We start from the raw sequence: 100,472 nt of genomic DNA on the forward strand, positions 1-100,472 counted from the left end.
AATCTCGAGCGCTATCCGCTGCGCAGCAAGGCGGAGATCGACACCATCGCCGCCATCGTCGAGGCCCGCCTGGCGCCGCTCGGACGCCGCGTCTACGCCATCGTCAATTATGACAATTTTTCTATCCTGCCGGAACTGATGGACGATTATTCGGCCATGGTGCGCAGCCTCGTCGACCGCTTCTATTCCGGCGTGTCGCGCTACACCACGTCGGGTTTCCTGCGCATCAAGCTCGGCGAAGCCCTGGAGAAGCGCGGCGTCGCGCCGCACATCTTCGAGAGCGCGGAGGAAGCGCAGTCGGACTGGCGCCAGGTCGAGGCCGGCGCGGCGCGCAATGCGAGCCAGGCTCAAAAATGATGCATGCTCTCGCGCCGGCGCACGCCGCCGGAAGGATCAATTGCAATGTTCGTGACGTTGTGCAAATCGCTGTTGGCAGAAACTTTACATCAGGAGGGACCATCGTGCGTCGATCACTCATCATAACAACAACCATCCTCGCGCTCGGCGCGGGCACCTCCGCGCTCGCCGACGATCTCAAGATCGCGCTGATCTACGGCAAGACCGGTCCGCTCGAGGCCTACGCCAAGCAGACCGAGACCGGCCTGAAGATGGGATTCGAATACGCCACCAAGGGCAGCATGACGCTCGACGGCCGCAAGATCGTCATCATCACCAAGGACGACCAGGGCAAGCCGGACCTCGCCAAGGCCGCGCTCTCGGAGGCCTATCAGGATGACAAGGTCGATATCGCGATCGGCACGACCTCGTCGGCCGCGGCGCTCGCCATTCTTCCCGTCGCCGAGGAGAACAAGAAGATCCTGATCGTCGAGCCCGCGGTCGCGGACCAGATTACCGGCGAGAAATGGAATCGCTACATCTTCCGCACGGCGCGCAACTCCTCGCAGGACGCGATCTCCAACGCGGTCGCGATCGGCAAGCAGGGCGTCACCGTGGCGACGCTGGCGCAGGACTACGCCTTCGGCCGCGACGGCGTCGCCGCGTTCAAGGAGGCGCTCGCCAAGACCGGCGCGACGCTCGCGGCCGAAGAATATGCCCCGACCTCGACCACCGACTTCACCGCGGTCGGCCAGCGCCTGTTCGACGCGCTGAAGGACAAGCCGGGCCGCAAGGTGATCTGGGTGATCTGGGCCGGCGCCGGCAATCCGCTGGCCAAGCTCCAGGACATGGACCCGAAGCGCTACGGCATCGAGCTCTCCACCGGCGGCAACATCCTGCCGGCGCTCGCCGCCTATAAGGGTCTGCCCGGCATGGAAGGCGCGACCTACTACTTCTATGAGATCCCGAAGAACCCGGTGAACGACTGGCTCGTCGCCGAGCATCAGAAGCGCTTCAACGCGCCGCCGGACTTCTTCACCGCGGGCGGCTTTGCGGCTGCGATGTCCGTCGTCGCCGCCGTCACCAAGGCGAAGTCGACCGACACCGAGAAGCTGATCAGCGCGATGGAGGGCCTGGAGTTCGACACGCCCAAGGGCAAGATGGTGTTCCGGAAAGAGGACCATCAGGCGCTGCAGAGCATGTATCACTTCAAGGTCAAGGTCGATCCGAACGTCGCCTGGGCCGTGCTCGAGCCGGTGCGCGAGCTGAAGATCGAGGACATGAACGTTCCGATCAAGAACAAGCGGTAAGCTTTCTTGCTTCACCTCTCCCGCTCTCGTCCGCCGAAGCCTTGGCGAAGGCGGATGCGGAGAGGCCGGGAGAGGACTCCTTCCTCTTGGGGGTTCTCGCCTGCGGAGACAGCCCTCTCCCCGACCCTCCCCCGCAAGCGGGGGAGGGAGCGCAGCGTGACCTGCGGATCTATCTCGTTTCATCATTTGCCAGACTCTCCATGCCGCTCACCCTCGAAACCCGCGACCTCACCATCCGCTTCGGCGGCCATGTCGCGGTCAACAATGTCTCCTGCACGTTTCGCCCGGGCGAGCTCACCGCCATCGTCGGGCCGAACGGCGCCGGCAAGACCACCTATTTCAATCTGATCTCGGGCCAGCTGCGGGCATCCGGCGGCAGCATCCTGTTCGACGGCGCCGACATCACCGAGCATTCCGCACCAATGCGCACCCGTGCGGGTCTCGGACGTGCTTTCCAGCTCACCAATCTCTTCCCGAACCTCTCAGTGGAAGAGAATGTCCGCCTCGCAGTGCAGGCGGCAGCGGGCACGCATTACGACATGCTGCGGCCCTGGATGGTGCGCCGCGACCTGATCGCGCGCGCCGACGCCATTCTCGACCAGGTCGCGCTCGGCAATCGCCGCGGCGTCACTGCGACCGCGTTGTCGCATGGCGACCAGCGCAAGCTCGAGGTGGCGCTGATGATCGCGCTCGAGCCAAAAGTCTTCATGTTCGACGAGCCGACCGCCGGCATGAGCATCGACGAGGTGCCGATCGTCCTGAACCTGATCGCGCAGCTCAAGCAGGACAGGAGCAAGATCATCCTCTTGGTCGAGCACAAGATGGACGTGGTGCGCTCGCTCGCCGACCGCATCATCGTGCTGCATAACGGGCAGCTGGTGGCGGACGGCGTACCTGCGGAGGTGATCGCCTCGCCGATCGTGCAGGAAGCCTATCTCGGCATCGCGCCCAAGAACGCTGCAGGGAGCGCAGCATGAGCGATCTCCTCAAGCTTTCCGGCGTGCACACCCATATCGGGCGCTATCACATCCTGCAGGGCATCGATCTCGCCGTTGCGGAAGGACAGGTCACGATGCTGCTCGGCCGCAACGGCGCCGGCAAGACCACGACGCTGCGGACCATCATAGGCCTGTGGCAGGCCTCGAAAGGCGAGATCACCCTGGCAGGCCAGCGCATCGAGAGCCTTGCGACGCCCGACATCGCGCGGCTCGGCGTCGGCTACGTGCCGGAGAGCATGGCAGTGTTCTCCGATCTCACGGTGAAGGAGAACCTGGTGCTGGCGGCGCGCGACGCGCCGCTCGACGACAAGCAGCTGGATTGGATCTTCGGCTTCTTCCCGGCGCTGCGCCGCTTCTGGCTGTCGCGCGCGGGAAGCCTGTCGGGCGGGCAGAAGCAGATGCTGTCGATTGCGCGCGCGATCGTCGAGCCGCGCAAGCTGCTCCTGATCGACGAGCCGACCAAGGGCCTCGCGCCCGCCATCGTGATGGCGCTGATCGAGTGCCTGAAGGAGATCAAGCGCAAGGGCGCCACGATCCTGATGGTCGAGCAGAATTTCTTTGCCGCCCGCGAGCTCGGTGACAACGTGCTGGTGATGGACAACGGCACCATCGTTCATCGCGGCGAGATGGCGGCACTCGCCGCCGACGTGCCGCTGCAGGAGCGGCTGCTCGGCCTGAGCCTGGAGGCGCATCAGTGACAGACCTTGCCGCAACCGATCCGCTGCCGAAGCCGAAGCGCGATCTCGCGCCGATCCTGCTGCCGCTCGCGCTCGCGCTGCTGATGATCCCGCTGATCGGATCGACCTCGTCCTGGCTGACGCTGACCGTCGCGAGCCTCGCCATGGGCATGATGATCTTCATCATGGCCTCAGGGCTAACGCTGGTGTTCGGCCTGATGGACGTGCTCAATTTCGGCCACGGCGCCTTCATCGCCGTCGGCGCCTATGTCGCGACCCTGGTGCTGGCGCCGTTCGCGGCGTCCATCCAGGCCGATTCGCTCTGGATGAACCTCGCGGTGCTGGGGCCAGCCGCGCTGCTCTCAATGGCGGTGTCGGGTGCGCTCGGCCTCGTCGTCGAGCGCGTGCTCATCCTTCCCGTCTACGGCCAGCACCTGAAGCAGATCCTGATGACCACCGGCGGCCTGATCGTCGCCGAGCAGACGCTCTATGCGCTGTGGGGGCCGCAGATCATCCCGATGCCGCTGCCGGCCTCGCTGCGCGGCTCCTTCATCATCGGCGACGTCGCGATCGCCAAGTACCGCGTGCTGGCGATGCTGATCGGGCTTTCCGTCTTCATCGCGATCCAGCTCGTGCTCAACCGCACCAAGCTCGGCCTCCTGATCCGCGCCGGCGTCGAGAACCGCGAGATGGTGGAGGCGCTCGGCTACCGCATCCGCCGCCTGTTCCTCGGCGTGTTCATGACCGGATCGGCGCTGGCCGGCCTCGGCGGCGTGATGTGGGCGCTTTACCGCGAGCAGGTGCACGCCTCCATGAGTGACGACCTCACCGTCCTGATCTTCATCGTCGTCATCATCGGCGGGTTGGGATCGATCGGCGGCTGCTTCATCGGCGCCATCCTCGTCGCCATGGTCGCCAATTACGGCGGCTTCCTGGTGCCGAAGCTCGCCCTCGTCTCCAACATCCTGCTGATGGTCGCCATTCTGATGTGGCGGCCGCGCGGCCTCTATGCGGTGACCAGCCGATGATGATCCTCTCAGGCGATCCGCCGCGCAGCCGCGTCCTGACGCTCGTTCTCGTCGTCATCATCCTGGCGCTGGCGGCAACGCCATTCCTGTTCCCGGGCGCCAAGGCACTGAACGTCGCGGCCAAGATCTGCATCTTCGCAGCCCTCGTCGCCTCCTACGATCTCCTGCTCGGCTATACCGGCTCGGTGTCGTTCGCCCACACCATGTTCTACGGCATCGGCAGCTACGCGATCGCGATCGCGCTGTACGGCATGGGTCCGAACTGGGCCGCGGTCGCCACCGGCATCGTCGCCGGCCTGCCGCTCGCAGCCCTGCTTGCGCTCGCCATCGGGCTGTTCTCGCTGCGGGTCGCGGCGATCTTCTTCGCCATGATCACGCTCGCGGTCGCCTCGGCCTTCCAGGTGCTGGCCTCGCAGCTGTCCTGGCTGACCGGTGGTGAGGACGGGCGCAGCTTCCAGCTGCCGGAGCTGCTGCGCCCCGGCACGGTGCTGATCTCCAAGAACCTGTTCGGCTTCGAGATCAACGGCCGCATCCTGACCTTCTACCTGGTGTTCGCGATCTCGGCCCTGATGATCCTCGCGCTGCTGCGCGTCGTGAACTCGCCGTTCGGGCGCGTGCTGCAGGCGATCCGCGAAAATCGTTTCCGGGCCGAGGCGCTCGGCTTCCGCACCGTGTTCCACCTCACCTACGCCAACTGCCTCGCCGCTCTCGTCGCAGCCAGCGCCGGCATCCTGAATGCGCTGTGGCTGCGCTATGCAGGTCCCGACACCTCGCTGAGCTTCTCCATCATGCTCGACATCCTGCTGATGGTGGTGATCGGCGGCATGGGCACGATCTACGGCGCGATCATCGGCGCCACCATCTTCATCCTCGCCCAGAACTATCTGCAGTCGCTGATGGGCGTCGCCTCCAAGGCGGCGGGCGAAGCCGGGCTGCCGTTGCTGCCGGGGCTGTTGCATCCCGACCGCTGGCTGCTGTGGCTCGGGCTGCTGTTCATCGCCAGCGTCTATTTTTTCCCGACCGGCGTGGTCGGACGGCTGCGCCATGGCGGCGGCAAGAAGCCCGCAGGACCCGGGCATTAACCGATGATTCACGATGCGGCGCCGCGATTGCAGCGTGCGCGACAGAAGCGCCGCGTGCGATGGGCGCAGCGCTAGGATGGATGCGATCACACGAGCCGGATTAATGCTTAGGTAACTGGCTTTCCTAAGGTTTGCGCCATTTGTGCGGTGTATTCGTGGTCCTCCAGCGAGGGGGAATGCGCCAGGTCTTTGCCAGCGTAGCAGCCGGAATGTCTCGAGCCGCGAGGAACGGCTGGGAGGCCTTGGCGCGGCGTGGTCCCGTCCTGTGGCTGACCCTGTGCGGCGTGCTTCTGGTCGCGGGAATCTTCATCGCCACGGCCATCGCCGTCGGCGAGTTTCGCGAGCGGACCCTCGCCAACCGCGAACGCGAGCTCGAGAACACGGTGAAGCTGATCGCGCGGCATTTCGATCAGCAATTCGAGGATTCCGACGTCGTCGCCGCCGACCTGATCGGACAGATGAACCTGGCGGAGATCACCTCGCCTGCGATGTTCCGCGAGCGCATGTCCGGGCCTGCGCCAAACCAGATGCTGCGCAGCAAGATCAGCTCCGTGTCGTATCTCGGCGACATCGCGATCTACGATGCCGAGGGCGATCTGATCAACTGGTCGCGGGCCCAGCCGCTGCCCAAGATCAACATCTCCTCGCGCGGCTATTTCCAGTCGTTCAAGTTCAACCCGGCGGCCGAGCCGGTCATCCTGGAATCGGTCCGCAGCCTCATCATCGGCAAATGGACCACGGTCGTCGCACGCCGGCTGCGCGGCGCGGACGGCACATTCCTCGGCGCCATGGTGCGGCGGATCGACCCGAGCAGCTATCAGCAATATTTCGCTTCGGTCGCGCTCGCCGACGGCACGGCCATCTCGCTGTTCGATCGCGAGGGCAAGATGCTGGCGCGCTATCCGCACGCCGAGGAGCTGATCGGGCGGAACTTCAAGGACGGGCCGCTGATGCAGAAAGTGCTGGCCGAAGGCGGTCAGCAGACGCTCCGCGGCAGGAGCCCCGTCACCGGTGAGGAGCGGCTCGGCTCGGCTGCGTCGCTGACGCATTTCCCGCTGGTCATCATCGCCACCAACACCACGGCAGCGGCACTTGCGGACTGGCGGCAGCAAACCGGCTTCATGGTGGCCACGGCAGGCGTCGCGGCCAGCGTGATCGCGCTGATCCTCTATCTGATCATCCGCCAGATCAACCGGCAGAACCGCGAAGCCCAGCAGCGCATCGAAGCGGAGCGGCTGCGGCTCGACACCGCCCTCAACAACATGTCGCAAGGGCTGATCCTGTACGACGCGGGCGGCACCATCGTCACCTGCAACCGCCGCTACGCCGACATGTTCGGCCTGTCCCACGACGTCATCAAGCCCGGCTGCCACATCCGCGAGGCGATGTATCATCGCAAGGAGCGCGGCGCATTCGATGGCGATGTCGAAGCGTTTTGCGCCGACGTCATGAGGGTCGTCGCCGAAGGCACGGTCTCGACGAGAACGCATCAGCTGGCCAACGGCCGCGCCTTCCAGGTCATCAACACGCCGCTCGCGCAGGGCGGCTGGGTCGCCACGATCGAGGACATCACCGAGCAGCGCAATCTGGAGCAGGAGCGCGACCGCAACTACACCTTCCTGCGCGAGATCATCGACCATATCCCGTCACGGATCACCGTGAAGGATGCCCGCACGCGGCGCTACCTGCTGGCCAACCAGGTGGCCGAGCAACAACTCGGCGAAACCAGCAAGACGATCGTCGGCAAGACCGCGTTCGATCTCTATCCGGCAGAAACCGCCGGGATCATCACCCGGGACGACGACAAGCTGCTGCAATCGCCGGACGGGCTGTTCCTGGACGAGCACGTGTGGACCACGCCAAGCATCGGACGGCGCTACATCACGTCCACCCGGATCGGAATCCGCGACAGATCGGGCGAGCCGCGCTACATCATCAATGTCGTCGAGGACGTCACGGAGCGGCGGCGCGATCACGAGAAGATCGCGCATATGGCGCATTACGACGCGCTGACCGACCTGCCGAACCGGGCCCTGTTCCGCGAGCAGATCGAATGCGAGCTGGAGAAGGTCGCCGAAGGCGGCCAGTTTGCGCTGCTCTACATCGACGTCGACGAGTTCAAGGGCATCAACGATTCGCTCGGTCATCACGTCGGCGACGAGCTGTTGAAGGCGATAGGCGGCCGTCTGCGCGGCTGTCTCAAGCAGGGCGATTTGATCGCGCGGCTCGGGGGCGACGAATTCGCCGTGATCCAGACCGACATCGGGTCTTCCGCCGACGTGCTGTCCTTCGTGAAGCGGATCTACCAGGCGATCCGGCAGCCCTATCATTGCCTCGGCCATCAGCTCTCCACCGATGCCAGCATCGGCATCGCGCTGGCGCCCCAGGACGGCGCCGATCTCGATCAGCTGGTCAAGAACGCCGACCTCGCGATGTACGGGGCCAAGGCCGAGGGGCGGCGCACCCACCGCTTCTTCGAGCCCGCAATGGATGCCTGCGCCAAGGCACGCCTCAGCATGGAGCAGGATTTACGCCAGGCCCTCGTCAACGGCGGCTTCGAGATTCACTATCAGCCGCTGGTCGACCTGCGCTCGGGTGAAGTCTCCGGCTGCGAGGCGCTGCTGCGCTGGCGCCATCCCCAGCGCGGCATGGTGTCGCCGGCGGAGTTCATTCCGGTCGCCGAGGACACCGGCCTCATCACCGAGCTCGGCGACTGGGTGCTGCGCACCGCCTGCAGTGAGGCCGCGACCTGGCCGGCGCATGTGCGCCTCGCGGTCAACGTCTCGCCCGTGCAGCTCAAATGCGACACGCTGGCGCTGCGAATCGCGGGCGCGCTCGCCGCCTCCGGCCTCGACCCGCGCCGGCTCGAGCTCGAGATCACCGAGGCCGTGCTGATCCGCGACGACGAGGCGGCGCTCTCGATCCTGCACCAGTTGCGGTCGATCGGCGTGCGCATCGCGCTCGACGATTTCGGCACCGGCTATTCCTCGCTGAGCTATCTGAAGCGCTTCCCGTTCGACAAGATCAAGATCGACCGCTGCTTCGTCGTCGACATCGCCGAGGCGAGCGGCTCGCCCATCATCGTGCAGGCGGTGGTGAACATCGCGGCCGCCAGCAGCATGACCACGGTCGCCGAGGGCGTCGAGACCGAGGCGCAGCGCGACATGCTGCGCGCGCTCGGCTGCACGCAGATGCAGGGCTATCTGTTCAGTGCACCGAAGCCGGCCAGCGAGGTACGCAAGCTGTTCGGTACCTCCGATGGCTTGCCCGTGGCTGCGGTGGCCTGATGCCGAAGTCGCGCAAGGCGCTCGACGTCGCCGATTCCTACGCCGTCCGGCTGATGCAGCACCTCGTGGTGCCGACCTTCGTGATTGACCCGAAGCGCCGCGTCGTGATCTGGAACAGAGCCTGCGAGCGGCTGACCGGCGTCGGGGCCGCCGAAGTGATCGGCACCAGCAAGCACTGGCAGGCATTCTACGAGACGAAGCGCCCCTGCCTTGCCGACCTCGTCGCGCTCGACCGGCCCGAGCAGTTGCCGGAGTATTATTCGGAATATGCCGCGCGCGGCCACAACGGGCTCGGCTTCTCAGCGGAGAACTGGTGCGTGATGCCCAAACTCGGCAGCCAGCTCTATCTCGCCATCGACGCCGGCCCGATCCACGACGAGGCCGGCAACCTGATCGCGGTGGTGGAGACGCTGCGCGACCTCACCGACCAGAAGCGCGCCGAGATGGCGCTGAAGGAGCTCGCGACCAAGGACGGGCTCACTGGCCTCGCGAACCGCCGCGCCTTCGACCAGATGCTGCTCGGCGAATGGGCCCGTGCCCAGCGCACGCAGAAGCCGCTGGCGCTGCTGTTCGTCGACGTCGACCATTTCAAGCTGTTCAACGACCAGCACGGCCACCAGAGCGGCGACGAGTGCCTGCGCGCGGTCGCTGACGTCGTCAGCCGGCATGCGGTGCGCCCGCTCGACCTCGCCAGCCGCTATGGCGGCGAGGAGTTTGCGCTGATCCTCCCCGACATGGATTGCGACAGCGCCTGCATGGTGGCCGAGGCGATCCGCTGCGCCGTGATGGCCTTGGCGATCGCCCATGGCGCGATCGGCGCCGGCGACCACGTTACCCTCAGCGTCGGCGTCGCAAGCCATATTCCCGGCGGTGCCGACGGCGGCCCCGACCGGCTGCTCGGCGCGGCCGACGAGGCGCTCTATGTCGCCAAACGGCTCGGCCGCAACCGCGTCATCTGCGCCGACAGGAGTTTGGCCGAATTCGCCGCCCTCGGCGGCAAGCCGGTTCCGGACCCGGTCAGGCGCAAATCGGCCTGAAGCGCGCTTCCATCGAGAAGCGGTTGCCCGCCCCGCGCCAATCGGCTAAATGAACCTCGACTAGCACCCGTAGCTCAGCTGGATAGAGCGTTGCCCTCCGAAGGCAAAGGTCACACGTTCGAATCGTGTCGGGTGCGCCATTTTGTGATTTGCGCGATATTGTCACCGATTGACGCGCAGCTCCCTCGATGCGGCGCGCTACCTCAACTAGCCCTACCTCAACTAGCCCTCGGCAGGCAGCTTCATCTGGCCGGTCGCTTCATCAATCTCCCTGATGGCCTGTATCGCGAAGCACACCCCAGATCAGGATAGAGTGACCAAGCGCGAAGCAGCGGAATGTCGCTCGCGCTACCGAACCGCCCCACATTCACCAGAGCCTTTTCGATCACGTCTTCGATGCAACGGCCTCGGCTCGCAGCCAGTTCTGCCCGCCGGAGCCTCTCTCCCGGAGCAACGAATGTTACCGATTGGCGGCGAGATACCGGGCTTGATGCGACGTACACCGTCCCCCAAATCTCACGTCGGATGTTCAATCGCATCGACATAGCCCGGTTCACATGGGGGAGCGTGCGCGTAGCGCACCTCCGTCTGCCGCCCGCGGCGGACGCAGGTGATGCATCGCTCGCGCTGCCTGGAGCGATCGCGGTGGGGTTTAACGGCCAGAAGAACGCCGCTGTAATGCTGGCGAATGGACGCACGGTCGCTCGCGATGCGCCTGCCGGAACAATCGGTCTGACCGGCGGAGAACCGGTCAAATGGGTGCGAACAACTTCGCCCGCTGAAGTGGTAGAAATTTCAGCGGATGGCTCGCTGCGGAGGCAAATTGCCGAGGAACTTGGTGCTGAGGGCCATGCCGATCTTGCCGATATTCATGGCTGGGAGAACTTTCACGCATGGGCGATCGTTGACCGTTTCCGCGCAGCCGCGCGCGGGAGGCATCATTTGAACGACGTCGAACGCGATTCATTGGTGCGGACCCTCTACGCGATTGTCTTGTGCGGAAAATTCGGAGGGCGGGCGATCGAGCGCTCAAAAGGCTCGCTGGATACTCGGCGCCTGCGCAGAGTGCTGGATTTTGTAGAAGCACACACCGCCACGGATCTGACGCTCGCGCGGCTGGCCGAAGTTGCGGCACTAAGTCCGTTTCACTTTGCCAGGGCGTTCAAGGCCGCCACCGGATCTCCGCCGCATCAATATGTGTCGAGCCGCCGCCTAGAGCACGCGCGCCAACGCCTTCGGAACACGCCCGATAGCGTTGAAGCGATCGCCGCCGACCTCGGCTATTCGAACATCAATCATTTTCGTCGTCAGTTCCGTGCCCGGACAGGTCTGTTGCCGTCTGATATCCGCGCGCGCTGAAGCAAAAGAGAGCAAGAATCGACCTGCCGCGCAGCGGCCTCATGCCTCTAGGTTCGCGTGACCGGAGAGCCAAGCCGTTTTTGTGAACGACGGCCTGCTGACATGCTGAAGCGGAGGCGCAGGATAACCATGACTCAAAACGAAAACATTTGGCTATCGCGTCGTTCGATGACACTTGGCATCACCGCGGCGGCGGCTACGGCGGCTGCAGTCGGTCGAACAGACGCCCAAACGAATCAGTCGGGAGACCCAACCCGTGTTCTCGCGGGAAAAGTCGCGCTAATCACCGGAGGGCCGCGCAATCTCGGCCGCGCATATGCAGCAGGACTCGCAGCGGACGGTGCGAGCATCATGATCCACTATCATGACGCGGGCGATCGAGCTGATGCCGAGACTGCAGCGCACCTTGTCCGCGCACAGGGTGCTCGTGCCGCCACTATCGAAGGCGAACTCCACGAAATGCCGACTCATTCGCGCCTCGTGGAGGCGACGCTGCGCGAATTCGGTCGCATCGACATACTGATCAACAACGCCGGTCGCATGGTCAAGAAGCCGGTGGCCGAAATCAGCGAGGCCGAATACGACGACGTGTTCGGAGTGAACGCCAAGGCGAGCTTTTTCATAATGAAGGAGGTGAGCCGTCATCTTCCGGACGGTGGGCGAATCATTAATGCATGCTCGTCGCTGATCGACGGCTACCTTCCCAACTATGCGTTATATCAGGGATCGAAAGCAGCTCTCGAACAGTTCACGCGCTCCATGGCGCGCGAACTCGGGCCTCGCGGTGTCACGGTCAATGCCGTTGCGCCCGGACCGATAGATACACCCTTCTATCGGGCGCCTGAGGACGCGGCCGCCATCGCCTACGCGACGCGTCTTTCTGTAGCGGGGCGCCTCGGCACGGTCTCCGACGTCGTTCCGCTGATTCGGTTCCTTGCGTCGCCAGCATCGCATTGGGTCACGGGCCAGACTGTCTATATTAACGGCGGCTACACCGGGCGATAAACTACTCGAAAGCGACGCACGAAAGATCTTTCGATCTCATCATTGGCGGCATTGCGTAAGATTTGTCCGGGCGTTCGATATCCCCCGGGCACAATCCGGAGCTGCTCGCGATGCTGACCCCGGCGCTGGGCAGCGCACTGGACGAGAGCTCCGCGCGCAGGAAGCAGCGCCTCTCACCCACTGACCCGCAGCACCCGAACCGTGAAGACGAGCACGAGGCCGGCCCTCACGTCAGCATCGCGATGATCGCCTGGAGCTGGTCGGACGCTGCCGTCACCAATCCATCGTATGACGTGTGGCCGTGTGCGGCGGCGTTCAGGATGCATTCGGCGACGGCCGCTTTCAGGCCGAACACGGATTGATGCGCCGGTACGCTTGCCATCACGGTCTCCAATGCCTGACGCATCGTGTGAATGAGCTCGGAGCTGTATTGCATGGGCCTTGTCCTCCGCGGGCTCATATGGAAGCACAGGCTACGGCTTGCCACTCACAAGCGTGAGATCGTTTTTTGAATCCATCCGGACTGAGCGCCTCAATTCAAGCGCCAGATCGCCGCATTGAGCACACCGGCGAACACGACCCAGGCTGCGTAGGGCACGAACAATGCGGCGGCGAGCCTGTCGCGTGACAGCTCGAGACCGATGTAGGTCACGATCGCGATGAACAGGCCGACGAGAATGACGAGCGCGGCGCCGATCTGGTGCATCGTGAACATGAGCGGAGACCAAATGAAGTTGAGCGCCATTTGCGCCGCCCAGGCCAGCATCGCCTTGCCCCTGGGCTCACGGCGAAAGGTTCGCCACCCCGCAACAGCGATCAGAACGTAAAGGATGGTCCAGGCGATCGGGAACGCCCAGTTCGGCGGGACGAAGCTCGGCTTGGCAAGGCCGGCATACCATTCACCGGGGGGATTGGTCGCGCCGATCAACCAGCCGGTGCCGACGACGCCCGCCACGAAGACCAACAACTGAAGCATCCGTCACCTCGCCCTTCTCATCATCCGATTGTAACATCCTTCCATGAGCCAATCCGACTCGATGCCTGGCGCAGCCGCGGCCGTGCGACGAGAAGCGATGCGCTGAGCGCCATGGCAAAGTCCTGCGTCTTCTCGCAGCAGCGTCGGATGGGTTGCCGACGTTGACGGAGACGGCCTGACCGGGGCGAGCCCGATTGGGGGGGGGAATTCGGCCCGTCCTGCGGTTGAGGAACGCATGCGGGCGCGCTAAAGGCAAGCGGGCGCGCGCGGATCCGCAGTCGGACGAACCGCCGCCAGTGGATTCAGCACTTGGTTACAAAGCTATCCCATCGACGCGACATTGACGGGCTCCGGGCGATCGCCGTCTTGAGCGTATTCCTCTATCATTTGGACGTTCCGCCGTTCGGCGGCGGCTTCGTTGGCGTCGACCTGTTTTTCGTCGTGTCCGGCTATCTGATCTCTCGGATCATTCTCAGCGAGGCTGATCGCGGCGAATTTTCGCTCCAGCGATTTTACGAGCGCCGCATCCGGCGCCTCTTTCCCGCAGCGATCGTCACCATCATCGGCATCTTGGCCGTCGGTGGCCTCTGGTTTTCTCCGGAGCTTTTCAAGGGCCTGACTCAAGACGCCGTGGCTACGCTGGTATCGGTCTCGAATTTCTACTTCTGGCGCGGCAGCCACGCCTATTTCGCCAACTCGACCGATCCCAGCCCCGTGCTTCACTTCTGGTCGCTGGCCGTCGAGGAGCAATTCTATCTGTTTTGGCCCGTGTTCATTCTGCTGGGGCGCCGATTGCTCGGTCGCGCACTGCCTTTGCTCATTCTTGGCATCGCAATTCTTTCGCTCGGCGTCGCGCAAGCGACACTCGCAACCGACAGCTCGGGTGCTTTCTACCTGCCGACCTGTCGCGCCTTCGAATTTGCGATCGGAGCGCTGGTCATCTTTGCTGAGCAGAGGCTAACCTTCCCGGCCGGAGCGCGCTCGCTGTTGGCTGCCGCCGGATTCGCTTTGATCGCTTACGCGGTCGTCAGCTTCGACAGTGCGACCTCCTTCCCTGGCGCGACGGCCCTCATCCCATGCCTGGGTGCAGCCTGCGTGATCTTGGCGGGCGAGCGTCACGTCCTTTCGCCTGTCCTGACCAATCCGCTGAGTGCGGGGATCGGGCTGGTGTCCTACTCGCTCTACCTCGTGCACTGGCCCCTGATCGTCTACGCAAACTACATCCTGGGCGATGACGCCAAGTCGGTTGCGGTGAAAGTGCTGATCGTCGCCCTCGCGATGGCGCTGGCTGCGCTGATGTATCGGCTGATCGAACAGCCGTATCGCGCGGGTCGCTCGTCACTGCTGCGAGTCGCCGGCCCCGCCGCCGCGACGATCGTCGCGCTCGCGATTGTTGCATTTGTGGCCAACCGCCAAGATGGCTGGCCATGGCGGCTCCCGGCACAGGCCCGCGAGGTCGCCGATCTGCAGCGATTCGGCTTCTGGCCGTGCGCCAAGAGCGCACAATCGAAATGTGCCTTCGGTTCATTGAGCGACCCCGTTGGCGTGCAAGTGCTCGGCGACTCCTTCGCCGAGCATTATGTCGCAGCGCTGGACCCGGCGGCAAAGCGCGCCGCCGTCCGGGGAGAAGCCTATACGGCCGAAGGTTGTCCGTTGCTCGTCGGGCTGGTGCGAACAGCGTTCGACGGCTCGCAGGACTGCAAACGCCAGCGCGATACCTACCTCGCCGCGATCAGGCAGAACCAGGCTCCAATCGTGCTCAGTCAATCCTGGATGACCTACGGCGATGCGCTCCGCAACGAGCTCGCGCCGGAGGTCAATGCACCGGCCCTGCAGGTCTGGCGGGCCGGCATCGAGAACACGATCCATGAGCTGGGCGGCAGCGGACGACGCATCCTGATCATAGCGCCCGGAGTCGAGCCGGGCTGCCGCAGTCCGATGTCCCGCTTCGCACCGGGACCCCTCTGGCACGCGCCAAGCAAGCCCTGTCCTGCTGTGCCCCTTGATCGCGTGCAGGCCGACAATCGCGAATTCCACGCCATGCTTGAGGAGATCCGGAGCCGCTACCCGAACCAGGTCTTTCTGCTCTATCCAGAACGCTATTTGTGCGGAGAAGCCGAGTGTCCGACCGCCATGGACGGCCTCTGGCTCTATTGGGACGTCAATCACCTCACGGTCGCAGGTGCGCAGCGCGTTGGCGACGGAGCCTCAAGCCAGCTCCTTGAGTTCATCCGGGGCAAGTAGGAGCCTCTGCCTCTCCCAAGCGATCGCGGCCGAGCCGAAGCCATCTCGACTGAACGGAACTGACGAGCGCCTCTCGTCACGAGCCTGAGATGGCTTTTGACCCTGCCGCGATTGTGCAGCTCAATTCAGCCGCCGGATCGACGGAAGCATCCCTCAGCTCGCGCATCTCCCCACGCGATTGTATCATCTTGCGATGAGCGAATCCGACCCGACGACCGGCGAGCCTGTCCGCAAGATCATCCATATCGACATGGATGCGTTCTATGCGTCGGTGGAGCAGCGTGACAATCCGAAGCTGCGCGGCAAGCCGGTCGCGGTCGGCGGCTCCGCGGAACGCGGCGTCGTTGCGGCTGCGAGCTACGAGGCTCGCAAGTTCGGCGTCCGCTCGGCCATGCCGTCGGTGACGGCGAAGCGGCAATGTCCCGACCTGATCTTCGTCAGGCCGCGCTTCGAGGTCTACAAGGCGATCTCCAGGCAAATCCGCGACATCTTTGCCGAGCACACGCCCGTCATCGAGCCGCTGTCGCTCGACGAAGCCTATCTCGACGTGACGGAGAACCTGCAAGGCATCCCGCTGGCGCGGGACATCGCGCTCGAGATCCGCGCGAAGATCAAGGCGGAGACCGGCCTCACCGCGTCGGCGGGCATCTCCTACAACAAGTTTCTGGCCAAGCTCGCGTCCGATCATCGCAAGCCGAACGGCCAGTTCGTGATCTCGCCGGAGATGGGGCCGGCCTTCGTCGAGCCGCTGCCGGTCGGCAAATTCCACGGCATCGGTCCGGCGACGGCTGCGAAGATGAACGCGCTCGGCCTGTTCACCGGCCGGGACATCCGCAACCAATCGCTGGAGTTCATGAACGCGAATTTCGGCAAGTCAGGCGCGTATTATTATTGGATATCGCGCGGCGTCGACGAGCGGCCGGTCCGCGCCAACCGGATCCGCAAATCCGTCGGCGCGGAGAACACGTTCTCGACCGACCTCGATGCGTTCGACGCGCTTGCCGCCGAGCTAAGGCCGCTCGTCGACAAGGTCTGGCGGCATTGCGAGGCGACGGGCAATCGCGGCCGCACCGTCACCCTGAAGATCAAGTTCGCCGATTTCGAGATCATCACGCGCAGCCGATCCGTCGCGGCGTCCGTTGCCGGACGCGACGATCTGGAGCGGCTGGCCTGCGGCCTGCTCGAAGCCGAGATGCCGCTGCCCAAGCGCGTCAGGCTGCTTGGGGTCTCGCTGTCGTCGCTCCACGCCGCCGGCGAGTCGGAGCCGCAGCTGACGCTGGGCATCTGAACGCGGCTTGAGGCCCCTTCGGTGAACGCGGCATCTTTATCCGCGACGCGGCGCCAAACCTGTCGTAGATACACCAGACATGACTTTTCGCGATTGAGTTTGGATGCTTGCCTTATTGATACGCCTCGGACTGCGCTTCGAAGACCGCATCGAGGAACGCCGGTTTGTCGACCAATATGTCCGGGGCAGTCTCGGATGGACGCAGATCGCGATGCTGCTTGGCGCCGCCACCTATGCCAGCTACACGCTCTGGGATTGGGTGCTCTACCCCGAAGTCGTGCCGACCACGCTCGCAATCCGCGGTGGAACCGCCGTGGTCATCCTGCTCCCGCTGACGGCGCTGCTGTCGCGGCGCCGGATGAAGCCATGGGCGGAGACGATCTTTCTCATCTATTGCGTCATCCCCGGCTGCATTCTGCCGAGCATCTATCTCGTGCTTCCCTCGGGCTTCACCTTTGCCGCGCCCGGCATGATGATGATCATACTGTTCGTCTCGACCATGCTGCCCTTGCGGATCGGCTCGCTGGCGATCTTCTGCCTGCTGTCGTGGGTGGCGCTGCTGGTCGCCGAGACATTCGCGTCGACAATGCCGACCGGCCTGAGCTTCATCAACCATTCTCTCGTCGGCAACGCCTACGCATTGTCGCTCTACGCGGTGGCTGCGCGCGAGTACCGGGCGCGAAAGCAGTTCCGGACATCCGAGGCGCTGCAACGGGAAAAGGAACGCTCCGAGAAATCGTTGCGCGATCTGCGCGCGACCCAGGAGCATCTCGTGCAGGCGGAAAAGCTCGCCTCGCTCGGGCAATTGGTGGCAGGTGTCGCTCACGAGGTCAGCACCCCGCTCGGCCTCGCCTTGACGACGTCGACGGCCATGCAGGATGACCTGCAAACGATGAGTGATGCATTGGGCGGAGCATCGGTCCGGCGGTCCGATCTAACCAAGGGCATTGACCGGCTCAAGCAGGGGCTCAACCTGACCTTCGAAAATCTGCACCGCGCATCCGAAATGGTGCACAGCTTCAGGCAGGTCGCGGTCCATCAAGCCGATGAGGACCGGCGCAGTTTCGAGCTCAGGGATTGGCTATCGGAGTTGATGTCCCGGCTCGGGCCATTGCTGTCGCATCATGCCCTGACCGTGGAGGTACACTGCCCGGCGGGAATCAAGCTCAACAGCTATCCCGGAGCGCTTGCTCAGGTGATCAGCAATCTCGCCCTCAACACTGCAGCGCATGCGTATCCTGACAAGAGAGGCGGCCGGTTCGTGATCACGGTAAACCAACCGAATCCGAGATCAGTCCGCCTTGTCTGCGCTGATGAAGGCGTCGGAATCCCTGACCACCTGCAGGCGCACATCTTCGATCCATTCGTCACGACAAGTCGCGAGAAAGGCAATGCCGGTCTGGGACTGCACATCGCGTTCAATCTCGTCACCTCATCGCTCAACGGGCGCTTGCTGCTCGAGAGCAAGGCGAGTCCGGGAACTCAGATCGTCATCGAAATTCCCGTTGAAGAACACGTTGCAAGAGAACCGCGAAGACTAGAGGTTTGACACTATTGCGAGCGGTTCTGTGTCGATCTTCGAGGCACTGCCTGACATGAAGCTGACAGACCAGCCTCTTTTTCGATTTCGACGCGCTGCTCTGAACAAGATGCACTCCATTGGCTGTTCGTTCGAGCGCGATCGACGTAAAGTTTTTTGCGAACGCAGTTTGGTCGCGCCATTCAATTGACACGTACTGACGGATAGTCGTCGGCGTTTCGCGACGCTGCTCACGCGCGATAGCTTCGATGTCTCTCTCGTGCGGTGGTCCGCGCATGAGGGCGTCCGGTTGATCGCACATGAATGAAGCGCCAATCGCATGAAATCGAAAAGATAAACTGTCGTTTGATTCACCGTCTTGCTTTCGAACTGCGCTTGAAATTTTCGTTGTTCGCCGCTCGAGGAGCTGATCGTGACTCAACTCAACATGCGCTTGTCCGAGGACGAGCAGTCCCGGAACGTACGGAAAGGTGCGCTCGCTGCGATCGTCACTCAGGTCGTGCGTGTAGCGACGCAGACCGGATCTGTGATCCTGCTCTCGCGCCTACTGACGCCAGTCGACTTTGGTACTTATGCAATGGCTTCGCCGGTGCTCGCCTTCGCGGTGCTGTTCCAGGATCTCGGTCTTGGACACGCGACCGTGCAGAAGGACGAGTTGACGCACAACGAGCTGAGTGCGCTGTTCTGGGTGAACCTCTCGGTCGGCGCGCTACTGGCGGCCACACAGGTGGCGCTATCGCCGCTCGTCGCCAGGTTCTACAGCGCGCCAAATCTCGCCCCACTGACATCCGGTATGAGCGTCACGTTGCTGCTCAGCGGCGCTGACGTCCAGCATTTGTCGTTGCTGACGCGACAGATGAGATTCTTGACGCTGGCAGGCCTGGAGTCCGCGGCCGCACTGACTGGATTACTGACCTCTGCCGCGGTCGCGTACGTCTATCACAGCTATTGGGCCATTCTCGCCGGCAGCCTGACATCAGGTCTGGTGCTCGCGAGCGGCGCGTGGCTGAGTTCGGGATGGTTGCCGTCGAGGCCCGGCTCGATCAAGGCTGCACGCGACATGCTGAACTTCGGGCTCGGCGTGACCGGCTACAATCTTGCCGAATTCCTGTCCCGCAATACCGACGGGGTGTTGATCGGCAAGGTCTGGGGGGCTGCCTCGCTTGGCGCGTATAACCGCGCCTACCGGTTGCTGCTGTTTCCGCTTCAGCAAGTCAGCAATCCGATGGTGCGAATCATGCTGCCGACGCTGTCGGGCCTGCTGAAGGAGCCGGAGCGCTATCGGGATTCGTTCCGTCGCGCGGTGCTGCCGGCGCTCCTGCTCGTGTTGCCTGGCGTCGGCTTCATGATCGCGACCGCCGATACGCTGGTCGAAACCCTGCTCGGCGACCAGTGGAGCGAGGCTGCGCCGATCTTCGTCGCCCTCAGCATCGCCGGTCTGCTGCAGACCAGCAACAGCCCCGCCAACTGGCTTTTCCTCAGCCAGGGCCGCACCAAGGAATACATGCGCTGGGGCCTGTTCAATGTCTCAACATCGATTCTCGCTTTCATATGCGGGCTGCCGTTCGGACCAGTCGGCGTCGCCAGCGCATACTCGATCAGCGAGTGCGTGCGCACGCCCATCCTGTGGTGGCTGATTGGGCGACGCGGCCCGGTGCGTCATCGAGACCTCATGGAAGTGGTCGGGCCACATCTCGCCGGAGCCCTCGCTTCCGTGGTGACGGTGTCTCTGCTGCATCGCTGGCTGCTGGCGCGTTCGATCGGAGGGATCCCGGAATTGGCAGCCTGCTTCTGCCTTTCATATGCGATTTCGCTCACGATCGTTGCGCTGTTTCCGGCCTGTCGCGGAGAAATGCGGCGCTACGCACAGAGCATTCGCGGCAGATAGTGCGACCGGCACCAGACCGTTCGCAAGACGGCGGAGCTGATCACCACGTCACCAGTCACGCCAAAGCCGCGCGCCACGGGAGTGCCGTGGCGCACGTGTCTCCAAAACGTCCCGTCGGGCTGCTCAATGCCTCACATGCTCGAACACCACGATCACGCCGGTCGGTTCGGGCTCATGCGCCATCAGGCGCGTCAGGTCGGAATCGCCCCAATCAGCGAGGCTGACGACCTCGCCGCTCTGGCGGTCGCTGCCGAGCGATCCCGTGGGCTCGAGCACCTTGAGGCCCATCTCGTCGACGAAGAAGGTGTGCTCGCCGAACATGCTGTTGAGCTGCGGCATCGCCGGATGTTCGTCGGGCAGCACCTGAGCGCCGAGCTGGTTGACGGTCTGCTTCACCTGTTCAGATGTGAGCTTCATGAGCTGCTCCGTTGTTGTATCCGGTTTCATCGAGCCAGGCGGGAGCGAGCATTCCCTGCGCCCTTATGCGCCTGGCTCAGAGTCCCGAACAGGTGCTGCGGACAAATGTTCCTGCGAAATGTATTTCGTGATCGCGGGGTTTCATCGGCCGCGTTCGCGGCACAGGATCGCCACAGGATGCACACGATCTATCGATCGACGCGCTACTCGCTGCTGTTCTCGCCGACCGACAGCGCGCAGATGCGTGACAAATATGTGTACGGCAGGTCGGACTCCTCGGCCCAGGCGTTGAACTGCGCCTGCACCTTGGCGAGATCGCCCTTCGACTTGACCTCCTCCGCGATGTCGAGACCGGCAGCGCGCAGGCAGGCCACGACGTCCTTCGACGTCACGAAACCGTCCCAGCCGACGAAGCGGAGCAGCATCTGGCCGGTGTTTCCGCCCAGCCGGCTGCCGCGTTTGTTCAGGAGGTCGAGCAGGCCGATCTCGTCGGAGGACGGCCATTTCGCCAGGAACTTGCCGAAGCTGCCGTGCTCCTTTGCGATCTCCTGCACGAAGGCGGCGTTGTCGCGCACCGACATGATCTTGGCACCGTTGCGCACGATGCGCGCGTCGCGCAGTAGGCCCTCCCAATAATCTTCGGGCTGGAACGTGAGCTTGGCGGGCTGGAAATGCAGGAAGGCCTGCTCAAAGCCGTCCCATTTGGAATCGATCACGCTCCAGGCAAAGCCGGCGCAGAACACCCGCTTGGTCATTTCGGCGAGGATACGATCGTCGCCGAGCTTGGCCAGCTGCTTGAGGTCCGGCTTGGCCGGCATCAACTTGTCCAGCGCCTTGGGCCCGCCCTTGCGCTTCTCGGCGCGGGCGCGAATGGTCTTGAAGGAGGTCATGTGAACACAGGTGTTGAGAGCAGGCCACGACACCAGAATTCGGCGATCCGGTCCAGCCCCGCATTGCCGCCCCTTGCGCTCTGCGACGGGACGCAGCATGCTGTCGCTCATTGGATTGATGCAAAGGGGCGGCCGGGCTGGTCTGCTTCTTGCTTTATGCCGTTTTTGGAATTCCCTGACATTTTGCTCTCTGGCCGTCGGATTTTCCATGCGCTGCCTGGTCGTGGCCGACCTGCACTATTCGCTGCCGCAGCTCGACTGGCTGGTCAGCGCGGCGCCGCAATTCGACCTCGTGATCTTCGCCGGCGACGCGCTCGACATTGGCTCGATGGTGGATTTCCGCGCCCAGATCGTGGTGGTGAAGAAGTATCTCGCGCTGCTGGCCGCGACGACCCGCGTGATCCTCTGCTCCGGCAATCACGATCTCGACGAGCGCAACGCCGAAGGTGAGAAGATTTCGCGCTGGATCTCGGAGGTGCGCGAGCTCGGCATCGCCTGCGACGGCGACGGCCTGACGGTCGGCGATACCCTGTTCACGGTGTGCCCATGGTGGGACGGACCCCAGGTCAAGCAACGGCTCATCGAGCAGTTGCGCGATGCCGCAGCCGTCAGGCCGCAGCGCTGGATCTGGGCGCATCATGCGCCGCCGGCGGATTCACCGACGAGCTGGGGCGGCAAGCGCTTCTTCGGCGACGTCGAGCTGGTGCAGTGGATCATGCAATACCAGCCGTCGATGGTGATCTCGGGCCATGTGCATCAATCGCCCTTCATCAGCAATGGATCGTGGTTCGACCGGCTGGGCCAGACCTGGGTCTTCAACACGGGCCTGCAACCCGGCCGTCCCCCGACCTACATCGTGCTCGATCTCGATGCCGGCAAGGCGTTCTGGCTGGCGGCCGGCGAGGCGCAATGGATCGACCTGAATGCGCCGTTGCGGCGGCCCGCCGCCCCCATCGAGGCGCCGCCCGACTGGCTCACATTCTTGGATCGGATTGCCGATCAGAGCCGGGCGAAACCTCAGCCGGCGGCAGGTTGATCATGCTCTGGAGCACTTCGCCGACCATGGCCAGATGCGTGCCGTGGCCGGCATATTGCCGCTTCAGATCGGCGAGGTAGGTGTTGGCGACGTTGAGCCTCTGCGCCAGCATTTTTGCGATCAGCAGCGCCACGCCCGGCTCCCTCTCGAGGAACGCGGCGGCATCCTCGAATTCGTAGACGATGGCGTCGGAGCAGGCCCGTACCGTTGCGGTGTGCGGCTGGCCCAGCAGCACGGACATCTCACCCAACACCGCGCCGGGCTCGGTGACGGTGGCGACCACCATCTCGCCCTTGAGCACCTCGAGCCTGCCTTGCATCAGCACGTAGAGATGGCCGGAGGTGCCCCCCTCGGCGACGATGATGGTGCCGGCGGCAAGCTGCCGCTCCGTTCCGCCGGTGCAGTAATCGAGGACTGCGCGCATGGTGCGAACGCTCCCGTCGCAGGGGTACACAACGCCGGAAGACTAGAGCACGATCCGTGCCGGGCGGCAATCGGTGGGGGAGCCGGCGGGCGCCGAGGCGCCTCACACCTGCGAGAGCGAGGGCGCCTCTCCGGGCATAATGGCTTGCAGCCCGCCGAAGCGGCGCTCGCGGCCATGGAAGGCGGCGAGCGCCTCGGCAAGATCGCTCGCGTCGAATTCGGGCCACATCCGCTCGGTGAAGTACAGCTCGGCATAGGCGCCTTCCCAAAGCAGGAAGTCCGACAGCCGCTTCTCGCCGGAGGTGCGGATGATGAGGTCGACGTCGCGAAGGCCAGCCTCGCCTGTGACGAGCTGCGAGAAGGCTTCGCGCGTCAGGCTGGTCAGCGCGGCCGCCTTCGCCGCGGCATTGAGGATGGCGTCGCGCGCGGAATAATCGACGGCGATGCGCACATGCAGCGCGCGGCCATCGGCGGTGGCCGCCTCGGCGCGCGCGATCGCGGCGGCGATGCCGTCGGGCAGGCGATCGCGGCGGCCGATGACGGAGAGGCGCACGCCGTTCTTGACGAGGCTCTGCACTTCGTTCGCGAGGTAGAAGCGCAGCAGGGTCATCAGCGCCGCGACCTCGGCCTTCGGCCGCCGCCAATTGTCGGTGGAGAAGGCGTAAAGCGTCAGCGTGCCGATGCCCTGCTTGGGCGCGGCCTCGACGATGCGGCGGATGGTCTCGACGCCGGCCTCGTGGCCGCGCACGCGCGACAGGCCGCGCCGCGTCGCCCAGCGGCCGTTGCCGTCCATGATGATGCCAACATGAAGCTTCTCGTTGCGGGACGTGATGTCACTTTGCATTGCAAAGTCTCCGGTCAAAAAAGGGGAGATCAGGTCGAGGCGATGCCGAGACGGCCGAGCGGCGGCGCTTCGCGGCCAGCGGCCTTCGCCGCGTCGCGCACCAGCCGCTCGAGAACGGCGAGATAGTCGAGGAAGCGGCGGCGGCCGGCCTTGGTGAGGCGGCAGGTGGTGTGCGGGCGATTGCCCTCGTAGCCCTTGGTCACCTCGACCAGTCCGGCTTCCTGCAGCACGGCAAGGTGCCGGCTGAGATTGCCGTCGGTAAGGCCGCAGAGCTGCTTGAGATCGCCGAACGCCAGCCCCTTGGGATGCGCCATCAGCGAGGTCAGAAGCCCGAGCCTCGCCTTCTCGTGGATCACGCGGTCGAGGCCTTCATAGGAGAAGGGCGCGCTGTCAGTCTTCGACATCGTTGTCTCCGGACGCGAAATGCAGAATCGCCGCCATCAGCGATTGGCCGATCAGGAAAGGTAGGCCCATGGTCCATGGCGACAGCGTGTGGGTTCGGCTCGCGAGCACCACGACCGCGAAGCCGGACACGAAATACCAGGCGCCGGCGAGCGCCACCGTGCGCGGCAGCGAGCGGACCGAGGCAAAGATGCCGAGCGACACCAGGATCTGCCACAGGCCCGGCAGCAGCCACAGCGTCTCGCTCGCGAACTTCCACATCACCACGGCGAGCAGAACGCCGGCAACGCCCGCCGGCAGGAACTGCTCGACCGCCTGGTGGATCATCGCGTCGGCGAGACCGGAATGATGGCGTCGCGACCGGGCGCGCATCTCGATGCCGATGATCAGTCCAGACAGCGCGGCGGCGATGAACCAGCCGATGAAGAAAACGAGCGGCTCGCCGGTGGGATCATCCAACAGCCAGAATTGCAGGACGGCGGTGATGAGCGCAACAGCACCGGTCGCCGCCATCGTCGCCGGGCCGTAACCGCGGAAGGCGGTACCTGCCGCGATCTGGCTGCGGATCGTTACGATGTCGGCCAGCGCCTTGTCGAGATCGCGCATCGGCAACGCCAAAACCTCGTTCCACCCAGACATTACGAGGCAACGGCCCCGTTACTTTGTATCGCAAAGTATACGGCACTGCAAAGTATGTGCAAGCCCGAATTGTCGCGGCTTGCCGGACGAGAGCGGACAACTGACGGTTGCGCCTCACCTGCCCTCGCGGATAAGATGGATGCGAGTGCGTTTGCCGGGGGCTGGGGTATGTGGTTGAGGTCGTTGGTCGTTGCGTTCGTGTTGCAGATGAGTGTGTTCGGGGCGAACGCGGCGGGGCCGTTCGGAACCGTCAAGGTCGGCAACTGGGCAGGCGGCGCATTCAGCAATGACGAGACGGGCGCGTTCTCCCATTGCGCGGCGACCGCACCTTACGCCAACGGCGTGAGTCTCTTCGTCGCGCAGAATGCGGCCGGCTCCTGGCTGCTGAGCTTTGCCAGCCCCAGCTTTCGCTTCAACAAGGGCGATACCGCGCCCATCGACTTCATCTTCGACGGCCAGGAGCAGGCGAGGTTGTTTGCGACCGCCGGCACCACCAATATGGTGACGACCATCCTGCCCCCCAACGTCGCTCGCACCTTCCAGAAGGCAAGCCTGATGGTGATCACGACCAACGGGAGCAAGCCACTCCAATTTGTGCTGACGTCGACGGCCCCCCTGATCGCGGCGCTGGCGAACTGCGTCACGCGGGTGAAGGCAGACGGGCTCAGCAAGGCCGGCGATTTCACCAAGGGTGCGGCCAAGCCGGCGGCGACGGCGGAGAAGCAGACGGCAGCGCCGGCCGGCGGCAAACCCGCCCGAGCCAGGAGCGGCAGCGGCTTCGTCGTCAGCGCGAGCGGGCACGTCGTCACCAACCATCATGTGATCGACGGCTGCGTCGGCGACGTCAGGGGCAATCTCACCGGCGAAGCCGCAATGGTGCTGCGCGTCGTCTCGAGCGATGCCAACAACGACCTCGCCCTGTTGCAGGCGCCGTCGACGACGACCTTCAAGGATTTTGCCCGGATCCGCGACCGCTCGATCCGCTCCGGCGATTCCGTGATCGCGATCGGCTTTCCCTATCACGGAATCCTGACCTCGGACTTCAGCGTGACCACCGGCATCGTGAGCTCGCTCAGCGGCATGCGCAACGACTCGCGCTTCCTGCAAATCAGCGCACCCGTGCAGCCTGGCAACAGCGGCGGGCCGCTGTTCGACAACACGGGTCAGGTCGTGGGCGTGGTCACGGGCAAGATTCCAGCCTTGCGGATCGCGGTGGCGACCGGCAACATCCCTGAAAACATCAACTTCGCCATCAAGACCGGAGTGCTGCGCGATTTCCTCGACAATTCGATCGTGCCCTATCAGACCGCCGAGCCAAAGAGCGAGCTCAAGACCACCGACATCGCCACCAACGCCCGGCCGTACACGATGCTGATCTCGTGCAACGCGGCGGAGCAGGCGGAGGCGAAGCGGTAGCTATCGGGGCAAGGCACACCCTGCACCTCACCCGTAGCTGTCATTCCCCGCGAAGGCGGGGAATCCAGTATGCCGCGGCCTTTCGATTCATCACTGCCGTCTCGGAATACTGGATCGCGCGGTCAAGCCGGGCGATGACACCTTTGATGTGCGTTGAGCGCTCCCCTCACCCGTGGCAGCACGCACCCTTCGCCGGCTGCGGCTCGTACCGGTCGCGCAGGCGCACCCAGTCCATCGGATAGGGCAGGCCTTCCTCGTGACGGCCGAGCGGGGTGAGATCGAGATATTGATATGCAGCGTTCATCATGTCGAGGCCGCGGGCGAAGCAGGAATAAGTGTGGAAGATCGCGCCGGCCTGGTCGCGGAAGAACACGCTGATGCCGGGCAGTTCGGGGCCGTAGAACGGCGTGGTCCCGAAATTGTACATCGGCTTGCCGGTCGCGACCTCTTCCTGTGAGAACGTCACGCCGTAATCGCGGTTGAAGTCGTTGCGGCCTGAGGAAACCCAGTCGAAGGTCCAGCCCATCCGCTTCTTGAAGGCTTCGAGCTTTGCGCTTGGCGCCAGCGAGACCGCAACCATGGCGGTGTCGCGCGCGGCCAAATGCGGCACCATGCGCTCGAACCCATCGGCCCAGAACGAACAGCTCTTGCAGGCCGCGTCCCAATCGGGTGCGAACATCACGTGCTGCACGATCAGCTGCGGCCGGCCCTTGAACAGATCGCCCAGGGACACAATGCCGTTCGCCCCTTCGAATGCGTACGCCTTGTCGACCTTGACCCAGGGGAGCCGGCGGCGCTCGTCGGCAAGCCGTTCGCGGGCCTGGGTCAATTCCTTCTCGTGGACCAGAAGGGCCTTGCGCGCGACGATCCATTGCTCGCGCGAAACGATCTGATGTTGCTGCATGGCGTTCTCCTTGGGGATCAGGCGACGAAAGCATCGAGCTTGTCGAAAATCGAGCTCCAGCCGCGCTGGTGGTTGTCGCGCGCGGTCTCGTCGAAGAACTGGGCGTGATGGAAGATCATCAAGGTGCCGGCAGCGTCCGGCTTCAGCGAGATCGTCACCAGCGACTCACGCTCCGGCGTCGAGTGCCAGGCCCAGGTGAAGACCAGAAGCTCGTTCAGCACCACCTCGCGATAGCGGCCGCCGGCCTCGAAGTATTCGCCGTCGTCCCCCGTGAAGCTGATGCGAAACCGGCCGCCGACGCGGACGTCGAGCTCGGCTTGAAGCGTCGCCGGCTTCATGTTCGGCGGCCCGAACCATTGCGCTAGCTGCGCGGCTTGCGTCCAGGCGGCGTAGACCTTTTGCGGCGGCGCGCGGAGCCGGCGCGTGAGCGTGAGGCTTGGTCGTTCTGCCGGGCGTTCGGCGGTGTTGGCGGTTGCGTTGGCCATGTCTCTTCCTCCACGAAGGCGGCAAGGCGATCGAGATTGTGGGACCAGAACTGCGCATAACGATTGAGCCAGTTCATCGCCTGCTCCATCGGCCGCGCGGTCAGCCGGCAGGCGACCGTGCGCCCGGTCTTCTCGCGCACGATCAGCCCGGCATCGGTGAGCACATCGAGATGCTTCATGATCGCCGGCAGCGATACCGCAAACGGGGCCGCCAGCTCGCTCACCGACAGGCCGTCCTGCTCGCCGAGGCGCGCCAGCAAGGCACGACGCGTCGGGTCTGACAGCGCCGCAAAAGTCCGGTCCAGCGTCTCGTCCTGATACTTAACCATGTGGTTTAGTATAGACGCGAGCGCGACAACGTCAAGCCGGAAGGCGCAGGCGCGGATCCGCACGAGAGCGTGATCGGGTTGCTGGCAATGCAGCCAAGAAAAAAGCCCTGCCGAACGGCAGGGCTCTCTTCCTCGTCATAACGAATTTTCTACTCGACCTTCAGGCCGGCGAAGTCGACGACCTTCTTCCACTTCTCGGTCTCGGCCTTGATCTCCTCGCCGAACGCCTCGGGCGTCTGCACCCGCGGCTCGCCGCCGAGCTCGACCAGGCGCTTGGCCATGTCGGGCTCCTTGAGCACCGCGTTGACCTCGGCGTTGAGCTTGGCGATGATTTCCTTCGGCGTGTTCTTCGGCGCGCCCATGCCGAACAACGCGCTCGCCTCATAGCCCTTGACGGTGTCGGCGATCGGCTGCACGTCGGGCAGCTGCGGCGAGCGTTCCGTGGTGGTGACACCGATCGCGCGCAGGCTGCCGGAGCGGATGTGCTGAATGATCGAGGGCATGTTGTCGAAGATCACCTGCACCTGGCCGGCGAGCATGTCGGTGATCGCGGGCGCGGCGCCGCGATAGGGCACGTGCTGCATCTTGCAGCCGGTCATGGCCATGAACATCTCGCCGGACAGATGCACCGAGGTGCCGTTGCCGGACGAGGCCATGTTCACCTTGCCGGGATTGGCCTTCACGTACTCGATGAACTCGGCGACGTTCTTGGCCGGCACGTCCTTGTTGACGGTCATCACGTTCGGAACGCGCTGGAACGAGGCGACCGGCGCGATATCGTTCACGAAGTTGAACTTGAGATTCTTGTAGAGCGACGCGTTGATGTAGTTGGCCGGGTTGACCAGCTGCAGCGTGTAGCCGTCGGGCTCGGCATTGATGACCGATTCGGTCGCGATGTTGTTCCCGGCGCCGGGCTTGTTCTCGACCACGAATTGCTGGCCGAGCTTTTCCGACAGGCGCTGGCCGATCAGCCGTGCCAGGATGTCCGTGGCGCCGCCCGGCGGATAGCCCACCACCCATTTCACCGGACGGGCCGGATAATCGGCGGCAAGGGCCTTCGACAGCGGGTTGGCTGCAAGCGGACTGGCGGCGAGCAGGCCCAGCGCGGTACGGCGAGTGATCATCTCAAGGGTTCTCCCAGTGTTGTTCTTGAAGTCGGATGGCTTGAAAGCCGCGTCGCTGCGGTTGTAACAAAGCTTGCCGCGTGCGGAAAGTGCGCGGGGCACATCACGACGAAAGGATGAGACATGCCGGTCAAGGTTCATGCCCTGGATCATCTCGTGATCAATGTCAGCGACGTCGCGGCAAGTGCTGCGTGGTACGGCAAGATTCTCGGCATGGAAGTCAAGGTGTTCGATCCCGGCGGCGGCAAAGCGCCGCGGACTTTCCTTGAATTCGGTAACCAGAGGATCAACGTCCGGCAACGCGATGCCGACAAGGTGGAGTGGTTCACCGCGAACCATCCCACGGTGGGCAGCGAAGATTTGTGCTTTCTCACCTCGGCCACGCCGGACGAGGTGGTGGCGCATTTGCGGGCACATGGCGTCGCGATCGAGGAAGGTCCGGGCCCGAGGCAAGGCGCCCGCGGCACGTTGCGCTCGGTCTATTGCCGGGATCCCGATGGCAGTTTGATCGAGATCTCGTCGTACGGGGACGCCGGCTGATAGGGCCGCCGCGCCCCCGAACGCCGTCATTGCGAGGAGCGCTTGCGACGAAGCAATCCAGACTGCCTCCGTGGAGAGAGTCTGGATTGCTTCGCTGCGCTCGCAATGACGGTGGAGAGAGCGCGCTCACGCATACCCCCGATTGCGTCCCGCGTCGTCCAATGGCAGGAAGACGCAATCATCAAAAGACAGCCGCCGGCAAGATGCGGCTGCACCGGGAGGAGCCATGCCAGTTCAACAGACCACAGCTGGAATCGTGGGCCCGTTCGACGGGCTCGACGTGCCCTGGCTGCTCAAGCTGCGCGCCGAGGTCCGGCGTGATCATCCGTTCCTGATCTGGGCGCCGTTCGACGCGCCGGCGCGGCGCTGGAGCTACGGCGAGTTTCACGAGCGCGTCGGCGCGCTCGCGGCCGGCCTCGCCAGGCGCGGTGTCAAGCCGGGCCAATATGTGCTCATTCATCTCGACAATTGCATCGAGGCGATGCTGGCCTGGTTCGCCTGCGTCGAGCTCGGGGCCATCGCGGTCACCACCAACACGCGGTCGGCGCCGGCCGAGATCGCGTATTTCGCCGATCATTGCGGCGCGGTCGCCGCGATCACGCAGCCGGCCTATGCGGAAGCCGTCGCGCAGAACTGCAACAACATAAGCTGGCTGGCGGTGACCTCGCACGATGCGGGCGCGGCGCCTGCGCGCGGCGTCTCGCGCGGCGACAGCTTCGAATCGCTGTTCGCCGACAGTGCCGATCGTCCCCGGCGCGCGACCGATCCGCTCGCGCCATGCAGCGTGCAATACACCTCGGGCACGACGTCGCGGCCGAAGGCGGTGCTGTGGACCCATGCCAACGCGCTGTGGGGCGCCAAGATCAACGCCGCGCATGAGGACCTTCACGCCGGCGACGTGCACCAGGCGTACTTGCCGCTGTTCCACACCAATGCGCTGGCCTATTCCATGCTGGCGGCGCTGTGGGTCGGCGCCACTTGCGTGATCCAGCCGCGCTTCTCCGCCAGCCGGTTCTGGGGCGTCGCGCGCGAGCATGGCGCAACCTGGACCTCGACCATCCCGTTCTGCATGAAGGCGCTGCTCGAGCAGGATATCCCGAAAGACCACAAGTTCCGCCTGTGGGGCACCGCCATCAACGAGCCGCCGGCCTTTGCCGCCTTCGGCGTCAAGATGATCGGCTGGTGGGGCATGACCGAGACCATCACCCACGGCATCGTCGGCGAGGTCGATCAGCCCAACATCCCGATGTCGATCGGTCGCGCCGCGCCCGAATATCAGATCCGCATCACTGACGACGACGGACGGCCGACGGAGGTCGGCGACACCGGCAATCTCGCGATCAGGGGCGTCCCCGGCCTGTCGCTGTTCGCCGAGTACCTGCACAACGAGAAGGCGACGCGCGAGAGTTTTGACGAGCACGGCTTCTTCCTCACCGGCGACCGCGTCGAGCGATTGGAGAACGGCTTCATCAAGTTCGGCGACCGCGCCAAGGACATGCTGAAGGTGGGCGGCGAGAACGTTGCGGCCTCCGAGATCGAGCAGGTGATCGCGCTCGTGCCGGGCGTGCGCGAGGCCGCGGTGGTGGCGAAGAAGCATCCGATGCTGGACGAGGTGCCGGTGGTCTTCATCATCCCGCAGGGCGGCGTCGCGGGCGCTGCGCCCGATCTGCAGGATCGCGTGATGGAAGCCTGCCGCAAGGGCCTCGCCGACTTCAAGCTGCCGCGCGAGATCAGGCTCGTCGACGACATGCCGCGCTCGACGCTGGAGAAGGTGGCGAAGGCGGAGCTGCGGAAGCTGGTGGGGTGATCTTGTAGGGTGGGTTAGCCGAAGGCGTAACCCACCAACTTCGTTCGGCAATCGCGGAGGCATGGTGGGTTACGCCTGGCGCCTGCGCTTCGCGCAGCCGCGAGGCTAACCCACCCTACGACTACGGCATCCCGACTAGAACGACCCCAGCGCGACCGGACGGAACGCCTGCAGCAGCTGCTGGTCGAGCTTGCCGCCCATGCCTTCCATCATCGTGAAGGCGCGGGAGTGGGTGAAGGGCATGCGGTAGGCGCGCTTCTCCACCAGCGCTGCGTAGATGTCGACGATTGTCGTCAGGCGCACGATGTCGCTGATCTGGTTCGACGACAGGCCGTTCGGATAGCCGGAGCCGTCGAGGAATTCGTGGTGATGCAGCACCACGTCCAGCATCTCCGGCGGGAAGCCGCCTTGCGCGGCGAGCGCATCATAACCGCGGCGCGGATGCTGGCGGACCTCAGCCATCTCCTCGTCGGTGAGCTTGCCGGGCTTGTCGAGCAGCCAGGCCGGAACGAAGGCCTTGCCGACGTCGTGCAGCAGCGCGGCGCGGGTCAGGCGGCGCTGGTCGTCCTCGCGCATGCCGAGATGCTGGGCGAAGGCGACGGCGAAGCCGGTGACGAACAGGCAATGGCGGTAGCTGCCGACATGGTGACAGCCGACCGTGGTGAGCCATTCCCGCAGCGAGGAATGCTTGATCGCCTTCAGGATCTTGCTCTCGGCGGCGATGACGTCGTCGAAGGTCAGGGCCACGCCGAGCGGCAGCTTCTCGAACATCTTGGTCAGCACCGCATGCGCCGCCTCGACGCCGCGGTTGAGCGTCTTGCCGCGATCGGTCGCGTCATAGGCCGCGGTGTCCGGGAAGGCGGCGCGAATGCGCTGCAGGATGGCCTCGGCCTGGAGCGGCCGTGAGATGGTGTCGGTGGCTCCTAACGCCCAGGCCTGCATGGTGCCGTGATGCAGGGCGTCCGCGAGCACGAACAGCCGCGGCATCGAACGATAGGCATCGCCGCGCAGCTTGTTGCGGACCCGCTGCACGCTGTCGGGCGAGCGCAGATTGATGTCGACCACGAGCCCGGAGAGATCGCGCGAGGGCTGGGCGGGGATCTCGTCCGTCTTCACCGTGGAGACGTCGCCGACCGCTTTCAGGATGCTGGCGAGCTCGCTGCTCCCGTCGCTCCGATCGGAGGCGAGCAGAAGCCGGCGTTTGGCGGCGGATTTGGCTGTGGCGTTCATGGCTTCCCCCACAAGGACCGGAAACTCGGGCGTATTGGCCGATGAGCCTAAGCCGGATCAGGTTCTCTGGCCCTTAAGAGGCGTGCTCAATGGAACCTTGGGGAATTGCACGCAATTTTACGGATTGGGGTTCAGGGGGGAATTTCACAACCGGCGAAAACAACCCCATGCACAGTAGAACGGGCATTGATGGATAAGGGGAATTTTGGACGCTATCGCCCCGCCCTCCGCTGTCGTCGCCCGGCTTGACCGGGCGACCCAGTACGCTGAGACGGTCCGGCTGAAACCGAGAAGCCGCGGCGTACTGGATGCCCCGGTCAAGCCGGGGCATGACGGTGAGGGTGTGGAGGCGGCTCCAAAACAAATCCGCCGGAGGTTGCCCTCCGGCGGATCAGCTCATTCGGCAATCGCAGCGCGACTTACGCCTTCATGCTCGCCTTCACGGCTTCCGCGGTGATCGGCAGGGCGCGGACGCGGGCGCCGCTAGCATTGAAGATGGCGTTGCCGATGGCCGGCGCGACCACGGTGACCGCGGGCTCGCCGACGCCGGTGGCCTTCTCGCCATTGGCGATCACGGCGATCGCGACCTCGGGCGTCTGGCTCATGCGCAAGGGCGTGTAGCCATCGAAATTGGTCTGCTCGATGCCACCGTCCTTCAGCGTCGCCTTCTCGTACATCGCCAGCGACAGGCCCCACAGCGCCGCACCCTCGACCTGGGCGCGGACATTGTCGGGATGCACCTGCGTGCCGACGTCGGTTGCGACCGTGAGCTTCTTCACGGTCACCTCCCCCGACGGCGCGACGGCGACGTGAGCCACGCACGCCGTCCAGCTCGCGGTCGCCCGCTCCTGCGACGAGACGCAGGCGACGCCCATGCCCTCGCCTTTCGGCAATTGCTTGGTGCCGTAGCCGGACAGTCCCATCGCGGCGAGCAGCGTGTTGCGCAAGCGCTGCGCGCCGCCGTCGTTCTTGCCGGCGCCGTCGAGCAACGAGATGCGGAACTGGGCGGGATCCTTGCCCGTCGCCGCCGCGATCTCGTCGATCATGCTTTCGACCGCCCAGAAGGTCCAGCCCGGCGCCACCGAGCGAAGCTGGCCGGAGGGCGTGGCGTTGTGCGCGAGCTCGTTCTTGATCGCGCGCACATAATGGTTGGGCACGGTGTAGAAGAAGTCCGCGCCGTTCACAGTAAAGGAATCGAGCGGGCCCTTCTTGTCGACCGAGGGCGTGAGGAAGTCGGGGATTCCCCAGCGCGCGGTCGGCCAGGCCGAGACCACGTCGTGGCTGATCGCAATCAGCTTGCCATCGCCATCCACGCCGGCCTTCACTTTTTGGTAGGTGAGGGGACGCGAGAAATCCATCGTCATGTCGTTCTCGCGCGAGTAGATCACCTTCACCGGCTTGCCGACCGCCTTGGCCGCCTGCACCGCCGGAATCATCATGTCGGCATCGAGACGCCGGCCGAAGCCGCCGCCCAGCCACATCTGGTGCATGACCACGAACTTCGGATCGATCCCGGCAGCGCCCGCCGCGATCGCGCCGGAGCGCGTTGCGAACTGGTTGCCGGAATAGATGTGCAGGATGTCGCCCTTGAACTCCGCGGTGGCGTTCATCGGCTCCAGCGGCGCGTGGATGTTGATGCTGGTGGTGTATTCCGCCTCCACCACCTTGGCCGCCGAGCCGAAGGCTGCATTGGGATCGCCGTCCTTAACGAAGAACTGGCCGGAATCGTCCAGCTTCTGGAGCCGCTTGGCCTCGTCGAGCAGCGACTCGCTCGACACCTTCGCATTCGGTCCCGCGTCATAGGCGATCTTCAGCGCCTGCGCCGCTTTCTTGGCGTTGGCGTAGGTGCTGGCGACGGCGACGACCCAGCCCGATGTCGTGCCGGTCTTGTCGTCGAGCGTGACGGCCTTGATGAAGCCCGACACCTTCTTTGCCGCGCTGTCGTCGACCGATTTCACGGTGGCGCCGAAGCGCACCGGCGGCGTGACCAGGGCGCCATAGGCCATGCCCGGCAGCATCACGTCGATACCGTACTTGGCCGTGCCGTTGGTCTTTGAGGGGATGTCGAGTTGCGGAACCGAGACGCCGATCATGGTGTACTGGTCCGGCGATTTCAGCTTGATCGCCTTCAGCTCGTCGGGCGTGAAGGTTTTCGTCGCCTTGCCGCTTTTCACGACATCGGCAAACGACATCTGCTTCTTCGATTTCGGATGCACGATCATGGAATCGCGCACCACGAGCTCCGATGCCGGCACGCCCATGGCGGCGGCGGCACCTTCGGTCAATGCGATACGACCGGCGGCGCCGGCCCGGCTCATCGCTTCGAAGTTCATCATGGTCGACCAGCTGCCGCCGGTGATCTGCGCGCCCAGCACGGGATCGTTGAACTTGGGATCGTTGGAGGCGAGCGCTACGCGCATGTCGCTCCATTTCGCGCCCAGCTCCTCGCAGACGATCTGCGCCATGGTGGAGGCGATGTGCTGGCCCATATCGGCCTTGCCGCAGGTCACGGTGACAAGCCCGTCCGGCGCGATCGCGTACCACACGCTCGGCTCGAAATTGGCGGGCGCGGCGGCTGCCGATTCGATGCCGGGCACGCCGGCATAGCCGAGCACGAGGCCGGTCGCGGCGGTGCCGACGAGGAAGGAGCGGCGGCTGAGATCCGTCGTCTCGGGCGTCAATTTCTTCACATGCTCGTTCATGTGGGCCTCCGCTCGCTCGAGGTGGCCGAGGCGGTGCGCATCTCGGATGCGGCGCGCATGATCGCCTTCTGGATCCGCGAATAGGTCATGCAGCGGCAGAGATTGCCGTCCATATGGGCGACCACTTCCTCCTTGGTCGGATTGGGATTCTTGGCGAGCAGCGAAGCCGCCTGCATGATCTGGCCGGACTGGCAATAGCCGCATTGCGGCACCTGCTCGGCGATCCAGGCCTTCTGCAAGGGATGATCGCCCTTGGCGGAGAGACCTTCGATGGTGGTGATCTTCTTGCCGGCGACGTCACTGAGCATGGTCTGGCACGAGCGCACGGCTTCACCGTTGACGTGCACGGTGCAGGCACCGCACAGCCCGGCACCGCAGCCGAACTTGGTACCGGTCATCTGCAATTGCTCGCGGATCGCCCAGAGGAGCGGCGTGTCGTTCGCCGCATCCACGGACAGACTCCGCCCGTTGATGGTGAGAGTTGGCATAGGCGTCTTCCCCTGCCGGTGCATGAAGCCGCTTACGGCGGCAATTTGAATGGCGGACGCCCACCGGGCTGGCGTCAGCCTTGCCGGCGAGAATGATCGCGTTCCGGCGCGGAGGCAAATGCAATTTGGAACGAGTCGAAAAAGCGCTCGCCACACTCGCCCGTTGTGCGCCGCGCCAAGGGCGTCGACGCAGCCACTGGACACAACAGCGCATGCCTCCGGCATGCGTGCTACGCATTCAGGCAGTTTCTTCGAGGTAACTTGGCGAGCTAAGGTGCAGCTGCCGCCGCTTTCTTCCTTCTCCCCTTGTGGGAGAAGGTGGCGCGAAGCGCCGGATGAGGGGTTGTATCCGCGCACTCGCATTGAGAGAGTCATGCGCGGATAGAGACCCCTCACCCGGCTTCGCTTTCAGCGAAGTCACCCTCTCCCGCAAGGGGAGAGGGTGCAGCGGTGTCGGCGAGGAAAAAGAAAGGGCGGGGAAGCAATGCCGGAGATCAATCGCGACGGCGTCAACATCTACTACGAGGTTCATGGCAACGGGCCGCCGCTGCTGCTCACCCACGGCTATTCCTCGACCTCGGCGATGTGGCATGGGCAAATCGACGCGCTGGCGAAGGACCACACGCTGATCCTGTGGGACATGCGCGGCCACGGCCAGTCCGATTACCCTGACGATGCGAGTGCTTATAGCGAAGACCTCACGGTCGGTGACATGGCGGCGATCCTCGATGCGGTCGGCGCGAAGCGCGCCATCATCGGCGGGCTTTCGCTCGGCGGCTACATGTCGCTGGCGTTCTATCGCGCACATCCGGAGCGGGCCCGCGCGCTGCTGATCATCGACACCGGCCCCGGCTTCAGGAAGGACGATGCGCGCGAAGCCTGGAACGCGCGAGCGCTCGCCACGGCCGACCAGCTCGACCGCGAAGGCCTCGATGTGCTGAAAGCGGCGACGCGCGAGCGCGCCACCGCGAACCATCGCAACGCCAGCGGGCTTGCGCTCGCCGCGCGCGGCATGCTGACCCAGCGCGATGCGCGCGTGATGGAGCTGTTGCCTGAGATCAAGGTGCCCAGCCTGATCGTGGTCGGCGCCGACGACACCCCGTTCCTCGCCGCGTCCGACTACATGGCCGCAAAAATCCCCGGCGCACAAAAGGTCGTGATCCCCGCCGCCGGCCACGCCGTCAACATCGATCAGCCCCAGGCTTTTGTTGACGCGGTCGTGCCTTTCCTGAAGAACTTGCCGGCATAGGCCGATCGAGCAGGGACACAGGCGATGAAGCTGATGATGCTGGCTGCGGGGACGATGTTGCTGTCGCTATCCGCACAGGGCGAGCCGATCGGCGCCGTGCCGCCGCGCCAGCCCTTCGTCACGACCTTGTCGAACAACACGCCGCTCGCCTTCGGCATGGATGCCGAACAGACCGCGCGCGCCCTCGGGCAGAGGCTGCAATATGTGCGGGGACGTCCCGGCCACGAGATCTATCTCGCCTTGCGCAACATCGGCGGCAGCGGCCTGATCCCCTATCGCCATCGCCTGTTCCTGCAATTCCGCCACGGCCGGCTGGCCGGATGGAAGGAGGATTACGGCGAGAACTGGATGTGGGAGTGAGGTGTTACCCCTCATCCTGAGGAGCTTGCACAGCAAGCGTCTCGAAGGATGCAGGCCGGGCTGCTGCATCTCGGCCTTTCATCCTTCGAGACGCGCGCAGGTGCGCGCTCCTCAGGATGAGGGGAGAGAGCTGAATTTCGGATCGACAACCAAGAAGGACAACCCGCGTGGGACAGGACATCAAGCTGACAGCCTCGGACAATTTCCAGCTCGGCGCCTATCGCGCTGATCCCGCCGGCACGCCGAAGGGCGCGGTGGTGGTGATCCAGGAGATCTTTGGGGTCAATCACCACATCCGCTCGGTCTGCGACCGCCTCCCCGGGGAAGGCTATGTCGCGATCGCGCCGTCGATCTTCGACCGGACGGCGCCGAACTTCCAGTCGGGCTATTCGCCCGACGAGATCGCGGAGGCGCGCAAGTTCGTGGCCAACCCGGACTGGGCCGCGATGCTGCGCGACACGCAGGCTGCGATCGATGCGGTCAGAAGCGTCGGGCCCGTCGGCATCATCGGATTTTGCTTGGGCGGCAGCATCGCCTTCGTCGCGGCGACGCGACTGACCGGCCTGAAGGCGGCGATCGGTTATTACGGCGGCGCCGTCGTGCGCTTCGCCGACGAGACGCCGAAGGTGCCGACCCAGCTGCATTTCGGCGAGAAGGATGCCGGCATTCCGCTCGCCGACGTCGAGACCATCAAGTCGAAGCGGCCGGATGTGGAGGTCTTCATCTATCCAGGCGCCCAGCATGGTTTCCATTGCGACGAGCGCGCCAGCTACGACAAGGCCAGCGCAGACATCGCCTGGCCGCGCAGCATGGATTTTTTCGCGAAGCATTTGACGAAGTAGCGCGCGGCTCTTTCCACTGTCATTCCGGGGCGCGCGCAGCGCGAGCCCGGAATCCATCGTGCGTCAGCGTTCGTGGATGAATGGATTCCGGGCTCGCGACTTCGTCGCGCCCCGGAATGACGGGAGGAGAGTGCCTGGGCTTGAGCCCTAGAACCAGCGCTCGCCGACGAACACGGTGTCGCCGGGCGCGAGCGGCGTGCCGAGCGGCACCACGGCGCGCATGGCGCCGCCGTTCTCGGTGTGCGTGACGGTGACCATGTCGCGCTTGGCGCGCGGCGAGAAGCCGCCGGCGATGGCGACCGCGCTCTCGACCGTCATGTTCGGCACGTAGGGATATTGGCCGGGCGCGAGGACCTCGCCGAGGATGAAGAACGGACGATAGGTCTCGATCTCGACCGCCACCGAAGGCTCGCGGATGTAGCCGTTGCGCAGGCGTGCGGCGATCTCGCCGGCCAGCCCCGCCGTGGTGCGGCCGCGGGCGGGCACCGCGCCGATCAGCGGCATGGTGATGGAGCCGCCGGCGTCGATCGCATAGCTGTTGGTGAGACCTTCCTGGCCGTAGACCACGACGCGGAGCTTGTCGCCGGCGTCGAGATGGTAGGAGGGGCCATTGCGCACCGGCACCGCCATCGGCGCGGCGTAGCCGACAGGCATCGGTGCGGGCGAAGCGGCAAAGGAATTGCTGAGCGCTGCGATCGCGCCACCGCCGTTATTGGCGACGACGACCGGCCGCGGCGCATTATAGGGCTGGCCATAGGCCATGGCATCGAGATCGGGACGAGGCTGCACCATCGCGACGGGAGTTGCGGTCTGCATGCAGCCGCCCAAAGCGAGCGCGGCGGACGCTGCCAAGGACGCCAAGTTCGACCATCGAAACGCGCGTGCAACCGGCACCGGACCCATCCTCGAAACGAGACGGCTCCAGTGATGCACCGGTTATGGTTAATAAAGCGTTGAGTGGGGCTCCAACCCTCCCCTGGAGGGGGAGGGTTGGAGGCAGCGCTGTTACGCGGCGCCAGCTGCAGGCTCAATCCCGGGAATAGCCGATCAGCGGTTTCCGCGGGCGGAACAAGATCATCAGGAGGATGCCGAGAATGCCGAGGACGGCGAAGACCGGCTGCTCCAGCACCAGGCGGATCACCGAGGTCCAGAGCCAGGGCGCCTTGGCCTCGACCCAGGTGCGGAAGGCCGATTGGCTGGCCTGATTGATATCGTTCCAGAACTGGCCGAAGCGGGTGAATTTGAGGGTCTGGTCGGCCACCCAGCGGGCGCCGTCATAGACCATGAAGATGAACCCGCCGGCGAGCAGCAACAGCCCAATCAGTCGGAAAAAGCCGCGGATCATGCCTCACCTACGATGGCCGTCGAAGCGGACGACCTTTTCGGAACGATGCCAGCCAATAGCCGGGCGACGGCAGAAATTCAACCTCTTCAGGGCGTTACGGCACTCATCCAGGCCGCCAAAGGGGCGTTTCCGGCGCCCGAAAGCGTTGACGGTGCGAAAGACCCTCTCTATAAGGGCGCCAACTGGCGGTGGGCGCAATCCCGCCGCCGCTGTTCTTTGAGCAGTTGCAGGCACCCTGGGCTTCAGGACTCATCCGAGCTTGAAGACACCTTGGAGCCTCAGAGACAGCCGCAAGGCGGTCGCTCATGTTCCGGGAACGGCCCAGCAACCGAACACCCTAAATCCGAGCGTCGATTCCGCGGTCAAGCAAGCCGGCGCTACCCGACCAAGACGCGACCGGTACCCGCAAAGGACATTGAGACCATGGCCAATACCACTTCCGCCAAGAAAGCGACGCGCAAGATCGCCCGCCGCACTGCCGTCAACAAGTCGCGCCGCACCCAGATGCGTGGCGCCGTGCGCAACGTCGAGGAAGCCATCGAGAGCGGCGACCGCGCCGCTGCCGTGAAGGCGCTCGCGACGGCCGAGCCCGCCTTGATGCGCGCCGCCCAGCGCAACATCATTCACAAGAACAACGCCAGCCGCAAAGTCTCGCGCCTCACCGCGCAGATCGCCAAGCTCGCGAAGTAAATCTTGCCAAGTCATCTTGGCGACATCGTCTGATCGGTCGATCCGGTCAGCGCGTCAAACAGCCCGGCCTCGCGCCGGGCTTTTTTGTTGACTGTCACATTCACGCAAGCAGTCACGCGAGGCTCACGCCTCGCTTGGATGATTTACATCGTCTGCGTCAGTCTTCATTCCGTAATTCTACCTGCCGATGTTCTGCAACAGAGGAAACTTCACTGCGTTGCAAAAAACCCCTGTGAGGCGGGCGCGAATTGAATCGATGGCCGATGAGAGTTCTGCACACCGTAGATTCACCGGAACGTGTGTCACGGTGGAGTTACCCTGCAAAACGAGTCTCGAAAAGCGATGGCTCGATAATCACTTATCAACATAGCAGGGACAAGCATTTGGAAAATTCGCCCGCACGTCGGGCGCATGACGAATTTATAAAAATAATTTGGCGCTGAACGAGAATTGTCACATGACGCGCGGCCTTCTCGATTCTGTGCACGGATTCAAAAACTTGCTTCGCAGCCTGTGAACAACTCCTGTGCGACGTTAACCGAGGTCAAGTTTTTTGACGGCTCAACTGTGAATCAATTTCGTTGCGAGTCTTTCCGCTTAGTGTATTCCTTAACCCAGTCAGCGGCGCCCACGATCTTCAGACCAGCGCGGTTTAGGAAACGGGGCGAGCGTGCAAATCGGCGGCGGTGTGCACGTAGGCGACGCTTCAAAAAGTGATGTCGGTGCAAAACCCACAGCAATGTGGGAATGGTAGCTCTTTGTCTGAATGTTTCCAAGCGGGACCTTTCCCGCTCGCGCCAGGCGCATCTACTCGCGCCAGGCTCATATGAGAGACATCGCGAAGCTACCCCGGCACGCAAGGTGGCGAAGTCGAGCGGACGACTAGTACATTTGGGCAGGCATCCGCGACAGGAGTACGGCGCGGTTGTCTTTAGGACACGCAGGACCTTGTCGTGGGCGATCACGGCAGGACGGGGAGGTATCATGTCTTACGGACTCAACGCGGTATTGCAGCACGTTTCCTTTTCCAACGATGCCGTTTCAGCTCCGTCGGATCTCCAGCCTCCCGCGCGTGACGGAGCGCCGAGTACGCGCTGACCTCGCGACTGCTCCATCTCTGACATCGCTGATCTGACCCGCGGCGTTCGCGCCGAACGGTCGAGCCATGCCCGACGATGGACTCGCTCGAGGTCGCGCCACTCCAGGGACCGTGGCAGGAACCCTGCATGGCGCTCACAAACGCAACTATATCTCTCAAGAGAAGTTTTCTGACGATGACAATGGAACAGGATCGCTGGTCACGCGTGAAGGGTCGGCTGCGCTCGAGCGTTGGCGAGGACGTCTACACAAGCTGGTTTGCGCGCATGGATTTGGAAGGCGTGCAGGACGAGAGCGTGCGGCTCTCGGTGCCGACGCGGTTCCTGAAGAGCTGGATTCAGGCCCATTATGCCGAGCGCGTGCTGTCGTGCTGGCAGGCCGAGATGCCGGAAGTGCATCGCATCGACCTCACGGTGCGGTCCGCCGTGCGCCCCTCGGCGCAGCCGAAGGAAGCGCCCGCGCCGGTCGAGGCGCGCCGCGCGCCGATGCCGGAATTGCGCTCGACCGCGACCGCGCCGGTCTCGGCCAATCACGACGCGCTCGGCGGCTCGCCGCTCGATCCGCGCCTGACCTTCGCCAGCTTCGTCGTCGGCCGCTCCAACACGCTGGCCCATGCGGCCGCGCGCCAGGTCGCCGAAGGGCGTCGCGGCGACTCCGTGATGTTCAACCCGCTCTACATCCATGCCGGTGTCGGCCTCGGCAAGACGCATCTCTTGCAGGCCGTGACCTGGGCCGGCAATTCCGGCAACGAGCGCAAGGTGCTGTATCTCACGGCCGAAAAATTCATGTATGGCTTCGTCGCCGCGCTGAAGACGCAGACGGCGCTGGCCTTCAAGGAAGCGCTGCGCGGCATCGACGTGCTTGTCATCGACGACCTCCAATTCCTGCAGGGCAAGTCGACCCAGGCCGAGTTCTGCCACACGCTGAACGCGCTGATCGACGCCGGCCGCCAAGTCGTGATCGCGGCCGACCGTCCGCCATCGGATCTGGAAAGCCTCGACGATCGCGTGCGCTCGCGGCTCGCCGGCGGGCTCGTGGTCGAGATGGGATCGCTCGGCGAGGAGCTGCGCCACGGCATCCTGAAGTCGCGCGTCGCGGCGGCCCGCGCCCATCACGCCACGTTCGAGGTGCCCGAGGAGGTGCTGCATTATCTGGCGCGCACCATCACCCATAACGGCCGCGACCTCGAAGGCGCTATCAACCGGCTGCTGGCGCATTCCAAGCTCAACAACCGGCCGGTGACGCTGGAGATGGCCGAGCACGAGGTGCGCGACCTGGTGCGGCCGCAGGAGCCGAAGCGGATCAAGATCGAGGACATCCAGCGCGTGGTGGCGCGGCAGTATAATGTCAGCCGCTCCGACCTCTTGTCCTCGCGCCGCACCGCCAACGTGGTGCGCCCGCGCCAGGTGGCGATGTATCTCGCCAAGACGCTGACGCTGCGCTCGCTGCCCGAGATCGGCCGCCGCTTCGGCGGACGCGACCACACGACCGTGCTGCACGCGGTGCGCAAGATCGAGGCGCTGGTCTCCAAGGACACCGCGCTGTCGGAGGAAGTGGAATCGCTGAAGCGCCAGCTTCAGGAATAAAGGCCTAGGGCTCCCGCCCTGCTCCCGCCGCCCCGGCTTGCCTGGGCGGCGTCTTCGTTTTGAGGCGGTAAATCGTGGGGAACTGGCCCCAATGCCTTGAATCTGCGGGCTATCCGCGCCACCTTGCGCGACCCAGACGGCTTTGGTCATATCGGCAGGAATGATCCGGCCGGTCGGGGTCTTCGATGCCGTGGCGCGCGTCCCGCCGCCCGGCCTTCTCAACGCTGTGTTTTCCTAAGGGATCGGGCGAGTAGTGCAATGAAGGTTACGGTCGAACGCGCACAACTGCTGAAGTCGCTGGGCCATGTCCACCGCGTGGTCGAGCGCCGCAACACGATCCCGATTCTCGGCAACGTGCTGGTGCGCGCCGAGAACGCGAAATTGTCGCTGAAGGCGACCGACCTCGACCTCGAAGTGACCGAGACGCTGCCGGCGGAAACCGCGACCGCGGGCTCCACCACCGTGCCGGCGCACATGTTCTACGACATCGTGCGTAAGCTGCCGGACGGCTCGCAGATCGTGCTGGAGGCCGACGGCGACCGCGCCGTGCTCGCGATCCGCGCCGGCCGCTCGCGCTTCACGCTGCAGACGCTGCCGGAGAACGATTTCCCGGATCTGGCCGCCGGCGACATGTCGCATTCGTTCTCGCTCGCCGCCAAGGACGTCAAGCGGCTGATCGACCGCACCCAGTTTGCGATCTCGACCGAGGAGACGCGCTATTACCTCAACGGCATCTATCTGCATGCCGCCGGCACGCCAAAGGCCGCCACCCTGCGCGGTGTCGCCACCGACGGTCACCGCCTCGCCCAGCTCGACCTGGTGCAGCCCAAGGGCGCCGAGGGCATGCCCGGCGTGATCGTGCCGCGCAAGACGGTCGGCGAGGTGCAGCGCCTGATCGAGGACACCGAGGCCGAGATGACGATCGAGCTGTCGCAGGCCAAGATCCGGTTCACCATCGGCAACGTCGTGCTGACCTCGAAGCTGATCGACGGAACCTTCCCTGATTACGGCCGCGTCATTCCGCAGAACAACGACAAGGAGCTCGTCGTCGACAAGAAGGATTTCGAGAACGCGGTCGACCGCGTCTCCACGATTTCGAGCGAGCGCGGCCGCGCGGTCAAATTGTCGCTGTCGGCGGGCAAGCTGGTGCTGTCGGTGACCAATCCGGATTCCGGCAGCGCGACCGAAGAGCTCGAGGTCGAATACGCCTCCGACGCGCTCGATATCGGCTTCAACTCCCGCTATCTGCTCGACATCGCCGCCCAGATCGAAGGCGACGTCGCAACGCTCCGCCTCGCCGACCCCGGCTCGCCGACGCTGGTGCAGGACCGCGACGACAAGAGCGCGCTGTACGTGCTGATGCCGATGCGGGTGTGAGACCTACCGGCATCCACACCTGTCACTACATCGTCATGGCCGGCGTAGCCGTCCGAAAGGACGGCGTCGCTTTGCTCCGCCTATGTCCCGGCCATCCACGTCTTCGGAGCCAAGAACGTGGATGCCCGGCACAAGGCCGGGCATGACGGAAAACGGATCTCATGACCCCCTCCCGCATTCATCGGCTGACGCTGACGCATTTTCGCAATTACCGGGCGGCAGGGCTCGAGACGGCGGCTGATCTGGTGGCGCTGGTCGGACCGAACGGGGCGGGCAAGACCAATTGCATCGAGGCGATCTCGTTCCTGTCGCCGGGCCGCGGCCTGCGCCGGGCGACGCTGGAGGATGTCGCCGACAACCAGGGCGACGGCTCCTGGGCGGTGTCGGCGCAGGTCGAGGGCGCGCTGGGCCTGGCGACGCTCGGCACCGGCATCGATGCGCCGCGCGCGGATACCACGGTCAGCCGGCGCTGCCGCATCGACCGCGAGCCGGTGGGCTCGGCCAGCGCCTTCGGCGATCATATCCGCATGGTGTGGCTGACGCCGGCCATGGACGGGCTGTTCATGGGCGCAGCGTCCGAACGGCGGCGCTTCTTCGACCGTCTCGTGCTCGCCATCGACAGCGAGCATTCCAGCCGCATCAACGCGCTCGAGCGCTCCTTGCGCTCGCGCAACCGCCTGCTGGAGACGCGCAATTACGACGACCATTGGTGCGACGCGATCGAGCGCGAGACGGCCGAACTCGCCGTCGCGGTGGCGGCCACGCGCGGCCAGACCGCGGCAAGGCTCACCGGCATGCTCAACGCGCGCGCACAGGCATCCGCATTTCCGTCCGCTCAGATCGCGCTCGACGGCTGGATGGAGAATGCGCTGCTCGAGGAGACCGCGACCTCGGTCGAGGACCGCTACCGCCAGATCCTGCGCGACAACCGCCCGCGCGATGCGATCGCCGGCCGCACCACCGACGGCCCGCATCTCACCGATCTCCAGGTGATCTACGCGCCCAAGAGCATGCCGGCGCGCGATGCCTCTACCGGCGAGCAGAAGGCGCTGCTGATCGGCCTCGTGCTGGCGCATGCGAGCCTGGTCGCCGAGATGACCGGCATCGTGCCGCTGCTGCTGCTCGACGAGGTGGTTGCGCATCTCGATCCGAACCGCCGGGCGGCGCTGTTCGATGAACTGAAGAAGCTCGGCGCGCAGGTGTGGCTGACCGGTGCGGATCCTGCCGCCTTCGCCGAGATCGGCGCGGGGGGCGAAATGTTTGACGTCGAGAGCGGACGAGTCTCGGCCCGCAGCTAGGCCGCCGCATTGAACCCGCCTGTTCCAGATCGCGACTAGCTGCTTGAGGCCGCAAGAAGCGGCCATCGCGCAGCACTCGGACATGCGCGACATCCTTCGCGATATTTTTGGAGCATGAGCATGACGGCGGTGAGGCATGGGGCGCAAGCTCCGGCACGATGGCAGTTGTTTGCGTGCGGCTTCGCCCTGCTCACGATGTGCATGCTCGCGGCCAGCGCTGGTGCCTCGCTGCCGCATCTGTTTCCGACGCCGCTCACGCTGGATTCCGACGCCAAGCTGCCCGCACCGACCCGCTATACTTACAGAGGGATCCACACCACGCTGATGCAGGGCGTCGACGCGCCGCTCCGCGTCAGGCTGGAGGCCACCGTGCCCGCGGGGCTCAGCGACGTGCTCGCCTTCTACCGGACCGAGCTTCGCAAGCTCGGCTGGCAAGAGCAGCATGATGGCGCCGTGATCAACGCCGATCACGTCCGGCTCGCCTTCGTCTCGCCGCTGGGGCCGGCCGCGCTGATGCTCGATCGCAAGGATTCCGGCACCGCGGTTCATCTGGTGCAGAAGAACGCGGACACGGCGACGAAGGCGAACGTGCTGCCCGAGCCCGGCCAGGCGAAGCTGGTGTTCAGCAATATCGGCGACAAGGAAGCGGTCCTCACCATCAACGAGCGGACCATCCCGCGCCCGGCCGGCGCGAACGCCGTCGCGCTGGACCTCGCGCCGGGCGAATATTCGTACAGGCTGGGCGTCCCGGGCCAACCCGCCACCACGAACATCCTCACCGTCGCCGCCGGCGACACCTGGGAGCTCACGGTCGGGCGCGACGGTGACGCCTGGCCGCCGTTGCAGCTGTACTGAGCCTGTTGAACCTCTCCGGTTCCCGGCGCGACTTCTCGTCTGAGGCCGCGCCGACGGCGCCGCAGCCCGCCAATGCGCAAGGGCAAGACGACCCGCGCGACATCCAGGAGTTTTTTGACGATGCCGATGATCCGGCGCGGGGCGCAAGTCCCGGCAAGATGGCTGCTGCTTGCCTGCGGCATTCTCGCGATAGTGATCCCCTCGCGTCCCGCCGGCGCGGCAGACGATGGCATCGTCGACGTCCATACGCTGCCGCGGCTCGACGGTGCGGTGGAGGACACTTCGCGTCCCGACACCTATCGCGTGATCTACACCGTGCCGACCCCGCTTGCCGCCACGTCGGACGCGACCAGGAAGCTGCTGAGCGCCGACGGCTGGGTGCCCTATGTGTATCCCCTGGATGAGAGAAGCGCAGCGTTGACCTTCAAGAAGGGACGGCAGGGGCTGCGCGTTTCCTTCACACAGGCGCGCGGGCGACCCGACCAGTCCGCCGTGTTCTACACGCCGAACCGGATCTATGCGAACGTGCCCTTTCCGGAAGGCGCGATCGATCTCGTGTTCGACGAGACCCGGCCCTATCTCAGCTGCATTGCGCCCGGCGCGCTCGATGCGACCGCAGCATTCTTTACCAAGGACATGGCGGCGATGGGGTGGCGCAAGCTGAACCCAGAGACGGCCTTGCGCTGGCCGAACGCCGACCTTGCCGGGACCGTTCCGAACGGCGTTCGCGTCTTCTACGACCACCCCGATCGCGACGCGACGCACGTCTACCAGAAGCCGGTGATGCTGACCCTGACGCGCCGCGACGATGGCCGCACCAATGTCGAGATCCGGGTCGCGCCGTTCGCGCTGCCGGAGGTGCTTGAGGCCGACGACGACATGGCCGGCCTGCCGCGGCCGAAGCCGACCAAATCTGCGCGGGGCCTCGGCAGCGCCAGCTCGAACAAGCGCGAGATCTCGGCCGCCGCGATCGCCGAGCTGCCCGCCGTGCGCGCCTTCTATCAGCGCGAGCTCGCCGCGCGCGGCTGGCAGGAGGATGGCAGCGCACCGCTCGCGCCCGGCGACGAGGTGGCGATCAAGATCTCCAACTCTGATGAAACCGGCGTGCTGCGGCTCGGCCGCAAATATGATTTCACCATGGTCAGCCTGACCGCGCAGGTGAAGGAATCCGCGCTCGCCGCCCGCGCCAAGGCGAAGAAGGAGGCCGACGCGAGGTTCCTGAGCGATGCCTTGGGTACGGCTCAGCAGCTCATTGCGGCCGATGATATCAGGCGCAAGACGCAGGCCGCCTCCCTGTCGGACGCCCCGCTCACCGCGCTCGCTGACGGCAAGACGCCGGTGCCGCTGCCCGAAAACGCCGAAGCCGTGACGTTCGAAGGCGGCGACGGCCACCTGGAATTCTCCTCGGCGTCGAGCGTGAAGGCGCTCAGCAGCTTCTATCGGACGGCGCTGAAGAGCTCGGGCTGGAAGGAGCAGCCCTCCGTCATCAACCAGCCGAACATGGCGGTGATGGCGTTCTCGAAGGGCGGCAAGTCGATCTCGATGACGGTGATGCAGATGGGCCCGAAGGTGAATGTCCGCGCCGACGGATCGGGCCTGGTGACGGAAGCGGCCAAGGCTGCGGCCGGCGCGGAGGTGGAGGTTCAGGCCAAATCCGCCGAGCCGCTCAAACCCGATCCTGAGTCCCCGCTGCCGGTGCCGACGCAGCGTTCGTTGAAATCGCTCGCCACCACCAAGATACCCGGAGGCGAAGCGCCGCTCCGCCGCGAGCTTGAGGCCCGCATCCCCGCTTCGCTCGACGAGGTCCTCGCCTTCTATCGGGCCGAGCTTGCAAAGCTGGGCTGGCAGGAGAAGACCGACGGCGCAGCCGCGTCCGCAGAACGCGCGCAGATCGAATTCACCTCGCCGCAAGGTCCCGCCGTGCTCAAGCTCGGCCGCGCCAAGGGCGAGACCACGGTCAGCCTGGCGCAGAAGAATGCCGATGCCGCGGCCAAGGCCGAAATCATGCCGAAGGCGGGACAAGCGCGGCTCATGCTCGGAAACATGGCAGCGAACGAGGTCGCGCTGACGATCAACAAGCAGACGGTGAAGATCGCAGCCGGCGCCGGCGGCCCGCAATCACCGAAAGGCCCGATGCTCGACTTGCCGCCCGGCAAGTACGTATACGCGTTGCGCCTGCCCGGCCGCCCTGCGCGTAGCGAGTCCCTGACCGTTGCCGCCGGCGAGGCCTGGGGCCTTCTGGTGGGCCCGAGCGGCGACGTGCTGCCGCTGCAGATGTATTGAGGCTGCACGCTTTCAGATTCGCGGTATCGTCATGGCCGGGCTTGTCCCGGCCATCCACGTCTTCCGCGACGCCAAGAACGTGGATGCCAGGACAAGGCCGGGCATGACGGCGATCGATGAATCAGTTCAGGTGCCCCAAAACCACTCTTCCTGGCCCCCGCAAAAATCCACGGCTTTTCGAGGCAAAAAACTGCCCTCGAATCGGGCTTTTTGCGGCGCCCAGAATCGGCCCTCCGGCGCCTTGAAAACCGGCCGAAAAACCCTATCTGCTCAAAGGGTTGCCGGAGGATACTTTGCGCTAGGCGCAAGCGGTCTTTCATGGCACAAATAGCCCCGCAAATCAGCGCCTTTTGCGCCGCTGATTCGGGCGACATCTCGAAGGCCTCTCATGACAGAACCTGCTCGGCAGCACGCTGCCGAAAACGAGCCCTCCAACGCGAGCGATTACGGCGCGGAATCGATCCGCGTGCTCAAGGGACTCGATGCCGTCCGCAAGCGCCCGGGCATGTATATCGGCGACACCGACGACGGCTCGGGCCTGCACCACATGGTCTACGAGGTCGTCGATAACGCCATCGACGAAGCGCTCGCCGGCCATGCCTCGCGCGTCGAGGTGATCCTCAACGCGGATAATTCCGTCACCGTGCGCGACGACGGCCGCGGCATTCCCGTCGACATCCACAAGGGCGAAGGCATCTCGGCGGCCGAGGTCATCATGACCCAGCTGCACGCCGGCGGTAAGTTCGACCAGAACTCCTACAAGGTCTCCGGCGGCCTGCACGGCGTCGGCGTCTCCGTCGTCAACGCGCTGTCGAGCAAGCTCGGCTTGCGCATCTGGCGCGACAACAAGGAGCACTATATCGAGTTCGCCCACGGCGATGCCGTCGCACCGCTCAAGGTCGTCGGCGATGCCCCGGGCAAGCGCGGCACCGAGGTGACGTTCCTGGCCTCGACCGAGACCTTCAAGAACATCGAATACGACTTCGCCACGCTCGAGCATCGCTTACGCGAGCTCGCCTTCCTCAATTCCGGCGTCAACATCGTGCTCTCCGACATGCGCCACGCGGTCGAGAAGCGCGAGGAGATGTTCTATTCCGGCGGCGTCGAGGAGTTCGTCAAATATCTCGACCGCAACAAGAAGGCCCTGGTGCCGGCGCCGATCATGGTGCGCTCGGAAGCCAACGGCATCGGCGTCGAGGCCGCTTTGTGGTGGAACGACAGCTACCACGAGAACGTGCTGTGCTTCACCAACAACATCCCGCAACGCGACGGGGGCACCCATCTCGCCGGCTTCCGCGGCGCGCTGACGCGCCAGGTCAACGGCTATGCCGAGGCCAATGCCAAGAAGGAAAAGATCGCGCTGACCGGCGACGATTGCCGCGAAGGGCTCACCGCCGTTCTCTCGGTGAAGGTGCCCGATCCGAAGTTTTCGTCGCAAACCAAGGACAAGCTGGTGTCCTCGGAAGTGCGCCCCGTGGTCGAGAACGTCCTCAACGAGGCGCTTGCCGCCTGGTTCGAGGAGCACCCGAGCGAAGCCAAGATGATCGTCGGCAAGGTGATCCAGGCCGCGGCAGCCCGTGAAGCTGCGCGAAAGGCGCGCGAGCTGACGCGCAAGAGCCCGCTCTCGGTCTCCTCGCTGCCGGGCAAGCTCGCCGACTGCCAGGAAAAGGATCCGGCCAAGTCCGAGCTCTTCATCGTCGAGGGCGACTCGGCAGGCGGCAGCGCCAAGCAGGGCCGCAACCGCGAGTTCCAGGCCGTCTTGCCGCTCCGCGGCAAGATCCTGAACGTCGAGCGCGTGCGTCCCGACAAGATGCTGTCGTCAGAGCAGATCGGCACGCTGATCACCGCGCTCGGCACCGGCATCAGCGACGAGTTCTCGGTCGAGAAGCTGCGCTATCACAAGATCATCGTGATGACGGACGCCGACGTCGACGGCGCCCACATCCGCACGCTGCTGCTGACGTTCTTCTACCGGCAGATGCGCGACATCATCGATGGCGGCTATCTCTATATCGCCCAGCCGCCGCTCTATAAGGTCTCACGCGGCAAGTCCGAGCAGTACCTGAAGGACGAGCGGGCGCTGGAAGACTATCTCATCGACGCCGGCCTCGATGATTGCGTGTACATCCCCGGCACCGGCGGCGACCGCTCCGGGCGCGATCTGCGCGCGCTGGTCGACGACGCCCGCGTAGTCCGCAGCGTCCTGCGCAACCTGCACAGCCGCTATAATCGCAAGGTGGTCGAGCAGGCCGCCATCACCGGCGTGCTGAACAAGGAGATCTACGGCGATCCCGAGAAGGCGGCGGCCGCCGCGCAATACATCGCGAGCCGGCTGGACAACCAGGCCGAGGAGGTCGAGCGGGGCTGGGTCGGACAATTCATCGAGGGCCAGGGCTTCCTGTTCGAGCGCACCGTGCGCGGCGTCAAGGAAGCCGCCGTCATCGACGATGCGCTGCTTGGCTCGGCCGAGGCGCGCAAGCTCGACGAATACACGACCAAGCTCCAGGACGTTTACGCCCGCTCCGGCAAGCTACGGCGCAAGGATTCCGAGCACGTGGTCCACGGCCCGGTCGATCTGTTCGAGGCCGTGACCGATTCGGGTCGCAAGGGCATCAGCCTGCAGCGCTATAAAGGCCTGGGCGAGATGAACCCGGAGCAGCTCTGGGAAACGACGCTCGACACCGAGGCACGCTCGCTGCTCCAGGTGAAGGTCAAGGAGGTCGACGAGGCCGACGACATCTTCACCAAGCTGATGGGCGACGTCGTCGAGCCGCGCCGCGATTTCATTCAGGAACATTCGCTGAGCGCGACGATCGATATTTGAGGGCGGTTGGCTTTGGATTGATCTGCTGGCCAAGCACTCGCTGCACCTCTCCCGCTTGCGGGAGAGGTCGACACGCTCGCAGAGCGTGGCGGGTGAGGGCTTCCTCCTCTAGGGGATTGTCCCGTGTGGAGAGACCCTCTCCCCCGCCCTCCCCCGCAAACGGGGGAGAGGGCGCACCACCTTCGTGGCAACACCGCCCCTGAACCTCCCCACCCGCCATCGCGACGAAACGGCATGACCCCGCAAGGCCAGTTCCGGCCGGGAAGCTCGCGCCATGACCGCCTCTGCAACGCCCAGTTCCGCTATGCCCTCACGCCGCCTCGGCATCATCGGCAGCATCGTCGGTGTGCTGGCGTTGATGGCGGCAGTGCTGCCGCATTGGGTCGTGCCGATCGTGTTTCCGCCGCCGCCGGCGGACAAGGTGATCGTCGACACCGGACATCGCATCAAGGACCGCATCGTCGCGAAGGTGAAGGGCGTGGAGTTCAAGGCTCCGGACCTCGAGAAATCGGCTGGACGAAGCTGGAGTGATATCGCATCGGTCACGGCGATCTCGCTCGGCCTGCTCGCCATCCTGCTGTCGGTGCTCTCGCTGATCTTTCGGGAGGAACGGCTCCTTGCCGCTGTCGCCGCCGCACTCGGCACCGGCGCCATCGCCATCGAAATCTCCTTCCTCCTGATGGGCGTCCTGATCCTGATCGCGTTCCTCTATGTGGTCGGGAGTATCATCGGGTTGTTCTGAGGGCGGGTCCTGCCACAAGCGACGGACGGACGTGTGCGGGTCCCAGCCGGCACAATTGCTCCCGCGCTCAAATCTCTGTAGTTTCCGCCCGAAACAGGCCCTCCCACTCAACAGGACAGCGAGAACCCCGTGGCGCCCATCCAATACATCGTCGAGGGCGGTCACCGGCTCTCGGGCTCGATCGAGCCGTCCGGCAATAAGAATTCGGCGCTACCGATCATCGCCGCCGCGCTGCTGACCGAGCATCCGGTCGTGCTGGAGAACGTGCCGCGGATCCGCGACACCGAGACGCTGGTCGAGCTGGTCCGCTCGGTCGGCGCGTCGGCCGAATGGTCCGCGCGCAACACGCTTCACATCCATGCCAAGAGCATCCGCGCCGCCGACCTCGACCCCGAGCTGTGCGTGCGCATTCGCGCCTCGATCCTGCTCGCCGGGCCCCTGCTCGCCCGCTGCGGCGAGGTGATGCTGCCGCCGCCGGGCGGCGACGTCATCGGCCGCCGGCGACTGGACACGCATGTGCTCGCGCTGGAGCAGCTCGGCGCCAAGGTCACCGCGACCGATCGGCTCGAATTCCGTGCGCCAAAGCTCGCGGGCGCGGACGTGTTCCTGGACGAGCCGAGCGTCACCGCCACCGAGAACGCGCTGGTCGCGGCGGTCGCCGCCGACGGCATCACCTATTTGCGCAACGCGGCCTCCGAGCCGCATGTGCAGGACCTCGCCAATTTCCTGGTCGCGCTCGGTGCCAGGATCGAAGGCATCGGCACCAACACCATGATCATCCATGGTCAAGCGACGCTCGGCGGGACGACCTACCGGATCCAGCCCGACCACATCGAGGTCGGCTCGCTGATCGGGCTTGCCGCCGTGACGCGCTCTCCCTTGCGCATCGCGCGCGCGGGGGTTGAGCATCTGCGCTCGATCCGCATGGGCTTCGAGCGGCTCGGCATCGTCTGCCGCATTGAGGGCGACGACCTCATCGTGCCCTCCAACCAGACATTGAAGATCCAGGACGATTTCGGCGGCCATGTGCCGAAGCTGGAGGACCAGCCCTGGCCGGCCTTCCCGGCCGACCTGATGTCGATCGCCATCGTCACGGCCACGCAATGCGAGGGCGTGATCCTGATGTTCGAGAAGATGTTCGAATCCAGGATGTTCTTCGTCGACAAGCTGATCGCGATGGGCGCGCGCATCGTGCTGTGCGACCCGCACCGCGCCATCATCGCCGGCCCCAGCCGCCTGCACGGCGCCACAATGACCTCGCCCGATATCCGCGCCGGCATGGCGATGCTGCTCGCGGCCGTCTGCGCCGAGGGCACCTCGACCATCAACAACGCCGACCAGATCGAGCGCGGCTATGAGCGCATCGAGGAGCGGCTGAACGCGCTTGGTGCGAAGATCAAGCGCGTGCCGGAGCGGAGCTAACCTGTTCTATTTTGGCGGATTCGCGTCGAAGGCCTGTTTGCAGGCCGCGGACAAGCTCGCGTAATTGTCGCCGAGGCATTTGCGGATGCGGCCGCTCCCGGGCATGGTGCCGGCGCAGAACCGTGAATAGTCTGCCTTGCAGGCCTGCTTTGCCTCACTCCGCGCATCACCTGCGGAGGCTTGCGAAAGAAACAACACGAGAAGTGCGATCAGACTCGCGGCCGCAAGACCCGCACGCACGTAGACGGCCGTCCGATGCGAGAACCTCACCACTGGTCCGCTTGCCGTCCTGTCAAATCGTTGCACCATATCATCTCCACCAATTCGCAGACATCGATGTAGGTGATACGTCTGGACGGGCCGAATCCCTCGTTCACTCTGCGCGGCTCAGCGAAAATAGCCGCCGACGAGTTGTCGGCGTCCTTTCGCTGAAATTCGTTCCAGCATCTCGACGAAGGTCGAGACGACGAGGTCGCCAATCTTCACGCGCTTGTCGCGGGCATCCTTCACGGCTGCTTCCAGCTCGGCCTTGTCGAGATTCGTCTGCGCCGCCGTTTTCATCGCCTTCATCAGCGCGAGCCGGTACTCGGCCTGGAGCGGGGCCAGCTCCGCCTCCTTGCCGCGATAGATGCTCCACAGGATCTCCGCGTCTTCCGCCGGAAGTCTTTCGGCGACACGCTCGATCATGCGTAGCGGCACGGCTGCGCCCGGTCGAAAGCCGCCGGGTAGCAGCCATTGCGCCGAGACATAGGTAAACAGGGCGACGTTGACGCACAGCGACAGCAGCATGAGCGCCCGCCAGGGAGTGGACCATTCTCGCCGGAACTTCATTGCACCGATCCATAGCCGATTGCGTAGATGTCGAAGACGCCGCTCATGACGGACAGGGGGTCCGACGGCGCGTGGGCGTAGGGCAGCGCCCCCGCCAGCCACACACCCACCATCACAGAGCAGGCGAGACTTGCGGCGGGAACGAGCGCCGGCCAGCGCAACAGGCGACGATGCCATGCCGGCCTATGCTGCTGCGGGATGGCGGCGAGCCTTTGCAGGACCAGAAAGCTCGAACGATCCACCCTCGCCGTCTCGATCTCCGGGGCGACGGCAAGGAGCCGGTCGAGGCGCGACTGCTGGTCCAGGACCGCAGCGCCTTCCGCGGTCGCCGCAATCCGCCGCGCGGCCTCGCGCGTCGGTGCGGGCCAGCGCTCGATCTCACCTCCCCATGTCTCGGCCAATTGTCTGAACTGTTCGGGCGTCATACGTGGCTCCCCGTCTGCTGTATTTTCTGAACATTTGCCTTGAGCGCCGTGCGGGCGCGGCCCAGCAGCGATTCGAACGCCTTGGCGCTGACGTCCATCGCCTTGGCGGCCTCCTCGCCGCTCAATCCCTCCATGTGGAAGAGGGCGATCGCGCCGCGCTGCCGGTCCGACAGGCCGGCCATCGCGCGATTGAGAAGACTGAGCTCCTCATCCGCGATCAGCCGCTCGACGGCGTGCGGTCCCATGTCGGGTACGTCGCCGGCGTCTTCGAGCGGCAGGAACGTTCGCCGCCGCGTGCGATCGAAGGTCAGGTTGAGGACGATGCGGTAGAGCCAGGTCGTAAACTTCGCAACCTGCGGATCGAACGAGGCTGCGTGCGTCCAAACCCGCATGAACGCCTCCTGGCCGATGTCGTCGGCCTCGGCCGGGTCGCGCACGATCCGCTCCGCGACCCGCAGCGCCCGAGGCATATGGCGCCGCATGAGGACGCGAAACGCATGCTGCCGCTGCGCCGAAACCTCCGCCATCAAGGCCTCGTCCGATGGCTCTTCCATCACATCGATCTGTTGCTCTGGCCTGCGGACATCGTAGCCGAGAATTGCGAACCGATCCTACCAGACGATAGCCGCCTCCAACCGAGCATCAAAAGCGCCAATAGACTCCGGCTCGCACCGTGTGCGTGTCGAGCCGGGACTCGCGCGCGCCGAAGGTCGTCGCGCCGACCGTCTGGGCGGCCAGCGTCTTCGAGCCGTAATTGTCATAGAGATATTCGAGCCGGACCGAGGCCTGCGGTGCGAAGCGGAATTCCCCGCCCGCTCCGATCGACCAGCCGATCCGTGTATCGCTCCAGCTCGCAACGGCCCCGATCCCATTGTCGAACGCCTTGCTCTCGACGCCCGCGACGGCAAGGCCACCGGCGGCGAACAGCAGCGTGCGGTCGAAAGCATAGCCGATCCGTCCACGGAGATGGCTGTTCCAATTGACCGCGGATTGAAGCTGCGTGACCGCGGGTGTCGGCGCAAAGCCGGTATCGATCGTCGCGCGCGCATCGACGAAGTTCACGTCGCCCTCGAGCCCGGCGACGATCCGGCCCCATTGCGCCGAGAATCCCGCCGTTGCACCGACGATCGCGCCCTTCGGATCGACAAAGTGGAATTCACCCGTCGCCGGCAGCGAGATATCGGAACGGCCGGAAACATAGCCGGCCTGAATCCCGACATAGGGCCCCGCCCAGCTCAGCAAGGCTGCCGACGCCGACTGCGGGGGCGGCGCTGCGGGCAGCCTCAGGTCGGCCGCTGCAGCGGCGTCGGCACTCAGGATGGCGGAACCGATGAACAGTGCGGCGAACGTCAGTCTAAATCTCGTTATCATACTCAATTCCCAATGTGAGACCGGCCCAGATTCGCCGCACATGACGAATACGGCGCAACCCGACCTTTCCTTCGCCTGAGCCCCGCCTTTTTTTCAGCGGCACCCGCCCTCACATTTCTTTGCCGTTACTTCGCCGATCGAGGCTGCTATGTCCCCGGCATGACCGAGCTTTTGGATACCAAACGGCGGTACCGGGCACGCCTGGACGCACGGCAGAGCCACCTTGCCGAAGAATTCGTCGAGACGCTGCGCCTCGCCGTGCCGCTGATGCTGACGCAACTCGGGCAGATCGCGATGATCACGACCGATCTTGCGATGATCGGGCGGCTCGGCGAGGAGGCGGTGGCCGCGGCGGCGCTGGCACATACGGTCTATTTCGTCAGCTTCACCTTCGGGCTCGGATTGACCTCCGCAGTGTCGCCGCTGGCGGCGCAGGCGTACGGCGCCGGCGACGTCAGGCGCATTCGGCGCTCCTTGCGCGTCGGTCTGTGGGCCGCGCTGCTGATTTCGCTGCCGATGATGGCCTCGCCGCTCTATGGCGAGCAGATTTTGCTCACGCTCGGTCAAACGCCGCACTCGGCCGCGCTGGCGCAGCACTATCTAAACGGCCTTGCCTGGGGCATCGCACCGGCGCTCGGATTCATCGCGCTGCGCAGCATGATGAGCGCAGTGAACCGGCCGCAGGCGCCGCTATGGATCACGCTGGCGGCGATCCCGGTCAATGCCGCGCTGGTCTATGCCCTGATCCACGGGCTGTTCGGCCTGCCCGAGCTCGGCCTGTTCGGCGCGGGGCTTGCGACCACGCTGGTCAATCTCGGCACCTTCCTCGCCGCGCTCGCGATCGCCGGGCTACGCAAGCCGTTCGCGGACTATCATCCGCTCGCCCGCCTCTGGCGGATCGACTGGCCCTTGATGCGCCAGCTGATCTCGATCGGCGCGCCGATCTCGTTCTCCCTGCTGCTGGAATATGGCCTGTTCTCCTCGGCCGCCCTGCTGATGGGCTTGATCTCGACCACCGCGATTGCCGCGCACCAGATCGCGCTCCAGGTCACCGCCGTGCTGTTCATGGTGCCGCTCGGCATCGGCATGGCGGCGACCGTGCGGGTCGGTCATGCCTTCGGCCGCAATGATCCGGCGGCGGTGAAGCGCGCAGGGCTCGTCGCAGCCGTGCTCGGCCTCGCGCTGGTCTCCGCGCTGACGATCGCCATCGTGATCGGTCGCTATCAGCTCGGCCGGCTGTTCTTCGGCGCCGGCAGCGAAAGTGCGGTCACCGTCGAGCTGACGGCAACGCTGCTGCTGGTCGGGGCCAGCTTCTTCATCGCCGACGGCCTGCAGACCATCATGGGCGGCGCGCTGCGCGGCATCAACGACACCAAGATGACCCTGCTGTTCGCCGCGATCGGCTATTGGGGCGTCTCTTTTCCCATCGGCTGGTTGCTGGCGTTCCACACAGGGCTGGGCGCGATCGGCGTCTGGATCGGATTCTCGATCGGCACGTTCGTCTATGCCGGGCTCCTGATCTTGCGCTTCCGGATGCTGACGCGCAAAATGGCGGGATGATCGGGACGGTCCGCGAAGTCGCGCCTGAAGTCGATGCCGATGCGCTGCTCGCCGGCGCGCAGTTCATCGACGCGTTTTGCGTGGACATCGGCGCCGCGGCGGTGAATGCCCGCGAAGCCTGCACCAGGATGGTGCTGCACGGGCCGCGCTGGATCGACGCACTGCTGCGCCTGCGCAACATTCTGGTGAGGCCGTTCGGGCTGAAGACATCGGGCGAAGGCGCCCCGGCGCCGGGCGGCATGATCGGCCTGTTTCCGGTGCTGAGCGAGACGCCGGAGCAGCTGGTCGCGGGCTTCGATGATTCGCACCTCGATTTCCGCATCGTGGTCGACGTTTCAGGCAATGCCGCGCGCCGGCAGGTGACCTCGACCACGCTGGTGCGCACGCACAACCTGCTCGGCCGGACCTATCTTGCGCTGATCATGCCCTTCCACAAGCTCGTGGTCCGCAACATGATGGGACGCATCGTGGAGACGGCCCGATGAACTGTGCGGGCCGACATTGAACGAACACGCCCTGTTCAGCCCACCGGCCCTGCAGTCCAATTGTCGCCAGCGAGCGGACTGACTTTCACGTCAGGAATGACACCGAGGTCCATGCTCGGATCGAAATGGCGCATCGTTCGCTCATTGAGGTCGATGATGCGGCCAGGTCTTAGTGGTCCCACGTCGTTTATCTTGACGATGACCTTCTTGCCCACGGCCTCGACGAGAGCATATTTCGGCCTCGCGCCGAATCCGACCCCACCGAATTTCCGGCGCAGGCTCGTCTTGATGGCAGCCGTCCAGGCGGAGGGATCATAACGTTCGCCGGAAGCCGTCTGCGGACCGCCCTCCTCCTTGCCGGGCTTGAACGGATTATAGGTGGACGCCGCGCCAATAATCGCATCGCCTGAGGCGGCATCGACGACGGCACTTGAGTGATCCCCACGCGTTTCACTTCGAGCAACGGCAACAGAGAAGGCAAGCGTAACCAGGGCGCCGCAAACTGCGGCGCTCGAGCGGAAGAGCATCATGAGTCCTGTGATTTTTTAGATTGTCCGGTTCCAGAACCGCAAACGTGGTCAAGCGAACGCAGCAGCGCTCATGAACTTGCCGAACGTTTTGCGGATTCGAGCCAACCCCTGGCTACGGAACCGTTGTGAGAACCGGAGTGGTCTCACGTCGTGTTTAGCTTGCCGCCGATTAAAACAGAGAATGCGTCAGCAACATGACCCGATGGAACCTTGTGCGTGGAGCGGCTCAGAGCCGCAGACCGCCGATCACCGCCGCGCGCACACGCGCATTACTGTCGAAAGCCGACGTTGACGACGACGCGCCCGAACTCACTCCGCAACGCGTGCGGTTTTATCTGTCGAGGCCTCCGACCATTCGCCGACGACGCGGTCGAGGTCGCCGAGATTCTGGTGCATCTGCTCCAGGGAGAAGCCGAGCGCGAAGAAGCGCTCGGCTGTGTCGCTCGCGTGGCCGCGGATCAGGCCATCCTGACGGACGGACGCGACCGCCTCGGCATAGTGCTGGAGCGCGACATGGACGGGATGGATCGGCGGCGCGCCGGCGCCCTCGCGCAAGGCGCCAGCGGCCGAGCGGAGGAAGCGGGCGATCACGGTCGACACTTCCGACAGGGGCGCTGCCAGCCGCAATTGCACTTCCACCGGCAGCGGCACCACCGTGGCGCGGCCGATCATCACGACGTCATGGCGCAGCCGCAGGATCGTTCGCAGCAATGGGCCGGTGTCCGGACCGCTCGACAAGCGCGCCGCGCGCTCACGCTCGGCTTCGGAGCCGATCGCATTCAGATTGACCATCGCGGTGCCGATGCCGTCCTGGATCCGGTGCAGCGCGTCGTTGTCGCGGCCGCGCGTGAGGCCTGCCAGCAACTCGGCGAGGGCATCGGCGATCAGCTCGAGCAGAACCGCCGCGCTGGCGCGGATCTGCCGCACCGCGCGCGAGGGCAGCACCAGGAAGGAGACCAGCAATCCCGTGACGGCGCCGACGCCGACCTCGCTGACCCGATCGATCGCCGAGGTCAGGGGATCGGCATGATGCAGGGTCGGAACCAGGAGCACGATCACGGCGGTGACAGTGGCGGCGCTGAGGCTCGGATTGATCGCGGCGATGAAGGCGAGCGGGGCGACGGAGAGGACCAGCAGGCCGAGCAGGCCCGCCTCGCTGGAATAGGGAATCAGGATGGCGATGGCGCCGCCATAGAGGGCTCCGCCGATGGTGCCGAGCATGTAGTCGCGCGTCGCCTTCAGCGAGCGGCCGACGCTCATCTGGGTCACGATCAGCGAGGTCAGCACCGCCCAGAGCGGCAGCAGCAGATGCAGCGCGGTCGCGATCGCATAGGCCGCTGTCGCGGCGACCGTGACCCGGATCGCCAGCCCCAATTGCGTCCGCCGCGCTCGAATCCGGTCGAACAGCTGCCTTGCGCGCGTCATGCGGAATATCCCGATCCTTTTCGCCTAAGCAAAAGCATGGCTGATCCCCGCCGACGCAAGGCCGCTTGAAAGGCCAAATCAGCCCGCCTAACTTGCGCGCCAAATCGAGGAAACACGATGGCTCACGAAACCGCAACGCTCGCCGCCTATGTCTTCAATCTCAAGTACCAGGATATTCCGGCGGAGGTGCTGGAGCGCGCCAAGGTCCTGACGCTGGACTTCCTCGGCAGCGCCATCAGGGCGCGACGCGAGGCGGAATCGACCCCGTCGATGCTGAAGATGCTGGAGGCGCTGGCGCTCGACACCAAGGGCGAGTCCACCGTGTTCGGTGATGCCAAGACCTGGACGCCGGCGGTCGCGGCGCTGCTCAACGGCGCGCTCGGCCACTCCCTCGATTTCGACGACACCCATGCCGATTCCTCGCTGCATCCGAGCGCACCGGTGGTGCCGGCCGCCTTCGCTGTCGGCGAGATGGTCGGCGCCTCCGGGCGCGACGTGCTCACGGCGATCGTTGCTGGCTACGAGGTCTGCTGCCGCCTCGGCAATGCGCTCGATCCGACCTCGCATTACGCGCGCGGCTTCCACCCGACGGCGACGGCCGGCACCTATGGCGCGGCCGCGGCGGCGGGCAAGCTGTTCGGCCTGAGCGAGAAGCAGCTGATTGCCGCGTTTGGCGTCTCCGGCAGCCAGGCCGCGGGCTCGCTGCAATTTCTGGTCAACGGCGCCTGGAACAAGCGCTACCAGGTCGGCGCCGCCGCGATGAACGGGGTGATCGCCGCGACGCTCGCGCGCAACGATTTCGTCGGTGCGACGGAATCGGTCGAGGGCAAGCACGGCCTGCTCGCCGGCTACACCGACGATGCGCATCCCGACAAGGCAGTCGCCGAGCTCGGCAAGACCTACGAAACGATGAAGATTGGCGTGAAGCCCTATCCGAGCTGCCGCTACACCCATGCCGCGATCGACGCGCTGATCGCGATGCGGCGCGAGCACAATCTGACGCCGGAGCAGGTCAAGCGCGTCGAGATCGGCCTGCACCGCAACGGCATCACGCTGACCGGCGACGCCGCGACCAAGCGGCACCCGCGCTCGATCGTCGGCGGCCAGTTCTCGATGTTCTTCACCGGCGCGCTCGCACTCGACCAGGGTTCATTCGGCTGGGACGATTACAGCCGGCTCGGCGACGCCACCATCGACGCGCTCGCCGACAAGTTCGACGTGGTGCAGGACGACCGGCTCGAGATCGGCCGCACTCATCCCTTCGGCGCGCGCGTGAGCATCACCACGGACGACGGCGTGCACGAGCGGCTCTACGCCGATCCGTCCGGAGAGCCGACCTCGTTCCCGGATACACAGGCGATGCAGCAGAAATTTTTGACATTGGCCCGCCCCGTGCTGAACGCGCGCGCGGAGAAGTTCGCGGATGCGATCATGACGCTGGAGCGGTTCGAGCGCGTGGCGCAGGCGACGGAATTGGGACGGTAGGAGCTCTCACAGCGCGGCCGCTGCACCCTCTCCCTTGTGGGAGAGGGTGGCTCGCCGCATAGCGGCGAGACGGGTGAGGGGGTCTCTCTCCGCTCGCACTTCTCTCGCATTTTGAGTCCGCGGAGGCATACCCCTCATCCGGCGCTTCGCGCCACCTTCTCCCACAAGGGGAGAAGGAAGAACAGATCGCGATTCAATCCACTCCCGCCAGCTTCCCCTCCGCGCGCGTTGCCGCCACCACATCGCGCACGAGGTCGAACACACCGTCGGCGTGCGGCGGCGCGTTCGGCGAGCGCCCCATGCGCACGATCACCAGCTGCTCCGACGGGATCACGATGGTGTACTGCCCGATCGTGCCCTTGGCGAAGAAGGCATCGCGCGGCCAGCCGTGCTCCATGCGAAGATTTGCGCCGAAGCTGTCGCCCTGGTTGGTCCAGAAGCCGGCGCCGATGCCGACCCACGCATTCGGCGTGGCCGTCGCCGAATAGGTGACCCACCCTTCCGGCAGGATGCGTTTGCCACCGGCGACGCCGTCATTGAGATAGAGCTGGCCGAAGCGCGCCCAGTCGCGGGCGGAGGCGAGCATCTCGGTCGACCCCTCGATCGTGCCGGCGCCGTCGAGCTGGAGCACGACATGGCGCATGCCGAGCGGGGCGAACAATTCGCGGCGCGCAAAGCGCAGCGCGTCTTGCGGTGTGCCGCCGGCCGCATCGCGGATCAGACGCGAGAGAATGAGGGTGTTGCCGTCGTGATAATTCCATGCGGTGCCGGGCGCGGTTGCGAGCGGCATGCTCTCGGCATAGGCGGCCATGTCCTTCTCGGCGAATTTCATCCTGTTGACCGGCTCGAAGGCGGAGCCCAGCGAGGCCTGCAACGAGCTGCCGAGCGCGAGGCCCGCGGTGTGGCGCAGCAGCTGATCGACATTGATGGCATGGCGCGGATCGTCGGGATCCTTCCAGGCGGCGACCGGTGCGGGGCCGTCGAGCTTCAGCTTGCCCTGGCGCACCAGCACGCCGATCAGCGCCGAGACGACCGACTTGGTCATGGAGAAGCCGAGCAGCGGCGTCTCGGGGCCGATGCCGTCGGCGTAGCGTTCGGCGACGACGCGGCCGGCCTTCATCACGACGATGGCGCGGGTGCGGCGGTAAGGCGGCTGAGCAGGCTCGGCGAAGGCGCGGTCGAGCGCGGCGCCGAGCTCGGGGCTCTGCGGCGGCACGATCGCGGGGCCGGCGATCGCGGGGGGCAACGCGGGCCGCTTGTCGTCAGGCAGCGGCTCGACGGAGGCAATGCCGGCGCCGTGCTCAAGCGTGCAGCCGAGGCCCTCGCGATAGATGGCGTGGCTGCGGCCGAGGCCGAACAGCGTCACCGTGACATCCTTGCGGACGCGGTCGATTCTGTACTCCATCGCCCAGCTGATCAGGCCCGCTCCGGGCATGGCGTCGGTGGTCTCGGCGAAGTTGCGCCCGGGATCGAGGCCGGACACGAACGTCTCGGCGCACAGGATGTCGGCGACGAAGCCGGTCGCGACCTTCGGCACGTCGTGGGCTCGAGCCGCGCCGAGCGCGAGGCCGGCTGCGGCGATGGCGGAGGCGAAAAGGCCGATCTTGCGGCGGCGGGTCACGGGCGTTCTCCGGCTGAGGCGTATGCCGGGGAGGAAGCGGGATGCGGGCGGGGGATGCTCGCCGGATTTGGAAAAGGGGTTGGTTGAAATCGGGGCGGGCTGGCCGATTTTGGAATTGTGAAGCCATTCCAAATCCTTAGAGGTACCGTGCCGTCACAGCGGTGGTGCGCTCCCTCTCCCCGTTCTTACGGGGCCGCGACGAGCTTCGCTCGCGCTGAGAGGGTTGGGGTGAGGGGCCTCTCCGCACGCGAGACTGCCGACGGACCCGTACCCCCTCACCCGGATCGCAAGAGCGATCCGACCTCTCCGCGCAAGCGGGGAGAGGTAAAGAAAGATCAAGCCGCACTCGTCTTCAACCGCCGGTACTCGGTCGGCGTTACGCCTGTCACCGCCTTGAAGGCGCGGTTGAATGGTCCCAGGGACTGGAAGCCGGCGTCCATGGCAATGGTGATGACGGGGACCTCGGCCTGGGAGGGATCGGCGAGCGCGGCCTTGGCTTCCTCGATGCGGTGGTTGTTCAGGAACACATTGAAATTGCGATAGCCGAGCCGCTGGTTGATCAGGCGGCGCAGCCTGTATTCGGGAATCCTGAGCCGGCCCGCCAGCACACCGATGGTAATGTTCTCCTGGCGATAGATCCGCTCGTCCGCCATCAGGCGCATCAGGGCATCGATGAGTTTCTGGTCGGAGTCCTCGGCCAAAGGCTGGATCGGCGCGATCGCGGGTGCGGGCTCTGGCGCAATCGGAAACAGATCGGCGCCATCGACTCGCAACATTGCGTAGGCGATCGCGGCAACGATGCAGGCGAGCACGCCTGTATTGACGGTGTCGGCGACATCGCTCGCGCTGAAGGCAACGAGGATCTGGAGCAGCGCATTCAACCCGCCATAGAGTGCGGCGGCGCAGACGATGACGACGCGCAGGCGGCGGCGACGCTCGACCAGATCGGCGGACCACGATCCGATCGTCTGCGCCACTGCAAGCGCGATGAAGCCAAGCACGATCAGGTTCACTGCCGTCACGGAGAACCGCGCGTTGCCGCCGGGCGCGATCCAGAGACACCCGACCAAGCTGAAGGCGGTCACCGCGGCCCAGATCAATCCGTGCCACCAGCGTAACCGAAACTCGTCGTCGAACAGCGCGCGCGTGAACAGCCAGAATACGACGATGTTGCCGGTCGACAATGCAATCAGCGGCGCGTGCCAGATTGGAACGGGCGACAACACGCCGATGGAATAGCTCGCGGCGTGCGCCGCCGAGCCGAGCGCGAAGGCTGCGCCGAGGCGGGCTGCCAGCACATGACGGAGGCCGGAGACAAGCGAGGCCGCGAGCACAAGCAGCAGCGCGACGCTGGCAGCGCGAAAGGCGAGCTCGGTTGCGGCAAGGGTCATCGGCTGGGGCGAACGGTCGCGGTTGAAGGCAGCCGAACATCGTTCGTCAGGCTCGCTTTTTCAAGGTCCATCCGCATGCAAGGGTTAGCGGAGCTTTGTCGCGACGGCGATGCGAAATCCTGCTAGCGTCGCGTCCAACAAAGCCAAAAGGAGTCCCCCCATGAGCTGGCAGCCCTCGAACGATCCCGTGCTCGGCGATCCCATGTCCTGCGATGCGCTCGATCTCGTCATCGTGCCGCGCACGCGCGATCTCGGTGACGGGTTCGCGGTGCGGCGGGCATTGCCGCACGGCAAGCGGCAGATGGTCGGGCCCTTCATCTTCTTCGACCATTTCGGCCCGGTGCAGTTCGTCTCCGGCAAGGGCATGGACGTGCGGCCGCATCCGCATATCGGGCTCGCCACCGTCACCTATCTGTTCGACGGCGCCATCATGCATCGTGACAGCGAGGGCAATGTCCAGGAGATCGCGCCCGGCGCGATGAACCTGATGACGGCCGGGCGCGGCATCGCGCATTCCGAGCGCACGCCGGACGCGCAGCGCGCCTCGGGCCAGAAGATGCTCGGCCTGCAAAGCTGGATCGCGCTGCCGGCGGGCTCCGAAGAGATCGCGCCGTCGTTCCAGCATTATGCGGCAGGCGATTTGCCGATGATTTCCGAGCGCGACTTCACCGCGCGGGTGATCGCGGGCTCCGCCTTCGGCATCGCCTCGCCGGTGTCGATGGTCTCGCCCTGGTTCTACACCGAGGTCACGGCGCTCGCGGGCGCGAGCGTGCCGCTCGACCCCGATCATGAGGAGCGTGCGATCTATGTCGTCGACGGCGAGGTCGAGATCGCCAACGAGGGCTATGAGGGGCCGCGCCTGCTGATCTTCCGGCCCGGTGACCGCATCACCGTGAAGGCGCTGAAGGCGACGCGAATGATGTTTCTCGGCGGCGATGCGCTGGAAGGCCCGCGCCACATCTGGTGGAATTTCGTCTCCTCCAGCAAGGAGCGGATCGAGCAGGCCAAGCAGGACTGGAAAACCGGGCGCTTCGCCGCAGTTCCGCAGGAACACGAGTTCATTCCGCTGCCGGAATAGGCTAATCCGGTGTCCGGCCGCGCCATCAGACGCGGCCGGATGTCCTGTGCGAAGGCTTTGCCGATGACCACCATGCTCTCCAGCGACCTGCCTCTATCCAAGATCGGACGCGGCAAGGTGCGCGATATCTACGCCGTCGACGACGAACGCCTGCTGCTCGTCACCACCGACCGCATCAGCGCCTTCGATGTGGTGATGGGCGAGACCATCCCGATGAAGGGCGCGGTGCTGACCCAGATCAGCGCGTGGTGGTTCAATGAGCTCGAAGGCGTGGTGCCGCATCACATGATCAGCGCCGACACCGACGAGATCATTGCGGCCGTGCCGGCGTTGCAGCCGCACCGCGCCGAGATCCTCGGCCGCGCCATGCTGTGCAAGCGCACCACCGTGTTCCCGATCGAATGCGTGATCCGCGGCTATCTCTCAGGCTCCGCCTGGAAGGAATATGCGGCGAGCGGCACGCTGGCCGGCGAGAAGCTGAAGCCGGGCCTCGTCGAGAGCGAAAAACTGGAGCCGGCGATCTTTAGCCCCGCGACCAAGGCCGAAAGCGGCCATGACGAGAACATCACCATCGCGAAGATGCGCGCGGTGGTCGGCGACGAGGTCGCCTACACGCTGGAGAGCATGACGCGGGCGATCTACACGCTGGGCGAGGAGCTCGCCCGCGAGCAGGGTATCATCATCGCCGACACCAAGTTCGAGTTCGGCCGCGACAAGGACGGCCGCATCATCCTGATCGACGAGGTGATGACGCCGGATTCGTCGCGCTTCTGGGCGGTCGACGCCTACAGACCGGGCCAGCCGCAGGCGAGCTTCGACAAGCAGCCCTTGCGCGACTATCTCGACGTCGAGCGCCGCGCCGGCCGCTGGAACGGCGACGCCCCGCCGCCGCCGCTGCCGGCCAGCGTGGTTGACGCGACCAGCAAGCGGTACCTGGAAGCGTATCGGCGCGTGACGGGGACAGAGCTGAAGATTTAGGCGCGACTGTCGCGTCTCGCTCCGTCATTGCGAGCGCAGCGAAGCAATCCAGAGTGTTTCCGCGGAGGGATTCTGGATTGCTTCGCTGCGCTCGCAATGACGTGGAGAGGCCGGTCGGCCTCTCCAACATCTCCGCCTGGCTCGCATTCGCGCTGACACGAGCGAGCCGCTCACACCCCCGCCATCATCACGTATTTGATCTCGACATATTCTTCCATGCCGTGACGGGAGCCTTCGCGACCCAGGCCGCTTTCCTTGACGCCGCCGAAGGGCGCGACCTCGGTGGTGATGAGGCCGGTGTTGACGCCGACCATGCCCGACTCCAGCGCTTCGGCGACGCGCCAGACGCGGCCGAGATCGCGGGAGTAAAAGTACGACGCAAGGCCGAACGGCGAGGCGTTGCACATCGCGATGACGTCCGCCTCGTCCTTGAAACGGATCACGGGTGCGAGGGGGCCGAAGGTCTCCTCCTGCGACACCAGCGAGTCCGGCTTGACGTCGGCGAGCACCGTCGGCTCGAAGAAGGAGCGCCCCAGCTCGCTGCGCTTGCCGCCGGTGACGACCTTGGCGCCGCGCTTGACGGCATCGGCGATGTGGCGCTCGACCTTGTCGACCGCCTTCATGTTGATCAGCGGGCCCTGCGTCACGCCGCTCTCGGTGCCGTCGCCGATCTTCATTGCCGCGACCTTCTTCGACAGCTTCTGCACGAACTCGTCGTAGATCTTGTCCTGGGCGTAGATGCGGTTGGCGCAGACGCAGGTCTGGCCCATGTTGCGGTATTTCGAGACGATGGCGCCCTCGACCGCAGCATCGATGTCGGCGTCGTCGAACACCACGAACGGCGCGTTGCCGCCGAGCTCAAGGCCGAGCCGCTTCACGCCGACCGAGGCCTGCTGGTAGAGGATCTTGCCGACGGCGGTCGAGCCGGTGAAGCCGACGAAGCGCACCGCCGGATGCTCGCACAGCACCTTGCCGATCGGCGGCGCATCGCCGGTGATGATGTTGAGCACGCCCTTGGGGATGCCGGCCCGCTCGGCGAGCACGGCCAGCGCCAGCGCCGACAGCGGCGTCTCGTTGGCGGGCTTGAGCACCACGGTGCAGCCGGCCGCCAGCGCCGGCGACACTTTGCGCGTGATCATCGAGTTCGGGAAATTCCACGGCGTGATCGCACCGCAGACGCCGATCGGCTGCTTGATGGCGAGCAGGCGCGCATCGGCGCGCTGGGTCGGGATGGTCTCGCCATAGACGCGCCTCGCTTCCTCGGCGAAGAACTCGATATAGGCCGCGCCGATATCGACCTCGCCGAGCGCCTCGGTGAGCGGCTTGCCCTGCTCTGAGGTGAGGATCAGCGCGAGATCCTCGCGGTTGGCGGTGATCAGCTCGAACCATTTGCGTAAGGTGTTGGAGCGCTGCTTGGCCGTGTGCTTGGCCCAGGCCGGAAAGGCGCGCTCGGCGGCTTCGACCGCCCGGGTGGTGTCGTCAGCACCAAGCTGCGGCACCTTTGCGAGCTCGACGCCGGTGGCGGGATTGTTGACGGCGAAGACCGGCGTGCCGACCCAGGCGCCGTCGATGTAGCAGGCCTCCTTCAGCAGCGAGGGGTCCTTCAACCGGTCGCGCAGGGTGGCGGTGGCTTGCGGGGCGCGTGCGGCGGCGGTCGGTGTCATGGCGTTTCTCCCTGGGCGATCGGATCGGCCGCAATATAAGGACAGACGGTGCGCAATGCACCGCCCTGCAAACGCACGTCAGATGGCAGCTAAACTGGCAGCGGCCTTAGGCCGCGCCGCTCATATAGGTCTCGCGGCGGCCGATCATGCGCTCCGCGGCGGCCTTGGCATCCGCTTTCGTGGACGTCGCGCAGGTCCGGTACTCTAAATCGGGGACTGACGAGGTGTCGCGGCGACCGAACCATGACTTCGAGCCGACCGGCAGCAGCGCCAGCGCCTGCGCCAGATTGTCCACCGCCCCAAAGGAATAAAGGGCGCCGGTACCGGCGACGCGGACCTCGTAGATGCCCGGCGAAATCGGCGCCTCCAGGTTCTCGCCACGTCCCGGACGGGGATAGCGCTTCCATTCGCTCCAGGTCGAAATCATCTGAGGTCCCCCTCGCCGCCCATCGACGGCCGGCAACATTTGCATCAAGTCTTAACGGCTCGTCGATCGGGCCGGGTGCTGAACGCGGCAGCTCACTAAATGTTTCAGGGGTTCGAAACCACGAAGCATATCGCGAGAAACCCATCCAAGGTGAGGCGAGGCACGTCGAGCTACCGCAGATTGTAAAAGAGCGTACGCGCTCAGCCTCGTTGTCGTCTTGCGTTTGATCAAGACCGTCAAGTCACGACATCGCGACCGGTGCAGGTAGATAGATGGCGCTTGCCGCGCCGGAGATCCGGGAAGACAATCGATCACTTCCAACAATAATCAAACCCGAGGAAACGCCATGCAAAGCCAAGCACAGATCGATGAGATTCTGCGTCAGAAGAGCGAGACCAAGGAGATTCCGGGCGTCGTCGCCATCGCGGCCAATGGTCAAGACGTGCTGTATCAGGGCGCGTTCGGCAAGCGCGATCTGTCCAAGCCCGATCCGATGACCGCCGACAGCGTGTTCTGGATCGCATCGATGACGAAGGCGGTGACCACAGCGGGCGCCATGCAGCTGGTCGAGCAGGGCAGGCTGTCGCTGGATGCGCCGATCGGCGATGTCTTGCCGGAGCTCGCCAATCCGCAGGTGCTCGAAGGTTTTGACGCCAATGGCGAGGCGAAGCTGCGCCCGGCCAAGGGGCCGATCACGCTACGCCAGCTCATGACCCACACCGCCGGCTTCTGCTACAACATGTGGAACGGCGATCTCGCGGTCTATCTGGACAAGAACGGCATTCCCGCCATCACCACCTGCCAGAACGCGGCATTGAAGACGCCGATCATGTCCGACCCCGGCACGCGCTGGGAATACGGCACCAACATCGATTTCGTCGGCAAGGCGGTGGAAGGCGCCAGCGGCAAGCGGCTGGATGCTTACCTGCGCGACAATCTGTTCGCGCCGCTCGGCATGCGCGACACCGCTTTCAAGATCACCGACGACATGCGCAAGCGGCTGGTCGGCATGCATGCGCGCGGCGAGGACGGCCAGCTCGCAGCGATCCCGTTCGAGCTCGAGCAGGAGCCGGAATTCCACATGGGCGGCGGCGGGCTCTATTCGACGGCGGCCGACTACATCAAGTTCACCCAGATGATCCTCAACAAGGGCCGCGGCAACGGCAACCAGGTGCTGAAAGCCGAGACGGTCGCGACGATGGGGCAGAACCACATTGGCGACCTCGCTATGGGCAAGATGACGACGGCGGCGCCGATGTACACCAACGACGTCGATCTCTATCCTGAGCAGGTGAAGAAGTGGGGCCTCAGCTTCATGATCAACACCGCCAAGACCGCCGAGGGCCGCAGCGCCGGCAGCCTCGCCTGGGCAGGCCTTGCCAACACCTACTACTGGATCGATCCGGCGCGCGACGTCACCGGCGTCATCCTGATGCAGCTGCTGCCGTTCGCGGATGCGAAATGCCTGGAGGCGTTCGCGGGCTTTGAGCGCGGCGTTTATGCCGGGCTCGATGCTGCCGGAAGCGGGCAGAAGGCGGCGTGACTCGCAACCTCTCACCTGACGTCATGGCCGGGCTTGTCCCGGCCATCCACGACTTGCCACGCGGCACAAAGAACGTGGATGCCCGGGACAAGTCCGGGCATGACGACGGGTAGAGTGTGCCGATCATCACTCACGAAAGGATTTCGACTTGGCGGACAAAGCGGACAGCTACGTTTGCGGCATCTCGGACGCGCCGCTGCTCGGCCACACGATCGGCCGGAGTCTCGACCAGGCCGCGCAGCGCTGGTGCAATCGCGAAGCGCTGGTCTCGCCCAGCCACGGGGTGCGATGGACCTGGTCGGAATTCGCCGAACGGGTCGATGCGCTCGCCGCCGGCTTTCTCGCGCTCGGACTCGAGCGGGGCCAGCGGATCGGCATCTGGTCGCTGAACCGACCGGAATGGACGCTGACCCAGTTCGCCGCCGCCAAGGCCGGCCTGATCCTGGTGACGATCAATCCTGCCTATCGCCTGAGCGAGCTGGAATTTGCCCTTCGCAAGGTCGGCTGCGCGGCGATCGTCACCGCGACGGCGTTCAAGACCAGCAACTACATGGAGATGCTCAACACGCTATTGCCGGAGCTGTCATCCGCCAGGCCCGGACAGCTGCAAACGGCACGGCTGCCGGCCCTCCGCAATGTCATCCAGATCGGCGGCCCGGCCGCACCGGGCACAATTGCCTTCGACGAGGTCGCGCAGATGGGTGGCGACCGGCACCGTCAGCAATTGGCCGCGCTCGGCGCCGAGCTGCAGTTCGACGATCCCGTCAACATCCAGTTCACCAGCGGCACGACCGGATCACCGAAGGGCGTGACACTGACCCACCACAACATCCTCAACAACGGCTATTTCGTCGGCCGCGCGATGCGCCTCACCGAACAGGACCGCATCTGCATTCCGGTGCCGCTCTATCATTGCTTCGGCATGGTGATGGGCAACCTTGCCTCCGTGACGCTCGGCGCCGCAATGGTCTATCCCGGCGAGGGTTTTGACCCGCTCGCGACGCTGCGCACCATCGAGCAGGAGAAATGCACGGCGCTCTACGGCGTGCCGACGATGTTCATCGCCGAACTTGATCACCCCGAATTCGCCGGCTTCGACCTGACATCGCTGCGGACCGGCATCATGGCCGGCGCGCCCTGCCCTATCGAGGTGATGAAGCGCGTCAACACCGAAATGAACATGCGCGAGGTCACCATCGCCTATGGCATGACCGAGACCAGCCCGGTCAGCTTCCAGAGCGCAACCGACGATCCGCTCGAGCGGCGCGTCTCCACGGTCGGCCGCATCCACCCGCATGTCGAGGTCAAGATCGTCGACCTCGAAGGCAAGATCGTCAAGCGGGGCGAACGCGGCGAGCTCTGCACCCGCGGCTACAATGTCATGCTGGGCTATTGGGAGGAGAAGGAAAAGACCGCCGACGTGCTCGACGCCAACGGCTGGATGCACACCGGCGACCTCGCCACCATCGACGACGAGGGCTATTGCAACATCGTCGGCCGCATCAAGGACATGGTGATCCGCGGCGGCGAAAATCTCTATCCGCGCGAGATCGAGGAGTTTCTATATCGCCATCCCAAGATCCAGGACGTACAGATCTTCGGCGTGGCGGACACCCGCTACGGCGAGGAGCTCTGCGCCTGGATCCGCGTCAGAACGGGCGAGCAACTGACGGCTGAGGAAGTACGTGCCTTCTGCGAGGGCCAGATCGCCCACAACAAGATCCCGCGCTACGTCGAGTTCGTCGACGAATTTCCGATGACCGTGACCGGAAAGATCCAGAAATTCCTGATGCGCGAGGCAGTCGAGCAGCGGCTCGGATTGAAGGCGGCGAAGACGGCGTGAAAGTGTTGAACGCTCTCCATATACCGTCATTCCCCCCGCAGGCGAATCCAGTACGCCGCGGCTTCTCGATCCATCACAGCCGCTCGGAGTACTGGATCGCCCGGTCTTCGCCGGGCGATGACAGTTTTGATTGAGGCCCGCGCCTGCCTACATCGTCATTGCGAGCGCAGCGAAGCAATCCAGCTGTCTCCCCGCAGAGATTCTGGACTGCTTCGCTGCGCTCGCAATGACGGGGATGACGAGCGTTACGCCGCCGGATGCTGCGCGGCACCTTAGTTCCAGCTATTTGGACAGGTGCGCCATTCATTCTGCTTGTGGCGTCTCCCACGCGCGTTCAATGTCGATCACCTGTGGCAGGCCCGGCACAGCCATCGGCGGCAGTACAATGTTACGGTCGTGTCCTGACTTGATTGTTGATCTAGGGGGAATGCCATGAAATTGGCTTGGAGGACCATCCTGGTTGCAGGAATTGGATTTGCAACCGTCGGCTCGGCAAGCGCTGCAGATCTCGCGGCCCGGCCCTTCAAGGCACCAGCGACCGCCGTAGCCGTCTATAACTGGACCGGTTTTTACGTGGGCGTGAATGCGGGTTACGCTTGGGGGCAGTCGGATCTCGGCACCGTGCTCGATCCCACCAGCAGCTGGGCCGTGGAAGGCGTAGCGTTCAGGAACGAGTTTGTGGCGCTGAGCAATCGCCGCCTCGATCCGGCCGGCGCTATCGGCGGTCTTCAGATCGGCGCGAACTGGCAGACCGGTGCTTGGGTTCTGGGTGTAGAAGCCGACGCCAACGCAACAGATATCGGTGCGCGCACCGTTTTCACCGGAGCGAATCCGCCGGTGATCCGCACATTCGACGAAAGCATCCGCAACGATTGGCTCGTGACCGTTCGCGGCCGCGCCGGCTATGCGGTCGACAAGACCCTGCTGTACGTCACCGGCGGTCTGGCCGTCGGCAGCGTCAAGGGAAGCTGGGATCTCACCTCGTCCAATGGTTATACCAAGACGGGTTCGGTGTCCGAGACGAAGGTCGGCTGGACGGTCGGCGCCGGCGTTGAGCACGCCTTCGTGCCGAATTGGACGGTTAAGCTCGAATATCTCTACACCGATCTCGGCGGCGTGGATTACACATCGACCTACGTGCCCGGCAGCACTTTTGCTCCGCCCGGCTCCAACTACGTCGAACGCATCTCGCAGGACCTCACCTTCCATACCGTGCGGGCCGGCCTGAACTACAAGTTCGGCGGGCCGATGATGGCCAAGTACTGAGAAGCGAAGAAGCCCAAGATCCCGGCTCCGGCCATTCGGCTCGGAGCCGTTTTTTTTGATCAGGAGCCAGAGAGAGCGCCTCGTTCTACGCGGCACGCCGGCAAAGTGCGGTCGCTATGCCGACCGCATCGTGGAGGCAGAGATAATTTCTTACGCCGTCAGCCCGCGCTGCTCGGCCAGCTCCTTCAACGATACCTGAGGCCGCGCGCCGATGTGCTGGATGACTTCGGCGGCGGCGAGCGCGCCGAGCTCGCCGCACTGCTTGTAGCCGAAGTTGCGCGCGAGGCCGTAGAGGAAGCCGGCGGCGAACAGGTCGCCGGCGCCGGTGGTGTCGACCACCTTCTCGACCGGGAAGGCCGGCGCTGCGACGGCATCCTCGGACGAGACCACCATGCAGCCCTTCTCGCTGCGGGTGACGACACCGAGATTGACGTCGTTGCGCAGCTGCTTCAGCGCGGTGTCGAAGTCCGAGGTCATGTAGAGCGAGTGCAGCTCAGACTCGTTGGCGAACACGATGTCGACGGTGCCGCTTCGCATCAGCGAGAGAAACTCGTCGCGATAACGATCAACGCAGAAGGAATCCGACAGCGTCAGCGCCACCTTGCGCTTGGCGTCATGGGCGATCTTGGCCGCCTTGACGAAGGCCTCCTTTGCGTTCTTGGGGTCCCAGAGATAGCCTTCGAGGTAGACGATGCCTGCGCCGGCAATCTCGGCCGGATCGATGTCGGCGGGCGACAGGTCCTGCGCCGCGCCGAGATAGGTGTTCATGGTGCGCTCGCCGTCGCCGGTGACCAGGATGTAGGAGCAGCCGGTGGCGGGGCCGTCCTTGGCGGCCGGCGTGTTGAAGGCGACGCCGGCGGCGCGAATGTCGTGCACGTAGAGCTTGCCGATCTGGTCGTCCTTGACCTTGCCGACATAGGCGGCGCGCGCCCCCAGGCTGCCGATACCGACGATGGTGTTGGCGGCCGAACCGCCCGAGACCTCGGTCGCCGGACCCATGTCCTTGTAGATGGCGGCCGCGCGCGCCTCGTCGATCAGCGACATGCTGCCCTTCGCCATGCCATGCTTGGCCAGAAAGGCCTCGTCGGTCCTAACCAGCACGTCGAACAGCGCGTTGCCGATGCCGAGAACGTCATATTTCACGTCAGCCATTCACCTTGATCCTGTTTGCCGGATTGCGATCTAACCGGAAATCCGCTTCCTGTCGGCCTGAAATCCAAGCTCGCGGCCTATCACGACCGGGCCTTGGCGGGCAAGCAACGGTATTTTCGAGAGCATGATCCGCTCCTTCCTGACCGTCTCGACGGGAACGCTGGCCTCGCGCCTGCTGGGTTTCGCCCGCGATTCCCTGATTGCGGCGCTGCTCGGCACCGGCGCCGTGGCGGATGCGTTTCTGGCGGCGTTCCAGCTCGTCAACGTGGTGCGGCGGCTGCTCAGCGAGGGCGCGCTGAACGCGGCGCTGATCCCGGCCTGGCTGCGGGTGCGGGACCGCGACGGGGTGGCGGAAGCCGCGGCGTTCGCGGGGCGCGTGATCGGCACGGTCAGCACGGCCCTGATCGGGATCTCACTCCTGCTCGCATTGTTGATGCCGCTGATCATGACGGTGATCGCGCCGGGATTCCTCGGCAGTGGCACGCTCGATCTCGCGGTTCAGAACGCGCGGCTGATGCTGCCTTACCTCGCCTTCGCCGGTCCCGTCACCGTGCTGATGGGGCTGCTCAATGCGCAGGGACGCTTCGCGCTGACGGCGTTCTCGCCACTGCTGTTCAACATTGCGCTGATCGCCGCGATCGCGATGCTGCTGGTCTGGCATGCAGACGCCGGCTTCGCCGCCTGGATCCTGGCAGCGACCGTCGGCCTCGCCGGCTTGCTGCAACTCTTGATGCTGCTGTCGCAGCGAAGCGCGCGCCTTGCGACACCGCTGCGCGCGAGTTTCGACAAGGAGATGCGCGGCTTCTTCGCCAAGGCGATCCCCGGCATGATCGCAAGCTCGGGGCCGCAATGGCTGATGGTGGCGGGTGCGATCATCGCGTCCGCAACGCCGTCCGCGGTGTCCTGGCTCTATTTCGCCAACCGCTTGATCGAGCTGCCGCTCGGCATCGTCGGCGTCGCCATGGGCACCGTGCTGGTGCCGGAGCTGACGCGCGCCGTCGCGAGCTCCGATCGCGACGCGGTGGCGCATGCCGAATCCCGCGCGCTGGAGCTTTCCGCCGGGCTGGCGCTGCCGGCCACGGTCGGCCTGATCGTGCTCGCCGAGCCGATCGTGGGGCTGCTGTTCGAGCATGGCGCGTTCGGTGCGGCGGATAGCGCGGCCACCGCGCGTGCCCTGATGTGGCTGGCGCTGGGCCTGCCGGCGCATGTGCTGATCAAGGCGCTGTCGCCGGCGTTCTATGCCCGCAGCGACACGATGACGCCGCTGCTCGCGACCGCCAAGGGCTTCGTGGTGACGGTCGTGCTCGCGGTTCTGCTCGGTCATGTCTTTGGCGCAAGCGGAATCGCGGCAAGCATCGCGGCTGGCGCCTGGAGCAGCGCGCTCGCGCTGCTCCGCAAGGGCGCGGGCGAGTTCGGCTTCTCGATCGACGCGGCGGCCCGCACGCGGCTGCCGCGCATCGTGCTGGCCGCGATCGCCATGGGCGCCCTGCTCTGGCTGACCGCAGGTCTGGTGCCGGCCGGCGCCCATGGGCTCATCCACTTCATTGCGCTGGGTGTGCAGATCGCAGCCGGAATCGCCGTCTACGGCCTGTTGCTGCAGATCCTCGGTGCCGCCTCCTGGCGCGAGGCGGTTAACGCATTGAAACGGCCCAGCTAGACCACGGCCTCCGCGAAAGACCCTTGACGGGGCAGCGCCGCTGTTGGAAACGACGGCCGAATACCTATGGGAAGGCTGACCATGCCATTCGTTGAACGGGTCTTTTCGGGCGTCCAGCCGACGGGCAATCTGCACCTCGGCAATTACCTCGGCGCCATCGTCAACTTCGTGAAGATGCAGGAAACCCACAATTGCATCTATTGCGTCGTCGACATGCACGCGATCACGCAAGGGGTGGACGTCTGGGGCGGGCCGGTCGAGCTCGCGCGCAACACCCGCGAGGTGACCGCCGCGTTCATCGCGGCCGGCATCGATCCGAAGAAGCACATCGTGTTCAACCAGAGCCAGGTCTCGGGCCATGCCGAGCTCGCCTGGATTTTCAACTGCGTCGCGCGCATGGGCTGGCTGGGACGCATGACCCAGTTCAAGGAGAAGGCCGGCAAGGACCGCGAGAACGCCTCGGTGGGCCTGTTCGACTATCCCGTGCTGATGGCGGCCGACATTCTGCTCTACCGCGCCACCCACGTTCCCGTGGGTGAGGACCAGAAGCAGCATCTCGAACTCTCGCGCGACATCGCGCAGAAGTTCAACAACGACTTCGGCGACTCGATCCGCGCGCAGGGCGTCAATGACGGGCTGTTCTTCCCGCTGCCGGAACCCTTGATTACGGGTCCGGCGACGCGCGTGATGAGCCTGCGCGACGGCACCAAGAAGATGTCGAAGTCGGACGCCTCCGACAATTCGCGCATCAACCTCACCGACGATGCCGACACCATCGCGCAGAAGATCCGCAAGGCGAAGACCGATCCGGAGCCGCTGCCGACGGAAGAGAAGGGCCTGGAAGCGCGGCCCGAGGCCGACAATCTCGTCGGCATCTTCGCCGCGCTGTCCGGCCGCTCCAAGGCGGACGTGCTGCGCGAGTTCGGCGGCGGCCAGTTCTCCAGCTTCAAGAACGCGCTGGCGGAGCTGTGCGTGACCAAGCTCGCGCCGATCGCCGGTGAGATGAAGCGCCTCGTCGCCGACCCTGGCCACATCGAGGCGATCCTGAACGACGGATCCGACCGGGCGCGCGCGATCGCCGACGAGACCATGAAGCTCTCCAAGGACATCGTCGGCTTCATTCGCCGGCGCTAGGGCGCGCTTCGCGATACCGGCTGGCGCCACGGCGCCGGCCGCTTCGCCCCTCCCAAACATCGCGGGAGTGTGGCAGCATGCTCCCCGTGCACAATCCGGGACATGCATGACCAGCAAGCGACTTTGCTACGAGCCGGGTCACAAGCCCAAATGCCTCGTCATCGTCGACGACAGCGCCGAATGGGATCGCGCCGTCTATTACGCCAGCCGCTGGGCGATTCGCGCCGGCGGCGGCGTGGTGATGCTGCGCATCATCGAGCCTGAGCAGCAGAGCCAGGAATGGCTGGGGGTCGCCGACATCATGCGCGCCGAGGCACAGGAAGCCGCCGAAGCCGCGCTCGACCGCGCCGCCGGGCGCGCCAACGGCATCGCCGCCATCACGCCGGAGCGCGTCATTCGCGAAGGCAGCGCGATGGAACAGCTGCTCGCAGTGATCGACGAGGATCCTGATATCGCCATGCTGGTGCTCGCCGCCAATCCTGGCGCGGAAGGGCCCGGGCCTCTGGTCTCGCTGCTCGCGCATGCGCTCGGCACATTCCCGGTGCCGGTGACGATCATCTCGGGTGCCCTGAGCGATGAGAGCGTGGATTCGCTGTCCTAGCGACGATGCATCTTATCCTCCCCTGGAGGAGAGGGTCGGCTCATGTTGAGCGAAGCGAGGCATGAGACGGGGTGGGGTGACGGTCTCTCCACATCCGACACTGCCCGAGTGGAGAGATCACCCCACCCCGCTCGCGCTGTGCGCGATCGACCACGGGCGAGCTACGCTCGTCCCGGACCCCTCCAGGGGAGGGCAAGGCCAACCCACTGATTTTCATGAGCTAATATCCCGCCTCCCCTTGACCGTGCGTTAGCCGTCGCCATCTGCTAGGGGATAGAGCACGCGCCGGCCTTGAACCGGCGACGTCTGGAGAAAACCATGTTCATTCAAACCGAAGCCACCCCCAATCCCGCCACGCTGAAGTTCATTCCCGGCCGCGTCGTGGTCGACGGCAGCCCGATGGAATTTTCGAGCCGCGAATCGGCGGCGCGTTCGCCGCTCGCCGAAAAGCTGTTCGAGGTGCCCGGCGTCACCGGCGTGTTCTACGGATCGGACTTCATCACCGTGACGAAGGCGAGCGGTGAGTGGCAGCAGCTCAAGCCGGCGATCCTGGGTGCCATCATGGAGCACTACATGTCGGGCGCGCCGCTGCTGGCCGACGGCACGGCCACAAGCGAGGCCGATCTCGACGACGAGGACGAGTTCTTCGACGAGGCCGACGCCGAGACCGTCGACATGATCAAGGACCTGATCGAGACCCGGGTGCGGCCGGCCGTCGCCAATGACGGCGGCGACATCACCTTCCGCGGCTTCAAGGACGGTATCGTCTATCTCAACATGAAGGGCGCCTGCTCCGGCTGCCCGTCATCGACGGCGACGCTCCAGCACGGCATCCAGAACCTGCTCAAGCACTTCGTGCCTGACGTGGTCGAAGTCCGGCCGATGTAAGCCCCTTACGCCGCCTTCTGCTTGGCGGTGATCAGCTTGCGGTTGATCAAGACTTCCGCGATCTGAATCGCGTTGAGGGCGGCGCCTTTACGCAGATTGTCCGACACGCACCAGAGCACGAGACCGTTCTCCACGGTCGCGTCCTCACGGATGCGGCTGATGTAAGTCGCGTCCTCGCCGGCCGCTTCATAGGGCGTGGCGTAGCCGCCGGGCTCCTGCTTGTCGATGACGAGACAGCCGGGCGCCACGCGCAGGATGTTGCGCGCTTCATCGGCGGTGATCGGATTCTCGAACTCGATGTTGACGGCCTCGGAATGGCCGACGAACACAGGCACGCGCACGCAGGTGGCGGACAGCTTGATCTTGGGATCCAGGATCTTCTTGGTCTCCGCCATCATCTTCCACTCTTCCTTGGTGTAGCCGTCCTCCATGAAGACGTCGATGTGGGGGATGACGTTGAAGGCGATGCGCTTGGGGAATTTCTTCGCGACCAGCTCGTCGTTGGTGTAGACGGCCTTGGTCTGCGAGAACAATTCGTCCATCGCGTCCTTGCCGGCGCCCGACACCGACTGATAGGTCGAGACCACGACGCGCTTGATCGTCGCCTTCTCGTGCAGCGGCTTGAGCGCCACCACGAGCTGGGCGGTCGAGCAGTTCGGGTTGGCGATGATGTTCTTCTTCTTGAAGCCTTCGGTCGCGGCCGCATTCACCTCGGGCACGATCAGCGGCACGTCCGGATCCATGCGCCAAGCGGAGGAATTGTCGATCACCACAGCGCCGGCGGCGCCGATCTTCGGCGACCATTCCTTCGACACCGACCCACCCGCCGACATCAGGCAGATGTCGACGTCGGAGAAGTCGTAATGCTCGAGCGCTTTGACCTTCAGGGTGCGGTCGCCATAGGAGACTTCGACACCGACGCTGCGGCGCGACGCCAGGGCCACGACCTCGTCCGCGGGGAATTTGCGCTCATCCAGGATGTTGAGCATTTCCCGACCGACATTGCCGGTCGCGCCGACGACTGCGACTTTGTAACCCATCGTTCACTCTCCGATGAAAAAGCCCGTTCCCGAAGCTGACGCTTAAACAGGAAGAGCAGCGCTTCTATGCGAGAACCGGACTCAAGACAACGTTAAGACCATGCCTTAGGGACGTGGATGCAGTCGCCTGAGGCCAGCACGGCCGTTAGCCCTACCCAGATCCAGCTGACGCTCTTGGCCTTGGCCGACGAGGTCGTCGGCACGCTGGCGCATCTGGTCGCCTATGTGGGGGCGCTCGCCCTGTTTGCCATCCTCGCCCTCGCAGGCCTGGGACAGCTGCCTGACCTGCGTGGCGATGGTCCGGCGGACAGACCGGGCTGGAGCATCGCCGACCGCTCGCATCCGGCCTTCGCCGTCAGCCGGATCGATTCATCAGAAAAAACAGCCTCTTACGTCATCTTTAGGCATTCCGAGGGCGGCCGCAGGGACGTGCTGCGCTGGACCGATATGGCGGACAAGCCGGTGGCCGAACTCGAAATCTACCGCCAAGGCGCCGAATTCGACGTGACACGGCCAGCGGCCGCGGGTTTGGCCGCCCGGATGGGTTTGGGTGCAGATGCCCCGCTTGAGCAGGCCGGCCTGATCGACACCAAATTCGGACCCGTTGCCCTGTTCCGGCCGGTCGGCGGGGCAAAGGGGACGCGGGCCTGCCTCGGCTATCTCAAGCGCTACGAGGAGCCCGCCTTGCAGATCTCCGGCTTCTCCTGCCAGGGCGACAGCTTGCCCGCCCGCCGCGCGGCGATCGCCTGCACGCTGAACCGGCTGACGCTGCTGGCCTCGGGCAACGAGCCGAGGCTGGCGGAATTGTTCGCCCATGCCGAGCTCAGGCGCCGCGGCTGTGACCCCCAGGGCTCGCCGGACTGGCTGCTGGGCGCAGCGAACGCGCAATTGCGCGGAGCGCTTTGACTTGCATCAAGGATTCTGCATCAAGCTCAAGTAGCTGGTTTGCATGCAACTTTTGCCGGCGCGCACGATTATTCCGAGCTGGTGTGACCCAATTGACCTAGTTGCGTCCGCCCCGGCCGGGCTAGTATGGGGTGAAATCGACTGGCGGCCTGCCGCCTGAAGGGGACGTGATGAGCTTGAAATTTTCTGCCGCGAACAAACTGGCGACATTGCTTGCGGCGGGCGCCGCAATGGCCGTTGCGTTCGCGACCCCGGCTTCCGCCGACACCAGGACCAAGCAGCGCTATGACGACCGCGGCCGGCCCTATTACGGCCCGAGCGGCCCCAACACGGTCTATCAACAGGGCCGCACCCGCCTCTATGTGAGCAAGCGCTCCTGGCTCGATGGCGGCACCGAGGTCAATCCGGGCGACCGCAAGTTCACCGACTACGCCTTCCCCCCGGCCGTGGGCTATCCGTCCTTCGCCCGCGAGAACCTCAACCGGCCGATCGACCGCCAGCCGCTCTCCCCGCCGCAGGATGTCGGCGGCTATCCGCAGAACTTCCCGCTGTACTGAGGCGGGCGTCACGACCAAATCAAAATGGCCGGTGCTCACGCCCGGCCATTTTTGTTTTTCGCGAGATGCGTCCGTCTTACGCATTGGCTGCCGGATCGTAGCGCCGGCAAAATTCTTCGATGGCCTCGGAGCGGAAATCACTGAGGCGTTCGAAGATCAGCGCATCCGGCCAATCCCACCAGGCGATGCGGCGCAGGCTTGCGGAAACGGTATCGTCAAAGCGCTTGCGGATGGGACGGGCGGGAACGCCACCGACGATGGTGTACGGCTCGACATCGCGGCTAACGACGGCGCCTGCGGCGATCACTGCGCCATCGCCGACGCTCACGCCCGGCAGCAGGATGGCGGCATGGCCGATCCAGACGTCGTTGCCGACGATCACCCGGTCGCCGCGCCTACCTGCGAAGAAGTCGCGGTCGCGCGTCGCGCCCGCCTCGTAATATTCGGGGACGTAGGTGAAGCGGTGCTGCGAGGGACGGCCCATCGGGTGGTTTGGCGCACCGATCCGCACCGAATTGGCGATCGCCGTGAACTTGCCGATCACGGCGTCGGCGACGTCGCAATTCTCGCCGAGATAGGAGTAGTCGCCGAGCGAAGCATATTCGATGCGCGTGCCCGCGAGCACTTCGCAGCGCCGCCCGACCTGCGCCTCGCGCAGGCGCACCGTCTCATGGATGACGGTTTCCGCGATCTTGGGGCGGGGTGTATCCATGAGGCGGTTTCCAATGAGGCCGTAGCCCGGATGGAGCGAAGCGCAATCCGGGAAGGTCTGTCCACGGGGTGAGAACCCGGATTTCGCTTCGCTCCATCCAGGCTACGATTCTTCCCGCCTTACGCGTGCAGCTTCTGCAATTCCTTCAGGATCGCTTCGCCCATCTGCGTGGTGGAAGCGGCCGTGGTGCCTTCCGACTTGATGTCGGCGGTGCGCAGGCCGCTGGCCAGCACGGCAGCGATGGCCTGGTCGACCTTGTCGGCGAGATCGCCCATGTCGAAAGAATAGCGCAACGCCATGCCGAAGGACGAGATCATCGCGATGGGATTGGCGAGGCCCTTGCCGGCGATATCGGGGGCCGAGCCGTGCACGGGCTCGTACAGCGCCTTGCGCTTCTTGGTCTTGACGTCGACCTCGCCGAGCGAGGCCGAGGGCAGCATGCCGAGCGAGCCGGTGAGCATCGCCGCGATGTCGGAGAGCATGTCGCCGAACAGATTGTCCGTCACGATGACGTCGAACTGCTTCGGCCATTTCACCAGCATCATGCCGCCGGAATCGGCGAGCTGATGCTCGAGCGTGACATCGGGGTATTCGCGCTTGTGGACCTGAGTCATGACCTCGTTCCAGAGCACGCCCGATTTCATGACGTTGCGCTTCTCCATCGACGTCACCTTGTTCTTGCGCTTCCGGGCAAGCTCGAAGGCGACGCGGCCGATGCGCTCGATCTCATAGGTATCGTAGACCTGGGTATCGATGGCGCGCTTCTGGCCGTTGCCGAGATCGGTGATGGTCTTGGGCTCGCCGAAATAGACGCCGCCGGTGAGCTCACGCACGATGACGATGTCGAGGCCCTCGACCGCCTCGCGCTTCAGGCTGGAAGCATCCGCCAGCGCCGGATAGCACACGGCGGGACGGAGGTTGGCGAACAGCGCGAGATCCTTGCGCAGGCGCAAGAGGCCGGCTTCCGGGCGCACCTCGTAAGGCACGGCATCCCACTTCGGACCGCCGACCGCGCCGAAGATCACGGCGTCGGCGTCCTTGGCCTTGGCCATGTCGCCTTCGGAGATCGACACCTTGTGCGCGTCATAGGCGGAGCCGCCGACGAGGCCGGTGTCGGTCTCGAACTTGGCGATCCCGGCCGAATTGAGCCAGTCGATCAGCCGCTTCACCTCGCCCATCACCTCGGGGCCGATACCGTCGCCGGGAAGCAGCAGCAGTTTGTGGGTCGCCATGGTCGTGTCCTTTTCGATCCTCTCTCGTCATTCCGGGACGCGCCTCTTAGCGCGGGCCCGGAATCCATAGCCACCAGCCGGGGTTATGGATTCCGGGCTCGCGCTTCGCGCGCCCCGGAATGACGGCGCCGGAGTGCTAGAGCGGCGTTGCGCGCTTGGCAAGACACCATTGCCGCGCTGCGGCTGTGCAAGGCCGGCGGGGCCTGCCACACTGGACGGGCCGGAGTACCCCTTGCACGCACCTGATCGCCCCCTGCCCGACGCACACCCCGCGCGGCTGATCCTGACCCTGTCGCTGGCAGCCACCGTCGGGCTCGGCATCGGCCGCTTTGCCTATGCGCTGGTGCTGCCGGACATGCGGGAGGACCTCGGCTGGTCCTACTCGGCGGCCGGTTTCATGAACACGATCAACGCCGTCGGCTATCTCGTGGGCGCGCTGGTGGCGTCCCGCCTGATCCGGCGCGTCGGCTGGGCCGCCGCGATCCGCGGCGGAACAATTGCCTGCGTCGCAGCGCTCGCCACCTGCGCTCTGACGGGGGATTTCGTCGCGCTGAGCCTGGCGCGCCTGGTGCTGGGCCTGGGCGCGGCGGCCGGCTTCGTCGCCGGCGGCGCGCTCGCCGCCACCATCGCCCAGTCGCGGCCCGAACGGGCCAACTTTCTGCTCAGCCTGTTCTATGCCGGACCCGGCATCGGCATTCTGTCCTCGGGGCTGATCGCCCCGTTCACGCTGCAATATTTCGGGCCGGGCTCGTGGTGGATCGTGTGGTGGGCGCTGACGCTGCTGTCGGTCGCGCTGACGATCCCGCTGTTCCTGATCCGCATCGAGAGCGGCGCGCGCTTCTCCGAAGGCGGTCATGCCTCGTTCGCGATCCTGCCGGTGCTGATCTATCTGGCCGGCTATTTCCTGTTCGGCGCCGGCTACATCGCCTACATGACCTTCATGATCGCCTATGTGCGCGACGGCGGCGGCGGGGCCGCGGCGCAGGCGGCGTTCTGGGGGTTGATCGGTCTGAGCGCGTTCGTGACGCCCTGGGCCTGGCGCGGCGTGCTGGCGCTCGACCGCGGCGGGCTCGCCACCGCCATCATCCTCGGCACCAACGCAGCTGGCGCAGCGCTGCCGATGCTCGGGCATTCGCCGGCCTGGCTCGCAGTCTCCGCGATCGTGTTCGGCGTCGCCTTTTTCGCCGTGGTCGGCTCGACCACCGCCTTCGTGCGCTTCAACTATCCGCCAGAGGTGTGGCCGACCGCGATCGCGGCGATGACGATCTCGTTCGGCGTCGGCCAGACGCTCGGGCCGATCGTGGTCGGCGCGATCACCGATGCGCTGGGAAGCTTGAGCTACGCGCTGAATGTGTCGGCGGCGCTGCTGGCGCTGGGCGCGGTGGCGGCGTTGTGCCAGCGGAAGGTGGGGCCGGCCAAATCAACGGTGCCGTAGGGTGGGTTAGCGTCAGCGTAACCCACCATGCTTCCGCGTTTGCCGGACGAAGTTGGTGGGTTACGCCTAGCGACTGCGCTTCGCGCAGCCGCGAGGCTAACCCACCCTACTAAGCCATCAGCTGCCACTGAACGAATTATACCCCTGGTCTTCCCAATAGCCGCCCTTGTAATCGTTGGTGACTTCCATCGAGACCACGTATTTCGGGTTCTTGAAGCCGAGCTTGGTCGGCACGCGGATCTTCATCGGAAAGCCGTAGGCGCGCGGCAGGATCTCGTTTGCGTATTTGAACGTCATCTGGGTCTGCGGATGCAGCGCACTGCGCATGTCAAGCGGCGAGTTGTAGCCGTCCTTGTCGGCGCACTGGAACCAGACATAATTCGCGCGCGTGTCGGCGCCGATCAGCTTGAGGAAATCGCGCAAGGGCGTGCCGGTCCAGCTGCCGATCGCGCTCCAGCCCTCGACGCAGATATGGCGCGTGATCTGCGTGACCTGGGGCAGCTTGTAGAGCTCGTCCAGCGTCCAGGACTTTTTGTTGTCGACGAGGCCGCGCACCTCGAGCTTCCAATCCGCGGCCGAGATGTCAGGCGCGTCGTCGAGATCGTAATAGGCGTTGAACGGGAAGGGCTTGGTGATCGCGCTTTCGGGGAAGGTCGGCGCCAGCGCGTCGGGATTGAACATCCAGGCCTGCACGGCGTCGTTGAACTTCGAGACCTTCGCCAGCATGGTCTCGGCCGAGGACGAGTCGATCACGTCGCAGCCGGTGAGCAGCGTCAGTGCGCCCAGGCTGGCGCCGCCCGCAATGAAGCGGCGGCGGGTGACGTCTTGCATCGTCTTGAGGGAATCCTTGATCAGGAGCCGCTTGTCGACGCCGGGAATCAGGAACGGGCGCTTCGCCATATTCTCCTCCTCAGCGACCGATGATCATCGCGCGCAGACTCTTCGGCACGAGCAGCGCAAGCAAGACGTGGACGACCAGAAACGCGCAGATCGCGGCCATGCAGAAGAAGTGGACATAGCGCGCGGCCGGATAATCGCCGAACAGCATCACGAGATAATAAAGCTGAACGGGCTTCCAAATCGCAAGGCCCGACAGCACGATCAGCACGCCGACCACGATGATGCCGGCATAGAGCAGCCGCTGCACGTAATTGTAGACGGTGAGATCGTCATGGCCGAGCTTAAAGGTCAGCGCCGCCCTGACGTCGTGGAGCACGCCCGATGCCGTGATCGGCAGCAGCTTCTTGCGGAAGCGGCCGGTGGCGATGCCCGTGACGAGATAGGCGAAGCCGTTGATCATCAGCAGCCACATCGCCGCAAAATGCCAGAGCAGGCCGCCGCCGAGCCAGCCGCCCAGCGTGTACTCGCGCGGAAAGCGGAAGTCGAACAGCGGCGAGGCGTTGTAGATCTGCCAGCCCGACAGGATCATCAGGATCATGGCGAGCGCGTTGATCCAATGCATGACCCGCACCCAGGCCGGCTGGATCACTTTGGACTTGGTGGCCGTGACCTGCTCGTCGGTGACTGTGAGGCTCGCCATGGCGGGTTCCATCCTGAGGGCGTGTGACAGCGATTATACGCCGGTGTTTCGGCTTTCGTTACATCCCGTTCGCCATCGAATCGATGTCGTGAGGCTATTGTGGTCACAAAAGAGCGAGCCGGGTATCCCCGGCTCGCGGTCTGAGGACGTCCTGTTCGGGGATGAAACAGGATCGCGCGGTGTTACGTCGCCGGCATCAGCACGGTATCAACCACATGGATCACGCCGTTCGACTGGTTGACGTTGGTGATCGTCACCATCGAGGTGCCGCCCTTGGCGTCGACGATCCAGACCTTGCCGTCCATTTTCTTCACCGTCAGCTCCTCGCCTTCGGCGGTCTTCAGCTTCTTGCCGTCGGTGAGGTCGGAAGCCGCGAGCTTACCGGGCACGACATGGTAGGTGAGGATCTTGGTCAGCGTTGCCTTGTTCTCGGGCTTGACCAGGTTGTCGACGGTGCCGGCCGGCAGCTTGCCGAAGGCGGCGTTGGTCGGCGCGAACACCGTGAACGGGCCCTTGCCTTCGAGCGTCGGCACCAGGCCGGCCGCCTTCACCGCCGCCACCAGCGTGGTGTGATCCTTGGAGTTGACCGCGTTCTGGACGATGTTCTTGGACGGGTACATCGCGGCGCCGCCGACCATGACGGTCTTTTCCTCGGCACTGGCGGGCGCGACGACGGTCGCGGTGAGGGCCAGGGCGCTGAAGGCGGCGGCAGCGAGATAGGCAATGCGCTTCGACATGAGAGAGTCTCCCGATTGAATTGAGACCGGCGTTGGCCGGCGTTGAGTTGAGCAACAACGGCGCCTGCGACAGTTAAGGGTGATGCAGCAGTGCCGTCGTTGGACCGAACTACGGGAGGGTTTCAGGTGCGGTTTCGGGGAAAAATTCTTTGTGATGGGTGAAACTATCGGCGGGGATGTTCGTGTGCGAACGAGAGCACCCGGACAAGCGTAGCGAAGCAGTAGGGTGGGCAAAGCGAAGCGTGCCCACCAAACGCAAATGCGGAGAGAGATGGTGGGCACGGCGCTTCGCGCCTTTGCCCATCCTGCGACGGCGTACCCGTTGAGGCAGTGTCCTCGCCTCAATCCCTGTTGTTCGGCGTCTGAATGAACCCGCGATTATGCGTCGGGCTGATCAGCACTTCGTTGATGCAGACCCGCGCCGGCATGCTCGCGATGAAGGCGATGGTACGGCCGAGATCTTCGGGCTGCAGCATCTTCGCCTGCTCGGCTTCGCTCGGCACCACCGGTCGCAGCTTCAGGATCGGCGTCGCCACCTCGCCCGGCATCAGGCAGCAGGCGCGCAGGCCGTTGACGCATTCGTCCATGTTGAAGGAATGGGTCAGCGCCAGCACCGCGTGCTTGGTGGTGGTGTAGGCCGGGCCCGGCATCTTCGAGACGTGACGGCCGGCCCAGGACGAGACGTTGATGATGGAACCGTCCTGCTGCTTGCGCATCGTCGGCAGCACGGCGCGCATGCAATAGAGCACGCCGTTGAGATTGACCTGGACCAGTCTGTCCCAGCCCTCCAGCTCCATGTCCTTCCAGCTGCGCTTGGGGACATTGATGCCGGCGTTGTTGACGAGCAGGTCGATGCGGCCGTGCTTCGCGACGATCTGGTCGGCCGCCTTCTGGGCTGCGGCCGCGTTGGCGACGTCGAGCGCAATGGCCTCGGCCGCGCCACCTGCACTGCTGATCTTCGCCACCACGGCGTCCAGGGCTGATTGCCGCCGTCCGGACACCACCACCGTCCAGCCGTCGGCAGCTAACGCCTCGGCGCCGGCCTCCCCGATCCCGCTGCCGCCACCCGTGACCCAGGCCACGCGTTTCCCGCTTTTTGACATGCAAACTGTCTCCGTTGCTTGATCGGGGCGGTTTTTGCTAATCCAGCCCGCGGTTTTGACCGGCCTGTGCCGGCGAGGAATGTTGCATGAACCAAGCTGCCAACGCCAATTTGTTTTCCCGCCTGTTCGAGGGCCTCGCCGATCCGAAGCGGCTCGCGATCGAGACGCATGACGGCGCCCATATCAGCTATGGCGATCTGATCGCGCGCGCGGGCCAGATGGCGAACGTGCTGGTCGCGCGCGGCGTGAAGCCGGGCGACCGCGTCGCGGTACAGGTGGAGAAGTCGGTCGCCAATATCGTGCTGTATCTCGGCACGGTGCGCGCCGGCGCGGTCTATCTGCCGCTGAACACGGCCTATACGCTGAACGAGCTCGACTACTTCATCGGCGATGCCGAGCCGTCGCTGGTGGTCTGCGATCCTGCCAAGGCGGAGGGGCTCGCGCCGATCGCAGGCAAGGTGAGGGCGAAGGTCGAGACGCTCGGGGCTGACGGCAAGGGCTCGCTGACGGAGGCCGCCGACAAAGCGAGCCGCGAATTCACGACGGTGCCGCGTGAAAGCGACGATCTCGCCGCGATCCTCTACACCTCGGGTACCACCGGCCGCTCCAAGGGCGCGATGCTGACGCATGACAATCTCGCGTCTAACTCGCTCTCGCTCGTCGACTATTGGCGCTTCACCGACAAGGACGTCCTGATCCACGCGCTGCCGATCTACCACACCCACGGCCTGTTCGTGGCGACCAACGTGACGCTGTTCGCCCGGGCGTCGATGATCTTCCTGCCGAAGCTCGATCCGGACCTGATCATCAAGCTGATGGCGCGCGCCACGGTGTTGATGGGCGTGCCGACCTTCTACACCCGCCTGCTGCAGAACCCTGCGCTGTCGCACGAGACGACGAAGCACATGCGGCTGTTCATCTCGGGTTCGGCGCCGCTGCTCGCCGACACCCATCGCGAATGGTCGGCGCGCACGGGCCATGCCGTGCTCGAGCGCTACGGCATGACCGAGACCAACATGAACACGTCGAACCCGTATGACGGCGAGCGCGTGCCCGGAGCGGTCGGCTTTCCGCTGCCGGGCGTCTCCGTGCGCGTGACCGATCCCGAGACAGCGAAAGAGCTGCCGCGCGACGAAATCGGCATGATCGAGGTGAAGGGGCCGAACGTCTTCAAGGGCTATTGGCGCATGCCGGAGAAGACCAAGGCCGAATTCCGGCCCGACGGCTTCTTCATCACCGGCGATCTCGGCAAGATCGACGCCAAAGGTTACGTGCACATCCTCGGACGCGGCAAGGATCTCGTGATCTCCGGCGGCTTCAACGTCTACCCGAAGGAGATCGAGAGCGAGATCGATGCCATGCCTGGCGTGGTGGAGTCGGCCGTGATCGGCGTGCCGCACGCCGATTTCGGCGAGGGCGTCACCGCGGTGCTGGTGCGCCAGCCCGGCGCGAGCATCGATGAAGCGGCCGTGCTGAAGGGCCTCGACGGGCGCCTCGCGAAATTCAAGATGCCGAAGCGGGTCTTCGTGGTCGACGAGCTACCGCGCAATACGATGGGCAAGGTGCAGAAGAACGTGCTGCGCGAAACGTACAAGGATATTTACGCGAAGAAGTGAGAGAGCTCCGCTCTGTCGGCGTCATTGCGAGGAGCTCTTGCGACGAAGCAAGCCGGCGGCCGAGACCAACAGATAGCACCTGACACGTCGCACGGTCAGGCTGGGGTGGAATGCAGGGTGCGCATATCCGCCCGGAGCGCGGGAACCGGTGCGCGTGCCGGGAGTCGCGGTGGGTCGCAGCCGGGACGGTTTACCCTCGGCATCGTCCCCTCGCACGTTGCGGCCGCACGGGCCCAAGGCGGCTTAGAGGCGTTCCAATAGCGATTTCAATGCGCCGTACGCTCGCGCCAAAGAGATGAATTTGGATTCCTATGTTCGTTGGCGGACCGATGGGCTGGTATACCAAGGCCCTGATTGGCCTTGGTTCATCAAGGCCATAGAGCTGAACCACAATTCGGTTTATGGCGATTTGGTGATTGCGCAGGCCAGATCGACTCCGTAAATAGAGCCCACCTTTCGCGATCCCCGCGCGCCCCATGCTGGGCCGCAACAAACATCAAAAGCCGCCCATGACCGCACGGATCGAACGACCGCTTTCGCCGCACATCCAAACCTATCGCTGGACGCTGACGATGGCTCTGTCCATCGTGCACCGCGCCACCGGTATCGCCCTTTACGTCGGAACCCTGCTGCTGGTCTGGTGGCTGGTTGCCGCGGCCTCCGGCCCGGCCGCCTATGCCCATGTCCAGGCCTTCTCCAGCAGCATCCTCGGCCGGCTCATCGTGTTCGGCTACACCTGGGCCCTGATGCACCACATGCTCAGCGGCATCCGGCATTTCGTCTGGGATCTCGGCTACGGCTTCAAGGCCAACGAGCGCGAAGCGCTGACCTGGGGCGCCCTGGTCGGGGGCATCGCACTGACGGTGCTGATCTGGATCATCGCTTATGCGAACGGAGGCGGCCGATGAGCTTTGACGAGTCCCACGGCTCTCCGAAGCGTCCCTCGATGCGCACCCCGCTCGGGCGCGTCCGCAATCTCGGCGCCGCGCATTCCGGCACGTCCGATTTCTGGCGCCAGCGCATCACCGGCGTCGCCATGACGCTGCTGATGATCCCGGCGCTGGTCATCATCATGATGCTGCTCGGCCGCAACCAGGTCTACGCGGCGCAGACCCTGAGCTCCATTCCCGTTGCGGTGATCCTGCTCCTCTTCATCTTCGCCAGCGCCTGGCACATGAAGATCGGCATGCAGGTGGTGATCGAGGACTACGTCCATAACGAGAAGCTCAAGCTCACCGCGATCATGCTCAACAATTTCTTCTCGGTCGCCGTGGCGCTCGCCTCGACCTACGCGATCCTGAAGCTTTCTTCCGGAGTGTAACCCATGGCCGCTGAGACCAATGGCAAGGGCAACGGCGCTCCCGCCACCAACGGAAAAGCCTATCCGATCGAAGACCATACCTACGACGTCGTCGTGGTCGGCGCCGGCGGTGCCGGCCTGCGCGCCGTCGTCGGCTGCAGCGAAGCCGGCCTCCGCACCGCCTGCATCACCAAGGTGTTTCCGACCCGTTCGCACACGGTCGCGGCGCAGGGCGGCATCTCCGCTTCGCTCGGCAACATGCACAAGGACGACTGGCGCTGGCACATGTACGACACCGTGAAGGGGTCGGACTGGCTCGGGGACCAGGACGCGATCGAATACATGGTGCGCAACGCGCCCGACGCGGTCTACGAGCTCGAGCATTGGGGCGTGCCGTTCTCGCGCACCGAGGACGGCAAGATCTACCAGCGTCCGTTCGGCGGCATGACCACCGAGTTCGGCAAGGCACAGGCGCAGCGCACCTGCGCCGCCGCCGACCGCACCGGCCACGCCATGCTGCACACGATGTACGGCCAGTCGCTGCGCCACGCGGCCGAGTTCTTCATCGAGTTCTTCGCCATCGACCTGATCATGGACGACCAGGGCACCTGCCGCGGCGTCATCGCGCTCAAGCTCGACGACGGCACGCTGCACCGTTTCCGCGCCCAGACCACGATCCTGGCGACCGGCGGCTATGGCCGCGCCTATGCCTCCTGCACCTCGGCGCACACCTGCACCGGCGATGGCGGCGGCATGGTGCTGCGCGCCGGCCTGCCGATGCAGGACATGGAGTTCGTGCAGTTCCATCCGACCGGCATCTACGGCTCGGGCTGTCTCGTCACCGAGGGTGCGCGCGGCGAAGGCGGCTATCTCGTCAACGCCGAAGGCGAGCGGTTCATGGAGCGCTATGCGCCGTCGGCAAAGGACCTCGCTTCGCGCGACGTGGTCTCGCGCGCGATGACCATCGAGATCCGCGAGGGACGCGGCGTCGGCAAGAAGAAGGACCACATCTTCCTGCATCTCGACCATCTCGATCCCGCTGTGCTCGCCGAACGCCTGCCGGGCATCTCGGAATCGGCCAAGATCTTCGCCAATGTCGACGTGACGCGCGAGCCGATCCCGATCGTGCCGACCGTGCATTACAACATGGGCGGCATCCCCACGAACTATCACGGCGAGGTGCTGACCAAGAAGGACGGCGACGACAACGCGGTGATCCCCGGCCTGATGGCGATCGGCGAAGCGGCCTGCGTCTCCGTGCACGGCGCCAACCGCCTCGGCTCCAACTCGCTGATCGACCTCGTCGTGTTCGGCCGCGCCGCCGCGTTGCGCCTGGCCGAAAAGCTCACACCCAACGCCAAGCAGCCCGAGCTGCCGACGAACTCGGCCGAGATGGCGCTCGGTCGCCTCGACCATTACCGCTACGCCTCAGGCGGCACGCCGACCGCGAAGCTGCGCGAAGGCATGCAGCACGTGATGCAGAACAATTGCGCCGTGTTCCGCACCGGCGAAGTGCTGAGCGAAGGCCAGAACCTGATCGCGAAGGTCCACAGCGGCATCACCGACATCGCCGTCTCCGACCGCTCGCTGGTCTGGAATTCGGACCTCGTCGAGACGCTGGAGTTCGACAATCTGATCTCGCAGGCGGTGGTGACGATGAACTCGGCCGCCAACCGCACCGAGAGCCGCGGCGCCCATGCCCGCGAGGACTTCTCCGAGCGCGACGACAAGAACTGGATGAAGCACACGCTGGCCTGGCTGGACGATGCCGGCAAGGTCAGGATCGAGTATCGCCCGGTTCACAACTACACCATGACCAACGACGTGCAGTACATCCCGCCCAAAGCTCGCGTTTACTAAACGTCGCGCGTGTATTGATCGAACAGCGAAGGCCTTAATCGAATGGTTGAATTCGCACTTCCGAAGAACTCCAAGATCACTGGCGGCAAGACCTGGCCGAAGCCCCCGGGCGCGACCGAGCTCCGCGAGTTCAAGGTCTATCGCTGGAATCCGGACGACGGCAAGAATCCAAGCGTCGATACCTATTACATCGACACCAATGATTGCGGCCCGATGGTGCTGGACGGCCTGATCTGGATCAAGAACCACATCGACCCGTCGCTGACCTTCCGCCGCTCCTGCCGTGAAGGCGTCTGCGGCTCCTGCGCGATGAACATCGACGGCCAGAACACGCTGGCCTGCACCAAGTCCATGCACGACGTGAAGGACGGCGCGGTGAAGATCAACCCGCTGCCGCATCAGCCGGTGGTCAAGGACCTCGTCCCCGACCTCACCAATTTCTACGCGCAATACGCCTCGGTCGAGCCCTGGCTGAAGACGACCTCGCCGACGCCGCAGAAGGAATGGCGCCAGAGCCACGAGGACCGCGAGAAGCTCGACGGCCTCTACGAGTGCATCCTCTGCGCCTGCTGCTCGACCTCCTGCCCGAGCTATTGGTGGAACAGCGAGCGCTATCTCGGCCCCGCCGCGCTGCTCCAGGCCAACCGCTGGGTCTCGGATTCGCGCGACGAGGCCACCGGCGAGCGGCTCGACAATCTCGAGGACCCGTTCCGGCTCTATCGCTGCCACACCATCATGAACTGCGCCAAGGCCTGCCCGAAGGGCCTCAACCCGGCCGAAGCCATCGCCGAGCTCAAGCTCAAGATGGTCGAACGCCAGATCTGAGGCGAAGTCCCCCTTCCGCCCCGGCTAAACCGGCCGGGGTGTTCTGCATTTGCCGTTAATTCGAGCAGAATTTTTCTCTGACCCGCTCGACGCGCAAATTTCCGGCTCGCAACCAGCGGTTCCAGCACAAGCTGCTTCCTTCCTTGCGCGGGATTCAGTTAAGCTCCCGTCAGGGACGGAGCGACTGTGCAGAGGGCGCAACGCAACTCGCTGAGGCTGTTGCAGTGGATGATGGCGGCATCCCTGGCGCTGCCGATTGGGCTGTTCGTCGTCGCCGCCGCGATCTCCTACACATCGACCAACGATACCGCCGACCGCGAGATCGAGCGCACGGTCGATGTCGCCCATGAGCACGCGCTCAAGGTCTTCGAGACCATCGACCGCAGCCTCGCCGAGCTCAACGAGGTCGTGCGCGGTCTGCCCGACGGCATCATCCGCGAGCGCGAGCCGACGCTGCATCGCCGGCTGAAGCGGCTGACCGATTCGCTGCCGCAGCTCAAATCGGCCTGGATCTTCGACGCGAACGGAAAGGCGCTGGTCAACAGCCTCGTCTCGCCGCCGCCGGACCTGAGCTTTGCCGACCGCGATTACTTCTATTCCCATGTGGACCAGAGCATCGGCACGTTCATCGGCACGGCGCTGACGCCACGACCGCCCTATCAGGGCGCCCGATTCTTCGGCGTCAGCCGCCGCCGCGAGTCCGACGACGGTCGCTTCATCGGCGTGATCCAGGCCTCCGTGTTGCCGGAATATTTCGAAAGCTTCTATGCCAGGATCGGCACCGATCCCGGCAACTTCTTCGCGATGGGGCGCACCGACGGCGCAATGCTCGCGCATTTTCCCCGGCTCGACCACGAGCTTCGGCTCGATCCGACCGGACCGGTGGGCCAGAAGATCGCGACCCAGCCCGTGCACGGCCTCATCACGGTCGCCTGGCCCTCGGACGGGATCGAGCGGCGCATCGCCTACCGGCGCGTCGCCGAATATCCGATCTATGTCAGCGCCGGGTTGGAAACGTCTGCGATCCGCGCACGCTGGCTCGCCACCATCGGCCAGCATCTGGTGTTCGGCATTCCCGCCACCGCGCTGCTGTTCCTGCTGCTGGTGCTCGCTCTGCGGCGTACCCAGCACCTTCAGGCCGAAGCTGCAAAGCGGCGCGAGGCCGAGGAGGCGCTCAAGCACAGCCAGCGGCTGGAAGCGCTCGGCCAGCTCACCGGCGGCGTCGCGCACGACTTCAACAACCTCCTGACGGTGATCCGTGCTTCGGTCGATCTCTTGAACCGTCCGCAGCTGACGGAGGAGCGGCGACAACGCTACATCACGGCCATTGCCGATTCGGTGGCGCGTGCGGCCAAGCTGACTTCGCAATTGCTCGCCTTTGCGCGGCGCCAGACCCTCAAGCCGGAGGTGTTCGACGTCGGCGCACGGCTGCAGTCGCTGCACGACATGCTCGCCACGCTACTGGGCCCCGCGATCGAGATCGTCATGCAGCTGCCGGCGGAGCCGTGCCTCGTCAATGCCGATGCCAGTCAGTTCGAGACGGCGCTGATCAACATGGCGACCAATGCGCGCGATGCCATGCAAGGCCAGGGGCGAATCGTTTTCAAGGTCGAGGCCACGACGACCGTTCCGGACGCGCTGGTGCAGCTTTCGGCCAGCCCAGACCACGGCTTCGTCCGCGTCACCGTCAGCGACACCGGCGTCGGCATTCCCGCCGCGCGGCTCGGCCGCATCTTCGAGCCGTTCTTCACCACCAAGCAGGTCGGCCGCGGCACCGGCCTCGGCCTGTCCCAGGTGTTCGGATTCGCCCGGCAGTCCGGCGGCGAGGTGACCGTGACGAGCGAGGTGGGGCACGGCAGCACCTTCTCGCTCTATCTGCCGCGCGTGCCGCCGGGCCTGCTGCCGCAACGCCAAGCGCCCAACACGGCGCCGGCGGTGGCCGGCAGCGGCATGTCGGTGCTGGTGGTCGAGGACAATATCGAGCTGGCCAATTTCGCCGCCGACGGGCTCACCGAGCTCGGCTACAGCATCACGTTGGTCGACAACGCGGCCGACGCGCTCGCCGAGCTCGTCGTGGACACCGACCGCTTCGATGTCGTGTTCTCGGACGTGGTGATGCCCGGGATGACCGGGCTCGATCTGGCGCAGGCGATCCGCGAGCGCGGCCTCGGCGTGCCGGTCGTGCTGACCACCGGCTACAGCCAGGCCCTGTCGCAGGAGGGTACCGGCGGCTGCGACCTCGTGCAAAAGCCTTATACGATCGAGGAATTGTCGCGCGTTCTGCATCGGGCGGCGCGGATCCGGCGCGTCAGGAACGGCGCCGCCGAATAGGGGCACGCGGAACTCTCGTGGGAACCGGCCGAGTTCCCTTGGCGTTGTCCGCTCATGTACAAGCCGGCCGCGACGCGTGAAAAGGGCAAGAAGCCGCCCATCATCGACATCCAGGGCGAGAACGGCGACGAAGTGACACCGCCGCCGCCCGAACTGGTCGAACCCGACCCCGAATTGTCACCCGAGGCAGCCGAGCAGGTCCGCAAGGATTATCTGCTGACACGGTTCTGGATCAGCGCCCGCGGCTTCTGGGGCCGCAACGGCGACCGCCTCGCCTGGCCGTTCTCGGTTGGTCTCGGCCTGCTGATCGTGCTGACCGTCGGCTTCCAATACGGCATCAATGTCTGGAATCGCGCGATCTTCGACGCCATCGAGAAGCGCGATGCGGCGAGCGTCTTCCATCTCACCGCAATGTTCTTCCCGCTCGCGATCGGCAGCATCGTGCTCGCAGTCGTGCAGGTGTTCGCGCGCATGGGCATCCAGCGACGCTGGCGCGCCTGGCTGACGGCGAGCGTGCTGACACGGTGGCTCAAGAACGGGCGCTACTATCAGCTCAACCTTGTCGGCGGCGACCACAAGAATCCCGAATACCGGATCGCGGAGGATTTGCGGATTGCGACCGACTCCCCCGTCGACTTCCTCGCCGGCGTGACGTCGGCGCTGCTGTCGGCCGCGACCTTCATCGTCGTGCTCTGGACCATCGGCGGGGCACTTACCGTCACGCTCGGCGGTTCGTCGGTGACCATTCCCGGCTTCCTCGTGATCGCCGCGATGCTGTACGCCGCGATCGCATCCGGATCGATCGTGGTGATCGGCCGGCGCTTCGTGCAGGTCTCCGAGGGCAAGAACCAGGCCGAAGCCGAGTTCCGCTACACCCTGACGCGCGTGCGCGAGAACGGCGAGAGCATCGCCCTGCTCGGCGGCGAGGAGGAGGAGCGCGACGGCATCGATCGCAACTTCACGAGCGTGCTGCGGCAATGGGCGCGCCTTGCCGGCCAGCACATGCGCACCACGCTGGTGTCGCAAGGATCGAGCCTCGTTGCGCCGGTCGTGCCGCTTCTGCTCTGCGCGCCAAAATTCCTCGACGGCAGCATGACGCTGGGCCAGGTGATGCAGGCCGCGTCCGCCTTCACCATCGTGCAGAGCGCGTTCGGCTGGCTGGTCGACAATTATCCGCGGCTCGCCGACTGGAATGCCTGTGCGCGGCGCATCGCCTCGCTGATGATGTCGCTCGACGGCCTCGAGCGCGCCGAGCAGGGCGACGGCCTCGGCCGCATCAAGCGCGGCGAGACCAGCAACGAGGCCATGCTGGAGCTGAAGGATCTCTCGGTCACGCTCGACGACGGCACCGCCGTGGTCGGCGAGACCGAGGTGGTGATCGAGCCCGGCGAGCGGCTGCTGGTCGCCGGCGAATCCGGCACCGGCAAGAGCACGCTGGTGCGCGCCATCGCCGGGCTGTGGCCGTGGGGCGGCGGCAGCGTGAATTTCCATGCCGATCGCCGGCTGTTCATGCTGCCGCAGCGGCCCTATGTGCCCTCCGGCTCCTTGCGGCGGGCGGTCGCCTATCCCGGCGCGGCCGACCACTGGACTTTGGACGAGATCGGCGCAGCCCTGCACAAGGTCGGCCTCGATCATCTCAAGGAGAAGATCGAGGAGGAGGCACCGTGGGACCAGACCTTGTCGGGCGGCGAGAAGCAGCGCCTCGCCTTTGCGCGGCTGCTCCTGCACAACCCCGACATCGTCGTGCTCGATGAGGCGACCTCGGCGCTCGACGAGAAGAGCCAGGACAAGATGATGCAGATGATCACCGAGGCGCTGCCGAAGGCGACCATCGTCAGCGTCGCGCATCGCGCCGAGCTGGAGGCTTTCCACAGCCGCAAGATCGTGCTGGAGCGACGCAAGGGCGGCGCCAAGCTCGTCAGCGATATCGACCTGATTCCGCGCAAGGGCAGGCGCAGGCTGCTCGGGCGGTTCTTGCGGCAGCGCAAGAAGGCGGCGTGAGGTTCGCGGCGTGTAGCCCGGATGGAGCGCAGCACAATCCGGGAAGATCTATCCGTCAGCAAGAATCCCGGATTTCGCTGCGCTCCATCCGGGCTACGGACCTGAAGTTGGAGTCCTCGTCAAAACCGGTTATGCATGCGCCGCCTGCAACGAGGATCTGCTGCTTGACGTCCGACAATGCCCCTTCGCCCGCGCCGTTCGGTGCGTTTGCGCCCAATGCGGCGCAGGCTGCGATCATCCGCCTCGCTCAACGGTCGGGACTGAAGCGCGGCGCGTTCCGGCCGTGGATGTCGCGGCTGGTCAACCTGCTGCGCAGCGGCCCGGTCGACGTCCAATATCAGGGCGCCTCGTTCCGCTTCCATCACCAGGGCAGCGCGACCGAGCGCGGCGCGCTGTTCAATCCCGACTACAATCTCGACGAGCTCGACTTCCTGCGCCAGCACACCCCTGCGGGCGGCACGTTCGTCGATGTCGGCGCCAATGTCGGCACTTTCGCACTGGTGATGGCGCGGCAGGTCGGGCCATCCGGACAAGTGGTGGCGATCGAGCCGCATCCGCTGACCTTCGGACGGCTCTCGTTCAACCACGCCGCATCGAAGACGCCGCAGGTGCGCCTGGTGCAGGCCGCCGCGGGCGAGCGCGACGGCGAGCTGATGATCGAGAGCGGCGGCGGCAACCTCGGCGCCACCCACGTCGTCACCGGCACGGCCAGTGCCGAGGCCATCAAGGTGCCGTCGCTGCGCCTGGTGCGCATTCTGGAGGAGGCCGGCGTCGGCCAAGTCGATTCGCTGAAGATCGACGTCGAGGGCTTTGAGGACCGCGTGCTGATCGGCTTCTTCCGCGACGCGCCGCAAATGCTGTGGCCGCGCGCGGTGGTGATCGAGCATCTGTCACAAAACGAATGGCAGCAGGATTGTATTGCCGACATGGTCGGGCGCGGCTTTACGATCGCACGCAAGACACGAAGCAATACGTTTTTGTCTCGCTGACGGGTTACGAACAAGGGAGGTTGCGATGATCGATCATCTGGGATTCTCCGTCTCCGACTATGAGCGCGCCAAGGCGTTCTATGCGAAGGCACTGGCGCCGCTCGGCTACAGCCTGATCATGGAGGTCACGGCCGAGCAGACCGGACACGCTGCGGCTGCAGGCTTCGGTGCCGACGGCAAGCCCGATTTCTGGATCGGGGGCGAGGGCGCGATGAACAAGCCGGTGCATGTCGCCATCCACGCCAAGGATCGCACCACAGTCGATGCGTTCTACAAAGCGGCGATGGCGGCCGGCGGCCGCGACAACGGCCCGCCCGGCATCCGCCCGCATTATCACGCGAACTATTACGGCGCCTTCGTGCTCGACCCCGACGGCCACAACATCGAAGCGGTCTGCCACACGCCGGAATAATCCGGTCTCCGAAGCGATGTGACGCGGAACATCGGTGCTGCACCTTCGTTGTTGTTCTCTGACAACGATCCCGATGATGCCGATGCCGATTGAACCGCCCGAGATTCCGCCGTCGACGCCCGGTACGCCGACTGAGCCGCCGCCCGGAATCCCGCCCGGCAATCCGCAGCCCGAAATCACGCCGCCGGTGCGCGAGCCCGGCTCGCCGCCGCGGCCCGACGAATTGCCGGGCCGCATTCCTGAGGAGATCCCATCGCGCGGACCGAACGGGCCGCTCACGCCCAATCCTGCGACGGATGCGATTCCGCCGCGCGATCACGCGTGAAGCAGCGAAGCAATGTGAGGCGATTGCCACCAGCGTCTGAATGCGCAATGAACGTTGCCATAGTGAGATGATTTGCGTGCAGAAATAAATCGGGTCGCAGTTGCATCGCCCGCCACAATGCGGCCTAACGCTTGGCCGTTCATCCCGACACTTCGACAAAGAACCTTCCGGGGAAATTCACCACATGACCAACCTTCGTTTCGTGCTGCTTGCGACGACGGCTCTGACCGCGATGCAATTGGCCAACACCGCATCGCATGCGCAAGACGCTGCGCCGTTCGTCGTCGCTCAGGCCCAGCCGCAGGACGCGGGCCCTGACGGAAGACCGAAGCAGCCGCCGAAGGGACCGCCAGGCGCGGCGCCGCCTGCAGCACCCGCACGCCCCGCGGCTCCGCCGCCGGCGGCTGCACCGCCCCAGCCGCCTGCAGCTCCTCCGCCGGCCGCAGCACCGCCGCGCCCGGCAGCGCCGCCACCGCCTCCGCCTCCCCCTGCGG

The 100,472-nt window shown here is 65.1% G+C and carries 90 protein-coding genes, 1 tRNA gene and 1 pseudogene (1 of these 92 only partly in view); 56 read left to right on the forward strand and 36 right to left on the reverse strand.

Translation table 11 applies throughout. From position 1 onward, the window contains the following. The 11 genes from I6F12_RS31435 to I6F12_RS31485 all read left to right on the forward strand — a co-directional run. Positions 1–357 carry the end of an acyl CoA:acetate/3-ketoacid CoA transferase gene (locus tag I6F12_RS31435; protein ID WP_225157998.1) on the forward strand. It extends 1,677 nt beyond the left edge of the window, so only the last 357 of its 2,034 coding nucleotides appear in the window; its start codon lies off the left edge, out of view; the stop codon is at positions 355–357. Positions 358–461: 104 nt separating this feature from the next. Beyond that, entirely contained in the window at positions 462–1,646 is a 1,185-nt protein-coding gene (locus I6F12_RS31440) for a substrate-binding domain-containing protein (RefSeq protein WP_036002387.1), read from the forward strand. Between the two features lie 200 nt (positions 1,647–1,846). Further along, positions 1,847–2,623, forward strand: coding sequence for an ABC transporter ATP-binding protein (locus tag I6F12_RS31445; protein ID WP_225157999.1), 777 nt, complete (start codon positions 1,847–1,849; stop codon positions 2,621–2,623). Then, positions 2,620–3,342, forward strand: a complete 723-nt coding sequence (locus I6F12_RS31450) for an ABC transporter ATP-binding protein (RefSeq protein WP_057025905.1) — start codon at positions 2,620–2,622, stop codon at positions 3,340–3,342. Before I6F12_RS31445 ends, I6F12_RS31450 begins: the two co-directional genes overlap by 4 nt. Then, on the forward strand, positions 3,339–4,349 hold the full coding sequence (locus I6F12_RS31455; protein WP_036002397.1) for a branched-chain amino acid ABC transporter permease: 1,011 nt from the start codon (positions 3,339–3,341) through the stop codon (positions 4,347–4,349). The genes I6F12_RS31450 and I6F12_RS31455 overlap by 4 nt, the downstream gene beginning before the upstream one ends. Further along, a complete protein-coding gene (locus I6F12_RS31460; protein WP_192893031.1) occupies positions 4,346–5,431 on the forward strand; it encodes a branched-chain amino acid ABC transporter permease in 1,086 nt (361 codons plus the stop codon). The genes I6F12_RS31455 and I6F12_RS31460 overlap by 4 nt, the downstream gene beginning before the upstream one ends. Before the next feature lie 176 nt (positions 5,432–5,607). Beyond that, positions 5,608–8,718, forward strand: coding sequence for an EAL domain-containing protein (locus I6F12_RS31465; RefSeq protein WP_225158000.1), 3,111 nt, complete (start codon positions 5,608–5,610; stop codon positions 8,716–8,718). Continuing rightward, positions 8,718–9,755, forward strand: a complete 1,038-nt coding sequence (locus I6F12_RS31470) for a diguanylate cyclase (RefSeq protein WP_225113287.1) — start codon at positions 8,718–8,720, stop codon at positions 9,753–9,755. Before I6F12_RS31465 ends, I6F12_RS31470 begins: the two co-directional genes overlap by 1 nt. Before the next feature lie 63 nt (positions 9,756–9,818). After that, positions 9,819–9,895: transfer RNA gene (locus I6F12_RS31475), tRNA-Arg, on the forward strand. Positions 9,896–10,280: 385 nt separating this feature from the next. Beyond that, positions 10,281–11,114: an AraC family transcriptional regulator gene (locus tag I6F12_RS31480; RefSeq protein ID WP_225153646.1), complete on the forward strand. Its 834-nt coding sequence runs from the start codon at positions 10,281–10,283 to the stop codon at positions 11,112–11,114. A 129-nt stretch (positions 11,115–11,243) separates the two neighbouring features. Beyond that, entirely contained in the window at positions 11,244–12,119 is an 876-nt protein-coding gene (locus tag I6F12_RS31485) for an SDR family oxidoreductase (RefSeq protein ID WP_225144829.1), read from the forward strand. 226 nt (positions 12,120–12,345) lie between these two features. Here I6F12_RS31485 and I6F12_RS31490 read toward each other — a convergent pair whose 3' ends face one another. Both I6F12_RS31490 and I6F12_RS31495 read right to left on the reverse strand, forming a co-directional pair. Further along, positions 12,346–12,555, reverse strand: a complete 210-nt coding sequence (locus I6F12_RS31490) for a hypothetical protein (protein ID WP_225113284.1) — start codon at positions 12,553–12,555, stop codon at positions 12,346–12,348. Between the two features lie 96 nt (positions 12,556–12,651). Further along, positions 12,652–13,095: a TspO/MBR family protein gene (locus tag I6F12_RS31495; RefSeq protein ID WP_225153648.1), complete on the reverse strand. Its 444-nt coding sequence runs from the start codon at positions 13,093–13,095 to the stop codon at positions 12,652–12,654. A gap of 309 nt (positions 13,096–13,404) precedes the next feature. Between I6F12_RS31495 and I6F12_RS31500 the strand changes: the two genes are divergently transcribed. The 4 genes from I6F12_RS31500 (at position 13,405) to I6F12_RS31515 (ending at position 20,055) form a co-directional block, all read left to right on the forward strand. Continuing rightward, the gene (locus tag I6F12_RS31500) at positions 13,405–15,339 is read left to right on the forward strand and encodes an acyltransferase family protein (protein WP_036038624.1); all 1,935 of its coding nucleotides are present in this window, start codon (positions 13,405–13,407) and stop codon (positions 15,337–15,339) included. A 193-nt stretch (positions 15,340–15,532) separates the two neighbouring features. Further along, positions 15,533–16,627 carry a DNA polymerase IV gene (dinB, locus tag I6F12_RS31505; RefSeq protein WP_225158001.1) on the forward strand — a complete coding sequence of 365 codons (1,095 nt, stop codon included), beginning with the start codon at positions 15,533–15,535 and terminating at the stop codon, positions 16,625–16,627. Between the two features lie 103 nt (positions 16,628–16,730). Then, on the forward strand, positions 16,731–18,176 hold the full coding sequence (locus I6F12_RS31510) for a HAMP domain-containing sensor histidine kinase (protein WP_050995909.1): 1,446 nt from the start codon (positions 16,731–16,733) through the stop codon (positions 18,174–18,176). A gap of 424 nt (positions 18,177–18,600) precedes the next feature. Continuing rightward, a complete protein-coding gene (locus I6F12_RS31515) occupies positions 18,601–20,055 on the forward strand; it encodes a lipopolysaccharide biosynthesis protein (protein WP_225158002.1) in 1,455 nt (484 codons plus the stop codon). A gap of 123 nt (positions 20,056–20,178) precedes the next feature. On the opposite strand, the gene I6F12_RS31520 is transcribed toward I6F12_RS31515, so the two are convergent. Together I6F12_RS31520 and I6F12_RS31525 are read right to left on the reverse strand one after the other, a co-directional pair. Next, on the reverse strand, positions 20,179–20,472 hold the full coding sequence (locus I6F12_RS31520; protein ID WP_036024052.1) for a hypothetical protein: 294 nt from the start codon (positions 20,470–20,472) through the stop codon (positions 20,179–20,181). A gap of 203 nt (positions 20,473–20,675) precedes the next feature. Further along, positions 20,676–21,362: a DNA-3-methyladenine glycosylase I gene (locus tag I6F12_RS31525; RefSeq protein ID WP_225130175.1), complete on the reverse strand. Its 687-nt coding sequence runs from the start codon at positions 21,360–21,362 to the stop codon at positions 20,676–20,678. A gap of 208 nt (positions 21,363–21,570) precedes the next feature. On the opposite strand from I6F12_RS31525, the gene I6F12_RS31530 reads away from it, so the two are divergent. Continuing rightward, positions 21,571–22,398, forward strand: a complete 828-nt coding sequence (locus tag I6F12_RS31530) for a metallophosphoesterase family protein (RefSeq protein ID WP_225158003.1) — start codon at positions 21,571–21,573, stop codon at positions 22,396–22,398. Here the strand turns inward: I6F12_RS31530 and I6F12_RS31535 are convergent. From I6F12_RS31535 to I6F12_RS31550, 4 genes are all read right to left on the reverse strand, one after another. Beyond that, the gene (locus tag I6F12_RS31535; protein WP_036002505.1) at positions 22,337–22,822 is read right to left on the reverse strand and encodes a cyclic nucleotide-binding domain-containing protein; all 486 of its coding nucleotides are present in this window, start codon (positions 22,820–22,822) and stop codon (positions 22,337–22,339) included. The genes I6F12_RS31530 and I6F12_RS31535 overlap by 62 nt on opposite strands. Positions 22,823–22,924: 102 nt before the next feature. Beyond that, a complete protein-coding gene (locus tag I6F12_RS31540) occupies positions 22,925–23,665 on the reverse strand; it encodes a di-trans,poly-cis-decaprenylcistransferase (protein ID WP_225158004.1) in 741 nt (246 codons plus the stop codon). A 29-nt stretch (positions 23,666–23,694) separates the two neighbouring features. Beyond that, the gene (locus I6F12_RS31545) at positions 23,695–24,069 is read right to left on the reverse strand and encodes a transcriptional regulator (protein ID WP_025033235.1); all 375 of its coding nucleotides are present in this window, start codon (positions 24,067–24,069) and stop codon (positions 23,695–23,697) included. Then, entirely contained in the window at positions 24,056–24,673 is a 618-nt protein-coding gene (locus tag I6F12_RS31550; protein WP_036002509.1) for a hypothetical protein, read from the reverse strand. Before I6F12_RS31550 ends, I6F12_RS31545 begins: the two co-directional genes overlap by 14 nt. 201 nt (positions 24,674–24,874) lie before the next feature. Between I6F12_RS31550 and I6F12_RS31555 the strand changes: the two genes are divergently transcribed. Then, complete coding sequence (locus I6F12_RS31555) at positions 24,875–26,122, forward strand: serine protease (RefSeq protein WP_225152279.1); 1,248 nt, start codon at positions 24,875–24,877, stop codon at positions 26,120–26,122. Between the two features lie 166 nt (positions 26,123–26,288). On the opposite strand, the gene I6F12_RS31560 is transcribed toward I6F12_RS31555, so the two are convergent. The 4 genes and pseudogenes from I6F12_RS31560 to I6F12_RS31575 form a co-directional block, all read right to left on the reverse strand. Then, entirely contained in the window at positions 26,289–27,026 is a 738-nt protein-coding gene (locus tag I6F12_RS31560) for a thioredoxin family protein (RefSeq protein ID WP_225158005.1), read from the reverse strand. Between the two features lie 17 nt (positions 27,027–27,043). After that, positions 27,044–27,379: pseudogene (locus I6F12_RS31565) on the reverse strand (SRPBCC domain-containing protein); the annotation flags it as partial. 8 nt (positions 27,380–27,387) lie between these two features. After that, the gene (locus I6F12_RS31570) at positions 27,388–27,840 is read right to left on the reverse strand and encodes a metalloregulator ArsR/SmtB family transcription factor (protein WP_225158006.1); all 453 of its coding nucleotides are present in this window, start codon (positions 27,838–27,840) and stop codon (positions 27,388–27,390) included. Positions 27,841–27,989: 149 nt separating this feature from the next. Next, positions 27,990–28,964: a tripartite tricarboxylate transporter substrate binding protein gene (locus tag I6F12_RS31575; protein ID WP_225158007.1), complete on the reverse strand. Its 975-nt coding sequence runs from the start codon at positions 28,962–28,964 to the stop codon at positions 27,990–27,992. 123 nt (positions 28,965–29,087) lie between these two features. Here I6F12_RS31575 and I6F12_RS31580 point away from each other — a divergent pair, with 123 nt between their 5' ends. Continuing rightward, positions 29,088–29,504, forward strand: a complete 417-nt coding sequence (locus tag I6F12_RS31580) for a VOC family protein (protein ID WP_109142053.1) — start codon at positions 29,088–29,090, stop codon at positions 29,502–29,504. A 226-nt stretch (positions 29,505–29,730) separates the two neighbouring features. Further along, entirely contained in the window at positions 29,731–31,311 is a 1,581-nt protein-coding gene (locus I6F12_RS31585; RefSeq protein WP_225158008.1) for an AMP-binding protein, read from the forward strand. A gap of 135 nt (positions 31,312–31,446) precedes the next feature. Here I6F12_RS31585 and I6F12_RS31590 read toward each other — a convergent pair whose 3' ends face one another. From I6F12_RS31590 to I6F12_RS31600, 3 genes are all read right to left on the reverse strand, one after another. Then, positions 31,447–32,541: an HD domain-containing phosphohydrolase gene (locus tag I6F12_RS31590; protein WP_036002556.1), complete on the reverse strand. Its 1,095-nt coding sequence runs from the start codon at positions 32,539–32,541 to the stop codon at positions 31,447–31,449. 419 nt (positions 32,542–32,960) lie between these two features. Then, on the reverse strand, positions 32,961–35,243 hold the full coding sequence (locus I6F12_RS31595; RefSeq protein ID WP_074447595.1) for a molybdopterin cofactor-binding domain-containing protein: 2,283 nt from the start codon (positions 35,241–35,243) through the stop codon (positions 32,961–32,963). Continuing rightward, a complete protein-coding gene (locus I6F12_RS31600) occupies positions 35,240–35,731 on the reverse strand; it encodes a (2Fe-2S)-binding protein (protein WP_025033225.1) in 492 nt (163 codons plus the stop codon). Before I6F12_RS31600 ends, I6F12_RS31595 begins: the two co-directional genes overlap by 4 nt. A 484-nt stretch (positions 35,732–36,215) precedes the next feature. Here I6F12_RS31600 and I6F12_RS31605 point away from each other — a divergent pair, with 484 nt between their 5' ends. The 3 genes from I6F12_RS31605 to I6F12_RS31615 all read left to right on the forward strand — a co-directional run bounded on the left by I6F12_RS31605 (position 36,216) and on the right by I6F12_RS31615 (position 38,182). Further along, positions 36,216–36,980, forward strand: coding sequence for an alpha/beta fold hydrolase (locus tag I6F12_RS31605; protein ID WP_225158009.1), 765 nt, complete (start codon positions 36,216–36,218; stop codon positions 36,978–36,980). Positions 36,981–37,004: 24 nt separating this feature from the next. Next, a complete protein-coding gene (locus I6F12_RS31610; protein ID WP_225158010.1) occupies positions 37,005–37,340 on the forward strand; it encodes a hypothetical protein in 336 nt (111 codons plus the stop codon). A gap of 167 nt (positions 37,341–37,507) precedes the next feature. Beyond that, the gene (locus tag I6F12_RS31615) at positions 37,508–38,182 is read left to right on the forward strand and encodes a dienelactone hydrolase family protein (RefSeq protein ID WP_225158011.1); all 675 of its coding nucleotides are present in this window, start codon (positions 37,508–37,510) and stop codon (positions 38,180–38,182) included. Positions 38,183–38,329: 147 nt separating this feature from the next. On the opposite strand, the gene I6F12_RS31620 is transcribed toward I6F12_RS31615, so the two are convergent. Continuing rightward, positions 38,330–39,076: a polysaccharide biosynthesis/export family protein gene (locus tag I6F12_RS31620; RefSeq protein WP_036002627.1), complete on the reverse strand. Its 747-nt coding sequence runs from the start codon at positions 39,074–39,076 to the stop codon at positions 38,330–38,332. A gap of 133 nt (positions 39,077–39,209) precedes the next feature. Next, the gene (locus I6F12_RS31625) at positions 39,210–39,527 is read right to left on the reverse strand and encodes a hypothetical protein (protein ID WP_025033220.1); all 318 of its coding nucleotides are present in this window, start codon (positions 39,525–39,527) and stop codon (positions 39,210–39,212) included. A gap of 423 nt (positions 39,528–39,950) precedes the next feature. On the opposite strand from I6F12_RS31625, the gene rpsT reads away from it, so the two are divergent. The 9 genes from rpsT (at position 39,951) to murA (ending at position 53,702) form a co-directional block, all read left to right on the forward strand. After that, positions 39,951–40,217, forward strand: a complete 267-nt coding sequence (rpsT, locus tag I6F12_RS31630; RefSeq protein ID WP_036002606.1) for a 30S ribosomal protein S20 — start codon at positions 39,951–39,953, stop codon at positions 40,215–40,217. 1,274 nt (positions 40,218–41,491) lie between these two features. Continuing rightward, positions 41,492–42,901: a chromosomal replication initiator protein DnaA gene (gene dnaA, locus I6F12_RS31635; protein ID WP_225148457.1), complete on the forward strand. Its 1,410-nt coding sequence runs from the start codon at positions 41,492–41,494 to the stop codon at positions 42,899–42,901. A 258-nt stretch (positions 42,902–43,159) separates the two neighbouring features. After that, on the forward strand, positions 43,160–44,278 hold the full coding sequence (dnaN, locus tag I6F12_RS31640; RefSeq protein ID WP_036002613.1) for a DNA polymerase III subunit beta: 1,119 nt from the start codon (positions 43,160–43,162) through the stop codon (positions 44,276–44,278). Positions 44,279–44,439: 161 nt separating this feature from the next. Then, positions 44,440–45,576 carry a DNA replication/repair protein RecF gene (recF, locus tag I6F12_RS31645; protein WP_225158012.1) on the forward strand — a complete coding sequence of 379 codons (1,137 nt, stop codon included), beginning with the start codon at positions 44,440–44,442 and terminating at the stop codon, positions 45,574–45,576. A gap of 120 nt (positions 45,577–45,696) precedes the next feature. Further along, complete coding sequence (locus tag I6F12_RS31650) at positions 45,697–46,431, forward strand: hypothetical protein (RefSeq protein WP_225158013.1); 735 nt, start codon at positions 45,697–45,699, stop codon at positions 46,429–46,431. Between the two features lie 120 nt (positions 46,432–46,551). Further along, positions 46,552–48,714, forward strand: coding sequence for a hypothetical protein (locus I6F12_RS31655; RefSeq protein WP_225158014.1), 2,163 nt, complete (start codon positions 46,552–46,554; stop codon positions 48,712–48,714). A gap of 388 nt (positions 48,715–49,102) precedes the next feature. Continuing rightward, the gene (gyrB, locus tag I6F12_RS31660) at positions 49,103–51,538 is read left to right on the forward strand and encodes a DNA topoisomerase (ATP-hydrolyzing) subunit B (RefSeq protein ID WP_036024084.1); all 2,436 of its coding nucleotides are present in this window, start codon (positions 49,103–49,105) and stop codon (positions 51,536–51,538) included. 274 nt (positions 51,539–51,812) lie between these two features. Beyond that, on the forward strand, positions 51,813–52,280 hold the full coding sequence (locus tag I6F12_RS31665) for a hypothetical protein (RefSeq protein WP_225158015.1): 468 nt from the start codon (positions 51,813–51,815) through the stop codon (positions 52,278–52,280). 129 nt (positions 52,281–52,409) lie between these two features. Continuing rightward, on the forward strand, positions 52,410–53,702 hold the full coding sequence (gene murA / locus I6F12_RS31670) for a UDP-N-acetylglucosamine 1-carboxyvinyltransferase (RefSeq protein ID WP_036024088.1): 1,293 nt from the start codon (positions 52,410–52,412) through the stop codon (positions 53,700–53,702). A gap of 387 nt (positions 53,703–54,089) precedes the next feature. Here murA and I6F12_RS31675 read toward each other — a convergent pair whose 3' ends face one another. Genes I6F12_RS31675 through I6F12_RS31690 form a run of 4 tightly spaced genes read right to left on the reverse strand, consistent with a single transcriptional unit; the run spans position 54,090 to position 56,329 of the window. Continuing rightward, positions 54,090–54,533 carry a periplasmic heavy metal sensor gene (locus I6F12_RS31675; protein ID WP_225130206.1) on the reverse strand — a complete coding sequence of 148 codons (444 nt, stop codon included), beginning with the start codon at positions 54,531–54,533 and terminating at the stop codon, positions 54,090–54,092. Further along, the gene (locus I6F12_RS31680) at positions 54,530–54,958 is read right to left on the reverse strand and encodes a hypothetical protein (RefSeq protein ID WP_225130207.1); all 429 of its coding nucleotides are present in this window, start codon (positions 54,956–54,958) and stop codon (positions 54,530–54,532) included. Before I6F12_RS31680 ends, I6F12_RS31675 begins: the two co-directional genes overlap by 4 nt. After that, positions 54,955–55,557 carry an RNA polymerase sigma factor gene (locus tag I6F12_RS31685; protein WP_346277103.1) on the reverse strand — a complete coding sequence of 201 codons (603 nt, stop codon included), beginning with the start codon at positions 55,555–55,557 and terminating at the stop codon, positions 54,955–54,957. The genes I6F12_RS31680 and I6F12_RS31685 overlap by 4 nt, the downstream gene beginning before the upstream one ends. Before the next feature lie 43 nt (positions 55,558–55,600). Beyond that, positions 55,601–56,329, reverse strand: coding sequence for an outer membrane beta-barrel protein (locus tag I6F12_RS31690; RefSeq protein ID WP_225130212.1), 729 nt, complete (start codon positions 56,327–56,329; stop codon positions 55,601–55,603). Positions 56,330–56,488: 159 nt separating this feature from the next. Here I6F12_RS31690 and I6F12_RS31695 point away from each other — a divergent pair, with 159 nt between their 5' ends. Together I6F12_RS31695 and I6F12_RS31700 are read left to right on the forward strand one after the other, a co-directional pair. After that, complete coding sequence (locus I6F12_RS31695; RefSeq protein ID WP_225158016.1) at positions 56,489–57,889, forward strand: MATE family efflux transporter; 1,401 nt, start codon at positions 56,489–56,491, stop codon at positions 57,887–57,889. Beyond that, positions 57,886–58,374: a DUF2867 domain-containing protein gene (locus tag I6F12_RS31700; protein ID WP_036002662.1), complete on the forward strand. Its 489-nt coding sequence runs from the start codon at positions 57,886–57,888 to the stop codon at positions 58,372–58,374. Before I6F12_RS31695 ends, I6F12_RS31700 begins: the two co-directional genes overlap by 4 nt. Before the next feature lie 35 nt (positions 58,375–58,409). On the opposite strand, the gene I6F12_RS31705 is transcribed toward I6F12_RS31700, so the two are convergent. Both I6F12_RS31705 and I6F12_RS31710 read right to left on the reverse strand, forming a co-directional pair. Beyond that, positions 58,410–58,904 carry a septal ring lytic transglycosylase RlpA family protein gene (locus I6F12_RS31705; protein WP_192893029.1) on the reverse strand — a complete coding sequence of 165 codons (495 nt, stop codon included), beginning with the start codon at positions 58,902–58,904 and terminating at the stop codon, positions 58,410–58,412. 309 nt (positions 58,905–59,213) lie between these two features. Continuing rightward, positions 59,214–60,329, reverse strand: a complete 1,116-nt coding sequence (locus I6F12_RS31710; RefSeq protein ID WP_036002665.1) for an FUSC family protein — start codon at positions 60,327–60,329, stop codon at positions 59,214–59,216. A 117-nt stretch (positions 60,330–60,446) separates the two neighbouring features. Between I6F12_RS31710 and I6F12_RS31715 the strand changes: the two genes are divergently transcribed. Continuing rightward, complete coding sequence (locus I6F12_RS31715) at positions 60,447–61,814, forward strand: MmgE/PrpD family protein (RefSeq protein WP_225158017.1); 1,368 nt, start codon at positions 60,447–60,449, stop codon at positions 61,812–61,814. Positions 61,815–62,007: 193 nt separating this feature from the next. On the opposite strand, the gene I6F12_RS31720 is transcribed toward I6F12_RS31715, so the two are convergent. Continuing rightward, positions 62,008–63,435 carry a serine hydrolase gene (locus I6F12_RS31720; protein ID WP_225158018.1) on the reverse strand — a complete coding sequence of 476 codons (1,428 nt, stop codon included), beginning with the start codon at positions 63,433–63,435 and terminating at the stop codon, positions 62,008–62,010. Positions 63,436–63,770: 335 nt separating this feature from the next. Then, positions 63,771–64,826 (reverse strand): helix-turn-helix domain-containing protein, encoded by a 1,056-nt coding sequence (locus I6F12_RS31725; protein ID WP_225158019.1) that lies wholly within the window; start codon positions 64,824–64,826, stop codon positions 63,771–63,773. Positions 64,827–64,986: 160 nt separating this feature from the next. Between I6F12_RS31725 and I6F12_RS31730 the strand changes: the two genes are divergently transcribed. Both I6F12_RS31730 and I6F12_RS31735 read left to right on the forward strand, forming a co-directional pair. Beyond that, positions 64,987–65,904: a pirin family protein gene (locus tag I6F12_RS31730; protein ID WP_225158020.1), complete on the forward strand. Its 918-nt coding sequence runs from the start codon at positions 64,987–64,989 to the stop codon at positions 65,902–65,904. A 63-nt stretch (positions 65,905–65,967) separates the two neighbouring features. Continuing rightward, positions 65,968–66,882: a phosphoribosylaminoimidazolesuccinocarboxamide synthase gene (locus I6F12_RS31735; protein ID WP_225158021.1), complete on the forward strand. Its 915-nt coding sequence runs from the start codon at positions 65,968–65,970 to the stop codon at positions 66,880–66,882. A 170-nt stretch (positions 66,883–67,052) separates the two neighbouring features. On the opposite strand, the gene I6F12_RS31740 is transcribed toward I6F12_RS31735, so the two are convergent. Continuing rightward, positions 67,053–68,546, reverse strand: coding sequence for an NAD-dependent succinate-semialdehyde dehydrogenase (locus I6F12_RS31740; protein ID WP_225158022.1), 1,494 nt, complete (start codon positions 68,544–68,546; stop codon positions 67,053–67,055). Between the two features lie 106 nt (positions 68,547–68,652). Next, a complete protein-coding gene (locus tag I6F12_RS31745) occupies positions 68,653–68,973 on the reverse strand; it encodes a hypothetical protein (protein WP_036002694.1) in 321 nt (106 codons plus the stop codon). Between the two features lie 346 nt (positions 68,974–69,319). Between I6F12_RS31745 and I6F12_RS31750 the strand changes: the two genes are divergently transcribed. The 3 genes from I6F12_RS31750 (at position 69,320) to I6F12_RS31760 (ending at position 73,625) form a co-directional block, all read left to right on the forward strand. Then, positions 69,320–70,516: a serine hydrolase domain-containing protein gene (locus I6F12_RS31750; RefSeq protein WP_225158023.1), complete on the forward strand. Its 1,197-nt coding sequence runs from the start codon at positions 69,320–69,322 to the stop codon at positions 70,514–70,516. Positions 70,517–70,664: 148 nt separating this feature from the next. Further along, entirely contained in the window at positions 70,665–72,359 is a 1,695-nt protein-coding gene (locus tag I6F12_RS31755; RefSeq protein WP_225158024.1) for an AMP-binding protein, read from the forward strand. 432 nt (positions 72,360–72,791) lie between these two features. Beyond that, positions 72,792–73,625 carry an outer membrane protein gene (locus I6F12_RS31760; protein ID WP_036024125.1) on the forward strand — a complete coding sequence of 278 codons (834 nt, stop codon included), beginning with the start codon at positions 72,792–72,794 and terminating at the stop codon, positions 73,623–73,625. A gap of 150 nt (positions 73,626–73,775) precedes the next feature. On the opposite strand, the gene I6F12_RS31765 is transcribed toward I6F12_RS31760, so the two are convergent. After that, positions 73,776–74,777, reverse strand: coding sequence for an adenosine kinase (locus I6F12_RS31765; RefSeq protein WP_225114854.1), 1,002 nt, complete (start codon positions 74,775–74,777; stop codon positions 73,776–73,778). A 124-nt stretch (positions 74,778–74,901) separates the two neighbouring features. Between I6F12_RS31765 and murJ the strand changes: the two genes are divergently transcribed. The 4 genes from murJ (at position 74,902) to I6F12_RS31785 (ending at position 79,057) form a co-directional block, all read left to right on the forward strand. Continuing rightward, complete coding sequence (murJ, locus tag I6F12_RS31770) at positions 74,902–76,434, forward strand: murein biosynthesis integral membrane protein MurJ (RefSeq protein WP_036002707.1); 1,533 nt, start codon at positions 74,902–74,904, stop codon at positions 76,432–76,434. A gap of 81 nt (positions 76,435–76,515) precedes the next feature. Then, positions 76,516–77,568, forward strand: a complete 1,053-nt coding sequence (trpS, locus tag I6F12_RS31775; protein ID WP_036002766.1) for a tryptophan--tRNA ligase — start codon at positions 76,516–76,518, stop codon at positions 77,566–77,568. 106 nt (positions 77,569–77,674) lie between these two features. Further along, positions 77,675–78,169, forward strand: coding sequence for a universal stress protein (locus tag I6F12_RS31780; RefSeq protein ID WP_036002710.1), 495 nt, complete (start codon positions 77,675–77,677; stop codon positions 78,167–78,169). Between the two features lie 318 nt (positions 78,170–78,487). Further along, complete coding sequence (locus tag I6F12_RS31785; RefSeq protein WP_036038709.1) at positions 78,488–79,057, forward strand: NifU family protein; 570 nt, start codon at positions 78,488–78,490, stop codon at positions 79,055–79,057. A gap of 5 nt (positions 79,058–79,062) precedes the next feature. Here the strand turns inward: I6F12_RS31785 and I6F12_RS31790 are convergent, their stop codons facing one another. Continuing rightward, a complete protein-coding gene (locus tag I6F12_RS31790; protein ID WP_036002717.1) occupies positions 79,063–80,097 on the reverse strand; it encodes an aspartate-semialdehyde dehydrogenase in 1,035 nt (344 codons plus the stop codon). A gap of 117 nt (positions 80,098–80,214) precedes the next feature. On the opposite strand from I6F12_RS31790, the gene I6F12_RS31795 reads away from it, so the two are divergent. Together I6F12_RS31795 and I6F12_RS31800 are read left to right on the forward strand one after the other, a co-directional pair. Then, entirely contained in the window at positions 80,215–81,003 is a 789-nt protein-coding gene (locus I6F12_RS31795; RefSeq protein WP_225158025.1) for a hypothetical protein, read from the forward strand. A gap of 170 nt (positions 81,004–81,173) precedes the next feature. Further along, positions 81,174–81,560, forward strand: a complete 387-nt coding sequence (locus tag I6F12_RS31800) for a hypothetical protein (protein WP_036024148.1) — start codon at positions 81,174–81,176, stop codon at positions 81,558–81,560. 76 nt (positions 81,561–81,636) lie between these two features. Here I6F12_RS31800 and I6F12_RS31805 read toward each other — a convergent pair whose 3' ends face one another. Both I6F12_RS31805 and leuB read right to left on the reverse strand, forming a co-directional pair. Next, on the reverse strand, positions 81,637–82,272 hold the full coding sequence (locus I6F12_RS31805; protein WP_036002723.1) for a DapH/DapD/GlmU-related protein: 636 nt from the start codon (positions 82,270–82,272) through the stop codon (positions 81,637–81,639). Between the two features lie 119 nt (positions 82,273–82,391). Beyond that, positions 82,392–83,504, reverse strand: coding sequence for a 3-isopropylmalate dehydrogenase (gene leuB, locus I6F12_RS31810; protein WP_036002726.1), 1,113 nt, complete (start codon positions 83,502–83,504; stop codon positions 82,392–82,394). 232 nt (positions 83,505–83,736) lie between these two features. Between leuB and I6F12_RS31815 the strand changes: the two genes are divergently transcribed. After that, positions 83,737–84,939: a YbfB/YjiJ family MFS transporter gene (locus tag I6F12_RS31815; RefSeq protein WP_225158026.1), complete on the forward strand. Its 1,203-nt coding sequence runs from the start codon at positions 83,737–83,739 to the stop codon at positions 84,937–84,939. A gap of 117 nt (positions 84,940–85,056) precedes the next feature. Here I6F12_RS31815 and I6F12_RS31820 read toward each other — a convergent pair whose 3' ends face one another. The 4 genes from I6F12_RS31820 to I6F12_RS31835 form a co-directional block, all read right to left on the reverse strand. Beyond that, positions 85,057–85,839, reverse strand: a complete 783-nt coding sequence (locus tag I6F12_RS31820; RefSeq protein WP_225158027.1) for a molybdopterin-binding protein — start codon at positions 85,837–85,839, stop codon at positions 85,057–85,059. Positions 85,840–85,849: 10 nt separating this feature from the next. After that, positions 85,850–86,479, reverse strand: a complete 630-nt coding sequence (locus tag I6F12_RS31825) for a cytochrome b/b6 domain-containing protein (protein WP_225152250.1) — start codon at positions 86,477–86,479, stop codon at positions 85,850–85,852. Between the two features lie 182 nt (positions 86,480–86,661). Beyond that, positions 86,662–87,216 (reverse strand): fasciclin domain-containing protein, encoded by a 555-nt coding sequence (locus I6F12_RS31830; RefSeq protein WP_036024154.1) that lies wholly within the window; start codon positions 87,214–87,216, stop codon positions 86,662–86,664. 341 nt (positions 87,217–87,557) lie between these two features. Continuing rightward, the gene (locus tag I6F12_RS31835; RefSeq protein ID WP_225152248.1) at positions 87,558–88,319 is read right to left on the reverse strand and encodes an SDR family NAD(P)-dependent oxidoreductase; all 762 of its coding nucleotides are present in this window, start codon (positions 88,317–88,319) and stop codon (positions 87,558–87,560) included. Between the two features lie 86 nt (positions 88,320–88,405). Here I6F12_RS31835 and I6F12_RS31840 point away from each other — a divergent pair, with 86 nt between their 5' ends. The 10 genes from I6F12_RS31840 (at position 88,406) to I6F12_RS31885 (ending at position 99,978) form a co-directional block, all read left to right on the forward strand. Next, positions 88,406–89,935 carry a malonyl-CoA synthase gene (locus I6F12_RS31840; protein WP_109142022.1) on the forward strand — a complete coding sequence of 510 codons (1,530 nt, stop codon included), beginning with the start codon at positions 88,406–88,408 and terminating at the stop codon, positions 89,933–89,935. Between the two features lie 509 nt (positions 89,936–90,444). Next, the gene (gene sdhC / locus I6F12_RS31845; protein WP_036002772.1) at positions 90,445–90,843 is read left to right on the forward strand and encodes a succinate dehydrogenase, cytochrome b556 subunit; all 399 of its coding nucleotides are present in this window, start codon (positions 90,445–90,447) and stop codon (positions 90,841–90,843) included. Further along, positions 90,840–91,256: a succinate dehydrogenase, hydrophobic membrane anchor protein gene (sdhD, locus tag I6F12_RS31850; RefSeq protein WP_036002745.1), complete on the forward strand. Its 417-nt coding sequence runs from the start codon at positions 90,840–90,842 to the stop codon at positions 91,254–91,256. Before sdhC ends, sdhD begins: the two co-directional genes overlap by 4 nt. 3 nt (positions 91,257–91,259) lie before the next feature. After that, the gene (gene sdhA, locus I6F12_RS31855) at positions 91,260–93,095 is read left to right on the forward strand and encodes a succinate dehydrogenase flavoprotein subunit (protein WP_036002747.1); all 1,836 of its coding nucleotides are present in this window, start codon (positions 91,260–91,262) and stop codon (positions 93,093–93,095) included. Between the two features lie 42 nt (positions 93,096–93,137). After that, positions 93,138–93,920 (forward strand): succinate dehydrogenase iron-sulfur subunit, encoded by a 783-nt coding sequence (locus I6F12_RS31860; protein ID WP_036002750.1) that lies wholly within the window; start codon positions 93,138–93,140, stop codon positions 93,918–93,920. 186 nt (positions 93,921–94,106) lie between these two features. Beyond that, positions 94,107–96,251, forward strand: coding sequence for a hybrid sensor histidine kinase/response regulator (locus I6F12_RS31865; RefSeq protein ID WP_225158028.1), 2,145 nt, complete (start codon positions 94,107–94,109; stop codon positions 96,249–96,251). Positions 96,252–96,305: 54 nt separating this feature from the next. Beyond that, complete coding sequence (locus I6F12_RS31870; protein ID WP_225144791.1) at positions 96,306–98,252, forward strand: ABC transporter ATP-binding protein/permease; 1,947 nt, start codon at positions 96,306–96,308, stop codon at positions 98,250–98,252. A gap of 164 nt (positions 98,253–98,416) precedes the next feature. After that, on the forward strand, positions 98,417–99,241 hold the full coding sequence (locus I6F12_RS31875; protein ID WP_225114865.1) for an FkbM family methyltransferase: 825 nt from the start codon (positions 98,417–98,419) through the stop codon (positions 99,239–99,241). Between the two features lie 25 nt (positions 99,242–99,266). Then, positions 99,267–99,653, forward strand: coding sequence for a VOC family protein (locus I6F12_RS31880; protein WP_225114866.1), 387 nt, complete (start codon positions 99,267–99,269; stop codon positions 99,651–99,653). Positions 99,654–99,735: 82 nt separating this feature from the next. Beyond that, on the forward strand, positions 99,736–99,978 hold the full coding sequence (locus tag I6F12_RS31885; RefSeq protein WP_225158029.1) for a hypothetical protein: 243 nt from the start codon (positions 99,736–99,738) through the stop codon (positions 99,976–99,978). A gap of 288 nt (positions 99,979–100,266) precedes the next feature. On the opposite strand, the gene I6F12_RS31890 is transcribed toward I6F12_RS31885, so the two are convergent. Continuing rightward, positions 100,267–100,472 (reverse strand): hypothetical protein (locus I6F12_RS31890; RefSeq protein WP_225158030.1); only part of this gene is annotated, 206 nt, incomplete at its 5' end.

The organism is Bradyrhizobium sp. IC4059 (assembly GCF_020193615.1).
Classification (GTDB): Bacteria; Pseudomonadota; Alphaproteobacteria; order Rhizobiales; family Xanthobacteraceae; genus Bradyrhizobium; species Bradyrhizobium yuanmingense.

Bases quoted from the DNA above. Each gene is read 5' to 3' on its own strand.
- I6F12_RS31835 (WP_225152248.1), bottom strand. From the start codon at position 88,319: ATGTCAAAAAGCGGGAAACGCGTGGCCTGGGTCACGGGTGGCGGCAGC.
- I6F12_RS31595 (WP_074447595.1), bottom strand. From the start codon at position 35,243: ATGAACGAGCATGTGAAGAAATTGACGCCCGAGACGACGGATCTCAGC.
- I6F12_RS31545 (WP_025033235.1), bottom strand. From the start codon at position 24,069: ATGTCGAAGACTGACAGCGCGCCCTTCTCCTATGAAGGCCTCGACCGC.
- I6F12_RS31525 (WP_225130175.1), bottom strand. From the start codon at position 21,362: ATGACCTCCTTCAAGACCATTCGCGCCCGCGCCGAGAAGCGCAAGGGC.
- I6F12_RS31745 (WP_036002694.1), bottom strand. From the start codon at position 68,973: ATGATTTCGACCTGGAGCGAATGGAAGCGCTATCCCCGTCCGGGACGT.
- dnaA (WP_225148457.1), top strand. From the start codon at position 41,492: ATGACAATGGAACAGGATCGCTGGTCACGCGTGAAGGGTCGGCTGCGC.
- sdhC (WP_036002772.1), top strand. From the start codon at position 90,445: ATGACCGCACGGATCGAACGACCGCTTTCGCCGCACATCCAAACCTAT.
- I6F12_RS31590 (WP_036002556.1), bottom strand. From the start codon at position 32,541: ATGAACGCCACAGCCAAATCCGCCGCCAAACGCCGGCTTCTGCTCGCC.
- I6F12_RS31520 (WP_036024052.1), bottom strand. From the start codon at position 20,472: ATGAAGCTCACATCTGAACAGGTGAAGCAGACCGTCAACCAGCTCGGC.
- I6F12_RS31740 (WP_225158022.1), bottom strand. From the start codon at position 68,546: ATGACACCGACCGCCGCCGCACGCGCCCCGCAAGCCACCGCCACCCTG.
- I6F12_RS31495 (WP_225153648.1), bottom strand. From the start codon at position 13,095: ATGCTTCAGTTGTTGGTCTTCGTGGCGGGCGTCGTCGGCACCGGCTGG.
- I6F12_RS31830 (WP_036024154.1), bottom strand. From the start codon at position 87,216: ATGTCGAAGCGCATTGCCTATCTCGCTGCCGCCGCCTTCAGCGCCCTG.
- I6F12_RS31790 (WP_036002717.1), bottom strand. From the start codon at position 80,097: ATGGGTTACAAAGTCGCAGTCGTCGGCGCGACCGGCAATGTCGGTCGG.
- I6F12_RS31710 (WP_036002665.1), bottom strand. From the start codon at position 60,329: ATGACGCGCGCAAGGCAGCTGTTCGACCGGATTCGAGCGCGGCGGACG.
- I6F12_RS31585 (WP_225158008.1), top strand. From the start codon at position 29,731: ATGCCAGTTCAACAGACCACAGCTGGAATCGTGGGCCCGTTCGACGGG.
- I6F12_RS31605 (WP_225158009.1), top strand. From the start codon at position 36,216: ATGCCGGAGATCAATCGCGACGGCGTCAACATCTACTACGAGGTTCAT.
- I6F12_RS31550 (WP_036002509.1), bottom strand. From the start codon at position 24,673: ATGCGCGATCTCGACAAGGCGCTGGCCGACATCGTAACGATCCGCAGC.
- I6F12_RS31575 (WP_225158007.1), bottom strand. From the start codon at position 28,964: ATGATCACTCGCCGTACCGCGCTGGGCCTGCTCGCCGCCAGTCCGCTT.
- I6F12_RS31570 (WP_225158006.1), bottom strand. From the start codon at position 27,840: ATGGTTAAGTATCAGGACGAGACGCTGGACCGGACTTTTGCGGCGCTG.
- I6F12_RS31780 (WP_036002710.1), top strand. From the start codon at position 77,675: ATGACCAGCAAGCGACTTTGCTACGAGCCGGGTCACAAGCCCAAATGC.
- I6F12_RS31625 (WP_025033220.1), bottom strand. From the start codon at position 39,527: ATGATCCGCGGCTTTTTCCGACTGATTGGGCTGTTGCTGCTCGCCGGC.
- I6F12_RS31470 (WP_225113287.1), top strand. From the start codon at position 8,718: ATGCCGAAGTCGCGCAAGGCGCTCGACGTCGCCGATTCCTACGCCGTC.
- I6F12_RS31785 (WP_036038709.1), top strand. From the start codon at position 78,488: ATGTTCATTCAAACCGAAGCCACCCCCAATCCCGCCACGCTGAAGTTC.
- I6F12_RS31800 (WP_036024148.1), top strand. From the start codon at position 81,174: ATGAGCTTGAAATTTTCTGCCGCGAACAAACTGGCGACATTGCTTGCG.
- dnaN (WP_036002613.1), top strand. From the start codon at position 43,160: ATGAAGGTTACGGTCGAACGCGCACAACTGCTGAAGTCGCTGGGCCAT.
- I6F12_RS31665 (WP_225158015.1), top strand. From the start codon at position 51,813: ATGACCGCCTCTGCAACGCCCAGTTCCGCTATGCCCTCACGCCGCCTC.
- I6F12_RS31690 (WP_225130212.1), bottom strand. From the start codon at position 56,329: ATGATAACGAGATTTAGACTGACGTTCGCCGCACTGTTCATCGGTTCC.
- I6F12_RS31700 (WP_036002662.1), top strand. From the start codon at position 57,886: ATGATCGGGACGGTCCGCGAAGTCGCGCCTGAAGTCGATGCCGATGCG.
- I6F12_RS31580 (WP_109142053.1), top strand. From the start codon at position 29,088: ATGCCGGTCAAGGTTCATGCCCTGGATCATCTCGTGATCAATGTCAGC.
- I6F12_RS31705 (WP_192893029.1), bottom strand. From the start codon at position 58,904: ATGATGCTCTTCCGCTCGAGCGCCGCAGTTTGCGGCGCCCTGGTTACG.
- I6F12_RS31730 (WP_225158020.1), top strand. From the start codon at position 64,987: ATGAGCTGGCAGCCCTCGAACGATCCCGTGCTCGGCGATCCCATGTCC.
- sdhA (WP_036002747.1), top strand. From the start codon at position 91,260: ATGGCCGCTGAGACCAATGGCAAGGGCAACGGCGCTCCCGCCACCAAC.
- murJ (WP_036002707.1), top strand. From the start codon at position 74,902: ATGATCCGCTCCTTCCTGACCGTCTCGACGGGAACGCTGGCCTCGCGC.
- I6F12_RS31765 (WP_225114854.1), bottom strand. From the start codon at position 74,777: ATGGCTGACGTGAAATATGACGTTCTCGGCATCGGCAACGCGCTGTTC.
- I6F12_RS31840 (WP_109142022.1), top strand. From the start codon at position 88,406: ATGAACCAAGCTGCCAACGCCAATTTGTTTTCCCGCCTGTTCGAGGGC.
- I6F12_RS31445 (WP_225157999.1), top strand. From the start codon at position 1,847: ATGCCGCTCACCCTCGAAACCCGCGACCTCACCATCCGCTTCGGCGGC.
- rpsT (WP_036002606.1), top strand. From the start codon at position 39,951: ATGGCCAATACCACTTCCGCCAAGAAAGCGACGCGCAAGATCGCCCGC.
- I6F12_RS31805 (WP_036002723.1), bottom strand. From the start codon at position 82,272: ATGGATACACCCCGCCCCAAGATCGCGGAAACCGTCATCCATGAGACG.
- I6F12_RS31465 (WP_225158000.1), top strand. From the start codon at position 5,608: ATGCGCCAGGTCTTTGCCAGCGTAGCAGCCGGAATGTCTCGAGCCGCG.
- I6F12_RS31820 (WP_225158027.1), bottom strand. From the start codon at position 85,839: ATGGCGAAGCGCCCGTTCCTGATTCCCGGCGTCGACAAGCGGCTCCTG.
- I6F12_RS31600 (WP_025033225.1), bottom strand. From the start codon at position 35,731: ATGCCAACTCTCACCATCAACGGGCGGAGTCTGTCCGTGGATGCGGCG.
- trpS (WP_036002766.1), top strand. From the start codon at position 76,516: ATGCCATTCGTTGAACGGGTCTTTTCGGGCGTCCAGCCGACGGGCAAT.
- I6F12_RS31725 (WP_225158019.1), bottom strand. From the start codon at position 64,826: ATGACCCTTGCCGCAACCGAGCTCGCCTTTCGCGCTGCCAGCGTCGCG.
- I6F12_RS31715 (WP_225158017.1), top strand. From the start codon at position 60,447: ATGGCTCACGAAACCGCAACGCTCGCCGCCTATGTCTTCAATCTCAAG.
- I6F12_RS31885 (WP_225158029.1), top strand. From the start codon at position 99,736: ATGCCGATTGAACCGCCCGAGATTCCGCCGTCGACGCCCGGTACGCCG.
- recF (WP_225158012.1), top strand. From the start codon at position 44,440: ATGACCCCCTCCCGCATTCATCGGCTGACGCTGACGCATTTTCGCAAT.
- dinB (WP_225158001.1), top strand. From the start codon at position 15,533: ATGAGCGAATCCGACCCGACGACCGGCGAGCCTGTCCGCAAGATCATC.
- I6F12_RS31655 (WP_225158014.1), top strand. From the start codon at position 46,552: ATGCCGATGATCCGGCGCGGGGCGCAAGTCCCGGCAAGATGGCTGCTG.
- I6F12_RS31490 (WP_225113284.1), bottom strand. From the start codon at position 12,555: ATGCAATACAGCTCCGAGCTCATTCACACGATGCGTCAGGCATTGGAG.
- I6F12_RS31450 (WP_057025905.1), top strand. From the start codon at position 2,620: ATGAGCGATCTCCTCAAGCTTTCCGGCGTGCACACCCATATCGGGCGC.
- I6F12_RS31825 (WP_225152250.1), bottom strand. From the start codon at position 86,479: ATGGCGAGCCTCACAGTCACCGACGAGCAGGTCACGGCCACCAAGTCC.
- I6F12_RS31480 (WP_225153646.1), top strand. From the start codon at position 10,281: ATGTTCAATCGCATCGACATAGCCCGGTTCACATGGGGGAGCGTGCGC.
- I6F12_RS31530 (WP_225158003.1), top strand. From the start codon at position 21,571: ATGCGCTGCCTGGTCGTGGCCGACCTGCACTATTCGCTGCCGCAGCTC.
- I6F12_RS31650 (WP_225158013.1), top strand. From the start codon at position 45,697: ATGACGGCGGTGAGGCATGGGGCGCAAGCTCCGGCACGATGGCAGTTG.
- I6F12_RS31460 (WP_192893031.1), top strand. From the start codon at position 4,346: ATGATGATCCTCTCAGGCGATCCGCCGCGCAGCCGCGTCCTGACGCTC.
- I6F12_RS31610 (WP_225158010.1), top strand. From the start codon at position 37,005: ATGAAGCTGATGATGCTGGCTGCGGGGACGATGTTGCTGTCGCTATCC.
- I6F12_RS31795 (WP_225158025.1), top strand. From the start codon at position 80,215: ATGCAGTCGCCTGAGGCCAGCACGGCCGTTAGCCCTACCCAGATCCAG.
- I6F12_RS31540 (WP_225158004.1), bottom strand. From the start codon at position 23,665: ATGCAAAGTGACATCACGTCCCGCAACGAGAAGCTTCATGTTGGCATC.
- I6F12_RS31750 (WP_225158023.1), top strand. From the start codon at position 69,320: ATGCAAAGCCAAGCACAGATCGATGAGATTCTGCGTCAGAAGAGCGAG.
- I6F12_RS31560 (WP_225158005.1), bottom strand. From the start codon at position 27,026: ATGCAGCAACATCAGATCGTTTCGCGCGAGCAATGGATCGTCGCGCGC.
- I6F12_RS31760 (WP_036024125.1), top strand. From the start codon at position 72,792: ATGAAATTGGCTTGGAGGACCATCCTGGTTGCAGGAATTGGATTTGCA.
- I6F12_RS31870 (WP_225144791.1), top strand. From the start codon at position 96,306: ATGTACAAGCCGGCCGCGACGCGTGAAAAGGGCAAGAAGCCGCCCATC.
- I6F12_RS31695 (WP_225158016.1), top strand. From the start codon at position 56,489: ATGACCGAGCTTTTGGATACCAAACGGCGGTACCGGGCACGCCTGGAC.
- I6F12_RS31880 (WP_225114866.1), top strand. From the start codon at position 99,267: ATGATCGATCATCTGGGATTCTCCGTCTCCGACTATGAGCGCGCCAAG.
- I6F12_RS31680 (WP_225130207.1), bottom strand. From the start codon at position 54,958: ATGACGCCCGAACAGTTCAGACAATTGGCCGAGACATGGGGAGGTGAG.
- sdhD (WP_036002745.1), top strand. From the start codon at position 90,840: ATGAGCTTTGACGAGTCCCACGGCTCTCCGAAGCGTCCCTCGATGCGC.
- I6F12_RS31860 (WP_036002750.1), top strand. From the start codon at position 93,138: ATGGTTGAATTCGCACTTCCGAAGAACTCCAAGATCACTGGCGGCAAG.
- I6F12_RS31485 (WP_225144829.1), top strand. From the start codon at position 11,244: ATGACTCAAAACGAAAACATTTGGCTATCGCGTCGTTCGATGACACTT.
- I6F12_RS31675 (WP_225130206.1), bottom strand. From the start codon at position 54,533: ATGAAGTTCCGGCGAGAATGGTCCACTCCCTGGCGGGCGCTCATGCTG.
- I6F12_RS31735 (WP_225158021.1), top strand. From the start codon at position 65,968: ATGACCACCATGCTCTCCAGCGACCTGCCTCTATCCAAGATCGGACGC.
- leuB (WP_036002726.1), bottom strand. From the start codon at position 83,504: ATGGCGACCCACAAACTGCTGCTGCTTCCCGGCGACGGTATCGGCCCC.
- I6F12_RS31535 (WP_036002505.1), bottom strand. From the start codon at position 22,822: ATGCGCGCAGTCCTCGATTACTGCACCGGCGGAACGGAGCGGCAGCTT.
- gyrB (WP_036024084.1), top strand. From the start codon at position 49,103: ATGACAGAACCTGCTCGGCAGCACGCTGCCGAAAACGAGCCCTCCAAC.
- I6F12_RS31555 (WP_225152279.1), top strand. From the start codon at position 24,875: ATGTGGTTGAGGTCGTTGGTCGTTGCGTTCGTGTTGCAGATGAGTGTG.
- I6F12_RS31510 (WP_050995909.1), top strand. From the start codon at position 16,731: ATGCTTGCCTTATTGATACGCCTCGGACTGCGCTTCGAAGACCGCATC.